Source organism: Microbacterium halimionae (assembly GCF_011761265.1).
GTDB classification, from domain to species: Bacteria; Actinomycetota; Actinomycetes; order Actinomycetales; family Microbacteriaceae; genus Microbacterium; species Microbacterium halimionae.
Map to the genome: position 1 here is coordinate 403506 of NZ_JAAOZB010000001.1, position 113920 is coordinate 517425.

The window sequence follows — 113920 nt, forward strand, 5'->3', positions numbered from 1 at the left end:
CCGGGCACAGTTTCCGATAGGTTCTCGACCCCGCGAAGAGCAACGTATGTCACGAACAGGTAATACGGGATGAGGGTCACGAAGACGAATACGCACGCGGCGACAATGCCGCGCCCGGTCGTGGTCTGGCCCCACCGGTGCAGCACTCGCTTGATCGCTACGCGCTTGTGTGGTTCACGCACGAAGCTGACCAAACGTTGCGGCAGTGAGAGCAGATGGCGAGGCCCACCCGTGCGAATCCAGCGGGCAAACTCGCCGAGAAGAAGAGTAATTCCCGCCGTCGCGAAGAACACCGCGAACAGGATGAGATAGTGCACAGCCGGGTTGAGCAGCGTGACAACTGATGACAGCACCGCTCGCCGCACCCACCCTTTGCGCGAAAACAGCAGCGCGTGCAGCATGAGCAACACCGAGATCGTCATGAGGACGAGTCCGACGATGAGGGTGTAGAAGTGCGTGATCTTCGCGTACGCCATGATCATGTAGATCAACGTCGTGGGAAAGACAGTAGCGATCGCGATAGCGACCGGCGACAGGCTACGAAAGACATCCGTGAGGAACCACGTGACGGTGCGGTACGCCACGGCGAATATCGCCGGTATGACAATGAGAATTGCGAACGGAAGCACTTGATAGTGCCTGAGCCACGTCGTGAGGAACGAATACCGCACGCGAAATTCGTAGCCGTTGGTGAGCTCATTGAACTCGCCCGCAGCCTGCTCGAGAAGTTGGCTGGACGGATTGAAAAATGGCACGAGCTCATCGCCCACGATGACGGCGTCACCGCTCAGAACAGCAGGAATCGCGAACAGGACGTCTCTAAAGACGATGAGGGCGGCAACGAAATAGCCCGCTGTCACAATCCGAGAGATGCGGCGCGCCGTGACAAGTTCTCGGGCCCGGGTATCGTCGAGCTCCACGACTGCACTAGTCATGCCCGACCCCCTCCACTTTCGTGACAACAGCCCCAATGCGATCGTCACCGTAAGGGTGGCCCCCGCGCACCCCGAAATCGTCCAGTGTTGCCGTTACGGTATCCGATGGTTCCGCGGTGCGGGAGCCCCCAAGCGAGGCAATCTCGAAAACAGCACCGGCAATACTCACGCTCGGATCAGGCCGCGAGGCGGAGTTCGCGCTGAGCTTCGCCCGTTGCCTCGATCTGGTCGAATACCTGATCGAGACGAGTGAGCTCGAGAATGATCCGCGCCGATTCTGAGACGTTTGCCAAAACGATTGAGCCGTGGTGGGCCATCGTGGCCTTGAGGGTGTTCACGAGAGAAGCAAGAGCGCTCGCGTCCATAAAGTCGACCTGCGAAAGATCGACAACGACATTCGGACGAGCGGCATCGATCCTCTCGAGAACCGCATCTCGAAAGGCTTCAACGCTGTGCACGTCGAAGCGGCCAGCAATGCCCGCGATGATCAAGCCTTCTTCGTACGAGACCGTGACGTCCATGATTCCCCTTGTGGTTGTGATGCCGAGCTGATGTTTAAACTTTATAAGACTTTATAGTACATTGTCAATACGCCCAGCATCGGAATCCACCGACAGCGGCACCAAAAAAGGGGAAACCATGACCGACCCGCGGTACACCACTGTTCTCGCTGTAGACGATGACGCGGCGAGCCTGATGCTTTTGGACGCAGTCCTCACACCACTTGGATTCGACGTACTCCTCGCACTCAGCGCCGGACACGCACGAGAGATCGCAGCGTGGGAGCCGCCGGGCCTAGTACTGCTCGATGTCATGATGCCGGGCGAATCCGGCATCGATGCGTGCCGAGCATGGCGTGCTGATCCCGCATGGGCCGAAGTACCGATCATCATGCTGACAGCAGCACAGGCGCATCGTGCGGAGTGCCTTCAGGCTGGCGCGGATGACTTTCTCGAAAAACCGCTCGATATCGACAGCCTCGCGGAGATCACGAACCAGTGGGCTGTCTCACCTCGTGCGCCCATCAGCTCGATGCGCTAAGCGAGGCCTTCGACAGCACGATTCGGCGAGCTGCGGCATCCACTTTTTCGGCGAATGCACTGTCAGCCTGCGCTTTCGCGAGAACGGCGGAATACATCTCGGGGAAGACCGTGGGATCAGCAGAAATCAGAATCACGTCGACTCCGGCGTCGATCGTAAGCGTTGCTCGCTCGGCGGGAGTCCAGCGCTTCACCTGAGCTGTCGCTGAGAGGTCATCGGTCATGATGACGCCATTGAACCCGAGCTCATCGCGCAGGAGATCGGTGACAACAGCAGGTGAGAATGCCGCAGGCGACGTCGGATCAAGGTTTTGGTACACAGCGGTCGACATCATCACGACAGCCGGACCCTCAGCTAACAGAGCCCGGTAGACCTCGACATCTGGCGATGTTGCTGTCACCTCGGTGTCGAGCACGTCTGCGTCGTAGTCGGTATTGGCCGTGGTGCGGCCAAGGCCTGGAAAGTGCTTGAAGGTGGGCATCACGCCGGATTGCCGCATCCCTTCGGCGAATGCACCGGCATAGGCTCCGACAGTTTGCTCATCGAAGCCGTACTCACGGTTGAGCGCACCGATGGGGCGGTTGAGGGGACCGGCCTCCGCGCTCGTCACGATGTCAGCTACCGGAGCAAGATTCATCGTGATACCAGCGGCGGCGAGTTGCGATCCCCAGCGTTCGGCTTCGCGGCCAAGTGACGCCGCGTCGAAGGTTCGCGCTTGGGTGAGGGCCGTAGGCATCTTGTCGAAGCCAGGGCCCGACAGCACCTGAACATCGCCACCCTCTTGATCAGTCGCGACCCACAGTGGCGTGTCTCCGTCAGCCACGAGGCTTGTCAGTTGACTTACGAGTGCCGCGGTGGCGTCGACGCCGGCATCGGAACGCCCGTGCAGAAAAACGCCACCTACCTGCTGTTCCGACACTGCTGATGCTGTTATGGCGTCGATCGAACCAACCGCAGTTCCGACCATGAAGAGTTGCGCTACCCGCTGCTCGAGGCTGAGATCAGCGATCGGATCAACAGCGGTGGGAGTGGGCGTCGCTGTTGTTGTCGACGTTCCGGGGGTACTGGGCGAAGGTTCCGCCGGGCGCTCGGCGCTCGGCGCGCAACCGACGAGAGTGAGGGCGGTAATGACCCCTAAGACCGTTCCCCAGCGCCGCATGGCTCCCATTGTGTACCCACGCGAGCTCAGAGCCGAGCGACCGAGGTCACGATAACGACAGCTGCGCCCTCTTCAGCGGATGACTCAAGGTCGACGTCCGCCCGAATACGCCAGTCGTGGTCACCTTCGGGATCATCGATCGTCTGGTCCACGTGCCAGAGACCTGTGGCGGCATCCGATTCGTCGATCACACACAAAGCTGGGGAACGCGCAGGACCGCCCGTGAGGATCGCGTCGTGGTCGTCGAAGTACGCATCCAACGCTTCCGACCACGCCACATCGGGATCAAGGGCTGCGAGATCATCGTCGCGCTGGAGGGCGGCGAGCTGCACGCGACGGAACAACTCGTTTCGCACGAGCACGGTGAACGCTCGGCGATTCTTAACGACCGAAGGCGGCGCCGGCGGAACAACCGGCTGATCGGGCGCTGCAGCAGTGGGGTCGATCAGTGCTTCCCACTCGTCGACCAAGCTTGAATCGACCTGTCGCACAAGTTCACCCAGCCACTCGATGAGATCGAGCAATTCTTCGGTGTGCGCTTCAAGCGGTACCGTCTGACGGATCGCCCGGTACGCATCACTGAGGTAGCGCAGCACAAGCCCTTCACTGCGACCAAGCTGATACCAGGAGACGAACTCCGTGAACGAGAACGCCTGCTCGAACATGTCGCGAACGACAGACTTCGGGCGCAGCTCGAAATCGAGCACCCAGGGTTGGCTCGAGGCAAAGACTTCGAAAGACTGCGCCAAGAGGTCTGCGAGAGGCTTGGGGTAGGTGATTTCCTCGAGCGCCGCCATGCGGTCGTCGTACTCCATGCCGTCGCGCTTCATGGCAGCGACTGCTTCGCCGCGCGCTTTGAACTCCTGCTGCGACAGCACTGGACGAGGATCGTCGAGTGTCGCCTCGATCACGCTCACGACATCGAGGGCATAGTGACCGGAACCGACAGCACCGGCATCCTCGCTCGGGTCGAGCAGTTCGATCGCGGCGAGCGCGAACGGCGAGAGCGGCTGGTTGAGGGCGAAGTTTGCCTGCAAATCGACAGTCAGACGGATGCTGTCACCCGCCGCTCCGTCACGGTCGACCTCGACGATGCCTGCCACGCGCAGAGTGCGAAAGATCGCGAGAGCTCGTCGAGCCAGCTCATACTGTCGTGCCGGCGTCTCGTGGTTGTCGAAAACGAGCGACCGCACGTGGGTGAACACGTCTCCGCCGCGAGCGATGACGTTGATGAGCATCGCCGCCGTCAGTTGCATGTGTGGTTCGAGCGGCTCGGGGACCGCATCGACAAGCCTGTCAAACGAGCCTTCGCCCCACGAAACAAACCCCGACGGTGCTTTCTTTCGCACGATCTTTTTGCGCTTCGCGGCATCCGTGCCGGCTTTTTTGAGCGCCTGCTCGTTTTCAATCTCGTGATCCGGCGCCATCACCACAACGTTTCCGTGCGGATCGTAGCCGGCGCGGCCAGCACGCCCGGCAATCTGGTGAAATTCGCGCGCGCTGAGTTGGCGCATCTTCTGGCCGTCGAACTTCGAAAGCGCGGTGATCAAGACCGTACGAATGGGCACATTTATGCCAACGCCGAGAGTGTCGGTGCCACAGATCACGCGCAACAGCCCCTTTTGTGCGAGCGTTTCAACGAGCCGCCGATACCGCGGCAACATGCCGGCGTGGTGCACCCCAATGCCCGACCGCACGAGCCGCGAAAGGGTCTTGCCAAAACCGGTCAGAAAGCGGAATCCCCCGATCGCCTCGGCGATCTCGTCACGCTGCTCGCGCGAAGTGACCCGGATGCTGCTGAGAGCCTGAGCGCGCTCCATGGCCTGCGCCTGCGAAAAATGCACAATGTAGATCGGCGCTTCGCGCTCTTCGAGCAGCGCCTCAACGCGTTCGTGCACTGGTGTTCTGGCGTACGTGAAGTGGAGTGGGACGGGGCGTTCCACGCCGGTGACTTCAGCCGTCGGCCGCCCGGTTCGACGAGAGAGGTCCGAAGTGATCTTGGCGACATCGCCAAGAGTCGCCGACATCAGCAGGAACTGCGCTTGCGGCAACAGAAGCAGCGGCACCTGCCACGCCCAGCCTCGGTCGGGATCGCCGTAGTAATGGAACTCGTCCATCACGACCTGATCGACGCGGGCAGTCTCACCCTGGCGAAGAGCGAGATTCGCGAGGATCTCTGCCGTGCAGCAGATGATCGGGGCATCCGGATTGACGGATGAATCTCCCGTCACCATGCCGACGTTCTCTGCGCCGAAGATCTCGACCAACGAGAAGAACTTTTCGCTCACGAGCGCCTTGATCGGTGCCGTGTAATACGTGCGCCCGCCCTGCGCGAGGCACGCGGCATGAGCGGCGACAGCGACAAGCGACTTGCCGGTTCCGGTGGGAGTCGAAAGGATGACGTTCGCGCCTGAGACCAGCTCGATGATCGCCTCGTCTTGGGCGGGGTAGAGCGTGAGCCCACGCTCGGTCGCCCACGACACGAATCCGTCGTAGAGCCCATCGGCGTCGGCAGTGTCGGCGACGTACTCAAGAAGGCTCACCCTTCGAGTCTCCCCCATCTGTCGCGGTTCGCGCCGCCCGGCCCACCCGTCGCCACCCTTTCCCGTCTGCCCCGACCCGCCCGCCGCCACCCATCCGTCGCCCCACGGACCTCGCGAGGGGTCGCAACACGCCGCATAGCTTCGTGCAGCGGTGGTCGTATACGGCGTGTTGCGACCCCTCGCGGGCAGTTGGGCATGGCGGAACAACAGCGAGGGCACATACGTTGGAACCAGGAAGAGGAAGCAAGAACGAGCAAGACCCAGCGGAAGATCAACGAGAGGAACCTCATGAGCGACGCAAAGACCACCGTGACCCGAAACGATGAAGAGCAGCGGTACGAGATCTATGTCGACGGCGACCTCGGCGGCTTCACAGCGTTCGAGCCCGACGATGACGGAAACCTGATTTTTCCGCATACGTCGATTGACCCAGCCTTCAAAGGACAGGGACTCGGCACCACCCTCGTCTCCGATGCTCTCGCCGATGTGGCGCAGCGCGGTGAAACCGTGGTTCCAGAGTGCTCCTTTGTGGTTCGCTACCTGAAAGAGAACGATGTCGCGGGCCTCAAGGTGATTTGGCCCGACAGCAACGATGCTCAGGATGCGCCCACCATAAGCGAACAATCGGCATGACTCGGCTCGATGGGGGAGAAGAGACAGCTGAATCCGCTGTCTCGCCCAACGGCCCGCGTGCCGTGCTCCTGGAATCCCGCGAGGTGCCACTCGGTGGCATCCGCGCGATGGAAGTCCACCGGCTTCTCCCCCAGCGTGATCTCCCGATGGTCGGCGCGTGGTGCTTTCTCGATAGATTCGGCCCACAGCGCACAGTGATGCGGGTAGAACCTCACCCGCACATCGGTTTGCAGACAGTTACTTGGCCGCTCGAGGGCGACGTGCATCACCGCGACGTGCTGGGGAACGACGTGTTGGTGCGCCGCGGCGCTCTCAACCTCATGACGAGCGGCGCGGGTATTTCCCACTCCGAGTATTCAGTCGGCGAGGATGCGACACCACTCGATGCGCTTCAGTTATGGGTGGCGCTTCCCGAGAGCCGCCGCCACGGCATCCCAGCTTTCGAACAGCACGAAAGCCTCCCCACTTTTACTCTCGACGACGCTGAGGTGATCGTCGTCATGGGAGAACTGGCAGGAACGACATCGCCCGCAACAGCTCACACGCCGATCGTCGGTGCCGAAGTGACATTCGTCGACTCCGGAAAAACAACGCTTCCGCTTCACCCGGAGTGGGAGTACGCGATCGTTGGGGTCTTCGGAGACGCAGAGGTCGATGCGTCTGATGGTGAGCGCACCACGGTCTCAAGCGGCCTCCTGCTCTATTTGGGAGTGGGACGCACTGAGATCGACATCGCGTCGAGTGTGGGCGGCGTGTTCTTTCTGTTGGGTGGAGAACCTTTCGACGACGAGATCGTCATGTGGTGGAACTTCGTGGGACGCACTCACGAAGAAATCGTTGCGGCGCGTGACGAGTGGGAATCACAGTCGCCGCGATTCGGTCATGTCCCAGGGCACGGCGAAGAGCGGGTACCTGCCCCGCCGCTGCCGCACGTGCGGCTGACGCGACGCGTTCGTAGACTATAGATAGGCGAAGCGGCCGCTTCCCGGGATTCTCACGGTCGTAAGCGGCATCCGAGTATCTCCCCGCCGCTACGCTGATTGAGTGATGCGAACCCGTGTGCTGTCAACGCGCGTTCTGCTGACATGCGCGGCCATCGGGGTCGTGACGGGCCTCTTCGGCGGAATCGCTGGCTGGGTTACACCCGTCGTCATCGTTTCGGCGCCGTTCGTCTACGGCCTGGTTCTCGGAGTGCACGTACTTCCCGGAATAATCGCTCAGGAAGCAATTCGCCTCCCGTGGGTTGCCCTGATGACTCATGTGATGGCTGCCCTTGTCGCGAGCGCGCTCGCCCCGCAATGGGCGTTTCGTTTTCTCGGTACAGCGTTGCTGTTCGGTGGTATCCAAGAGGTCGTCGCGGCTCTCACTCGCTATCGAGTGTGGGCACCCTGGCGGTTCTTCATCTCGGCCGTGATCATCGGCATCCTCGTCGCCGTCGTCGTCGCGTTCGTCGCTCACATGGCGACTCTCGCACCGTGGGCGCAGGTCGCGTACATCGCAATCTCGATCCTCGGACCGGTGCTGTGGACTGCAGTCGGGCTGTGGATCGGCGTCGGGCTTCGTCGTGCCGGCGTCACGCGTCGCTAACGTCGAAGTGTTTGGACAAGTAAGGCTCGGCTAAGTTGGTGTGATCCCTTACGATCCCATCGACCTGGATGCACCGTGACTGAACCTGCCCGTGATGAGACGGCGGATGCCGCACCCACACGGACCGCGCTTGCTCGTGTCGAGCATCTCGCCGTGCGGCACGATGGCGCACCGCTTGATACTCCCGCCGACGTGACTTTCACCGTGCTGCCGGGAGAGGTCGTCCTCGTGCTCGGACCGAGCGGGTCGGGAAAGTCAACGCTCGCACTGACCCTCAACGGGCTCATTCCTCAGGAACTTCCGGCCAAAACCTCTGGGCACGTCGAGATCGCGGGATACAACGCTGCCGAGACACCTGTCTCGACTCTCAGCCAGCACGTCGGAATGGTCTTTCAAGACCCCGACACTCAATTGGTGACCGGCACGCTTCTCGACGAGGTCGCTTTTGGACCCGAGAATTTGCGACTCCCGGTGGCCGAGGTGCTCGAGCGCGCCGAAACAGCACTACGCCGCATGAGCCTGTGGGACAGACGCCACGAAAACCCCGACGTACTTTCGGGAGGTGGCCGCCAACGCCTCGCGATAGCTGCAGCGATCGCGATGGGGTCTCCGCTTATCGTGCTCGATGAGCCGACGGCGAACCTCGACCCGCAGGGAATCGAAGACGTCTATGCCGCCCTCGCGGAGCTTGCATCCGACCCGGAGCGCGGCATCCTTCTTGTCGAGCACAATCTCGATGCGGCGATTGCAATCGCCACTCGTGTTGTCGTTATCGACCAACTGGGCCGGCTTGTCGCTGACGGCAGCATCGATGCGATTCTGCGGGGTCGCGCCGCCGAGCTGCAAGACCTAGGAGTGTGGCTGCCGACATCCGCTCTCGCAGCGCTTCGCCTTCGCCGTGCCGGGTACAGCCTCGATCCGCTGCCGCTAACGCCCGCCGAGCTCACGACGGCGCTCGATGCTTCCCCGCCGCCTGCCGATTGGCGCCCAACACCTCTCGTGCACGTGACGTCACGAGATCGGATGCCGCAGCCAGTACTTTCGGCAACGAACCTGCACGTGCGTCGCGGACGCACCGAAGTACTGCACGGCATCGATCTTGAGATCCAACCCGGCGATTTCGTTGCCATTGTTGGCGGCAACGGCGCGGGCAAAACGACCCTCCTGCAGGCGCTCTCGGGCGTCATCCCGCCACCGCGCGGCAGCGCGTTCATCGACGGCCAAGACATCACCCGCCTTGGTCGAAAGCGGGTGCACGAGCGGGTGGGATTCGTCTTCCAAAACCCTGAGCACCAGTTCATCGCGCACACGGTTTTTGATGAACTCGCGCACGGTATACGCCGCAGCCGGTTTGATGAGCACGAGGTACGCGAGCGCGTCGATGAGATGCTCCGGCGCTTCGGCCTCACCGACAAGGCTGAAGCTCATCCATTCCACCTCTCGGGCGGACAGAAGCGTCGACTCTCGGTGGGCACCGCGCTGATCTCGGGCGCTGGAGTTCTTGCCCTCGACGAGCCTACGTTCGGTCAAGACCGCGCGCGTGCCGACGAACTACTGAAGCTTCTGCGGGACCTCAACCGTGATGGCACAACCATCGTTATCGTCACGCACGATATGCAGCTCGTGACCGAGTACGCGCACCGCACGGTTGTGATGCGTGACGGCCGGGTTGCAGCAGTGGGCGCGACCGAAGAGATCTTCGCCGACACTGCGCTAGTTGAATCCGCAGGGCTCCGGCTTCCCCCGCTTCGGCAGGCGCTGCAGGGCGTAACGCGGCATCCAGAGCTCTTACGCGCGACGCGCCTCGACAACCTCCCGGGGAGCGCGCAGTGACAATCACGGATGCCACGCGGGATCCCTACGCCGGCACTAACTCAGGCTCGCCGCGGCGTTTTCTCTACGAATTGAACCCATTGGCGAAATTTGCCGCGCCACTGCCTGCGTTAGTGCTGCTGATTTTCGTGCGTGACTTCGCGACACCGTTGGCGTTCATCGCGCTCGCCTACGCGGTACTTCTGGCTGGTGCGCGGATGAGCCGTCTGCTCGCAGCCATCCTTTTTGTCGCGTTGCCAGCCACCGTTGTTCTGTTGGGCACCGGGTTCGCACTCTGGACTAATCCGGAGCTCGTTCGGAACACAACTCCGCTCCTACAGATTGGCGCATGGACCCTCTACTCGGGTGCCGTTGAGCTGGGCCTTGCCACCGGCATCCGGCTCGCCGCGATCGTCGCGCTCGCCCTTATGCCGGGCCTCACAACTGCAGGACCCGACATTGCGCGCTCAATGGTGCAGCAGCTGCGAGTCCCGTACCGCATCGGGTACACAGCGCTCGCAGCTTTCAGGTTCGTCCCCCGGTTTCGTCACGAACTCGACGTGATTCGCCAGGCTCATCGTGTGCGCGCTTCGAACGACAGCCGCGGCCCATTTGCGGCGATTGCACGCGGCACGGGCTATATCGTCCCGCTGCTAGCGGGAGCCATCCGCCATGCCGAGCGCGTTGCACTGGCCATGGACTCACGCGCATTCGGCGCCCACCCCGACCGCACCGAGCGCTACCTCGTGCCATTTCGCCGCCGCGACAGCGTTTTTGTCATCGCATTTTGGCTCATCACGGCGGCGCTCCTGTGGGTGTTCTTTCCCTGGGGCCTGTCGTAGCCCCGGACGGAGCCCTACTTTCGACCGATGACGGCCCTCGCGACGATTTCACGCATGATTTCGTTCGTGCCGCCGTAGATGCGGTGCACTCGAGCATCGAGGAATGCCCGCGCGATCGGGTACTCCGTGATGTAGCCATAACCGCCGTGAAGCTGCACAGCCTGGTCGAGCACTTCCCACTCGCGCTCGGTCGACCAGAACTTCACCTTCGCTGCTTCTTCCGGGGTGAGCTTGTTGTCCGAGTAAAGGCGCATCGCGCGGTCGTTGTATGCCCAGAGCACGTCGACGGTCGTCGCGATATCTGCCAAACGGAACCTGGTGTTCTGAAAGTCAGAAACCGGCTGACCGAAGGCTTCGCGGCTCTTGGCATATTCCAGCGTCCACCCAAACGCGGCGTCGGCGGCGGCCGCAGCTGCCACACCGATCGACAGGCGCTCGAGCGGAAGGTTCCGCATGAGCTGCACGAAGCCGTGCCCGGCTTCTCCGCCGATCAGGTTGCCGTCGGGGACGAAAACATCGACGAACGAGAGCTCTGCAGTGTCGTGGCCATGAAAGCCCATTTTGTTGAGCTTCTTGCCGTGCTCGAATCCGTCCATACCGTTCTCGATCACGACGAGACTGAAGGCATCCGCACGGTTTCCTTCACCGCTTTTCACGAAGGTGACGATGATGTCAGCGGTCTTACCCGACGAGATGAACGTCTTTGCACCGTTGACGAGATAGCCGCCATCAACCTTTTTTGCCGTCGTCTTCGCCCCACGCAGGTCGCTTCCGGCACCGGGCTCCGTCATTGCGAGTGCCCCGAGAATCTCGCCCGTTGCCATGCCGGGAAGCCACTTCTGCTGCTGCTCGGGCGTCCCGAAGTGCGCAAGATAGGGAACGGCGAGATCATCCTGGATGCCGAAGGCCCCCGCGAGCGAGCCGGCACCGGCGGCGATGACCTCCTCATTGACCACAGCGCGAAAGCGATAGTCCTGCAGCATCCCGGCGCCACCGAACTCCTCCGGCACTGAAAGACCGATGAGTCCCGATTCGCCGGCCGCGAGCATCGTCGCGCGATCTATCTCGCCGGCTGTGTCCCACTGCTCACGCTTTTCGTTTGTGACGTAGCGCTTGATGAACTCTTTGACGACGTCCCGAAATGCCTCGTGATCCTCGTCGTAAATGTCGCGATCCACCGCCGACCCCTTTTCGATTGCTCGGGCGACACTCATGCCCGAACGAGTCGAAGGGCGTCGTCGCCGCCCTAATTCTATGTCGCGAAGGCGCAGCGACCGAAGGGGGGATGTGGCATTCCATCTCATGCCAGCAGGAACTCGGTGTCGCACTTGTGGGATGCCACAGTGCACGCTCCCGAGCGCTCAGTCCACGTAGTCGGGTGCCGCGGGAAGCGCGAAGAAGTCTTCCAGGGTGTGCCAATTTCCGTCGTGATAGGCCGCGGCAAGATCGGTGCCGATGTAGCGCAAATGCCATGGTTCCGGCGAGTATCCCGTTGTGTCGGTGTACCCATCTTCGTAGCGAACGATGAAGCCGTACTCCCACGAGTGCTCGGCAACCCAATCGCCTTGCGCTGTGCCGGCAAGCCCGTCGAGCGAGGTGCAGCCATCGGCGCCGCAGGCTACGACATCGGCCGCAAGGCCAGACTGATGTTCACTGAAGCCCGGGCGTGCGCTGACTTTGTCAGCCTCACCCTGGCCCATGTCTGCCACGTGGTTTCCGTAGGTGGATTGCTGCGTGCGGTATGACCGGTATCCACTCTCGAGAGCGATTTCTCCCACGCCGGCATCCGCAGCATCCGCGACCATCGAGGTGAGAGCGCCGGCAGCATCCGAACGCAGACTGCCACCCGCAAGGTTGCGCACGCTGTCGGGGAGTTTGCGGGGAGTCGGCTGATACTCCAGCGGGTCGTACGCACGCTGCTTATTTACTACCGTCCAGACGCGCGCCGCGTCGCTCAACGAGACGCACGGCGCAGACCCACTCGCAACAGCATCGCGAAAAGCCTCTGCCCCGCCCACGGCGGCGATTGCGCCACCGTCATCTCCTGCGGCGAGCGCCTCGGTGACAGCGGTGTCGTCGCACACAGCGGCGTCTGACTCGCCCGACGCCGCTTCACCCGAGGACCCCGAGCCACTTGGCGAGGTACTCATTTGTGGCACTGGCAACGCTTCAACAACCATCGGGGCAGCGCTTGTTGCAGTGCTTGCGGCAGCGGATTGCTGCACGAGAGTGGTGTCTTCGCTCAGCGGAGGCGCTGTGAGCGCCATAACAATGGCGACGATAGTCCCCAAGCCCAGGACGGATGAACCAACCGCAAGCCACCCACGCCGAAGCGAGCGGCGTCGCGCGTCGCGACGAGCGCGGCGCGAAACGGGTACATCAGGAGAAGCCATCAATCCATTGTCGCTGATGCTCTGTCGCTGAAAGCGCAGGCGCCTTTCGCGCGGTGCGTTCTATTTTCAAGGCACTCATTTTGACATTTTATAGAACACATGTTCGGATTACCGCATGAGATGGCAAGGTCAACAGCTGGGCACAATCGACGAAGCGGCGCTTTCAGGACTCGATAGCACCGATGACCTCGTTCGCTCTGTGACGACTCCGGACTTCGCGGGCGTTACATTTCACGAGGTCATGGCTCGCTCCGCGCTCAACCGCGTTCCCAGCACTTCGGAAATGCCGTTCGACTGGACGGTGAACCCCTACCGTGGCTGCTCTCATGCCTGCGTGTACTGCTTTGCGCGCGGTAGCCACGCGTATCTTGACCTCGACACTGGTCGCGATTTTGACTCGCAGATCATCGTCAAGGCAAACATTGCCGAAGTACTCCGCGCTGAAGTGCGCCGCGGTTCGTGGGGGCGCGAACACGTCGCCCTCGGCACCAACACCGACCCTTACCAGCGAGCCGAAGGCCGCTACCGGCTTATGCCGGGAATCATCGATGCGCTGGCCGAGTCCGGAACACCATTCTCGGTACTCACGAAAGGAACGTTGCTTCGGCGAGATCTACCGCAGCTCGTGGCGGCGGCATCCGTTGTTGATGTGTCGATCGCGATGTCGATCGCCATCTTCGACGACGACCTTCAGAAGTCTGTCGAGCCCGGCACGCCTTCTACCCACGCACGCCTCGATACAGTTCGCGCGGCCACCGACGCTGGCTTTCGCGTGACGGTGTTCATGATGCCGATCATGCCGCACCTCACCGACTCGATGCCTGCACTGCAGAACGCACTGTCGCGCATTCGAGAGGCCGGGGCGGCCCGTGTGATCTACGGAGCAATGCACCTGCGTCCAGGGGTGAAACCGTGGTTCATGGCATGGTTGCGACGAGAGCACCCCGAGCTCGTATCGTCGTACCTCGGCTTGTACCCCGGGGCATCCGCTCAGGCGCCCAAGCAGTATCGCCAGTGGCTGTCTCGACGCGTACGCCCCCTGCTTCGCGCATACAAACTCGACGGAAGTGCTGAAGAAGAAACCGCCCGGTTTCGCCCACGCCAAACTTCCACACCCAGCCGTGTGATCCAGACGAAGTCTGCTGCCGCCGCTCGACTGTTCTAGACCACCGGCGAGCAGTTCCCGAGGGAGGAAATGCGTCGAGCGGAGGAGCTGAGCCGTGGCACGGATCCTCCGCTCGGCTCACCTCCTCCGCTCGATGCGTAGCTGGTGCTACCTACGCTGCGGTCGTGCTGACTACGCGGTTACGTTCGCGAGCTGTCGGCCACTGAGTTCTTCGATCAGGTCGTCACCGATGCGCACATCGTCGAACGGCGCCTCTATCTCGGCGCGGTCGAGCATCTCCGTCATACGCCGACGACGCTGGCGCGTGATGATCGTGACGACCGTACCCAGGCGCCCTGCGCGGCCGGTGCGGCCTGAGCGGTGCAGGTAGGTCTTGTACTCGTCCGGCGGGTCAGCCTGAATGACGAGATCAATGTCATCAACGTGGATGCCTCGTGCCGCAACGTCTGTCGCAACGAGCACGTTCACACGGCCCGAGGTCAGACGCTGCAGGTTGCGCGTGCGCTTGGCCTGGTTGAGGTCACCGTGCAGCGCGACAGCAGAGATGCCTGCCTCATCGAACTGCTCAGCGAGCATCTCGGCATACGCCCGGGTGCGGGCGAAAACGAGCGTCTTGCCGTCACGGTCAACGAGGGATGTCAGGATCTCAGCTTTGTCGCGGTGATCGATCACGATGACGCGGTGGTCGATCGTGCCCGAGTCCTGGTCTTCGCCGGCAACTTCATACACTGCCGGCTCCACGAGGAACTCGTCGACAAGAGCTGCGACCTCACGGTCAAGTGTTGCCGAGAAGAGCAGCTTCTGGCTGGAATCTGCGGTGTGACGCAGAATACGCTGCACAGGCTCAAGGAATCCGAGCTCGCACATGTGGTCAGCCTCATCGAGCACCGCGATGCTGACCTCGGAGAGGTCGAGCTTGCCCTGGTTGACGAGGTCTTCGATACGACCGGGCGTGCCAATGATGATGTCAACGCCCTTACGGAGGGCGCCTACCTGGCGAGCCTGGGGCACGCCGCCGTAGATCTGCGTGGTGAACAGGCCCACGCTACGAGCAAGTGCCTGCACCGTGCGGTCGATCTGGAGCGCGAGCTCGCGTGTCGGCGCCATGATGAGAGCGCGGGGCTTGCGACCGAAGTCGCGCTTAGCGCCGGCCTGGGCGCGGAGGACTGACTCCACCAGCGGTGCGCCGAAGGCGATGGTCTTGCCAGACCCGGTGCGACCACGTGCAAGCACGTCGCGTCCATCCAGGATCGGTTTGATCGTTGCTGCCTGAATCGGGAAGGGGTGGGGTGCACCGAGGTCGTTCAGTACGCGAACGAGGTTCTGCCCGAGACCGAGGTCCCCGAAAGACTCGCCGGTAGTGATTGTCGCGTCGACAGCTTCTGCCTGAAGGCGCTCATGGACGACATCGATGTGGTCTTCGTGCGCTTTCGACTTGGGCTGCGCGTTCCAGTCGGAACGGTTGCCAGTGTCGGTGCGACGCGGACGATCGCTGGAGTCACGGCGCGGACGATCGTTGCGGTCCGGGCGTGGTGTGAAATTGGGGCGCGACGCAGATTCGCGACGGGGACGGTCGTTCGATTCGCGGCGGGGGCGATCATCGCGGTCTTGGCGCGGACGATCGTTGAAGTCGCGACGGGGACGGTCATCACGGTCTTGACGCGGACGATCGTTGAAGTCGCGGCGCGGAGCGAAGCCCTGATGGGGACGGTCATCACGGTCCTGGCGAGGACGATCGTTGAAGTCGCGACGCGGACGGTCACTCCGATCCTGACGGGGAGCGAAATCGCGGCGAGGACCGCCCGACGAACGCTCGGAAGCACCACGGCGAGGCGCGGCATCCTGGTCGAACGAGCGACGCGGACGATCGTAGCTGCCAGCCTCACGGGCGGGGCGTGTGCCCTCGCGCGCGGCGCGCTCATCAGCGTTCCAGCGACGCTTCGTGGGAGCGGTGTCTTCGGACTGGGCCCGGTATCCGCGGTGGCTCGGGCTCTTCGATCCAGGTTTCGTGGCACCAACGGCGTCGGGACGGCGCTTGCGATCTTGATATGAAGTCTTCGGCGCGTACTTCGGGTCGAAGTTCTTCGCAGGTCGAGTACCTGCCGGCTTTTTATTTTGAGGCATGAGTCTTTCTGGGTTTATTCGCAAAGCGAACGACGCCGCACATCGCGGCTAGCCCGAGCGTCTTGGGTCGGGGGCATTCACTGATGGTGATGAGTATCGATCGACACACACCATCGGCCCCAAGGACTCACAAAACCCATTTGCGCTCACGCGCAATGTCCGAAGCCGACACTCCACTGTAGCGTGCGGTCCTGAGAGTTCTCTCCCCGTACGCTACAGACAGCGAAGGAGCACACACCGATGACACTCGCCGATCCGACCGGGCACCGCTATACCCTCACGTCTGCACACTCTCAAGCGGAGGTGTCCCAGGTCGGCGGCGCTTTGCGCTCGCTGAGTATCGATGGCGTCGATCTCGTTCCCCGCTACCCTGACGGCATCCCGACACCGGCGGCCTCAGGAATCGTCCTCGTGCCCTGGCCCAACCGCATCCGGGATGGCAAGTGGACGCAGGACGGACAGACTCGACAACTGGCAATCACCGAACCTGCCTTCGGCAATGCCTCTCACGGACTCTTGCGTTTTGCGCCGTACGACGTGGTTACTCTCGAAACGGATGCCGTCACTCTTCGCGCCGTCGTGTACCCGCAAACGGGGTATCCGTTTCAGCTTGAAACCACTGTGACGTACCGTCTCGCGGACAACGGACTCACGGTCTCACACACGATCAAGAATGTTGGGGCACAGCTAGCGCCAGTTGCTCTCGGCACCCATCCTTACGTCTGCATCGGCGATGTTGCGACAGCTGATCTCACGATCGATGTCGCGGCAGCAGAGCGCTTCGAACTCGACGACCGAAAGTTGCCGATCGGGCATGTACCCGTTGATGACGCACACGACCTGCGGTCGCCGCGTCGTGTCGGGGATCTGTCGATAGACACCGCTTTTGGAGCTATCGCGCGCGATCAAGATGGGCGCATCAGCGGCACACTTCGCGCACCCGACGGTCGAACGCTCACCGTGTGGGCAGGCGAAGATTTCGAGTACCTGCAGGTGTTCACAACGGACCGGTACCCGGGCCACGAGTTGGCTGTTGCTATCGAGCCGATGAGTGCACCAGCCGATGCTTTCAATTCGGGGCAATCGCTTCGCTGGCTCTCACCACTCGAGTCGTGGGACCTCAACTGGGGCATTGAATACGGGCGCGACTGACGCGACTCATTAGGTCACACTCCTCGCACACACGATGCTCGGCACTTCCTCGTAACACGACGCCAGTATCCTGAGCGCGGCGGTTTACCGCTGCGCTGAGCGCGCCGGGTGCCCAGCGCTCACCTATCGGGCGCGGTGACGGGGGTCGCATTCGCTCCGGTGGGGTTCGACCTTACGGGTGAAGGGTGCCCCCATGAGCAGCGCTGTCTCATTTTCGATTGAAAGCCCACTTCGACGAGTAGCAACGCTGCGCCCTCTCCGTGCCCTCAGCGCGATCCGCGTCGCACCGACGCAGCTTGGGCTTGCGATTATGGGCGTTCTCGTCGTGGGGGTGTGTTTCGCAATCTTCACCACCACGGATCCCGTGTGGTGGCACCTCCACTTCAGTCGTCTCGGAATGTTCTCCACCACATCCGGCACCGTGTTCAACGCAACGCTGGCCGTCGCAGGCATGCTTGTGATTGTTTTCACCTGCCGGATACGATCCGATCTTCGACGCCTCACCCGCAGGAATGCGGCCCGAGGTACTGCTGGCGTCACAACTGTCTTTCTCGCTCTGATCGGCGCCAACCTGTCGCTCGCCGGTTGTATCCCTCTCACGCTCAATGAGGGTCTTCACAACGTCGTGGCGTACGGCATGATCGCCGGATTCGCTGGGCTCCTTGCCACAACCCCCTGGATGCTCCGAGGAATTTCGCGCGTACTGCGTCGCACCACAACCGGAGTGATTTGCTACCTCGCCGTAGCGGGCGCTCTCTTCGCGCCGCAACTCATCAACGCTGCCGCATTCGAAGCGATCGCTTTCACCGCGATGTTTGGGTGGGCCGGTGTATTCATCCACGCGGTCTCGGTAGCCAGCAGCGCACCTCAAAAACCGGCACAGCAGACCGAAGCAGCCGCCGGGCCCACGCCGCCTAGCTGCGTGAATCAGCCTCGCGGAGCGCGCGCCGCGAGGTCGCTTTCCGGGGCTTCGCTGCGCTCTCGACGTCGCCTGATCCTTCGCTCCCGCGCCGCGCGGCGCGGCGTTCTCGGGCACCCTCAACGAGGTTATAGAGCGTCGGCAGCACGAGCAGAGTCAGTACGGTCGAGGAAACCAGTCCACCGATAACCACGATTGCGAGCGGCTGCGAAATGAAACCGCCGTGGCCGGTAATACCCAACGCCATGGGTGTCAGCGCGAAGATCGTCGCGAGAGCCGTCATCAGAATCGGGCGAAGTCGCCGTGAGCTCCCCGCGATCGTCGCATCGATTGCTGACAGTCCCTTGATTCGGTACTGATTGACGAGATCGACGAGCACGATGGCGTTCGTCACGACGATGCCGATCAGCATCAGAACGCCGATGAGCGATGGCACCCCGAAAGGCACACCTGTGGCGATCAGGAGAAGAATCGCTCCAGTGGCCGCGAACGGCACCGATATCAGCAGCTCCAACGGTTGACGCAGTGACTTGAATGTTGCGACCATCACGATGTACACGATCAGGATCGCCGCGAGAAGCGCGAGCCCCAGCTGCGAGAAGGCGTCCGATTGCTGCGTGGCCACCCCGCCAATTTCGGCGCCAGCGGCCGAGGGAAGCGTGACGTCGTCAAGAGCCGACTCGACTGTCGACGTGGCCGCGGTGAGGTCGTCGCCCGACGGTGTCACTGTCACTGTCGACGTGCGTTCCCCTCGTTCGGTCGTGATCGATGTGGGGCCGGTGCTCTCATCGACCGTTGCGACGGAATCAAGCCGCACCGGGCCGGTTGCGCTCGGCACCTCAAGGGCGCGCAGTTCATCGAGAGTTGCCGGAGTTTCGGATGCTGCCAGGTACACCGTGAGCGTCGTGTCATCGATCTCGACGCTTCCCACGGACTGCGGCTGCATAGTGTTCGATACCAGTGCACCCACCGCAACCTCGGACAGCCCGAGGGCCGCAGCCTGATCGCGGTCGACAGCTACCGCAATGTAGGGGAGCGACTCGGAAAGATTACTCGACACTTGACTGATGCCCTCGTCACCATCGAGCGAGGCAACGACAGCGTCCGTGGCATCCTGAAGCGTGCTCTGATCTGGCGCCGAAACGTTGATCGCAATGTCACTCGACCCAAAGCCGCCACTGGATGCTGAGACAGTGATCGTTCCAGCATCGGTGAGGTCTGCGACTGCCTGCTGTGTCTCTTCACGGACGACGACCTGGTCGGCGTTCGTGTCAGTTGTGATCGAGTAGGTGATCCCGGCACTTCCACCCGAGAACGCATCGCGCAGCGCCGAACCGCTTGAGCCGATAGACACCTGAATTGTCTCGATACCGTCGACGTCTGCCAGCGCTTCTTCTACCTGGGCCGCGGCAGCATCCTCAGCGTCGAGGCTCGCGGCTGCGCCCAGCTCCTGCGAGACGGTGAAGGTGTTCTGACCAGAGTCACCCAAGAAGTTCGTCTTCATGAAAGGCACAGCCGCGGCTGTGCCTCCGAGTACGAGTGCGGCGATTCCGAGTGTGATCCAGGAGTGGTGGAGGGTCCAGTTCAACACCGGGAGATACCCACGCTGCAGCCTGCTGGGAGGCGCTGTCGGGTCTTCCGGATCCACAATCGTGCCGTCGTCGGTACGCAGGGGTTTTCCTGGCTTCAAGAACCAGTAAGCCAGCACCGGCACGATTGTCAGCGCGACGAAGAGCGAGGCAATCATCGCGATTGCCACAGTCGCCGCGAACGGACGGAAAAGCTCGCCGGTCAGGTCGCCCACGAATGCGATGGGGAGGAAGACAGCGACAGTAGTGATCGTTGACGCGGTGATCGCGGCGGCCACCTCGCGCACCGCGAGGATTATCGAGGCAAGTTTGTCTGCATCGCCGACGTAGTGACGTTTGATGTTCTCGATGACCACGATGGAGTCGTCCACGACGCGCCCGATGGCAATCGTCAGGGCCCCAAGAGTCAAGATGTTGAGTGAGTACCCAAATGCTTGGATACCGATGAACGTGATCAATACGCTCGTCGGGATCGAGATCGCCGTCACAAGTGTCGAACGCACCGAGAGCAGGAAGACCAGGATCACGAGCACAGCGAAGAAGAGGCCGAGCAGCCCTTCCTGCGCAAGCGCCTCGATTGATTGCTGGATGTAGGGAGCCTGATCGAAAACGACAGTGAATTCAGCGTCGCCACCGAGGTCATCGGCAAGTGCGGGAAGCGCCGCAACGACAGCGGTCGAGACGTCGACCGTGTTAGCGGACGGCAGCTTCGTTATTGCGATCGTCAGTGCGGGTTCGCCGTTCACCCGCGAGATGGACGTGACAGGGTCACGGGTAAGTTCTACCGTTGCGACATCAGCAATCGTGGTTGTTCCGGCGGCGAACTGCGTCGCGTCGCCGGGCACGAGCGGGAGCCCCGCGATCGCATCCACCGACTCCACCTTGGTGCCGGTTTGCACGGTGAGAGTTTGATCATCCTCGGTAATGTCACCACCGGGAAACAGGGTGCCGTTCTGATCAAGCGCGTCCGAAATGGCTTGCTGCGAATAGCCCCGCTCGGCTAGCGCTGCTTGATCGGGAGTAATGACGACTCGCTGGCCGATTCCTCCGACGATCTGTGCGGAGTTCACCCCCTCGATATCTTCGAGGTCGGGAACCACACTCGACTCGAGGAGAGATTGCACAGTCTCTTCGTCGTCGTATCCCGTGACAGCGATTTGAATTACCGGCAGGTCGTCCGTGCTGACCGCGAGGACGTTGGGGTCCACGCTGTCGGGTAGTTGGCTTTGAATGCGACCGATGGCTTGAGTGATCTTTTGCTCGGCGGTAGCGAGATCAGTGCCATATGCGAAGGATGCTTGCACGATCGATGCATTGGTCGTGCTCGTCGCGCTGGTCGACTCAAGGCCGGGCACGCCTTGGATGGCCGTCTCAATCGGCGTCGAGACGTCGTTGGCAACGACGTCGGGTGAGGCTCCCGGGTATGTCGAGATGATCGACAACTGCGGAAACTCAATCGATGGGATCAGCTCTTGCTTGAGGCTCGTGAGAGCCAAGCCTCCGAAAACTGCGGCAACGATTGTGATGAGAGCGATGAGCGCACGGTTTTTGAGGCTCAAGACGGCGAGATTCGACACGTACTGCCTTCGGCTGGGAAACGTCTTTGGATACATGTATGTATCCAAATCAGTATCTCATGGATTACCACCACGATCTCTGCAGAGTCAACCCCCTATGACCAAGTCCGTGCTACTGGCACTGTGGGGCATTGTCCATGAGACACCCCGGGTGAACTCCACACCGGAATGAATAAGGAGCACACTCCATGAACATCGCACTTCTCATCATCATCGTTGTCGCCATCGTTTTGGCCATTGTCGGCGGGCTCAGCAGCGCTCTCCAGTGGCTTCTGTGGGTCGCACTCGTCGTTGGCGTGATCGCGCTCATCGCCTTCCTGTTCCGGGTCATCGGCGGCCGTAGCCGCTCATAACGACCCCTCCTGGTGGGCCTCGCGTTTCGGGTGCGCGAGGCCCACTTTTTTATGCTCACTATCGCCAAACGCGATATATCGTGTTATTTTGAAAACGCGATATATCGCGTTCCGAGGAGGGGTAGACATCATGACACTCGAGAAATGGATCATTCAGCCGGGCCAGAGCCGCATCATCGATATCGATGATGTGAGCAAGCTCAAGATCGGGATGGTCGGTGGCCAGATCGACGTCGTAGCGCACGACGAACCTGGCGTCCGCATCGAAGTTCACGCTGTGACGTCGAAAGATCTGCGCATCGAGGCATCCGGGTCAACAGTCGAAATCGATCACCCGCAGTTGCGCTGGGACAACTTCTTGGAAGTGTTCCGCAATTTTGGCTCCGGAGGACCGAAGGCTGAAATCTCGGTTGCCGTGCCGCGCGAAGTTGCTATCACCCTGGGCGTCGTGAGCGCCAGCGCACTGATTTCAGGGCTCCGCACCGACGCCAAGCTCGACACAGAGACCAAGCTCAACACCGTCTCGGGAGACATCTTCATCGACGGACTCGTGGGAGACATCAGCATCAACGCCGTCTCAGGCGACGTGCAGGCGCGAAACTTCACCGGCGCGCTCAGCGCGAATAGCGTCTCAGGAGATGTTGCCGCCATGGGCAACGTGCGAAAGGCGAACATCGACACCGTCTCGGGTGCCATGCTCATCGACTCGACCGGTGACGTCCACCAGATCAATCTGAACACGGTGAGCGGCGGCGCGACTATTCGTCTCGACGATGCACTTCCCGCAAACTATGTCGTGCGAAGCGTGAGCGGGCGAGTACAGGTCGATGGCGTCGTGCACTCGGGTAAAGGGTCAGTGCCAGGCACCAATTACGCCGGCTCCACGGGTGAACTCAGCAGCTCGTTCGTCGACGTCCGCGCGAACTCCGTCTCCGGCGACATCATCGTGTTGCGCCGCGGCGAAAGCGCAGAAACCGAAACTGAGGATATGTCATGAGCCCCGTCTTCTCTCATGGCGATCTTCGTCTTTACCTTCTTAGCCTGCTGGACGAAGGTCCACGCCACGGCTACGACATCATCCAGGCGCTGTCTGAACGAACGGGCGGAACCTATACGCCCAGCGCCGGAACCGTGTACCCGCGACTTGCGAAGCTCGAAGAAGAAGGGCTCGTGACCAAAATCATCGACGGCCGCAAGACCGTCTATGAGATCACGCCTGCCGGGCGCGCCGAAGTGGCAGCACGCTCCGGAGAGATCGACGGCATCCAGTCCGATCTCGCCGATTCAGTGCGACTCATCGCCGACGAAGTTCGAATAAGCATGCGCGCAGCGATGAAGAGCTTGCGGGCCGATCTTGCCTCCGCAACTCGCGCTGATCAACGACCAACTGAGCCCACGGCTCCCGAAGACGAACGCGGCCGCAACCGGGCCCAAGTGCAACGAGCGGATGCCGTCATCAATGAATTTCGTGGACGTGTTCGAGGTGACCTACGCACATTCGTCGCCCGTGGCGGCACCCTTGATGCCGGAGTCGTCGATGCGCTTGAGAGCGCCCTCGACGATGCTGCGCGGGGTATCACTCAGGCACTGAACACCTGATTTCAGGCTTCGGTGCTGGCCCACGGGTCATCCTCATCGGAAAGTGGGTCACCGAGCGGAACGACCAAAATCGGACGGTGCTGGCGGTGTGCGAGGCGAGCGGCAACAGAACCTGTGAAGAACTCGCGCACCGATTCACCAAAGCCGCGCTTGCGGGTGCCGATCACCAGCAGCCGGGCGTCAATCTTGTCGGCGTGATGTTTGATCGCGAGCGCCGGATCGCCCACGAGTTGGTCGAGCGTCCACGCAACTCCCGTGTCGGCGAGAGCAGCTTCGACTTCGGTACGCACCTGATCGAGTTCACCCTCAGAGGTCGCGATGTTGAGGTCGATCGGTGCTGAGTGCACGTATCCGTCCGGGTCTTCCGAGGTAACAAAACGCGTCACATCGACGTGAACCACAACCAGTGGAACTCCGAAAACCTTCGCGTAGCGCGCAGCTTCGTGCACGACTCGCGCCGGTTGCTCGGGAATTACGCCCACGAGAACGGCGCCATTGAAGGCGTTTTTCTCTGTGGATCCGGGAATTTTGGATGTCTCTTTAGACATGACCCCACCTTTCTCGGCTTGCGGCGCAGCACGAGTGCACACGCGCCGTGTTATTCTGAATGCTACTCTTCCCCGGTTATCTCACCGGATCCGTGAACACCGCGGGTGCTGCCAAATCACCCGCAGCCGAAGACCATGAGGGGGTCTCGCATGGGGCGTGGCCGTCAGAAGGCGAAGCACACCAAGATTGCTCGCGAACTCAAGTCGTACAGCCCGAGCCTGAACTACGCAGCGCTGGAGCGCGAGCTGGGTCACGCTGAGGGTGGTGAGCCCGAGTACATCGACAAATGGGCAGATGACTACTCGGACGAGTACGAAGACAAAAAAGCGTAGAAGCCGTTTACGGCTCTCGACGTCGCAACTCGCTCTCAACACTCGTTGACTGAGCGATAATTTTCGCGGCCGGAATCGCGGCGATTGCAATAACCCCGAGCGTGAGAAGCGGGATCGTCCATCCGCCCGTCGCGGTGTGAATCACACCGAAGAGGAACGGGAAAATCGCGGCAATCGTGTAGCCCGCACTCTGAACAAATCCACTGAGCGCAACTGCAGTGCGCGGCGATTCAGTTCGCATTCCCAACAGCATGAGTACGAGCGGGAACAGCAGCGGGCAAAGACCGAGGAGAGCGACCCAGAGCCACGTCGCTATCGTCGGCAAAAAGGCTAGGCCCAGAACCCCCGCCAGTGCGGATCCGATCGCGACGACGAAGAGCACAGCGATACCGTGGCGCGTGCGCGAAACGATCGTTGGCACAAGCAGCGACAGCGGCAACCCCATAAACGCGAAAAGAGAAAGCAGCGCTCCCGCCGCTCCCGCAGAGACGCCCCCGGTTTCGGTAAGCACGAGCGGTAACCACGCAAACATTGTGTATGCGGTCGCTGAGCTCGCCGAGAATGCGATGACAAGCGCCCAGGTCAACGGCAGGGACCACAGCCGTCGCGCCGCAACAGGCAGGTTCTCCTCACCGATAATTGCCCTCGAACGTATGGCGAGCACGACCCACGGTACGAGTGCAGCAAGGGCAAAGGCTGCCCAAAGCCCCAGCGATGCGCGCCAACCAGCAGCATCCGCGACCGGCACAGCGATGATCGGCGGCACGAATGTCGCGACAGCCATCGTGGTCGTGAAGAGAGTGGTCATTGCCCCGAGGTGATCAGGAAAGTATCTCTTAACGAGCGGTGGCAGCAACACGTTTGCGACCCCGACTGCGGCGAAAATAAGCGCCGTGGCCGCAACGAGCGAAACAGCATCCGTTGCGAATGCCCGCCAAATCATGCCCGCCGTTACAGCGACCAGAGCGACAACCGCAAGGCTCTGCACGCCGACACGACGTTCCCAGCGCGGTGTGAGAATTCCGAAGATCGCGTAACACACCGGCGGCGCCGTGCCGATCAGACCGACGATCGTTGGCGAGAGCGCGATGTCAGCAGAGATCTCATCAACGATCGGCGAGAGCGACGCGACTGCCGAACGCAACGAGAATGCGAGCAGAACGATCCCTGCCAGGGCAAGCGCTCGCCCACCCACCAGCGACCGCTTCGTCACGACGACTGCGAGCCCTCAACCCACGACAAGTACTCTTCGGTCACAGTGCCCGTGACGTATCGCCCATCGAAGCAGCTCATGTCGAGGTCGGTGACGTCCGAACCCTCCATGATGGCCGCCTTAAGGTCTTCGATCTCCTGATAGACCATGTAATCGGCCCCGAGCTCCTCGGCGATTTCAGGAATCGTGCGGCCGTGAGCGACAAGTTCGTGGCGCGATGGCATGTTAATGCCGTATACGTGCGGAAACCGGACTGGGGGCGCGGCAGACGCGAAAGTCACACTCTTTGCCCCGGCATCGCGCGCCATCTGGATGATCTCTTTCGATGTTGTTCCGCGCACGATAGAGTCGTCGATCAGCAACACGTTCTTGCCCTTGAACTCGCTCGACATCGCGTTGAGCTTTTGGCGCACACTCTTTTTGCGGACGGCCTGCCCCGGCATGATGAATGTGCGGCCGACGTATCGGTTCTTGTAGAAGCCTTCGCGGTACTCGAGGCCGAGCTTTCGCGCGACCTGCATTGCGGCCGGTCGTGACGAATCTGGAATCGGCATGACAACGTCGATTGACTCGACAGGTGTGTACTTGGCGATCGTGTCGGCCAGGCGTTCCCCCATACGAAGCCGTGCTTCGTACACCGAAATGCCGTTCATGATCGAGTCAGGTCGCGCGAGGTACACGTACTCGAACGAACACGGCACGAGTTGCGGCGACGGTGAGCACTGCTGGCTGTGCAGGTTTCCGTCCAAATCGATGAAAACCGCTTCGCCCGGAAGCACGTCACGCACGACATCGAATCCGCCGTTTTCGAGGACGAGTGATTCGGATGCCACGATCCACTCGTAGCGTCCGTTCTCAGCTTTTCGCGTGCCGAGAATCATGGGACGAATGCCGAACGGATCGCGGAAAGCGAGAAGCCCGTGTCCTGCGATCAACGCGATAGCAGCGTATGAGCCCTCAACGCGCTCGTGGACGCGAGTTACCGCTTGAAATACCTGGGCTGGGTCGAGCTCGATCGTCGTCATGACAGCTTGCAACTCAAAAGCGAGCACGTTGACGAGCAGTTCAGTATCGGAACTCGTGTTGAGGTGACGACGATCTTTGTAGAAGAGGTCGTCGGTGAGCTCACGCGTGTTGGTGAGGTTTCCGTTGTGCACAAGCACGATGCCATACGGTGCATTGACGTAGAACGGCTGAGCTTCTTCTTCGCTCGAAGCCGAGCCCTTGGTCGCGTAACGGCAATGACCAAGCCCGATCTCTCCCATGAGAGCGCGCATGTCGCGAGTACGGAAGCCCTCACGCACTTGGCCCTTTGCCTTGTGCGAGTGGATGACACCTGTCGCCTCGGCGGTGGAGATTCCCGTCGAGTCTTGACCGCGGTGCTGCAGCAGAAGAAGTGAATCGTAGATGTCTTGATTGACGGGACCCTGCCCGACCATTCCGACGATGCCGCACATGTGGTGTTACTTCGCTCCTATGGCAGACGATGCGCCTGTCGCATCGGCGTACGATCCGACGAGCCTGACCGCGCCGCCGTTGACGCCCTTGGCGCCCTGTTCAAACTCCCCCGCCGGGCGCGCACCGTCTGAGACGGTACCCACCTGCCACGTGGCAATACCGATGTTTGCAAGGAAGGATGCCGCGGCATCCGCCTTCTCTGCTGAAACCACAGCGAGAAAACCGATTCCGAGGTTCCAGGTGCCCTCGGTGTCGCGCAGGTCAAGGCCGCCGAGATCGGCAAGCACCCGGAACACCGGAGACGGCGACCAGGAGGCACGATCAACATCAACCCAGCACTGCTCGGGCAGGATGCGGGCAAGGTTTGCCGCGATGCCGCCACCTGTGACGTGGCTGAGTGCGTGCACGTCCATGCCGAGTGTCTCAATGAGCTGCAGCAGCGGCGTTGCGTAAAGGCGAGTGGGTTCGAGAAGTGCTTCGCCCCAGCTGACCCCGAAATCAGCGGCGTGATCGCCGTAGCTGATACCTGAGCGGGTCACGATGTGGCGGACGAGTGAGTAACCGTTGGAGTGGAGCCCGCTGGATGCGAGCGCAAGAACAACGTCGCCATTACGAACGCGCTCGGCGCCCAGCATCCGGTCTGCCTCGACGACTCCGGTCGCGGCGCCCGCCACGTCGTAATCAGCGGGGCCGAGGAGGCCCGGGTGCTCAGCGGTCTCGCCGCCCACAAGGGCGGTACCGGTTTCGGAACAGCCCTGAGCGATACCGGAGACGATCGCGGCGATGCGCTCCGGAACGACCTTGCCACAGGCAATGTAGTCGGTCATGAAGAGCGGCCTCGCTCCCACGACGACGATGTCGTCAACGACCATGCCGACGAGATCGAGCCCAATGGTGTCGTGCTTGTCGACAGCCTGGGCGATCGCAACCTTTGTGCCGACGCCATCCGTGCTGGATGCCAGAAGAGGCTTGGTGTACGAGCGCAGCGCCGAGGCGTCGAAGAGACCCGCAAAGCCGCCCACGCCGCCGAGAACTTCGGGACCGTGCGTGCGACGAACGGCCGACTTCATGAGTTCGACAGCGAGATCTCCCGCCGCCGTATCGACACCAGCGTCGGCGTAGGGATTCTTGGGGGATGTGGGAGAGGTGGATGCCACGTGAACAGCCTACCGGGGGCCGTGCCCATGCGGCTGCCAGTGCGCTGAAGAGAGCACCGGCAGCGCAGCTCGCGGTCGCGGCGCCACTCCGGCGGGAGGATATCCGCCCTGGGGAGGTGCTTTGGGGGCTAAACCTCCTCCACTAGGCATATCTCCTCCGCACAGAAGGGACCTAGCGAACGCGGTGGAGCCCCTGAGCGATGGCACGCATGATCGTGTCTTGCACACGCGGCCAGTCATGCATCACTTGCGCGTAGCCCACCCGAATTACCTGGTAACCGCGCAGCATGAGCTCGGTATCGTGCCGATTGTCGCTCGTGCGCTGCGCCCCAACATGATGCCCACCGTCGATCTGCAGCACGAGGCGATCGCCGATGAGAAAGTCGACTCTGTGACCGGCGATCCACGCCTGCGGCACAATCGGCAGGTTTAGCCATCGCAGCCGACTGCAGACAATGGTCTCGAGGCCAGAATCTGAGAACGGTGAGGCATCCGCCATGAGTTTTCGAGCGGCCGGCGGCAGCGCGAGGCGCCCGAGCGTCAAAATATCCACCGCGCCGTCGCGGAGTGCAGACTCCCAGATGACGAGTGCGCTCTCGTAGGGCTGGCACGCAGCGACCAGGACGAGGACGTTCTCGATCGGATCAGCAAGAGCTTCCGGATGCCGCGGCACAATGGGCAGCGATCGGTGCACCGTTGTTCCGGGCGCAGTGTCGACGTGTCCGGCATGTGCGTGCGCGGCAACATGGGGCGCACCCTCGTACAGCGACCAGAAGCCGAGGCGCTCCGCTTGGGTGACGCACGACAGGATGACACCGGCTCGAGCCGCCGCGAGCAGGTGCGCGTCAGCATCCGGCGTTGCAACCCAGGCGCGGCGCACACGCTGAACGATGCCCGCGTGGACTGCCGCGGCGATTGTGTGTTTGGAATGCCCGAGGCGCAGCAACCGGCTTCCGCGCACAACACCGCCGCAGCGGCGCACCTCCTCCGCGACAGCGCGTACACGTGGACCCGGTTGCACAATGAGCATGACCTCACGATGGCGGGCTGTGGCATCCGTGGGCGCTTTTTGCTGCAGCCCGTGGATATGTGCGCCGCGCTCACACCGTTGGGAGGACCCGGCGCACCGCCGCAGGGAGGACATCTGCCCTCGGGAGGAGGATGCCGCAGCAAGACTCCTCCCGCCGGCACATATCCTCCGGCGGTGCGCGGCCCTACAATGGCCGCATGGCTGGGGCCGGGAGTCCGGAGTGGGTGATTCGCGAGGACGCGAGTCGGCCGGTACTTCTTGCCCTTTTCCTTCGTCAGGTAGCGGGAATTCGGGCCCCCGCCGAGCTCCCGCCACTTCGCGGCGTTCCGTCGCCAGCGGTCGCCCGCGATCATTCGGAACAACTCGATCTTGAGCGCGAGTGGCGGCAGTACTGGGACATGACAGTCGAGCCTCAGGCCAACCCTTCACCCGTGCCGCTAGAGCTCGTCGGCGGATTCGATGATCTGCTGGCGCTCCCCGAAACAGGTGCGGACCGGCTTCGGGCCGCCGTTGAGCCGCACGGAGCAGCGGCGTTAGCTCACGTCAATCGCGCGTATGAGCTTTACAGCAAGACCAGCACGTCTCGCCCGGGAACCTCGTACCGCGCGTACGCAAGCGCTATCGCAGAGCACGAACGACAGGTGGGGCGGCGTGCGCACTCTTTCGAACTCAACGTTCAGGTACTGCCGCTCACTCAGCGAGGCGTGTGGTGGATCGGCGCACTCACTGTTGCGGTGACCGATGGCCTACGCGGAGATGTCGCCGCTTTCGACACCGCGATTCACCCGATTATCGCGGAACTGGCCTAACGCTCAGTCCTGAGTGCGAACGACAGCGTGCTCGGCACGAACGTCGACGGTGCGCCGCCCGACCATGCTCCCGAGTACGAGGGCAACGACGCCGCCAAGAAGAATCCCCCCGGCTCCGCAGAAGAGCGCGAGGAATCCGAAGACCTGGGTGTCTGAGTACGTCACGCCCGAGGTGCTGACTTGATCGGTGCCGTTGAAAGCGAACGTCAAGATCATCGCAACGAGGATGCCGAGCCCCGCGCCGAGGACGAGAAACACGCCGTATCGCGGCGAACGGCGCACGGTAACTGTTTCGATCGGGTCGCGAAACGACCCATCGACGGGGTTCTGGGGAGTGGGCGCCTGGTCGGCCATATCCCTATTGTCTCACTGCCCGGTGCCCTCGGCTGCGAGAAGGCTGGGCCCCACGGAAGTGAGGCCCAGCCTGTGGCTCGCGTCGGTTAGATGGCGTGAATCCGTCGGCGGCGAAGCACGAGTGCTCCCACGCCAAGGAGCAGAAGCGATGCTCCCATCCACAGCGCTTCACCGGGCAGCGTGCCGCCCGTCGCCGCGAGCGTGGCATCCGTCGATCCGTCGCACGGCACTTCGGCGCCGAGCGGGAATGTGAACGACACCGAGTCGAGCGCGTCACCGGCGTTGTAGAAACCGGCAAACGCTTCGGCGCCAGCGGCCGTGAGCGACGCCGACGCGTTCGACCATGAAATGCTGTTCGCTGACTGCGCCGCGGTCGGTAATAAGAGCGTTGCGAACACAACGCCGGAGGCATTGACGTCAGGGGAACCGTTGAATCCCCGTGATTGCACATTCACGATGAGCGACGCACTTGTGGCACTCGTCACCTGGATGCGCGGGTTCGAAATCGTCAGATCGAGCAGCCCATCATGGCCCGTGTAGTGAATAGAGCCCGCGAAGCTCACTCGCCCGCGATCGTTCTCGGCGCTGTATGCACCAGAACCCGAGCCCCAGCCGCCGGAAACGGATCCGTTCGCGATCGGACCATTGATGTAGCTCACGAAGGACTGCTTGACCCCCCACTGCAAGGTCGCACCAGACACTGACTGCGCGACGCACGTGGGTGCGGCAACCTCTTCGACCGCGGCGGCTGCTGCGGCTGCGGCTGCGGCTGCGGCTGCGGCTGCGGCTGCGGCTGCGGTAATCGTGAATCCCGCGGATGCCACGACATCGCCGTTGACACTCAGTTCGATCGTGTGCGCTCCTATCTCGAAGTCAGCAGGTACCGTCCAGGAGAAGCTCACTCGTCCGGTGTCGCCGGCTACGACGGTTCCAACCGTGACCGGGTCAGAGTGCACGACGGCGGCCACTCGATCGCCGGAGACAAAGCCCGACCCGCCGAATGTGAGGGTCCCGCCCTGTGCAACGCTGCCGCTGCTCAGTCCACCGATTGTGACAACCGGTGCAGATTGCTTCGCGACCGTCACAGGCGTAAAGGTGTCGAGGGAACGGTCAGTGATCGACAGGCGGTGCGCCGCAGACGTCACAACCTGATAATCGACTCCGGCATCGAGGGCGCCCGCCGGCACCGTCAAGGTGGTCGTGAACTCGCCGTCTACGATCTGCGCCGGCTGCACCCACGCCTGAACAATCCAGCCCTCGGTCGGCAGCGCGCCGGTTCCGTTCCACAGCGAGGTCTCGCCCAGGAGAACGTAGGCGCCGCTGGCCGCTCCCGCGCCGGTGAAATCTGTGCCGTTCACTGTCAGAGTGTGCGCGAGCGCCGGGTCGAGGTCTGTCGTCGGCGTCACCTCGACCCGTGGGGCACTGGTGTCAGGCGTGGGCTCAGGGGTCGTGTCAGGGGTCGTGTCAGGGGTCGGGTTCGGATCCGGGGTTACTGAAGCAAAGTTGATTGGCTCTGCGAGTTCGTTGACAGCCTGGACCACCCCGCCAGCGCCGGTCGTAAACACAGCCAGAGTGCCGCCGTCGATCTGTTTCGCGGCTAGCGTTTCCTGATCAATCGTGACGTTCCACGTGAAATTCGCGGTGCCATCATCGTTCACCGACCACTTCACATACGGCGACTCATCGCTCACTCCCTGCGCCCATGCGGTGTACGCACTTGCACGAGCGCTCGAGGGCGCTCCCTCAGACGCATGCCAATTGTCTGCGATCCAACCGATCTGCACGTAGACCCCGGCCGACTGGCCTGCCGTCGGACCGTAGAGTCCGAGGGCATCAGTGTTGTAGTTCGAGCCTGTGACAGTCACCGTTGCACCTGTCGGGTCGAGCGAGTCCGAGGGCGTGACCGTCAGCGAGGGCGCAGGTGCCTCAGGAACCACGGGTGCGACGTACGGCACTGTCAAAGTGAGAGGGTCAAGAGCCGTTCCCGCGGTGTAGAAGCCAGCGAACAGCGGCACGCCGGCATCCGTGAGCGTTGTCGCGGCGTTCGCGTAGGTGGCCGTGCCATCCGCGATTGCGGGGCCAGACAGTACCAGCGCCGCAATACCCACACCTGTTGATGTCGAGTATTCACCGCTCGTCATATCGCGCGTCACGGCATCGACGTAGAGCACGCCAGTTGTTTCACTCTCGATCGAAACGCGGGGGTTCGAGAGTGTGACGTCGAGCACGCCGCCATGAGCTGTGAACTGCACAGCGCCCGAGAATGCGGCTTCACCTGACTGCGCATCGGTGTCGACGGTGCTGCTTCCACCGCTCCACACGAAGGGGGAAGACCCCGAAACATTGCCGCTCGTGACGACGGAGCCGCCACCGATCGGACCACCGACGTACGAAACAAAGCTCTGCTTCACTCCCCACGACAGAGCGGATGCCTCAGCTGCCTGCGCGGGAGTGGCGATACCGACGATGGCCCCGGCCATGACAAGCGCACCGGTGATCACACTCGCGAGCAGCCGTTGAAGGGGCGATCTACTCATTTTCTGCACGAAAAAGCTCCTTGAAGAGTGGGGACGCCGCGGAACACCGGAAACAGTGCCGCAGGCGAGCAGAAGTTAGGTTCCGCTTACTTAGCTAAGCCTTGCCTATCTTTAACCTGAAAGCAAGGTGTGCGGGTCAGTGAGCGGAGCGACGCGGCAACACGATGGGCCGCCCGGTGTCGACATCGGAGATCACCCGCACCGCGGTGCCATACACCTCAGCGATGCGCTCTTCCGTAAACACGTCAGCCGGTGCGCCGTGCGCGACGAGCCGCCCGGCGTCAATCATCGCGACCTCATCGGCATATGCCGCGGCAAGAGAAAGATCGTGCAGCACGACGACGACAGCACGGCGAGATTCTGCGAGCTGGCGGGCAATACGCAGCACGTCTTCTTGATGGCGGAGATCGAGCGCTGCAGTGGGCTCGTCTAACAGAACTATGCGCGTGTCTTGAGCGAGAACGCGGGCCAATGACACCCGCGCACGTTCACCACCAGACAACGATGAAAACGGGCGATGGGCAAGATGCTGTACATCGGTGCGCAGCATCGATTCGGCGATGATCGCGTCGTCGTCGCCCGCTTGCCCGTCGTCGACGTGCGCGCCGATCCAGGGCGCGCGACCCATTTCTACGACGTCGTAAGCCGAGAATGCGAACGACACCTGATTCGACTGGAGCAGCACCGCGCGCGTGCGGGCAAGCTCCGTGATGTGATGCTGCGCGAGGGATTTTCCATCGAGCAAGACCTCACCCGACGATGGGCTGATATCTGCGGTGAGCACGCTCAACAGGCTCGACTTACCCGCACCATTCGGGCCGACAAGGGCCAAGACACGCCCGTAAGGCACATCGAGCGAGACATCGTCGAGGATTGTCGCCGCACCGATGCGGTAGCCCACAGCGCGCACCTCGAATGCGAGCGTCGTGGCATCCGTTCTCATGCCCAACCACCGCCCGAGCGCCGGCCGCGCCGAATGAGCCAGTAAAAGAACGGGCCACCAATCAGAGACGTGAGGATGCCGATGGGGAGATCCGCCGACGGCACGAGGGTGCGTGCCAAAAGGTCGGCGTAGACCAACAGTGTTGCGCCACCGAGGAGAGACACGATCATGACCCAGCGGTTGGCTGGCCCCAGAGCCATCCGCACGAGGTGTGGCACGACGAGGCCGACAAAAGCGATGATTCCCACGAATGCGACAGCGACGCCCGTCATCAGCGCAACGACCACGATCGAGACGACCCGCAGCCGTTCGACACGAACACCCAGATGGGATGCCGTGCGATCACCGAGTGCGAGCAGGTCGAACTGACGGGCAAAACCGAGGGCGATCACCGTCGAAACGGTTCCGAGCGCGGCGACGACACCGACCTCTGTCCAGCGCGATCCGTTGATTGAGCCCAACTGCCAAAAGACGATCTGCTCGCGCGCCGAACTGCCACCGGCAAACATCAAAATGGCGAGCGCCGCCCCCGTGAACGCGTTTACCGCGATGCCGGTGAGAATCAGCGTGACCGATTCGGTTCGACCGTTAGCCTTCGCCGTCGAATAGACGATAAAGGTCGCGGCAAGCCCACCCGCGAAGGCGAAAACCGCCGTCGTCCAGGTGCCGAAAAATGTCAGCCCCAGCGCGATCGATGCGGCGGCTCCGACCGCCGCTCCTGACGAGACACCGACGACGCCAGGTTCTGCGAGCGGATTGCCGAAAATCGCCTGCATAATCGCGCCAGCGATGGCAAGCAACCCACCGACGAGTAGCGCCATCACTATCCGTGGAAACCGAATCTGCCATAGCGTCTTCTCGATGAGTTCGCCGGTCGGTGCCCATCCGTTGTCGAGGCCGAGCGAACGAAGCACCGACCCAACGACCTCTGTGGGCGCGATCGAAAGCTGGCCGAGGCCCGCCGAAAGTACGACGCCGGCGACCAGAAATACCGAAGCAAGCGCGACGACGGCGCCTCGGCGGAATACGACCGTCGCAGCCGAAGTCGCCGCCGACTTCGCTGCCGTCTTCGCTGCCGTCTTCGCCTGCCCAGTCATGAGGCTTTTGGGGCGTAGATCGCGCGCGCAAGTGCATCCAGCACGTCCGCCGAGCGCGGCCCGAACGAGAGAATCTCACCGTCAGCCATGTCGACGAAGCGACCATTCTGACCCGCCGTCGTGATGGCGATTGCGGGTTTTGACTCCAGCAGGCCATCAACGCCGCCAACAGAGGCGAGCCCGTCGGTCATGACGAGGATGAGATCTGGGTCGGCAGCAACGATCGCTTCATCGGTCATCGGCTGCATCCCGCTCCACCCGAGTTCGCCCGCAACGTCGAGGCCACCGAGCGCCGTAATGAGTTGGTCGGCACCTGACTCTTCCCCGAAGAGGTAATACACACCCGATGCGCCACGCATGTAGAGAAAGATCATGCGAATCTTCGCACCGGATACCACCGAGGGGAGAGCCGCTATCTCAGCGATCTTCTCTTCGACATCCGCCGTGATGCGAGCAGCGAGCGCCGCTCCGGCATCGGGTGCACCATAGGTCGCTGCAACGTCTTCGGCGAGCGCTGCGGCCCCTGTGAATGACGGCTCGTTTTCGAGGAAGACAACCCGAATTCCCACATCGCGAAGCTGCTCGATCACGTCTCGAGGCCCCACGCTTCCGTCAGTGATGACGACAGCCGGGTCAAGGGCGATGATCGACTCGGCGTTGACAGTGTGACCGCCGCTCGTGACGAGGGGCAGGTCTTCGGTGCCAGGAAAGGTCGTCGACTGATCCCGCGCGACGAGAGTTTCTCCAAAGCCGAGGCCCCACACCGTGGCGGCAAGCGAACCCGAGATATCGAGCGCGATGACCCGAGAAGTATCAGTGACTACGACGTCGACATCACCATCGCGATCGTGCGAGACGACGGTTGCGGGGAGTGACTGCGCGGGATCATCGCTGACCGGGTGCACCGAGGCATCCGCTATCACCGCTGTCGATGCGCCCTCGTACGTGAGCGGGTCGTCGAGAACGTCAGACTGCGACAGCGGCACAGCGCTGGCAGCGGACACTGGGGCCGGCTGGTCGACACCCGAGGCGCAACCGGTCAGGAGGAGTGCTGCGGCAATCACTGCCGCAAGGGCCACCCGCGGGAGTCTCACAGACGCGCTTTCTGCCGGCGGCGAATAAGCACGACCGCGGCCGCCGCGGCGAGTAGCGCCGCGGCGGCGCCCCCACCGACCCATCCGATCCACGACTCATCCTCGGCGGCCGTGGGGTCAGCAGCGATGAGTGGCGTCACTGATTCCGTGGGCGTCGCCACGACGTCTTGCTCGGGTTCGGCGCAGTCCAAAGTCATCGTGAATGTAATGGGATCGAACATGGTTCCCGGCTCGTAATTGCCGAACTCCGCGAATCCCTCCGCCGTGATTGCCGTCGGCACGGCTCTTGCCGTGACCGTCTGTTCGCCCACATCGAGAGGCGCTGCCGTGAGGTCAAGCTCAACGAAGCGAATCTGCGTTACGGTCTGCACGTTCTCGGAGTCACCGGCCATGGCATCGCTCATTGAGACGCCGCTGACGTCGAGCAAGAGGTGCGCTCCAGAATCGTCGAGCACGAGGGTCGGGTCGGAGATTGTCGTGTTCAGCAGGCCGTCGTGGCCCGAGAACGTGACTCCGCCGAGAAAAGAAATCGAACCGGTTGCGCTCTCGGGATCGTAACTGCCGGACCCCTCCGGCCATGTGAAGGCAGGAGTTACATACGTTGCCGGCGCGCCCACCTGCCAGTCTCCGTTCGCGATCGAACCCGAGATGTACGCGCGAAACGACTCTTTGAAGCCCCACACCAACTGTGCCGACGTGACATCGCATGCTTTTTCGGCGGGTACTGCCGTTTCGGCGGCGCTAGCGGCGGAAAAGAAGCCACCCGCGACCATTGCTGATCCTGCGCCGAGGGCAGCGATACGGAAAACGAGAGCAGACAGGCCTGAGCGCATTAGGCAAGCCTAACCAAACTTCTAGCTCAGTGCTGAGCGTGTAAGCCGCTTCGTCAGGGGCGCACGGGAAGCACCGGCGAAAGATCTGCCCGCACGCCTGAAGCGTTGATACGGCCCTCGGCAGCGGCATCCGCCCATTTTTCGGCACCCGTCGCCAACGCGATCCAGGTGGCGGGATCCATCTCGACGACATTCGGCGGCGTGCCCCGCGTGTGCCGTGGACCCTCGATCACTTGCGCCGCGCCGTGCGGAGGCACGCGCACCTCAACCGTGCCGCCTGGCGCCTTCTCGGCGAGCAACTGCAAGAGATATCGGGATGCCGTGGCTTCAGCAGGGCGCGCGGGCACGACGCCCGCTTCACGCGCCGTCGCCACCGCAGCGAGTGCTGCGCGGCCATCGTCTGTCGAGATTTTGCGAGCCATGGCGATACCGTATCGGGCACAGCGCGCCCCGCGGCTAGGCTGGCCGAGTGAGAATCCTGGTCATTGGTTCGGGCGCGCGCGAGCACGCCATCATCCTTGCTCTCCGTGCGGAGAGCGCCGATCACGTGATCTTTGCCGCGGCCGGCAACGCCGGCATCGCCGCGGACGCAACGGTCGTAGAGCTCTCGGAGACCGACGCTGTCGCCGTCACCGAGTTTGCCGGCAGCGAGCAGATCGACCTTGTCGTGGTCGGCCCGGAAGCGCCGCTCGTTGCGGGGGTCGCCGATGCGCTGCGTACCCGCGGCATCCCGGTCTTCGGACCCGGGAAGGCCGCCGCAGCGCTCGAAGGCTCAAAGGCTTTCGCCAAGCGGATCATGCACGCGGCAGGTGTTCCGACCGGCCGCGCACAGCACGCGTATAACCGCGAAGAAACAGCGGCCGCTCTCGACACGTTCGGCGCCCCGTACGTCGTGAAGGCCGACGGCCTTGCCGCCGGTAAGGGCGTCATCGTGACAGATGACCGAGACGCCGCCCTCGCGCACGCCGACGGATTTTTGTCGACCGGGCCGGTTCTCGTCGAAGAGTTTCTCTCGGGCCCCGAAGTGTCGCTGTTCTTTTTGTGCGACGGAGACCGCGTGCTGCCGCTCAGTCCCGCGCAGGATTTCAAGCGCCTGCTCGATGGTGACGCCGGCCCCAATACGGGCGGCATGGGCGCGTACTCGCCGCTCGGCTGGCTTGCCGATCGGTTCGGAAGCGAAGAAGCATTCGTCGATCAGGTCACGCGCGAAGTTGCCGAGCCGGTCATTCGCGAGATGGATGCCGAGGGCACCCCGTTCATTGGACTGCTTTACGCGGGTCTCATCATCACCGAATCCGGTATCAAGGTCATCGAGTTCAATGCGCGCTTCGGTGACCCCGAGACGCAGGTCGTTCTGCCGCGGCTCGTCGATCCCCTGTCTGAGCTGCTGTTGGCAGCGGCGTCGGGAACGCTGGAAGACATGGCACGGCCGGTCTTCGCCGACACCGCCGCCGTCACTGTTGTGCTTGCGAGCGAGGGGTACCCGGGGCATCCGCTCACCGGCCGAGCCCTTGGCGGACTCGATGCCGCAGCCGCTATCGAGGGCGTGCATATCGCCCACGCGGCCACAAAGTCGGTTGACGGTGAGCTGCTCGCCACCGGCGGTCGGGTGCTGAGCGTTGTGGCAACCGGCGATGACTTCGCCGCTGCGCGCGCCGCTGCCTACGAGGCCGTCGCCAAAATCTCGCTGCCGGGCGCCCAATACCGCACCGACATCGCCGCCCAGGCCTGACGGCCCATTCCCGGCAACGGCCTCCGCCCAACGGCCCCGCCCGACGGCCCCTTTTCCCCCGCCCATGTCTCACTCATTCACCCTTTTGCACCCAAATACCTGCATAAGTGAGACATGGGTAATCACAGGGGGCTGTGTCAGAGCGGGATAATGGGGCAGTGACTTCACCTTTGAGCCTGGCCGGATGGCGACACCTGTACTCGGGGAAGGTCCGGGACCTCTACGTGCCCGACGCGAGCGAAAATCCCGAGCGGATGCTGGTGGTCGCTAGCGACCGTGTAAGCGCTTTCGACCACGTCCTCTCCCCCGGTATTGCTGGCAAAGGCGAGCTGCTCACGACCCTGAGTCTCTGGTGGTTCGACCAACTCGCGGGGGGCGACGGTGGCGGGGGCATCCCCAATCACCTCGTCGCCGACCATGAGCTGACCGGCGACGACACCGTGCGGGAGCTGATCCCAGCGGCCGTATCGGGCAGGTCAATGCTCGTGCGAAGCCTTGAAATGTACCCCGTCGAGTGCGTTGTGCGCGGATACCTCACCGGTAGCGGCTGGGTCGAGTATCAGTCGAGCGGCACTGTGTGTGGCATCCCACTACCCGAGGGGCTCAACGACGGCGATCGACTGCCCGAACCGATTTATACGCCCGCGTACAAGGCACCGATGGGTGAGCACGACGAGAACATCTCGTACGAGCAGAGCGTCGAGCTCGTCGGTGCGGATGTGGCGGCGGCCCTTAGGGACGCATCACTTGAGATTTACCGCAGAGCGGCTGCGCTCGCCGAATCACGCGGACTCATTCTCGCCGACACCAAGTTCGAGTTCGGCGCCGATGAGAACGGCACACTCACTCTCGGTGACGAAGTGCTAACGAGCGACTCTTCGCGATACTGGGATGCCGAGGCGTGGCACCGATCGACAGTTCCCGCCGAGCGCATGGCGAGCTTCGACAAGCAGATCGTCCGCAATTGGCTCGCCGCGAACTGGGACAAGACCGGCACTCCCCCGGAGCTTCCCGAAGAGGTCGTGGCTCGCACAGCGAATCGCTACCGGGAGCTTCTCGAGCGTCTCACTGGCGCGTAAAGCGCCGCACGAACTTGCAGAATCACTGAGCCGAGAGAGAACTATGCCCATCTGGACCATGCACGGAAACGGTCGAACCGTCGGCCCCGGAAAAGTCGTCGCACCAGCTGAGCGCCTCAACTGGCCAGCTACCATCGCGATCGGCGTGCAGCACGTCGTAGCGATGTTCGGCGCAACCTTTCTCGTCCCCGCACTGACGGGCTTTCCAGTCTCGACCACGCTCCTCTTCTCCGGCATCGGCACTCTGCTGTTCTTGCTCGTCACAAAGAACAAGCTGCCGAGCTACCTGGGTTCATCCTTCGCGTTCATCGCGCCAGTAACGGCGGCGACCGCGAGCGCCGGAATGGGTTCGGCACTCGCCGGAATCGTGGCGGTCGGCCTGCTGCTTGCCGCCATCGGATTCATCGTGCAATTTGCGGGCATCGGCTGGATCGACAAGCTCATGCCGCCGGTGGTCGCAGGCAGCATCGTCGCACTCATCGGGTTCAACCTCGCTCCCACCGCATGGGCGAGCTACGAGCAAGCACCGATCACAGCGACACTCACACTCGCGGCGGTCATCATCTTTGGCGTGCTTTTTCGTGGCTTCCTCGGACGCATCTCCATTTTCGTCGGCGTCGCCGTCGGCTATGTCGTCGCCGTCATCCGCGGTGAAGTGGACTACTCCAAAGTCGGCGAAGCTGACTGGCTGGGTTTGCCCACATTTCACATCGCCGATTTCGCTTCTTCCGGCACCTGGAGCGTGATCGCGATGTTCCTCCCGGTCGTACTCGTGCTGATCGCCGAGAATGTCGGTCACGTGCGAGGGGTGGCAACGATGACGGATGCCTCGGTGAACAAGTCCACAGGGCGCGCGCTGATCGCAGACGGTCTCGCGACAACACTCGCTGGCACGTTCGGGGGATCGGGGACCACGACCTACGGCGAAAACATCGGGGTGATGGCAGCAACCCGGGTGTATTCAACCGCCGCCTACTGGGTAGCTGGGGCCGTGGCAATCCTCTTGAGCCTCTCTCCGAAAATCGGGGAAGTGTTCAATTCAGTGCCCGCGGGAGTCCTCGGCGGAGTCACCACAGCGCTATATGGCCTCATCGGAATCATCGGAATCAAGATCTGGGTCGATAACCGCGTCGACTTCTCGCGCCCGGTGAATCAGTACACCGCGGCGGTTGCTCTTGTGATCGCGATCGCCGGTTTCACTATGCAGTGGGGCGACTTTCAACTCGGTGCCATCGTGATCGGAACAGCCGCCGCCCTCATCATTTATCACGGTGGCAATGCGCTCGCGCGTTGGCGAAAGACCGGCGCTGACGATGGTGGTCCCCTCGTGAGCTAAAGCACTTCGCGGGGTCGGATCAAACTACGCCGAATCGCGGTCGATCAGCTCGGTCGACATGATTGTGGCGTGTGTCGGCTCTTCGCCGCCGAGAATCTGTAGCAGTGTGGCCGCCATCGCGCGACCCTGCGAAAACGAGGGCTGACGCATAGTCGTGAGCTGCGGTACAACGCCAGTGGCAACCGGCGAATCATCAAATCCTACGATCGCAACGTCTTCGGGAACACGAAGACCGGATGACTGCAGCACAGACATCGCGCCTCGAGCCATCAAGTCACTCGCGACAAAAATGGCGTCTGGTCGCACCCCGGTGTCCAAAATTTCCCGCATTGCGGTGGCTCCGCCGTTGGCCGTGAAGTTTCCGTCCGCCGTGCCAACCGGCGTGAGGCCGGCATCGTTCATGGCGTCGTGGAAACCGTCGAGACGGTCAACACCAGCCGGCATTGTGAGGGGTCCCGTAATCGTCGCAATATTGCGGCGCCCCTTCGCGATGAGGTGCGCCGTGGCATCAGCAGCTCCCGCACGGTTGTCGACGTCGATGTAGTAATCATTCGGGCGTTCACGCACCGGGCGCCCACCGTAGACCACTGGAACTGCCGCCGCGATGCGATCGATGAAAGTGTCACTCGTGTGGTGCGACACGATGATGGCGCCATCGACATTTCCGCCGCGCACGTAGCTCGTCATCTTTTCGCCCGCATCGTCGCTTGCAATCAGCAGGTTGAGAACGTAATCCGAGTCCCGGATGACCGAGTTAATTCCAGAGACGATAGCGGCGAAAAAGGGATCTCCGAAGAACCGGGTGGTGTCTTCGGGCACGACAAGTGCGATCGCAAGAGTGACGCTGCTCGCGAGCGAGCGCGCGGCACGGTTAGGCACGTAGTTCAACCGCGCAATCGCCTCTTGCACCGCCTCCCGCGCTTCCGCGCTCACAGCTGTCGAACCGTTGACCACCCGAGACACAGTTGATCGAGAAACACCGGCTACCGCCGCGACCTCCTCGATCGTTGCCGCGCCCCGCGAAGAAATCGTCATTTGTTCATCTTGGCGTATCTCCCTGTGCCTTCTCGAGGCGCGACTCGAAAAGTGACGCTAGAGCGCTCGTTCAGCAATTACTCGCTGGTACTCGAAGCCACTGTCTTTCAACGAGCGTTCCTGCGTGAGGTAGTCAACGTGAACGATGCCGAACCGCTTCTCGTAGCCCCATGCCCACTCGAAGTTATCGAGGAGCGACCAGTAGAAGTACCCACGGACGTCAACGCCGGTATCGATCGCATCGAGGATCGCGCCGAGATGCTCACGAACGAATGTCGATCGCTCAGCATCGTGCACTCGAACGACACCGTCTTCGTTCACTGCGATGTCGTCGTAGGCCGCACCGTTTTCGGTGACGTAGAGAACTGTCGACGCGGGCGCGGCATACTCGCTGCTGACGCGGCACAGGAGCCGCGTCAGGCCCTCCGGCTGCACATCCCAGTGCATAGCGGTCTGCGGAAGCTGGCGATCGTGCCAATAGATGCCGTCGGCCGCGGGGAACGGTGAGTGTGCGACGCGGTCGGTGGGCGCATCGCCACTGATCGCGGGCGACACTGCGGGAACGCCACTGACGAGTTCACCGTGGTAATAGTTCACGCCGAGCGCATCGATCGGAGTCGAAATCACCTCAAGGTCACCGGGTTTCACTGCCGCTTCAAACTGAGCCACGGCATCCGCATCAACAGCGCGAATGTCGTCGAGAACGTCACTCGGGTACGCGCCACGGAAGACCGGATCGAGGAACCACCGGTTGAACTGACCGTCGATACGGCGGGCAGCATCGAGGTCACGCGGGGATTCAGCATCAGCGGGGTCTGCAACCGTGAGATTTAGCGTGATGCCGAGGTCGAGGCTGGAATCGCGAGCGCGCAGTTCACGCACCGCCTGGCCGTGACCAAGCAGCAGATGGTGCGATGCCAGCATTCCTTCAAGATTGCTGTAGTGACCCGGAGCGTGAATTCCGGCCGTGTAGCTAAGGAACGACGAGCACCACGGCTCATTGAGCGTCGTCCACACGTTCACCCGGTCGCCGAGCGCATCATGCATGTCGAGCGCATACTCAGTGAACAGGTCAGCGGTGTCTCGGTTGGCCCAGCCGCCCTTCTCCTGCAGCGCCTGCGGCAGATCCCAGTGATAGAGGGTCAGCCACGGCAAGATGCCGGCATCAAGCAGCCCGTCAACGAGTCGCTTGTAAAAGTCAACACCGGCTGGATTGAGCGGACCACCATCGGGGTGCACGCGCGACCAGGAGGTCGAGAAGCGATATGTCTGGAGCCCAAGGTCCTTCATGAGCGCGATGTCTGCCGGGTACCGGTGGTAGTGATCGCAGGCAACATCTCCATTGTCGGCGTTGATCACAGCACCGGGCACGCGAGCGAAGGCATCCCAGATGGAGTCGGTGCGACCGTCTTCACTAGCCGCTCCCTCGATTTGATAAGCAGCCGTTGCCGCGCCGAACAAGAAGTTCTGCGGGAACGCACGCGACGCGGTAGTCATAGTGAGTGTGTCCTTTCGGGCAGCGAGAGTCATCCCTTCACCGCCCCCTGCATGATGCCACTGACAAGTTGTCTTCCAGCAAAGATAAACAGAATCAGAAGCGGAATTGTCGAAAGCAACACGCCTGCGAGCACGATCGAGTAGTCGACAAAGTAGTTGGACTGCAAGAGCGACAGCGCAACGGGCAGAGTCGGGTTCTGACGATCAAGCACGATAAACGGCCAGAAGAAGTTATTCCACGCCGTCACGAAGGTGAACAGAGCGAGCATCGCGGCTGCCGGTCGTGCAGCAGGCAAGCCCACTGTGAGGAACGTGCGAAACGAACTCGCGCCGTCGACGCGTGCGGCCTCGATGAGCTCGTCGGGAACAGCCTGCTGCAGGTACTGCGTCATCCAGAACACACCGAATGCTGTGACGAGCGCCGGCACGATGATCGCACCAATCTGTCCCGTCCACCCGATGTCGCTGAACAGGATGTAGAGCGGCACAACCCCGAGCTGCATGGGAACAGCCATCGTGGCGATAACAAAGATGAGCAGAAACGAGCTGCCCTTGAACTTCAGCTTCGCAAACGCCCAGCCCGCGAGGGTGGAGAAGAACACGACGGATGCCGCGATCAACGCCGAGCTAAAGATGGAGTTCCAGAGCGCCAGCCAAAAGTTCACAGCCGGGTCGTTGACAACCGCCGCGGCATTTTCGAAGAAGTTGCCACCGGGGATCCACGACATGTTGGGGTCGCGGATTGTGGTTGAGTCGCCGGAACCGATGAGCAGCGACCAGTAATACGGAAAGAGCGATGCGATCAGGACTATGGCGAGGCTGGTGTACACGAACCAGCCGGGCTTCGTGCCCTTTACGGCACGGCGACGCTTCTGGCGACGTGGGCGCTCTTCGGGGGCAATATCGGGGTCGCGGACACCGATAGGAACAGGCTCAACAGCGGTCATGACCCCGCCTCCTCGGTCTGGTTTTCGTTGCGACTTCCGGTGGCGGCCGCGCGTTTCGCGAGACGTGCTCCCGCTCTTCGTTGCGCTCGGGTCATCGAAGTTCGCTTTCCTTCATTGCGCACGAGCCCCTGAGTGACAAAGAGATTGATGACGCCGATGGCCAGGATAATGATGAAGAGAATCCATGCAAGAGCCGCGGCACGTCCGAAGTTCCACTCGCCCCAACCAATGTCGTAGAGCCACAGCGTGATGGTCAGCCACTGGTAGTTGGCACCGCCCGTGCCGTACTGGTCGTACATGCGGGGCTCATCGAAGATCTGAAGTCCGCCGATGGTCGACGTGATGATCACGAAAATGAGGGTCGGCCGGAGGCTCGGCACCGTGATCGAGAAGAACTGGCGCACCTTGCCGGCACCATCGACTGTTGCGGCTTCGTAATAGTCGCGCGGGATGGCTTGCATCGCCGCAAGAAGAATGAGGGTGTTGTAACCGGTCCAGCGGAAGTTCACCATGGTCGCAATCGCGATGTGGCTCGCGAATGCGTTTGAGTGCCACGGAATTGCGGGAATGCCGAGGTTCTGCAATGTGGTGTTGACGATTCCGTACTGGTCGCCGAACATGTTGCTGAAAATGAGCGCGACGGCAACGGGCGCCATGACGTAGGGCAGCAGAACGCCCATGCGCCAGAAAGTCTTTCCGCGAATGTTCTGGTCAAGAATCGCGGCGATGAAGATTGCGAAGATGAGCTGCGGAACTGAAGAAATCAGGAAGATGCTGAATGTATTGCGCAGCGCTATCCAGAACTTGGGGTTGGAGAGCACATACGCGTACTGATCGAAACCGATGAAAGTACCGGTGTTGCGAACCAGATCCCAGTCCATGAAAGAGATCACGGCGGTGAAAGCGATCGGGAAGAGCCCCACGATGAAGAAGAGGATGAAGAACGGCGAGATGTACAGGTAGGGCGAGAACTTGAAGTCCCACCGGCTGAGCCGTGGGCCGAAGCCGACGCGGCGCGGCTTCTTCGGTGCCGGTGGAGCGGTCTTCGCTACTTCCGGCGGGTTGATGGTCGTCGTCACGACGCACCTCTTTTCAGGGGGAACGGGATCGAGCATGGTGGTGCAGCCCGAGTGGTGTGGACACGCGTGTGCCCACACCACTCACGAGCTACGACGGAGGGTTACTGAAGTGCGTCGACTTCAGCGGCCCACTGATCCCAGGACTGCTGCGCATCTTGCGTGCCGTCTTCGACACGGGTGAGCGCCTTCTGCATGGCGTCGTTGATCTGGAAGTAGAACGCGCCCTTGAACGGTGCAACCGTGACAGCGTTCGCGCGATCGGTGAGGATCTGGCCAACCGGTGCGTTGTTGAAGTACTCGTTTGTCGACTCAAGCAGCGTCGGGTCGGTGAGAGCTTCGTTCTGGCTTGGGAACGTGCCTGCCGCTTCGAACGCCGTGATCTGCTGCTCGGGAGCGGTCAGCCAGTCGGCAAGCTTCTGAGCTGCCTCAACGTTTTCGCCGTTGGCCGGCACTGTCAGGTACGAACCGCCCCAGTTACCGCCGCCACCGGGGAAGACATTTGCAATGTCCCAGCCGGTCGTGTCGGGGGCGTTGCCGGAGATGACACCGAGCATCCAACCGGGGCACAGCATCGTCGCGAAGGCGCCGTTGGAAAGACCAGCCATCCAGTCATCCGACCACTGGCCGAGGTGAGCAGACTGCGTGGCGCTGGCGTCGAGAACCTGGTTGTAGATGTCTTCAACTTCGGGGTTCGTCGTTGCGGTGATCTCACCGGTGTCGGGGTCTTCGTACGCGGCGGGAAGTTGGTTTACCATGCCCTGGTAGGTGCCACCGGCGGAGTCGAAGAATGCCTTGCCCGTGGCTGCGACGTACTCATCGCCAGCTTCGAAGTAGGTCGACCAGTCGCCCTCAAGCATCGCGGCGACTTCGTCACGATCGGTGGGGAGGCCGGCTGCTTCGAAGAGGTCCGAGCGATAGCAGACGCCCTCGGGGCCGATGTCGGTACCGTAGCCGATGAGGTTTCCGTCGGCATCCGTTGCGGCTTCGACCTTCCAGTCGAGCCAGCGGTCGGTCAACTCGGTGGGAACCGGTGCGAGGAGGTCCGAGTAGTCCATGACCTCGGGCAGCCAGTCGACCTCGATGGCTTCGACGTCGGCAAGACCAGTCTTTCCGAGCTTCTGGAAGTAGTTTGCTCGAGCGTCGTTGGACGTTGCGGCCTTGTTCTGGACGACAGTGACGCCGGGGTTCTCATCCATGTACTTCTGAAGAAGCGCATCGGTGTATCCGAAGTCATTGAAGGTGGCGACGGTCAGCGTGATGTCGCCACCGTCTGCTGACGAGCCACCGTCGCTGCTGCTGGAACATCCGGCAAGAACGAGAGCTGCTGTTGATGCAACGGCTGCGATGGTGGCGGCGCGATGCAGTGCGCGTGATTTCACGGGTCACTCCTTTGTGTGTGGGGTAAAGATGAGCCGAAGCGCTCTTTTGCTGCCCGTGGGAGCGCTCCCAATCTCTTCGCAGCAAACGCTATGGGACCGCTCCCACGATGTCAAGAGAGCGCTCCCATGATTCTGGTCACGATTTGGCCACTACAGTAGAACCGCTGCTTTTCCCACGACATCGGAGCTTTCGAATGCCCACAATCGTCGTCGACGTGATGCCCAAAGCCGAACTCCTCGACCCCCAAGGGAAGGCCGTAGCCGGAGCCCTCTCCCGAATGGGCATCGACGCCTTTGACTCGGTGCGCATCGGCAAGCGATTCGAGCTCCGCGTCGAGGGCGAAGTCACCGACGCAGTCCTCGACCAGGCTCGTCAGATCGCGGCGGATGTTCTGTCCAACTCCGTCATCGAGGATGTCGTTGGCATCGAGGTTGTCGAATGACAGCGCGCATCGGGGTCATCACGTTCCCGGGCTCGCTCGATGACCGTGATGCCCAGCGCGCTATCCGCATGGCAGGAGCCGAGCCCGTTGTGCTCTGGCACGGCACACACGATCTCGACGGCGTAGACGCACTCGTACTACCGGGTGGGTTCAGCTACGGCGACTACCTTCGCGCCGGCGCCATCGCGGCTCTCGCACCGATCATGACCGAAGTGAAAAGCGCGGCAGCATCCGGGATGCCGATTCTTGGTATCTGCAACGGTTTTCAAATGCTTGTCGAAGCCCACCTTCTGCCGGGCGGCTTGATCAGGAACGCGAACCAGCAGTTCATTCGCCGCGACCAGCGGCTGCGTGTTGAAAACGCCTCGACGGCATGGACGAGTGAGTTCACTGTGGGTGACGAGATCGTCATTCCATTGAAGAACGCGGATGGCGGATTCACGGCAGACGCCGAGACGCTCAAACGCGTCGAAGGTGAGGGCCTTGTGGCGTTTCGCTACCTCGGCGTGAATCCCAACGGCTCACTCGACGACATCGCCGGCCTCACGAACGAACGTGGCAACGTGGTGGGCCTTATGCCGCACCCTGAGCACGCAGTTGAAGAGGGTTTTGGCCCGAATACACCGTTAGCGATGCGCTCCGGTACCGACGGACTCGGTTTCTTCACGTCGGCAATCGCTGCGGTCGTCTCCGCTGCCGCGTGATTCGATAGCCACGCGATAGCCTCAATGGGGTGAGTACTCCGCGGATTGTCGTTTCTGTTCCGTCTGTCGAGCTGGCGGCAGACGTGCAGCCGTTGCCCGCAGGCGTGGAGCTCATCGTGTGGCCGATGGACTCGGCGCCTCCCCGCGACCACATCGACCTCATCGTCACGCCCTATCTCCACCAACCGGGGGCGCTCTCACGGCTGAACGACGTCTCGTCGCGCCTCGTGCAGAGCCAATCGATCGGGTACGAAGGGATCGAATCCCGGCTTCCTGTTGGCACCATATTCGCCAACGCTGCCAGCGTCCACGAGACCTCGACGGCAGAACTCGCCCTCGCGCTCACTCTCGCCGCACAGCGCGAACTCGGGCGGTTTGTCGTCAGTGCAACACGGGGCGAGTGGCAGACGGCCTTCACCGAAAGCCTTGCTGACAAGCGTGTCTTACTGCTGGGCTTTGGTGGCGTAGGCAAGGCAGTCGCCGCACGGCTCGCAGGCTTCGAAGCCCAGATCGTTCCCGTCGCCTCCCGCGCGCGCGAGGAAGACGGTTTTCATGTGCACGGTGTCGACGAACTCAACGCGCTTCTCCCCACCTCTGATGTCGTCATCCTCACCCTGCCGGGTGGCGAGAGCACTCACCACATCATTGGTGACGCCGAGCTTTCGCTGCTCCCCGAAAACGCGCTCATCGTGAATGTCGGCCGCGGCCCGCTTGTCGACACCGACGCGCTCGTCGCACACGTGTCGCGCGGGCGCATCAGAGCGGCTCTCGACGTGACCGATCCAGAACCGCTACCGCAGAACCACCCGCTCTGGGCACTGCCGGGCGTACTAATTTCACCTCACGTAGGCGGCGCGACCACCGCCATGCGCCCGCGGATCGCGCGTTTAGTACGCCGTCAGATTGAGCTGATGTGCGCAGGCAGTGCGCCCATCAATGTCGTCGTCGGCGGCGGCTAGAGCAAAACAACAACCCCGGCAACAACGGATGCCACGGCCAACACGAGTGCGATAGTAATCAACACCACGTGCACCCGGTAAAACGCGGTACGTGCGCCTGCGGCGTCGCGTGCACGGAGGTCGTTCGCGATTCGTGGGTAGAACCTCGGCCACACCACAAAATTGAAGAGCGCATTCACGAAAAGCACGACAGCAGCGAAGATGACCACAGTTCGATCGTACGTGTCTCGAGCTGCGCTATCTGTCGATGTCGAGTCCCGACCAGAGGTCACCGCACTCGAGTTGTTGAGCGTCGTGCTCGCGCAGGTACACACCCGCGCCAGTATCTCCCGAGAGGGTCTCTTTTACGCTCGACCAGTGGTCGCGTCCGATCAAGACCGGGTGCCCCGGGTGACCCCGATAGACAGCTTGCGCGAGCGATGAGGCTTTCGCTCCGGCAGCAATCCGAGCAACCGCGGTGGCCGGAACATCAGGGGTGTCGACGGGGCAGATCATGAGGGCATCCGCGCCCATTGCCTCCGCTGCTTCCAATGCCGCGCGCACGCTCGCGGAGAGCCCAGCGGCCCAATCCGGTACGTCGACCGCGCGAGCGACCGACGGCACGAGGGGCCGCGCATCATCACGCCGCGCCCCGAGCATGACGCCCACTGAGCCACAACCACCGTCGACGAGCGATGTCACGACGTTCACGATCCACGGCGAACCGTCAGAGCTGCGCGCGAGAGCTTTGGGCCCACCAAATCGCGTGCCCGCACCCGCTGCGAGTACCGCGCCGTATATCAACGGTTCGACCATGTTGCTCCATGTAGCGTTCTCGAAACACCGTGCAGCTAGCGTAAGTGCATGCTGGAGCTTGCCGCCGACCTTCTCCCCGTCTTGCGTTCGGGTGAACGCGTCGCTGTGATTACCGTCACACGTGTCGCGCGAAGCGCCCCGCGTGGGGCCGGGGCCGCAATGGCGTTAACCGAATCGGGGCGCGTCATCGGCTCGATTTCGGGCGGCTGCGTCGAAGGCGACTCGGTCATGCTGGGTGCAGAAGCACTCGCGACCGGTTCGGGCCGCACGGCATCCTTCGGCTTCAGCGACGACGTCGCTCATGCTGCCGGGCTCGCCTGCGGCGGCGCGGTCGACGTGGTTTCTTCGGTGATCGAACCAACGGATGCCAGAACCATCACCGCCCTCGAAATGGCCGCTGCCGACCGGCCCGTCTCCGTGGGCCTCATAACCTCCGGACCTGGCACGGGCCGGGTCGTAGCCGCTGGAGAACTCGCACCCAGCGAGCAACGAGAGCGTTCCACGCGCTTGCGCGAAACCTACATGCTGACCGCGGCATATGACGGCGACGATGCCCTCTTGATCTCGGTGGCACCCAAGCCTCGGCTCATTATTCTCGGCGCCGGAGAACACGCGGCAGCCCTCTGCCGCGTCGCGGCGGCTTCGGGGTGGGCAGTGACTGTGTGCGATGCGTGGCCGCTCCTCATCACAGCGGAGCGTTTTCCTGAAGCAACCGAACTCGTGGCGGAGATGCCGCACGAGTATTTGGCGCGCCTGGATGAGGGCGATATCGATGCACGCACAGCCGTGTGCGTGCTCACCCACGATGAGCGCCTCGATGTGCCAGCGTTGCGCGTTGCGCTAGAGCTCCCCGTCGGCTTCGTCGGCGCTCTCGGAGCCCGCGCCACAGTGGCCCGGCGTACGACGCTGCTCTTGCAGGCGGGTGTCGACCCGGCATCCCTCGCGCGCCTTCATTCCCCGCTCGGGCTCGATCTCGGGGGCTCGGGCCCCAACGAGGTTGCGATTGCCGCCCTCGCCGAGATAGTTGCGGCCCGCTACGACGCAAGTACGCGACCGTTGCGGGTACTCGACGGACCGCTTCATCGCCGCGCACAGAGCGCAAATACTGACGAAGCGTGCGTCATTCCGCAAGAGGCATAGGGCTCTGCCGCAGCGAAAGTGAGACGTGTTACGCTCGCCGAACTGCGTGTCCTATCACCATGGGCGAAAGCCTGGCGCACTGCTCAGGGCGGGGACTGCGGCGAATTCGTCTCGTCTCAGACCTGCAAGGAGCAAAGATATGACCAGTTCCGGAACCAAACCCCACGTCGACAAATCGCTAGAGGGCATCGGCGTCCGGCAGTACCACATCGGAATCGCCCCGGGAGAAGTCTCGTCGGTGGCGCTCTTGCCAGGTGACCCGTTTCGGGTTCCGTTCGTTGCCGAATTTCTTTCCGATGTGAAAGAGGTTGCTCATAACCGCGAGCATCGTACGATGACAGGTTGGTACAAAGGTCGTCACATCACGGCAACCTCGACCGGCATGGGATGCCCGTCGACCGCGATCGCAGTGGAAGAACTCGCTCGCGTCGGAGTGACCTCATTTATTCGCGTGGGGAGCTCCGCCGGTCTCCAGCCGGGTATCGTCCCCGGTGATTTGCTCGTGAGCGAAGGCAGCTTCCGCAATGACGGCACGACCGACGCATACCTACCGAAGGGTTTTCCCGCGGTTCCCGACCTCGAGCTCACGATGTCGCTCGCCCGCCACTCGACGCGACTTGCCGAAGCATCCGGCACCCAATCGCACACCGGCATCAGCGTGAGCGATGACGCTTTCTACGCCGAGACCCCGGAATGGATTGCGCAGCTGAACACAATGGGCATCCTGAATGTGGAGATGGAAGCATCCGCTCTCTACATCGTCGCGCGAATGCGAGGGCTTCGCGCGGGAATGGTGTGCGCGTGTTCGAGCAACCTCGTCGATGGGGCATCACTTTACGACCACAAGAACTCCGCGCTCAAAGACGGCTGGATGCGCTCGATCGAAGCAGCACTCGAGACAGCCGTTGAACTCGAGCTGTGATCGCTCGTCATCGAGCATTCCGAAACACTGAAGAAATCAACGGCTGATTTGATTACGAGCACCAGTGTTCACAACACCAACATTTTTCACAGGAGGCATCCGTGGACATCAACACCGTCACGAGCTTCCGTGCGGCGCGCTCACGCGATGCTCTGACACTTGCGCCGAGTGAGGACTTCATTGCTGGCGGCACGTGGGTCATGAGTGAGCCGCAACCCGAGACAACCGGGTTCGTGGATCTGACCACAATGGCGTGGACTGACATCGAGATCCTCCCCGATGGGCTGCGCATTTCGGCCACCTGCACCATCGCACGACTGCTCGCCTGGGCCACGGACTCAACGACTGCTCCCGCTGAGTGGACAGCCCTGGCGCTTGTGCCCGATGCTGCAGATGCTCTGCTCGCGTCGTTCAAAATCTGGAACACAGCGACCGTTGGTGGCAACGTATGCCGGTCGTTTGCCGCCGGCGCTATGGTCTCATTCGCTGCCGCGCTCGATGGCGTCGCGTGGATCTGGCAGCCCGATGGTGGCGAACGCCGCGAACCTGTTGCGGGCATCATCACCGGCAACGGTGAGAACAACCTCGCGCGCGGCGAAGTATTGCGCGCTGTCGAGCTGCCCGCTTATGCGCTTCGCTCAACCGCGCTGCTTCGAAAGATCGCTCTCGCGGAGCTTGGACGGTCGGGGTGTGTCGTCACCGGCCGTGTCGACGAAGACGACTCGGCAACGTTCGTGGTGACAGCCGCGACCCTCACTCCGCACGTGATGCGGTTTGAGGCGCTTCCAACCCGCGAAGCGCTCACGGATGCTGTCGCGTCGGCGCCCGATTTCTACACCGATCCGCTCGGCTCAGCCGACTGGCGTCGGGGCGTGAGTATTGAGTTCGCTCAGAATATTCGAGGCGACCTGGAGGCGACGCGATGAAGTTCGACGTCAATGGCGCACCCGTCGATGCAGATCCTCGGGCGGGACAGAGCCTTCGCACGCTGCTGCGTGAGAACGGCCACACTGAAGTGAAAAAGGGGTGCGACGCCGGCGACTGCGGTGCGTGCTCGGTACTCCTCGACGGCGATCCGGTGCACTCGTGCATCATTCCGGCGGCACGCGTTGCAGGACGCGCGATCACGACAGCGGCGGGCCTTGCGCCCGCAGGTGAGCTGCACCCGGTGCAGGAAGCACTCGTCGGCAGCTTTGGTTTCCAGTGCGGTTTCTGTACTCCCGGCATGAGCGTGACGGCATCGACGCTGTGCGAGAGCGATCTTGATGATCTCGATCGACGGATGAAGGGGAACCTCTGCCGCTGCACGGGCTACCGTCCGATTCGCGAGGCGATTACGGCATCCGTACTGGGTCCGGTGCGAACGACCGGCACCTCAGCAGCCGTCGAGCCGAATACTTCGGGTGTGGGGCGTTCAGTATCTCCGGAGGCAGCGCGCCGAGTCGTGCAGGGGCTTGAGCCGTACACGTTCGATGAGCCGATCACGGGTGCTCTCACTCTGCGAGTGCTCTCTTCGCCGCACGCGCATGCGCGCATCACGTCAATCGATACGTCGGCGGCCGAAGCTGTTGCGGGTGTCGTCGCGGTTTTCACTCACCTCGACGTGCCCGACAAGCGCTACTCGACCGGACGTCATGAGCACCGCGAGGACGATCCCGACGACACGCGCATGCTCGACAACGTCGTGCGGCACATCGGTCAGCGTGTTGTCGCCGTTGTCGCCGAAACAGCGTCGGCCGCCGAGGAGGCGTGCCGACTCGTGCAGGTGGACTACGAAGTTCTTCCCGCGGTTTTCGACCCTGAAGCAGCACGGCTTCCGGGTGCGCCGTTGCTGCACCCGGAGCGAACGCCCGACGAGCGCGTCGACGAGGCGCATCGCAACGTCATCCTGAGTGTGCACGAGAATTCCGGCGGCGACGTGGCCGCAGCTTTTGCCGCAAGCGCCGTGACGGTCGAAGGCTCATGGCAGACGCAGCGCGTGTCGCACGCGCAACTCGAAACGCACGGTGCAATGGGGTACATCGACGACGACGGTCGCCTGGTCATTCGATCCTCAACGCAAGTTCCGTTTCTGACCCGCGACGAGCTGTGCCACATCTTCGACCTCGACAAGGATTGCGTGCGTGTCTACGCGCCGCGCGTCGGTGGCGGTTTCGGCGGCAAGCAAGAGATCTTCACCGAGGACCTCGTTACCCTCGCGGTGCTTCGCACCGGTCGACCTGTTTCCTATGAGTTCTCGCGCACTGATCAATTCCAGCGCGCTGCCCTTCGTCACCCCATGCGCGTGAAGGTGACGCTCGGCGCCACGTCCGACGGCATACTCACCGCGATGAAGGTCGATGTACTGAGCGACACCGGCGCGTATGGCAATCACTCGCGCGGCGTGCTGTTTCACTCGCTCGCCGAATCGACGACTCTGTACCGCGTTCCCGCAAAACAGCTCGATGCTGAGGTCGTCTACACGAACAACGTGCCCTCGGGTGCGTTCCGCGGCTACGGTCTCGGCCAGGTGATCCTCGGTGTGGAATCCGCCATGGACATGCTCGCTCAACGCCTCGACATCGACCCGTTCGCGCTCCGTCGTCTGAACGCCGTGCGCGAGGGCGACCCGCTTCACCCCGACGACGACAAGTACGAAGAAGACCTCATTTGGGGCAGCTACGGCCTCGACCAGTGCCTTGATCTGGCCGAAGATGCGCTGCGGCGTGGCAATGGTGTCGACGCACCCGCGGGCTGGCAGGTGGGCGAGGGAATGGCCGTTGCGATGATCGCAACTCTTGCACCACGAGGTCACATCTCGCACACCACTGCAACGCTCCGGCCTGACGGCACCTACATGCTGGGTGTCGGCACGGCAGAATTTGGCAATGGCACCACGACAGTTCACCGGCAGATTGCGGCGAGCGTGCTCGAAGCATCCGGCGATCGGGTCTCTCTCTGGAGCTCCGACACGGATGCCGTCACCCATGACACGGGGGCGTTCGCGTCGGCCGGAATCACCGTCGCAGGTAAGGCACTTTATGCTGCGTGCCTCACTCTGAAAGAGCGGATGCTGCAGATCGCCGCCACGCTGACCGACACTTCGGTGGACTCGGCCTCACTTCGGGCCGACGGCATCCTGACACCTGTTCGTTTGGTCGCGTTTACGGAGGTCGTTGCCGCGGCCCCGGCCGAGCATCTCACCGCTGATGGACTCACTGCCGACGGTAGCGAGTTTGGCGATCTCCGCTCGATCGCTTTCAACGTGCATGCAGTTCGTGTTGCTGTGCAACCAGAAACTGGCATCGTGCGCGTTTTGCAGTCGATCCAATCCGCTGATGCTGGCGTGGTTTTGAACCCGGCGCAGTGTCGCGGACAGGTCGAGGGTGGTGCCGCTCAGGGCATTGGTAGTGCTCTCTACGAAGAGGTCATGATCGATGAGGGTCAAGTGACGAACCCGGTGTTCCGCACGTACCGGGTGCCACAGTTCGCCGACGTTCCTGACACCGAGGTGTACTTCGCCACGACGAACGACGAACTCGGACCGTTCGGCGCGAAGTCAATGAGCGAGTCGCCCTACAACCCGGTGGCGCCGGCTATCGGTAACGCAATCGCCCGTGCAATCGGTGCGCGCCCGTTCGAGCAGCCGTTCTCTCGCGACCGAGTATGGCGTCTCGCACGCGGGAAGTCTGCCCTCACGAGCTGAGTGACCGTACATCTTCAGCTCACGCTGTGGTGATGCACGGGTGAGGTCTGGCAGAGTTGCAGTGTGTTCCGCGAGCGCCGGTCGCCACTTGCATCCGGGACCTCTAGCAGTGCTGTGCGGCACAGCTTGAATCCCGAATGAAGGAATGCTGCCCGGAATGACTGACTCCCGCGACACCCCTGGCTCCAACTCCAACTCCCAGTCATCATTCGATGACCTGCTGCAGTCATCATCGGATAGCTCCAGCGAGTTTTCGATCGGTTTTCGCGGTTATGACAAGCAAGAGGTTGACTCGGCCATCGGCGATCTCACGACGCGCCTCAATCGAGCGACCACCGAAATAACTGGCGCCGAGCAGCGCCAGCGGGAGGCCGTTGAGCGCGCGAAAGCACAGCAGCGGGAAGAGTTCGAGCAGCAGCAAAAAGAAGCAGACCAGCTGCGTGCCGATATGGCTGCCGTCAACGCGCAGTTAGAAGAAGCGCAGCGTCAGGTGACGACACTCACCTCGGAACTCGCCGACGACGCGACCGACGGTGAAGGTACGCATCGAAACCAATTCGAAGCCGTGCTTCGCGTTGCCGAAGAGCAGGCAAGCCTCCTGATTCAAAACGCTGTGACTCAGGCCGAGCGGTTGCTTGATTCCGCGCGAGACGAAGCCGATGAGCACCGCTCGCAGGGCCGCTCGGATGGTGCCGCCATTACGGCGGAAGCGCAACACGCAGCCGATCAGGTACACCTCAAGATCGACACTGAGCGCACCGCCCACGAGGCTGCGATCGAACGTGAAGCAGCACACGCCGCCGAGAAGGTTGCCCAGGCTGAGCGTGAAGCCGAAACAATCCGTTCCGAAGCCGAGAAGGGTGCCGCCGCACTCCGCGCAATGGTGACGCGCGAGACAACTGAACTTCGCGCCGACGCCGAGCGTGCCGTTCGTGAAATGAACGCTCGGGTGCTCGAGTTCGAAGAGTCGCTCACGCGCCGACAGGATGACGCTCAGCAGGAGTTTCTCGTGTTGCACAATCAAGCCGTCGCACACGCTGAGCGCATCACATCGGATGCGAACGCTCAGGTCACAGCATCCCTCGAGCATGCGCAGCGCATTTCGAACAAGGCTGATGACTACGAGCGCGTCATGCGCGCACAGGCAAAACAGATCGAAGCCGAAGCGCGACTGAAGGCCGAGGAAACCATGGATCGCGCCCGCACGAAAGCGCAAGGCATCGTCGACTCGGTTACCGACCACACAAACGGCGTGCTGCGAGACGCCGAAGACCGCACCCGCCAGTTGCGCTGGCAGCAGCAGCAGCTCACGAGCTTCATGTCTGAGGTTCGCGAGCTCATCCGGCCAGAATCTCGCGGCAAAGAGCCAGCCAAAGTTGAGACTTCTGAAGACACAATCGAAGAGCACACCGAAGAGCAGTCGGCGGAGGGATGAACGAGCCTCACACTTCGGATGCCTCCACCACGGATGCGTTGATCGGCATTTCGCTCGGGCGTGAGATTCGAGCGGCACGCACGGCGCGAAAGTTGTCGATGCGGGCACTTGCCACGGCCGCTGAGATCAGCCAACCGTTTCTGAGCCAGATCGAAAGTGGCAACACCATGCCGTCGGTCGTTACGCTCTTTCGCCTCGCGAAGGTTCTCGGTATCTCTCCGTCAGCTCTCCTTCCCGCGATGCCGGAGCCCGAGCCGATCACCCTCACGCGCCGTGCGGAAGGTAAGCGGGTGCCCATCGCGGAAGGGGATGATGCGGCGAGCAGTCGCGTCATCTCGTCAGGCACGGCGCACATCGCCACGGTGCAGGAGTACCGCATCGATCATGGGCCGTACGTCGGCGATTGGTTCGAGTCCGACGGCGAACTCACGGTTTACGTCGTGGACGGTTCTGTCACCGTGACAATCGATGGTCGCGGCGACTGGGGACTCGGGCCGGGGGATGCACTCTCGCACCCGGGCGCCTACCGAAATCGCTGGTCGCTGCCGGGGCCGTCAGGGGCAACCATTCTGCTCGTGTACGCCGTCGCACCCTGACTTTCGGGCGTAAACGGAACCAAACGCTCTCTGCCGGACATACCTGTAGGGCGCTCGAATCAGAGTGCCCACGCACCGGTAGCGAGCGAAGGAGGCGCGCACATGAGTCACCCGATGAGCCACTCGGCATTCGCTCTCGTGTCGACGCGCGCCGCGGCAGGGGCTGCGCTCGCTACCGGGCGTCGAGACTTCACTTGGTCGTTCGTGAAAGTGAGGTCGCGGCATCGCGGTTATCCTGAAAGTGCTTCGCAGACGAGGCGTTTGCGAGTGCGATCGGGGGATCAGGTAGTGACGAGCGGGGGCATGGAGCCGTCAGACAGCGACCTGCTGTTTCGACTCACGAGGGGTGACGAGCAGGCCTACCGGCTGCTGTTTCGTCGTCATGAACGTGTCTGCTACCGAGTTGCGCTCGCAATGGTGGAGTCGCCGTGGGATGCCGAAGAGGTGGTGGGAGCTGCCTTCGCCGAGCTCTGGAAGAAGCGCGAAAGCGTGCGAATTGTCGACGAGAGCGTGGTGCCGTGGCTCTTGACGGTGGTTTCGTATGCGGCGAAGAATCAATTGCGAGGGCTTCGTCGCTATCGACGGTTGCTGGCAAAAGTGCCGCACGACGGGCCCGAGCCCGATCACGCCGAAGAAGTCGCTCGAGTTGTTGATGCGGCATCCGTTTCTGCCGAAGTACAAGCTGTGCTCGCAGACTTGGGCGCTCGCGACTCCGCAGTTGTTGTGCTCTGCATGGTGGAAGGATTGACCACGCGAGATGCTGCTCGCACGCTCGGGTTACCCGAGGGCACCGTGAAATCTCGCCTCTCGCGCGCGAAAGCGAGATTGCGTCGCAGCTTGTCGCGGTACGCACCGACAACCGAGGAGGTGGCGGAATGAACGACAACGAACGGATGCCGCGCGCCCACGCCATCGAAGACCTCCTTGTTGAGCGGATGCACTCCGACCTCACCCGTCCGCGGTGGTGGCGCACGTGGTGGGGCAAGCTCAGTGCCGCTGGCACCGTTTTTGTGCTCGCGGGCGTATCGATCGCTGCGTTTCAAGTGCTGCAGCCCGCGCCGGTGACAGATACCGAAGTTGTGGACTGCCTGGCGGATCCGCCACTGAACGCTGACGGTTCGCTGTCTGGCACTTCAGTCTCAGTGTTGACCGAGGACGGCCGGATCAATGTTGACGATGCCGTTGCGACGTGCCGCACGGTCTGGGAGGCGGGCTTTCCTGCCGACGACCCACTCGACCCCTCGCCTACGCCAGGAGACATCCCCACATCGTTCACCGTATGCGTGACAAACGACGGTCACCCCGCTGTTGCTCCCGGCGACATCGACTGCGTCGCGTTGAGCCTTCACCCCGCGGACGGCTGACCCCAGTTTTCTGCAAGTGCTCCGGGTGGATCGGTCAGGTCGGGTTCGAATGCGACGCCGGGTGGTGTGTCGGTGTAACTTCGCCCGGTTGGCGAGGTCCACTCCAACACACCGTCGCCTTTTTGTTTCACCGACCACCTGCTCGCATGTTTCAGGCTGTGATGTCGTCGGCACAGATGCGCGAGGTTGTGCTGATGCGTCGAACCCCCGAGCGCGGCATCGACTGTGTGATCAATGTCGCACCGGTGGGTGGGCATGCGGCATCCCACGAACCTGCAGTGTTGATCTCGCGCTCGAAGTTGCCGTTTGAGTTGGTCGCTGGGTCGGTATCGATCGACCGCCACCACCGTGCCCGTGACGGGCCGAGTGAACACTCGATCCCACCCCGGCGCGGTACCCGCGAGGCGTCGTGCACTCTCGGGATCAACCAAGCTCAGCCCCGACAGATCCGTCGGTGTCGAACTCGTTCCTGCAAGGGTCGTGGCCGGAACGGTGACCTGCACGATGGCCCGGATCGCGCCGAGCCCGCCGCAATCGTCACCCGCGAGCGGGTCAAGGCTCGGAACCGAGGTCAACAGCATGTCGGAGAACAGGTCGGCCCGGATCTGATCCGTCGTTCGCCGATCATCCACTACGGGTTCGTCTTCGGTGCGGAGCTTCGTGCCGTAGTCCGACCGCCCTGTTTGGAAGTCCTTCAACGCCCGCGCCTGCTGCGTGAGTCGGTTGAAGATCCCATGCGCCTGCACCGACGGCAACACCGCATTGAGTGAACTCATCCCATCAGCGAGGTCAAACAGGCGCACAGTCCGCGTCGCGTTCGCGTCTTCGAAGCGTTCCTGAAGCGTTCGCGGCTGTGCTTTCTCCGCCAACGCTGCAGCAAACCCCCGCAACCTGCCCGGTGTCTCAGCCTCAGCGACCCCGACCACGTCGCGGTCGTAGAGGGCCTTGGCTGCAGCATCCGTCAGGTTCACGCCCGCCCGCAAGATCTCTTGCACATGCCGTTCCGAGACACGCCCCGCGCTCCACGACCCGAACGTCTCCGGATACGACTCGGTCACGTCGAGCGCATCATCGACACGTATTTGCGCCGTGCGATCCGACAGTCGCAACGCAGCCCCAACTTCTGCCGCGACCGCACGCATCGGAATCTCACGATCCCGCGAGTCACGCGACGTCATCCGCCGTATCTGGGCAAGAGCGATCCGCCCCATGTTTGCAAGAACCGCAGCGCGTGCCGCCTGGATGTGCGCGATCTGTTGATCGAAAGAAATCAACGTCGCCACAGACTCAGACAGCTCGGAGGCCTCTGCTTCTTGTTGCTCGGTTTCGTTCTCTGACATGCCCCAAGTATCGAACGTACCTCCGACATTGAGCATCCCAAGCCAGCCTAAAAAACCCCGGCGTGGATAACTTTCTCAAAAAACTTTCGGGGAGAAGAAGATGCGCGGCCGCTACCCCGCGGGCGCGTCAGCGCGCGTGCAGCAAACGGACCCCGATACCGGCCAGCGCACTCAGCGTCGGCGACGCCGTGTCGGCGGACTCCACAATCACCGCGGCGACCCCATCGAGCGGCAACACTTGATAGCGCGAGACGGCTCCGATCTTCTCGCTGCTTCCCAAGACGTACGTCTCGCTCGCCCGACTTGCAAGCACGCGCTTCATCGCCGCTTCGTCCGGGTCTCCTGTCGTGAGGCCGGAGTGCTCGTGGATGCCGGTGACCCCAAGAAAAAAGCGGTCTGCACTGATCGCCGCGGCTGCCTCAGCGGTGGCCGCGCCGCTCGCTACCGCCGAGTGCTTGAAGAGCCGCCCACCAAGAATGATCACTTCTGCCGCATGATCGAGAAGTGCGGCAGCAACCGTCGGACTGTGCGTAATGATCGTGCACTCGGTGTCAAGCGGCAGCGCCCTCACCATTTCCAGGGCGGTGGTACCGCCGTCAATCAGCACCGTGCTCCCCGGTTCAATCAGCCGCGCTGCGTATTGACCGATGCGCTGTTTACTCTCGGTCGCCACAGTTTGCCGTGCGGCATAATTCACGACAGCGGGCGACGCGGGCAGTGCACCTCCGTATACGCGAACAGCAAGGCCAGCGGCATCCAGTTCACGTAGGTCGCGCCGGATGCTGTCTTCCGAGACACCGAGTTCGGTAGCAATGTCTTTCGCCACAATTCGGCCCTCGGTGCGAAGACGATCCAGCAAAAGCTCTTTGCGCGATGCGGCCAGCATGCGTACTCCTTCACGTTTGTGCACGAGTGTGCACGTTCATGTATTACTCTAGCCGCATGCCGAAGCCAATGATGATCTTGATCGCCGGGCCATACGCCTCGGGCACCAACGGAGACGCCGAGCTGATGCAGCAAAACCTCACGCGCCTCGAAGAAGCCGCGTGGCCGATTTTCAAAGCGGGCCACGTGCCGATGATCGGTGAATGGGTAGCGTTGCCGATTCTCAGCAGCGCGGGAGCCAGTGGACCCTCAGACCCGCGCGCATCGGAGGTCATGTACCCGACCGCACATCGCCTCCTTCAGCACTGCGATGCGGTGCTTCGCCTTCCGGGCGAATCGAAAGGCGCAGACCAAGATGTCGTCATCGCGCGCGAGCGCGGTATCCCCGTCTATTCATCGTTGACGGAAGTGCCCGGCGTCGAGTAGCCGGATCCTCTCGTCACCCGAACGTGCCGGAGGGCCGATAGACAACCGACGAGACGGCACCGTTGAGCGAGCCGAGAGTCGAGCAGTACGGAGTGCAGTTGAGTCGAGAACCGCCGTACGAGGTATTCGCATACGTGGTGACCCAGCAGTTCGCATAACCTCGTGCCGATCGGGCGGTGTCGTTCCATCCCGACGGAAGACTCGGAAAACCATAGGTCACGCCATTGCAACCGGAGCCGGTTCCCCAGTGGAGAAGCGACGTTCCGCTCGCGCCGGTTGACGACCACAGCGTGCCGACGTGCACGGTGCTCTCCGCGGCGAGCGCCGTGCGCGACGGCGTCTCGCCTGCAACGCCAAGTAACTTCTCGAGGTCTCCGGGCGCACCGTCGGCGATGAACTCTTTCGCCGCAGCGACGGTATCAAAGCACGAGATCACCGTCGGCACGCGCGTCACGTCATCTTTGCTCGTGATGGGTAGCCCACCGACTGTGCACGCGCGGGCGGGAGCAGTGCTGACCTGAACCTCAGATGCCGACGCCGCAGTGGGAACCGCAAACAAACCCGCAACCACCAGGACCGCACCTACCGCTACCGATGCGAGCCCTCTCCAGCGAGTCACAGCCAAACTCCTGTCGTGCCGCGCCCCCACCGGTGCGCCCGGGAGACATCTTCCTCTTGCTGACGGAGCCGGCGCTGCAGTTGCAGGGGCGTCTCATCGAACACCCGCCGAAAGTGAAATTTCATTGCGCTGAGATTCGTAAAACCCGCGCCCTCAGATGCGACCGTCAGGCTCCGGCACTGCCCGCACAAGAGCGAACGCCGCACCCGCTGCACACGAGCCCGGCCGATGGCGTACGCCACACTCTCACCCTCTGAGAAGGTGCGATCGAGGGTCTTCCGCGATACACCAAGTACCCCAGCGAGTGCATCCTCATCAAATTGCGGATCCCAGCACTGTTCGCTGATGACCTGCAACGCTCGCACTCTAAGTTGAGCGCGCCGTGTTGTTGTCATGTGCGACACGTGATCGGATGCTGCCGTCGATGCTCTCATACCGGGTCATGTCCGGCAGGCGCACAATGGTTCCCAACCTTCTGGAAACACGATTGTCATCTGATTGCTACTAGTTATCAACGATAGCTATTTAGCATCGAGGTATGACGATTGAGATCGGAAACATCGCGTTGCGCGAGCGCGTGTCACAGTTTCTCGCTGACGACCCGGGAAAGCTGCTGATCGGCGGCGCTTGGGTTGAGGCATCCTCCGGCGAACGCTTCTCTACTATCGACCCGGCGACGGGCGCCGTCATCGCGCACGTGGCACGCGCGAGAGAAGCGGATGCCGACAAAGCCGTATCTGCGGCGCGCACAGCGTTGATCTCCCCGGCGTGGGCGAAGATGACACCCGCCGCCCGCAGTGCGCTGCTCTGGCGCATCGCCGATGTCATGCAGGAGCACCTCGAAGATCTTGCCGAGCTTGAAACGCTCGACCAGGGCAAGAACCTGCGCACATCGCTTTTCGGCGAAGTGCCGGCCGCGATCAGCCAGTTCCGTTACTACGCGGGGTGGCCGACCAAGATCACCGGCGAGACGATTCCCACCTCACTTTCGCGCACCCCTCCCGGTAAAGAGGTGTTCGCCTATACGCGGCGTGAGCCCGTCGGCGTCGTCGCGGCGGTCGTGCCGTGGAACTCGCCTCTCATCATGACGGCGATGAAGCTCGCCCCCGCTCTCGCTGCTGGCTGCACAATCGTGCTGAAGCCCGCCGAAAACACCCCGCTCACGGCGCTCTACCTCGGCCGCCTGTTGCAAGAAGCCGGTGTTCCCGATGGTGTCGTCAATATCCTCACCGGCTACGGCACGGAGGCCGGGCAAGCCCTCGCCGATCATCGCGGTGTCGACAAACTCGCATTCACTGGCTCAACCGCTGTCGGCAAACGACTCGTGAGTTCGGCCGCCGGTAGCTTGAAGCGCCTCACGCTCGAGCTCGGCGGAAAGTCACCGTCGATTATCATGCCCGACGCCGACCTCCCTGCCGCGATCGAGGGAGTCTCACGCGGAATTTTCGACAACGGCGGCCAGGTGTGTGTCGCGAGCGCGCGCATTTACGCCCACCGCGACGTGTATCAAGACGTGGTCGACGGCATGGCTGCCGCGGGCGACAAGCTGCGCCTTGGGCACGGTCTCGACAGCGCAGCCGACCTTGGGCCCCTCGTGAGTCGGGCGCAGGCCGAGCGCGTATCTGACTTCATTTCGGAGGGTCGCGTTGAAGGCGCAACTGTCGTCACGGGCGGCACGCTCAGCGGACCGGCCGACACGTTCTTCTCCCCTACTGTGCTCACCGATGTGCGCGCCGATATGCGCCTCATGCGGGAAGAAATTTTCGGCCCGGTTGCCGTCGTCACACCGTTCGATGACCTCGACGAGGTTGTCGGCTGGGCCAACGACAGCGACTACGGTCTCGCAGCGAGCGTCTGGACCGAAGGCCTCAGCAACGGGCATCGCGTCGCCTCAGCTCTCGAAGCCGGAACCGTGTGGGTCAATTGCCACTCGTTCCTCGGCCCCGAGCTCCCCAAGGGTGGCCACAAAGAATCGGGCTGGGGATATGAGAACGGCGCCCAGGGCCTTGAAAACTACCTCGAGACAAAGACAGTGGTGATGGTCATATGAGTCGCATTATTTTCGGCGTGTTCGAGATGATGAATCCGAGCAACGGCATGCCAACGTGGACGCACCCGGAGGGCCGCGGCGACGATTGGGACCAACTCGACTACTGGGTCGGGCTCGCGAAAGAGCTCGACCAGGCCGGGTTCGACTTTCTCTTCTTCGCCGACACCTATGGCTACGCAACTCTTGATGGGCGGATGCCCGAAGAAGTTGCCGCCCACGGCATCCAGTTCCCCGCACTCGACCCCATGCTCGCGATCGCGACTCTCGCGCACGAAACCGAGAACCTCGGGTTTGTGGTGACTTCGCCGACGACCGTCGAGCGCCCGTATGCGCTCGCGCGGCGGTTTGCGACCCTTGATCGCTTCACGGGCGGTCGCATCGGCTGGAACATCGTCACGGGCAGTTCACAGAAGACCACAGACGACCTCTTCGGCGTCACCGAAACGCTCACGCACGACCAGCGTTACGACGCCGCCGATGACTTTCTCGACACGTGTCTGCGCTTCTGGGAGCACAGCTGGGACGACGATGCCGAAGTCCGCGACCGAAAAACCGGCATGTATGCCGACCCCGCAAAGCTCCACCGCATCGAGGTTGATGGCACGTACCAGCGCTCGCACGGCATCTTCGCTGTTCCGCCGACACCGCAGCGCACCCCCGTGCTGTTTCAGGCGGGAACGAGCGACCGTGGCCGCGCGTATGCTGCCCGAAACGCCGAGGCTGTCTTCATTCAGGGCCAGACGATCGCGGGCGCGGCCGGCCACGTTGCCGACATTCGCGCACAGGCAGAACTGCAGGGTCGGGATGCCGCTGACGTCAAGGTCGTCACAGGAATGACCGTGACCGTTGCCCAGACCGAGGAAGAAGCTCGCGCCAAGCGCGCTGAATATGAGGCCCTGCTCGGCATCGACGACGCAGCCGTCATGTTTGCCGGCATCACCGGCATCGACCTCACCGGGTTTGACCCCGAAACGAAGCTCACCGACATCAAGACCGATCTCGGCCAGACCCTCGTTGATCGCTACGCCAAGAAAGACCCCGACGTGCGCGTGCGGGCGGTGCTCGATCAGTTCCGCACGAAGGCGATCCGTGGCTTCCAAGTGACGGGTACTCCAGAACAGGTCGCCGACGAGATCGAAGCCATCGTCGACGGCTCGGGTATCGACGGCATCATGCTCGAACCCACGTTCGGCGGACCCGCTGCGTACCGGGACTTCATCGAGCTGGTACTGCCGATCCTTGCCGCACGCGGCCGGGCCGAGTCATCCGTTGGTTCTCCCACCCTTCGCGAGCGCTTCAGCGGCGCACCGCGTCTTTCCCCCACCCACCGCGCTCACCGACTGTCGGCGAGCGCCCAAGAAACAGGAGTTCTGGCATGAGAGCCGACGCTGTTGAGGCGGTGATTCGCGGGCTCAAACGTGCCGGCGTCACCGTCGCTACCTACCTGCCCGACTCGCTCTTGAAAGAGCTCTACCCCGCCCTCGATGCCGACCCCGACATTCGCACGATTCCCGTGACGAACGAGGGCGAAGGCGCCGCAATCGCCGGCGGTGTTTTCCTCTCGGGTCAGCGTGCTGTGTTGATCATGGAGAACTCCGGGTTGCGCGCCGCGACCGAGCACCTTGCCCGCATGGGCCTTGGCGCCGGTATTCCGGTGGTCATGATCATGAGCTACCGCGGTGAAATGGGCGAAAACAACTGGTGGGCGATCCCGCACGGCATCACGATGGAGCCGCTGCTTAAGACCCTGCGCACGCCCTACACGATCGTGCACGACGTCGACAAGATCGAGCAGGCCGTCTTCAACGCGTATGAAACTGCGTACGCCTCGTACTATCACGCAGCAGTTGTTCTGGGAGGGGAGCTCGTCCGATGAGTTACAGCCGGTTTGAAGCCATGAAGCTCCTCGGGGCACGCCTCGAGAACGAACTCGTCATCCTCTCTCTCGGCGGCGCTGTCGACGAGTGGTACAACGCCGCGCCGCACATGCGCGACGCGAGCCTCTTTCAGCAGCAGCTCGGCTGCGTCACCCCCGAGGCATTTGGTCTTTCGGTTGGTCTCCCCAACCGTCGCATCGTCTCGCTCGACACCGACGGTGGACTGCTGTTCAACCTCGGTATCTTGGCGACGCTTGCGAATGAGCAGCCGAAGAACCTGTTCGTCGTCGTGTGGGACAACGAGCAGTACCAGTCGATCGGTGGCCCGCGCACGCACACGAAGGGTGGCCGCGTGAATCTCGCCGCCATCGCGCGCGGGGCCGGAGTCGAGAAAGCATTCACGGCCGAGACGCTCGAAGAGTTCGATGCTCACTGCGAAGCTGGGCTTCAGGCATCCGAGCCGTACATCGTGGTCGCCAAGACCGATGGCATTCTCGAGCCTGGCATCAAGCGCAAGCACTCAGACGGACGCGAAGACAAATACATCTTCGTGCGTCACGTTGAGAAGACCGAGGGCATCACGATCATGGGTCCGAGCGAGCACAACTGATGCCGATCGTTTCAGCTCCCGCTGCCGCCTACGACTTTCTTGTTGTGGGCGGCGGCGCAGCTGGTTGTGTACTCGCGGCGCGGCTGTCAGAAGATTCTGCCGCTCGCGTGCTGCTGATCGAAAGCGGACCCGACCACCGCGGCCTGCGCGAAGTCTTAGACGCAGCACGCTGGGACGCCATGATCGGCGGGCCCTACGACTACGGCTACCACGCGACCCCAACCGATCACGTGCTCGGGCGGGCTATCGCCATGCCGCGGGGCAAAGTCCTTGGCGGCTCTTCGAGCACCAACGCGATGCTCTGGTATCGCGGTGCGCGCGCCGATTACGACGGCTGGGCAGATGCCGGGGCCACCGGCTGGAGCTATGACGATCTGCTGCCCTACTTTCGCCGCTCCGAGGCACGTGCCGGCGGCGACCCTGCGTTTCGCGGCCTCGCTGGGCCCATGCGTGTCGGGCCACTGACCCGGGTGCACCCCATCGCTCATGCGCTGATCGACGCGGCCGGCGAGCGCGGCATCCCGGTGATCGAGGATGCCAACGGCACTTCCAATGAGGGGGCCGCCTACCCCGATTACAACGCGGTAGAAAACACCGACGGCTCATTCGAACGATGGAGCACGGCACGCGCGTATCTTGAGCCCGCGCTAGGGCGGGCAAATCTCGACGTGCTCGTCGATAGCGCCGTGCACACACTCGTACTTTCGGGCGACGCCGTATTGGGCGTGCGGCACATTGTCGACGGCGAGCTCATCACGACGACAGCGACCCGCACTGTGCTCGCCGCCGGAGCGCTCGATACGCCGCGGCTGTTGCAACGCTCGGGTATCGGAGATTCTGATCGGCTGCGTGCTGCCGGCATCCGGCCCGTGCACGAGCTGCCGGGCGTGGGCGAGAACTTTCAAGACCACCCCCTGATTCTTGGCGTGAACTTTCGCGCGCGCGCAGACCTCGGACCCGTGCTCGGCAACGGTGGTGGTGCCATGGTGAATTGGCGGAGCACGTACGCCGAAGCTGGGCCCGATCTGCACACCGTCATTGCGCACGGCTCGCGCGGCGACGATGCTTTGCATGCCACGCACGATCTTTCGGGCAATCGTGTGTTCGCTCTGGTTCCAGGGCTCTACGGTTCGCGAAGTATCGGGTGGGTGCGCTCGAGATCTGCCGACCCCGATGTGCCCGCCGACTTTCAGCCGAACTACCTGGCCGACCCGAGAGATCTCGGTGCGATGGTGGAGGCCCTGGATGCCGCGCAGGATCTGGTTGCGTCATCCGCCTACGCCGAGCTGGCGGAGGGGCCGATCACACCCGTTTCTGGGCTCTCTCGCGACCAGCGCGTGCGGTTTGTGCGCGAAAACATCGGGTCTTTCTTTCACTGCGCAGGCACAGCTCGCATCGGCACCGACGCAGACGCGGTTGTCGACCCGGACCTGCGAGTTAGAGGTCTCTCGGGCCTGTGGATCGCGGATGCTTCGGTCATGCCGACCATCCCGACGGCCAATACGCAGGCTCCGACCGTGGCAATCGCAGAGCGCGGTGCGGAGTTGGTCGCGGCGGGCTGACGGTATACGTGCAGCCTCGTTAGATGTACGAGCTAGCGCAGCAGCCCGCTGCGACCGCGGTCGATCTGATCGCGGATCTCTTCGTGCGCGGCGCGAAGTTCCGGATTCGTCGTACGGGATTCAACAGGATGCCGACGCAGCACCATCATGCCCACGATGAGAGCGATCACGGCCACCGTGCCGCCGGTGCCCACCATCGCGGCAACTAGTCCAGTCATTCGTAACTCCCCCGAGTTCGATTGTGAGTTTTCAACACTACTCGTCTGTTGCGAACAAGCAAGGGCATCAGTGCAGCGCGCGGGCGTAGCGTCGCTGCGCGATCAACTGCGCCATCCGAAGTGCCGGGTACAGCATTCGCCACATTCCGCGAGGCGCGGGGCGCGTCATTGACCGAATCGTGAGCCACACGCTCGACCCGGCGCGGTACACAACGAATGCTTCCTCGCCATCAACCGGATGCCCCGGCTTCGTGCGATACGAGTAGCCCACGCGGTCGAGGTCAGAGACGACATCCATCACCTGCACGGGTTCGCGAACTCGCATCCCGAGCACATGGGTCGTTACTGTGACGTTCTGCCCCGGGGCCACTGGGCTTTCGGAGTCGACACTGAACCCACTGCGGGTCTTCACCGCCCAGCGCATGATGTCTCGAGACGCTCGCTGCCACAGATCGTCGCCTGATCCCAGATATACCGAGATCTCGGTACGGCGATGAGCGTCGCCATCGGGCCACGTCTGGAGGCGTGGGAACGTCATGCGCGCCTAGCGTCTTGTTCCGCCATCTCAGCACCGTACCTTGGTCTCGTGAGTATCAGGCGCCCAGCGATCGTCGTCACCTTCGCCGTTTCGGCATTGCTTGTGCTCGGCGGCGGCGTGGTGTTCGCCTACGATCTCTTGACGCCCGCAACGTTCGGGTGGACGAACGTGGACGCCAGTTCGAGCTTCGCGTTCGTTGCCGGAGCGGCGATCATCACATCACGTTTGGTGATCATCAGCGCCGCACTGCTCACAGCCGGGCTCGCTGGCTTCGCCGCGCTGGGCTGCTACGCCCTCGGGCGCCGCAACAGGTCGTAGCGCGTTGCCCCTTTTGCCCATCTAGGCGCTCTGCGGGAGGCAGGCGACGTATTGGTGTGTGGGTTTCGATGCGGCTGCGGGGTCAACCTCAACCGGATCACCGAAGGGGTCGGGTGGCAGATGGTGAGCAGCAGACATGGGTAATGCTTCCAGCAGTCGAGCAATGATCATGATGCCTCCTTTGAGTCAGCAACGTACCAGCGATGCTCACTCAGCGCGCGGCTGCGCGGCGACCACGACGGCCAAGCACAAAGCCCAGCAGCGCGGCCAGGCCCACGACTCCAACTGCACACACCACGCCTCCCCACACAGCGCTACTCGATAGAACCACTGTGTCGGGGCCGAAGAAGACTTGATTCGCCAGTGGCTGGTATGCGAACCAGCCGAATGACGCCGGGTTCTGCGCCTGAAGAAACTGCTGCTGGAGAAAAACGAGAGCTCCCGCGACAACCAGAATCGCCGATACGGCCGCGACCGCTATGAGCAGTTTTCGTTCCCTCGTCACGCAGTCAATGTAGCGCAGTTCTCCCCAAGTAGGCGCCGCGTTTCGAGTTTCCACAATCGCATCTGTGTTCGAGTGAATGTCAGTGGCTGCTGCTTGAATATTAGTATGCAAAGACCAACGGAATCCCTCGCTGCCACACTCGCAGCGCTGGCTAGCGCCTGGGATTCGGGCGACGTGAAAAGCATGACGGATGCTGGCCTGCTCACCGTAAACGAGAACCTCGCCGTCATGCGTCGCCAACTCGATGGTCTTCACATGCGGGTGGCTGCTGAGATATCTTCGCGTTCACGCCCCGAGCTCGGCAAAGAAGGACTCGCCAGGAAGACCGGGCACCGCTCGCCCGCCAAGCTCATCGCTGCTGCAACCGGTGGTCACACGGGAGACGCGCATCGACTCATTCATGTGGGTGAAGCCAGTCGTGAGCGCACACTTCTTTCTGGTCAGTCGGCGCCCGCGCAGCATCCCCACGTTGCAGCGTCAGTCTCGCGAGGTTTGATCAGCGTGTGCGCCGCGGCAGCAATCGTTGCCATGCTGAACCGCATTGCCATGCGCGTGTCAGCGTCATTGCGCGACGAAGCGGAGCGTGTGATTACTGCACAGGCGACCCGACTCACACTCGACGAGTTGAACGCCGTATTGCGCCGCGCAGAAGCGCACCTTGATCCTGACGGGCTTGAGCCTGCGGTGACCGAACTTCATGGCGAGCGCTCGGTGAAGATCAGACACGATGCCGCGGGAATGATCTTGATCGATGCGCGGCTCGATCCCGAGTCGGGCGCACCCGTTGTGGCAGCAATCGAGGGAATCGTAACGCAGCGATTGCGCACGAGCCGCGGGCACAACCAACGCGGAGTGGCCGCGGAAGGTGCCCCCGCTGACGGCGCCTCGGAAAGTCAGGCCGAAAGCGGCGCGATTGCCGAAGAAACACGCTCGCTCGCCCAGCTGCGCGCCGATGCGCTCTCAGCGCTGTGCTCGCACGGACTCGGCTGCGATCGCAGCGAATTGCCACTTGCAACAACGACGGTTGTGGTGCGCATACCCGTTGAAGCGCTTGAAACCGGCAGCGGAGTTGCCACGATCGACGGCATCGAACAACCGATCGACGCCGCAACGGCCCGGCGGATGGCAGCGAACGGCGAGATCATTCCGTGCGTTCTCGGCACCGACAGCGAAGTGCTTGATTGGGGCCGCGCGAAGCGCAACTTCACCCGGGCGCAGCGCCTCGCACTCGTCGAACGCGACGGCGGCTGTGCCTTTTGCCACCTCCCGCCCCAGTTCACCGAGGCCCATCACCTCAAATGGTGGTCACGAGATGGCGGCACGACCAATCTCGACAACGGCATCCTGCTGTGCACTGCATGCCACCACCGCATGCACGACGAAGGGTGGGAGATACGAATCGAGCGGCCGCCCAAGGTCCACCCGACCGCCGGAACCGTGTGGTTCGTTCCACCGCCGCATATCGACCCGGGGAGAACTCCGCGCATCGGCGGCAGGCGCAGGTTTGACCCTCAGCTGTGGAAGCTCAGCGCCTGACGATTGCTTGCGTGAGGATTGGTTGCGTGCGCGCCTGAATCGTCAGTGGCGCGGCGAAAGCGTGCGGCCCGCGCTTCACTCACCAGCACGACCGCGACGCCCGCGCCGCAAAGCACGAAGCCAGCGAGCGTCAGCAGAGTGAGCGGCTCACCGAGTAATACTGATCCGGCGAGTGCTGTCGTCGGGGCAACGAGAAAGAGCAGCGCGTTCAGCGCCGTCACGCCGATGCGACGAAGTAGCCACCAATACAGCCCGTACGCCGCAAGCGTGGGCGAAAGGGCTGCGACAGCTGTCGCGACCCAGAACGAAACGGATGCCGGCGGCACAAGAGTGCCCGTCGCCACGGCAATAGCGGTCAACACCACCGCGGTCACCGTCACGTGCACCGTCAAGGTGACAAGCACAGGCGGCTGATTTTGCGTACGCCGCTCAACGAACGTGCCAGCGATCAGGCACACCATCGCAAGCGCCGGCAAGAGGTACGCGATGGGTGCGGCATCCGATCCACCAATTTGCGACTGCACGACCAACACCACACCTACCGCGCCAACCCCGAGTCCGATCCACTGCGCGCCGCGCACCCGCAACCCCAACAAGGGCCCGACCAGGGTGGCGACAACCAGCGGCTGAACAGCATCGATGAGCGCCGTGGTGCCCGTCGTGATGCCGATAGCGATCGACCCGTACACACATGCGCAATAACCGAATTGCGCGAAAAACCCGATGATCACCTGGCTTTGTATGTCGTCACGACGCACCCCGCGGAAGGCCCCGGTCGCGAACGTAACGGCAAGCAAGACAAGAGCTATCGGCACAAATCGCCAGACCAACAGCGTCGTCGGAGCGACGTCGACAGTGCCGATGGCTGCCACGAGAAACCCGGAGCTCCAGGTGAGTACGAAAGCAGCGGACGCGCCGACTGTTAGCAGTCCCGAAAGTATACCGATCTGTTTACTCATGTTCATGACTATACAGGTTGGTATACTCGGATCATGACAACGCCCGCCCCGGTCCTTGAGCCACTCACCCCAGGAGCTCGACGCTTGCTGGATGCCGCATCCGTCCTCTTCTACGAAAGAGGCATTCACGCCGTCGGGGTCGACGTAATCGCCGAAGCGGCGGGGGTCACCAAGAAGACGCTCTACGACAGATTCGGCTCGAAAGAAGCGCTCGTCGTCTCATACCTGCAGCATCGCGACGAACGGTGGCGGGCTCATGTCGCCGTGCACCTCGCACGCGTTCCCGAGCCTGGGGTTGACCGCATCCTGATGATCTTCGACGCCGCCATCTCATGGTCTGACGACAACAGCCCGAAAGGATGCAGCGCCATCAATGCCCGCGCAGAAATCGGTGACGGCCATGATGGGCACCCTGTCTTTCCTGAGGTCTCGCGACAGAAAACTTGGCTACTCGATCAGTTCGCGGGGCTCTGCACTGAGGCCGGGATGTCATCACCCGACGACCTAGCGCGCCAGCTCATGCTGCTCTATGAAGGCGCAATCGTCACGGTGGGCATGGAGACTTTCGCACACCCCTTTGAACTCGCCCGCTCCGTGTCGCGCTCGCTCCTTGAAGCGGCGGTGAGAGGCTAGCGCGCTAGGAGCGCGTCGAGGGCGAGGAACTGGGCAGCAAACTCCGCCCGCATCCGGGACTTTTCCGCGTCGGTACAGAACGCTGCCTCAATACCGTTAACGGCAATCTGCTTCGCGGAATCTACATCAACGCCTAGCAGCGTGAGTCCTTCACGATATTCGCGCCCAAGGTCTGTGCGAAAGAACAGCGCATCATCAGTCGACAGTGTGACTTTCAGTCCGGCGTCGATCATGGCGCGGATGCGGTGCGACGGATCGAGCACCCACCCTGAGCAAATCGTGGTCGACACGGGAGTAGCTGTGAAGGCGATACCGCGAGCTAGCGCCAGCTCGACGAGCGATGGCTCGTCCATGATGCGATACCCGTGGTCGAGCCGGTCACAGCCCAGCACTTCGATCGCCTCACGCACGGCATCCGGCGTCGCATTGTCAGTCTCGCCGACGTGAGCCGTCAGCTTGAGCCCGTGTTCACGCGCGAGTCGATAGGCCGCGACAAACCGTGTCGGGTCTTCGGTTCCTTCCGGCGTCAAATCATCCTGACCAATGCCAACGACCTCGGGCGCACCGTGCGCGATGACCTGACGCACAAGCTCAACCGCAGACTCAGCGCTGTCTTGACGGTTAATCGCAACGACGATGCGAAACCCGACGCCGAACTCGCGCTCAGCCCGGCGTAGACCAGCGATCAAGGGGTCGATCACCTCGGCGTACGTCATCCCGCGCTCGGCAAAGTACTGCGGATTGATGAAGTACTCGCGGTAGCGCAAGTTACCGACAGCGACTGCGTGGCGTACGCCTTCTACCGCGACACGCTCGAAGTCCTCCGGTTCGCGCAACACATCATGTGCCGCGCGAAAAGCCACGAGAAAATCAGCGAGATCGTCAAAGTTGAAGAGCTCTTCAGGGTCCGTCGCCCACAATTCGACGCCGTACTTCGCCGCGAGCTCGATGAACAACGGCGCCGTCAGGGTCGACGCAAAATGGCAGTGCAGTTCCGTCTTTGGGAGCAACTGCAGATAGTCGGAAGTACTGATCATTCCTGGCCACCATCGGGACGGAACGCAAATCCCTGTTTGACGATCAGCAGTCGAAACGCACCACCGTCGGCCGACCACCAGCGGTGCGAGACCCCGCCGCAGTAGTACGCGGTGTCGCCCGGCTCGAGTCGCTGCATCTGACCGTCGAGATCGATCATCACCGCCCCCTCGAGCACATATGCGAACTCATCTTCAGCGTGCACGAAGTGGACGCCCGGCGCTGTTGCTTCGGAGGAGACCTCCATCGGGTGAAACGGTCGATTCGAGTGCGCCAGCATGCGAGCAGTACCGGCCGCGAATCCCTGCGGCACTGACTCGCCACTTCGGTGGTTCACTTCGGTCTGTGGCGCACCGGCCGCTGGCGCATCAGCGGCGGCAATGAGCTCAATCGGGCTCGTCTCCAACGCAAGCGCGATCCGCCGCAGCGAACCGAGGCTGGGTTGCGCAAGCCCTCGTTCCAACTGACTCAGAAACGGATGCGAAAGCTCGGTCTCCCCCGCGAGCTGAACGAGCGTCAGCCCACGCGCTTTGCGCAGCTGCCGCATGTACGCGCCAAGACGCCGACTCGAGGCCTCGTCACTTCGCGCATCAATCTCCGCGCTTGCGACGACTTCGCTCACGCAACATCCCCCGCAACACCGTAGCCCGCTGCGTACTCCGCGACCCGGTCAAGGTATTCAGCACGACGACGCGGTGTCAGCCACGATGCCTCGAACGAATTCGAAGCGAGCAGCACGAGGTCGGCGAGCGAAAGATCCGCCTGCTCCGCGAGAGCCACATAGTTGGCCGAGGCGTAAGCACCGAAGTAGGCGGGGTCATCCGAATTGATGGTGACGCGCACACCCTCGCGCATCAGCGCGACAATCTCATCGGACTTCATCTGCTCAGTGACGAACGAGTTCGACACCGGGCAACACGTAAGCCCCAGCCCACGCTCTTTGACGAGCGCGACGAGCTCCGGGTTCTCCACGATGTTCGTGCCGTGATCGATGCGGTCGACCTCGATCTCCGTCAGTACCTGACGGATGTGATCGATCGAACCCGGCTGATCGATGTCGCAGTGCATCGTCAGGAAGAACCCCTCAGCCTTCGCTCGCGCGAACACCGCCGCAAACTTCTGGGGTGGGTTGCCGCGCTCGTCGGAGTCGAGCCCGACGCCCACGATCCACGATCGGTAAGGCAGCGCCTCCATGAGAGTTGCCATGGCGTACTCAGCCGAGAAGTCACGCAAGAAACACATGATCAATTCTGCCGAGACACCGAGTTCGCTCTGCGCGCGCACAGCCGCTCGCCGATACCCCGAGATCACAGTCTCAAACGGCACCCCTCGGCTCGTATGCGCTTGGGGGTCGAAAAACATCTCAGCGTGCACGACGCCGTCAGCGCTTGCTCGCTGCAAGTACGCCCACGCCAAATCATGGAAGTCATCCGCGGTCTGCAGCACGTTCATCGCCGGGTAGTAAATGGCGAGAAAGCTGGTGAGATCGGTGAAGTCGTATGTCGCCTTCACTTCTTCCACCGATGTCTGATCCAGCGGGATGCCGTTTCGCTCAGCGAGCGCGAACTTCAGTTCCGGCTCGAGTGTCCCCTCGAGGTGAAGGTGGAGTTCTGCTTTCGGAAGACCTGTCGCGAAAGCGAGGAGGTCGGACTTGGTGCTCACCGTGTGACCTAAATGCCTTTCTGAGGTGTCATACCCATTCGTGCCAGAACGACGTCTTCCACTATCTGAATGACGTTGTAGAGAATCAGCGAGGCTGCCGTGACCACCACAACAGATGCCCAGAGCGCGCTGAATTGGGCCTGCGGTACGTAGCCCGCAATTGATCCACCGATACCGCCGCCGACTGCAAGCCATTCGGCAAGGAGCGCACCGGTAATAGCGCCCGGTACAGAGATGCGAACGGCCGCGAAGAACGCCGGGAGCGAGGTAGGCATAGCCACCGTGCTGAGCTTCTTCCAGGCACCGCCGCCGTAAACCTCAACGAGGTCGTTCATCTGCGGTGACGCTGACTTCAGCCCGAACGAGATGTTGACGAGAGCCGGGAAGAGCACCACGATTCCACCGATGACAGCGACAGTCCAGAAGTCACGGCCGAAAATCAGAATGATCACCGGTGCCATGGCCACAAGAGGCACGGATCGCAGCAACATAGCAACTGGCATCAGTGCGCTCTCGGCGCCCTTACTCAGCTGGAAGAGACCGGCACCAAGGATGGCGACGATGAGACCCGCGACGAAACCGATAACGGCATCGCCGAGAGTGACCCAAAGGTTGCCGAAGATCATTTCGCGGTTTGCTGCGGCGGCGGGCACCTCAAAGAGGTAGGCCCACACATCCGCGGGGCCCTTGCCGATCAGCGGAGAAATCTGGAACGCCCAGAGCACGCCGACCCAGACAGCGAGTACCGCGACGATAGTTCCAATAAAGGTGAGTAAGCCCCACGCGAACGCCTTCAGCGCTCCGGATGCCGCTTGCTTACGTACCGCCGCGTGAACATCGATCGACGGCTCTGTGCCGGTAGGCGATGCGTTCGCTGCGGTGATTGTTCCCGCGCCACTCATGATGCACTTCCTCTTGACCAGGGCGCGATGACCCGAGCAATCAGACCAACCAGCCCATAACCCGCGAGAGCGACAGCTCCCGAGGCCAGCGCCAAGCCCCAGACAAGGGGAGCGTCCGAATTCTGCTGGGCGAGGATCATGGCAAGACCCACGCCGGCTTCGACTTTTCCAAAGAACTCACCCAGAACCGCACCGAGAAACGCGGCGGGAACTGCAATCTGGAGCGCGTTGAGAATGGCGGGCAACGCCGCAATAAGGCGCACCTTGAGCAGTTGCGTGAGCTTTGAGCCGCCGTAGACGCTGATCAGATCAAGGCTGGTCTTGTCCGCTGACTTCAAGCCGAGCAATGCGCCCACGACAGTGGTGAAGAAGACCGACAGCGCGGCGAGAAACACGGCTGTGCCACTCGGCTCGCCTACTGCGGGAGCGCCAAAGAGCACGACGGCAAGGAAGCCGATAGCAACGATGGGAACGCAGTAGGTCAAGATTGCGAGCTGCATGGCGACACCTTCGAGCCGCGGAACGATCAGCACGAGCGCCGAAAGCAGCAGAGCGAGGACGTTTCCCCAGACGTAGCCGATACCTGCCTCAGTGAGCGTCACTGAGAAGTTACGCCAGTAGAACTGCCAACCAGCGTCGAAATAACTGATGATGACCGCGGGCGGGCTGGGGACGGGGTGCGCGCCGGAGGACGTCACGAATACGGCAGAAATGATCCACCATAGGGCGACTAGTCCGATGCCACCGATCGCGCCGGTGACCCACGGCGGGAGATAGACATCTTCCCACTGAATCGCGCGACCTTTCGCGGGTGCGTCAGTGGTCATCAGCCGCCGCGCCCCCTTCGCCGAACAACAAGTCTGATGCCTGATCGACATAGGTGTGGAATTCGGGCGAACGCATCATTTCAGGCAGCCGAGGCCGCGGCAGATCGATCGTCATAACTTCCTTGACGCGACCGGGGCGCGGGCTCATGACAGCGACCTGATCAGAAAGGAAGATTGCTTCGTTTATGCCGTGTGTGACCATCAGTGTGGTCGCGGGCTTCTCGGTCCAGATGCGCAGCAACTCGAGGTTCAGCTTCTGTCGCGTCATGTCGTCGAGCGCGCCGAAGGGCTCATCGAAGAGCAGAACTTCGGGGCGCATGATGAGCGAGCGCGCGATCGACACCCGCTGGCGCATTCCGCCAGACAGCTGCGCCGGCTTCGCTTTCTCGAAGCCTTTGAGCCCGACAAGCGAGATCATCTCGTCGATATAGGCCTTGTCGACGGACTTTCCCGCGACCTCGAACGGCAGGCGAATGTTGGTCATGACGCTGCGCCATGGCAACAGCGCCGAGTCCTGAAACGCGATGCCGAGCTTGTTTTCTTTGCGCATCTCCTTCGGGCTCTTGCCATCGACGCGCGTGGTTCCGCTCGTCGGTTGGTCGAGACCAGCAAGGATGCGCAGGATCGTTGACTTGCCGCATCCCGACGGCCCCAGCAACGACAGGAACGTGCCCTGATCGGTGTGGAGGTTGGTGTCTTGCAGAGCTACCACCGACTTGCGGCCGCTCGTGAAGACTTTGTTGAGGTCAGTAATCTGAAGGCCGGTGCCCAGGGTCGAGCCCTGGACACCAGCCTCAGCGACGGGTTGCGTCACGTCAGAACTCCAAATCAGCCCGCGTAGGCGATCAGGTCGGGGTTCTCCTCGTACACCTCTGCAAGCAGCGAGAGGTCGAAGAGATCGGATGCGGAAAGTTCGATACCAGCGCCAGCGAGACTTTCGATCGTGGCGGCCTGAAGCTCGTCGCTGATCGTAAAGAGACCGTTCTCGGCTGTCTCGTCAGTGACAACGAGATCCACCTGGGCAATAGACCCTGCCGTGGAGTTCTCGGGGTTCAGGTCGAGGTCTGCACCGTACTCTTCGTAGGCGAGACGTGCACCCTCTTCAGGGTCGTTGACCAGGTCGGTCCAACCCATGATTTCGGCCTTGAGGAAGGCTTTCACTGTCTCGGGGTAGTTGGCGATCATGTCGTCAGTCGTGACGAGTGTCTCTGCCACAAAGGGAAGTCCATTGTCGGCGAAGGGAAGGTTCGTTGTGTCGTAGCCCTCATTCGCGACGATGATCGCCTCGTTCGTGAGGTAAGAGATGAATCCATCGACCTCACCGTTGATGAGCGGTGCCGGGTCGTACTGAACGGGCACAATCTCAACGTCATCGCTGGTGAGGCCATTTGCAGACAAGAAGGCATTGAACAGGGCGGTGTTGGAGTCCTGCACACCGATCTTCTTACCCACGAGGTCATCCACAGTGGCGATGTCGCCACCGTCAGCGAGCGAGAGTACCGTGAACGGGTTCTTCTGGTAAGTGGTACCGATGATCTTCAGCGGTGCGCCTTCTGAAGCAATAACCGAACCCGTCGAGACAGCGTCACTCATGCCGAAGTCGGCAGTGCCAGAGATGAGCTCGGGAGCGCTCGTTGAGGGACCAGGAACCAGCGTGACCGAGTCGAAGCCAGCATCGGTGTAGTAGCCCTTGCTGTCAGCGAAGAACTCGCCCGCAAACTCTTCGTTCTTGATCCAGCTGAGCTGAACTGTGATGTCTTTCTTCATTGCTGAATCGCCATCGCTCGATGTCGAAGCATCGCCGCCAGCGTCCGATGAGCTTGAGCAAGCGCTCAGGGCGAGGGCAGAGATCGCGACCGCTGCGAGCGATGCGGCGACGCGCGAGCGCCGCGAGGAAAAGATTGTCATTTTGCTATGTCTCCAGATGCCGGTGTTGCACTCGGGTTAAGGAACTGCACGTGAGCGGGTACTCGGTCGTGCAACTTCTCTGAAGGTAGGCGTTGTAGATTTCATGAACACTGGCAACGTGTTTCGACGCCGTTACAGCTGTCTTTGTGTCGGCAGATTCTCAGTGCGGATGGCCGAAATTGGCCGCAACAGCAGGCAAATCGTTATGAATGCGGGCCGAAGCCGCTGCTGCCAGCGGATTTGTCGAGACGCCACCATCCGACACAAGTTCGCCACCGACGTAGACGCGGGTGAGGTTCCGCAGCGTGCTGGAGAGCACGTAGTTACGCACCGGATGCCATAGCGGACCCATATCGGGCTGACGTGGGTCGACCACGACGAAGTCGGCGAACTTGCCGACCTCCAGACTTCCGACGCGGTCATCGACGCCCATGATCTCGGCGCCACCCAGTGTGTGAAGACGCAGGGCAAGCTCCGGCATCATCGACTCGGGCTCTTTCGTGCGCGCTCGCTGCATGTAGATACCGAGCCGCATGTTCTGCCACGGGTCCGACACATCAGTGCAGGCTTGATCGTCGAGGCCCATACCGACTTTCATCCCCATCGCAATCATCTCCGGCACGAGCGCGACGCCCGAGGCGAGACGCCCATTCGACGCCGGTTGCCAAGACATCGATGCGCCACTAGCCGCGGTCTCTTCGATGATCTCCGGCGTCGTCTGGATGAAGTGCCCAAACATCATGTCGGGGCCGAGTGCTCCGGCATCCCGATACATTGCGAACTTCGACTGCTGCAGCTCGACAGCCTCGGGAGATTCCAAGAAGTGCGCCTGGTTGGTCACGCCGAAACGGCGCATCGCAGCAACTTCAATCTCAGCCGCGTCTTCACGCGGTGACCACTGCACTTGGCCCATGATCGAGGCGCCGAGTGCGAGGTTCTGGTCCAAACCGCGGGTGTGGGCAACGGAAGCGCCGAAGCGCTCAAAGATCTCGTCATCGGTGCCGACCGTGGCATCCATTCCGATCGAATCCACGAAGCGGATGCCGGCATCGGCACAGCCGTCGGCCTGGCGCGTGTGGTAATCGAGCGCGCGCATCTGAGCGTTGCCCAGGCGCTTGCCGTCGACCATCGATTCCCATGCCTGCAGCGGATCGGTGAAGTTGTAGGCCGTCGTGACGCCGTTGCTCAGAAAGTCGAGCGCCCCGTGGAGCGTTGACCAATAAATGTCTTCGGCAGACATGTGCGAGGTGAAACCGAGCATCGAGTCGCACCATCCATAAAGCGTGTCGGCAACGCCGAGTCCGCGCAGTCCGCTCGTGAACAGGTGGCTGTGAGACGACACGAACCCCGGTGCAACGAATGCGCCATCGACGTCGAGCACCTCGTCAGCCGACGTCTCGGGAGCATCGCCTTCGCCGATACCGGCGATGCGGCCTTCTTCAACGAGCATCCATCCGCGCTCAATGTATCCGGGGTCGTCGGTTCCGGCCGGGATCGTGATGAGCCGAGCGTTGATAACAAGAAGTGACATGGGTTCTCCTCAGGGCAGGGTGCGCCCAGCAACACTACTCATCACGTGTTTCGCGCCTGCTACGTCGAACGTGGAAGAGTCAAGGAGTGATGGAAGAGTACATCCGGCAGGATGCCGCGGCCGGTCGATTCGCTTCGTGGACACATTCGACCGTGATCGATGAATACATCCAGGGGCCCATCATCGAACGCGATACCTTCGCCAAGCTGCATGCGCTAGCCGATATCCCGGCACGCTTTCCCGTCGGCAACGCCGGCCTCATCCACGTATACGGGTATTGGCTCTCTGCTGTACATACGCCTTTCGGCTACAAACGGGACAGGTGGAGCCAAGGTCATCTTGCAGCGGCGCTCGGTCAGCCGCGAGAGTCGTTTTGGCTCGATTACGTGGATAGTGTCGCACCAGGATCGAGCACTCCGTTGCAGCGTGTCACGGACGCCTGTTTGCCGCTGCTGCAGGCGCCGCCCGCAGCTGGCGCGCGCACAGCGGATGCTCTCGTCGAGGGCGTGTTCACGCGCGTCGTGGTCACGCGCCCACAAAACTCGCCGTACTCGGCTCTTGTCTATGGCATAGATCCCGGTGATGGCATGCGCCTCGTCACAACCTTCCCCATCAGCGAAGACCCTTCCGCTCTGTTGTCAGATTTCTCTGCGACGCCATCGCTGCGCTGGAATGCCGCCGTTCTCGACAATCGGTAACCAAGTGTTAACCGGGCGTGGTCATTACGTCCACACGCGATAGCTACGGTGGACGCACTGTCCGCAGCTAAAGGAGCGTGCATGACCCCGACCATCGTCTTCGACTTCGACGGAACCCTCGCCGTCGGGCCAGGGCCGATCCTGGCATACGCGAAGCTCATCGCCCCCGCCGCAGGCGCCGACTTTTTCGACCGCGCGCGCACCTCCCTCCTCGCGTTTGAGTCAGGCGCGTCCGAGTATCGCGATGGCTACGCAATCATCGGCGCGTTGGCCGACTCCGACGGAGTCGACCCAGAAATCACGCAGGCTGCCTACTATGCGAGCCGAAAGTTGCTTGGCACCGATCAGGCGCCGGTCTCGACGATGCCAGAACTCGCAGACTTCCTTCAAGAACTGCGCGCGCATGCGCGAATCGTGCTCGCGACGAATGCGCCTGCCGACGGAATAGATGCTGTCCTCACGTCGTGGGGGGTCGACGACCTATTCGACGAAATGCGCTTCACGATCGGCAAGCCTGACGGGCTCATCGCGCTCGTCACAGAAGCCCTCGCCGCTGGACCTGTACTGGCCATCGGCGACATCGCCGAGTTCGACCTTGCTCCGGCGGCTGAGCTCGGCGCCGACACGGCGCTCGTCGGAGCCACCGCGCACACTTCGCCCGCAGTCGTCACTCTCCGCGGGCGCTTTATTTCTGATCTTCGTTCCGACATCCACACCTGGGCCGCAACCGCGGCCTCTCACAACACGGCGTCACCAGACGCTTCTTCCTCACTCGAAAGGTAAGTCCTCATGCGCAAGAAATCCCTCGCCCTCCTCACGCTGGGCACAGTCGCTGCGCTTTCACTCGCGGGCTGCAGCGCAGGCACGAGCGACGCGCCTGCAAGCGACTCCGCAGCTTGGCCGGAATCAATCACAATTTCTCTCGTCCCTTCGGTCGAGGGCGAAGACCTCGCCGAAGCACTGGATCCCCTGACGACCTACCTCTCCGACAACCTCGGAATCGAAGTAAACGGTGTTGTCGCCACGGATTACGCTGCCACCGTCGAAGCCCTCGGAGCAGACCAGTCGCAGGTCATCATCACCGACGCCGGCTCGCTCTACAACGCCACTGAACAGTACGACGCCAAGCTGATTCTGCGCGACGTACGGTTTGGAGCAACGTCGTACGCTGCCGTCGCCCTGACCAATAACCCTGACAAATATTGCGATGACGAGCCCATCAAGGCGACGTATGCCGCGAGCGACATCGAGTTGTCGTACTGCAACGGCACCGAAAAGGCCGGCACCGACGCGACAGGCATGGGACCCGCAGGTCTCGACGCGTTCGCAAACATCAAGGGCGCAAAGGTTGCGTTGCAGGCAGCAACATCGCCCGCCGGCTACCAGTACCCCGTCGTCACGATGCGAGAAGCAGGTCTCGACACCGACAGTGACATCGAAGAAATTCCCGTCGAAGGCAACAACAACGCAGTGCTCGCCGTATATAACGGCGACGCCGAAGTGGGCTTCGCGTATTGGGATGCCCGCACAACCGTCACCGACGAGGCGCCGGATGTCGCGGACAAGGTAGTCGCCTTCGCCTACACCGACATGATCCCGAACGGTGGTGTCGCGGTCGCCTCGTCACTGCCCGCCGACTTGGTCGAGAAGCTCACCGACCTCATGGACGGGTACGCCGATTCATCGCCAGAGGCAGCCGACGTCATGTTCAACCTGGTCGGGCTCTCCGACTGGACGAACGACACCGCCGAAGACGAGATCGCGCGCTACGGCGAGATCCTCTCGCAGTTCCAAAACTGAACGAGTTCGAAGAAGCACACCAGATGACTGATCTCATTCAGGATGCGGGGGCCTTCGCTGCCCCCGCATCCTGGCCGATTCGCCTCGACCGCGTATCGGTCACGTATCCGAACGGCACGGTTGCCCTCAAAGACGTCTCGCTGTCAATCGACGCCGGCGAAATGGTTTCGGTCGTGGGTCTATCAGGGTCGGGCAAGTCGACATTGATACGCACGATCAACGGAATCGTCCCGGCGACTTCCGGCACTGTCACCGTGGGACATCACGACGTAACCGCACTGCGCGGGAAACGGCTACGGGAACTACGCGGGCACATTGGCATGATCTTCCAGGGCTTCAACCTGGCCGAGCGTGTTGACGTTTACCACAACGTTCTGGTGGGCCGCGTCTCGCACACGTCAACGCTTCGCAGTTTTTTCGGTATCGCCAGCTCATATGATCGCGAACTCGCACTTCGCACTCTCGAATCGGTTGGTCTGCTCGAAAAAATGTGGATGCGGGCCGGCGCGCTCTCGGGAGGACAGAAGCAGCGAGTGGCGATTGCTCGCGCATTGACTCAGGAGCCAAGCGTGATGCTTGCGGACGAACCGGTAGCAAGTCTCGACCCGCCGACAGCACACTCCGTCATGCACGCGTTGGAGAGAGTCAATGCGGAGAGCGGGCTGACCGTTCTGGTCAATCTGCACCTCATGGACCTTGCCCGGCAATACACAACGCGCATGATTGGCATCCGAGCAGGGGAAATTGTGCACGACGGTCCGGCCGGCGCGGCGACCGACGCTGATTTCGAGCGCATCTACGGTCGATCGATTCAACCGCACGATCGCCTCGGGGCAGCAACATGACCGCGACAATTACCCCACCTGCTCGCCCCCGCCGGCACGGCCGCACGATCCTGATAGCTGCCCTCGTGGTGGCGTTCACGGTGGCGACCTGCATTCCGGCGATTGGGGGCGTCGACCTCGACTTCGCGTCGATTGCGAAGAATTGGCGGAACGGCGCTGACAAGCTGCTTCAGATCATGCAGCCGAATCTGGCGTTTGTCCCCCGCACGATCGGGCCGATGCTTGAGACGCTGCAGATGGCACTCGTAGGAGCCGTTGCCGCAGCACTCGTTTCGATCCCGCTGGTGCTGTGGGCCGCGCGACCGACAAACCCCAACGCCATAGCGCGCGGAGTCGTGCGAGGTGTAATCAATATCATCCGATCCGTGCCGGACCTCGTCTATGCCACAGTCCTGGTCGCCGTCGTCGGCGTCGGCGCGCTCCCCGGGGTTCTCACGCTCTTTCTTTTCAACCTCGGAATCGTCGTGAAACTGATCTCAGAGGCTATCGACTCGGACGACCACCCCTACATCGAAGCGGGCCGAGCCGCCGGAGCGACGCAAACGCAGGTGAACAGACTCCTTGCCTTGCCACAATCGTGGCCGCTCTTCGCCAACCAGTGGCTCTATGCCCTGGAGCTCAACGTTCGCATCTCAGCCATCCTCGGAATCGTCGGCGCCGGCGGAATCGGGCGTCTCCTCGATGAACGACGCGGCTTTTACGCATACCAAGACGTCGGAACCATCATCCTGGAGATCCTGGTCGTCGTGCTCCTGATCGAGATCGTCTCGAACCGGTTGCGTCGGAGGCTCGTGTGAGTACCTTGACCGCCACGCCGCCTCGGTTTTCGCTCGCTGCTCCAGCTCGCCCTTCTCGGCTACGACCAACACTCACAGCAATCGTCGTGGGCCTCGTGGTCGTGATTGCGACGGCCAACCTGGGCATCGACTGGAACAAACTCGCTGAGATGCCCGGGGAGCTGTTGCGCTACGGCGCTCTCATGTTCGACCCGCCCAACTGGGAGAAGCTCCCGCGGGCGCTGTTCGAAATGTGGCGATCGATTTCGATGGCATGGCTCGGAGCGATTCTCTGCGTGTTTCTCTCGATACCCCTCGGGATACTCGCGGCGCACAACGTCGGTCCCGTCTGGGTCAGGATTCCCCTGCGGGTTTTCTTTGCCGTCATCCGAGCGGTACCAGAAGTGATCATCGCGCTGATTTTGCTCACGGTGACAGGCCTCACACCATTCACTGGCGCGCTGGCGTTGGGAATCGCAGGTATCGGCACGCAGGCGAAATGGGTATACGAAACAGTCGAGTCCACACCCGTTGGTGCAACAGAAGCGCTCCGGGCTGCCGGAGGCGGGGTGCTGGAAGTCACACGATGGGCGCTGTGGCCCGCTGCGGCGCCGGCCCTGATTTCATTCGCGCTCTACCGGTTCGAAATCAACATTCGCACCTCGGCAGTCTTGGGACTCGTCGGTGCCGGTGGCATCGGCAGCATGCTGTCGAACTACACGAACTTTAGACAGTGGGATACCGTCGGGATGCTGCTCATCGTTGTCGTCGTGACAACGATGGTGATCGATGCGATTTCCGGTGCGGTGCGCCGTCGCATCATGGAGGGGGCAAAATCGCATGGCATGGCACGGAGCCGCTGATGCACCGCCGACGGCGAGGATCGTCGCGTTGGCCCCCTCGTTGCAACCAACTGAGCAGCGCATTGCAGAAGCGATCGCGGCTGACATCGGTGGAACAATCGAGCGCACGGCTCAGGAGCTCGCCGAGGCTGTGGGAGTGGGGCGGGCGAGCGTAATCCGCGCGGCGCAGTCTCTTGGCTATGACGGGTACCCGCAGTTGCGGGTTGCTCTTGCTCAGGAGCTAGCGCGGGAGGCGCCGATCAGGGACACCATCAGCGCCGACGGCACGATGGTCGGCGCGTTGCGAGCTGAGATCGATCGTTTTGGCTCTCGGCTCGGGCACACGGTTTCTGCTCTGACTGAAGAGGCCGTCGCGGCGTTTGTGAACGCTCTCGACGAGGCCGCGCGGGTGCTCGTCGTGGCGAACGGTCTATCCGCACCCCTCGGACTCGATATGGTTTTGCGCCTCAGCGCCGCCGGTCGCCCCGCAGAACAGCTCGCCGACGCCGTCGCTCAACAGATAGCCGCCCGACAGCTGGGACGAGATTCGATCTGCCTTGTTCTCTCGGGCTCCGGCGCAAATCGCGCGACCCTCGCAGCCGCGTCGGCCGCTCGGCAAAGTGGCGCTCGAGTCGTGGTCATCACATCTTTTGCGAAGTCCGCCATTACTGACCTCGCCGACGTGACCCTCGTCATCCCACCCGTCAACGACACATTTCGAGATGAACTCGTGCACACCTCGCGCGCGGCTCTCATGCTTCTCACCGAAGGACTGGTTGATCTTCTTGTCGTGCAGCGTGGTGACCGTGGCCGTGAAGCCCGACGCCTCTCGCTCTCCGTCTTGGGCGGAACCATTCAGGAGTAACCAAGTCGGCGCACCGGTCAGGCCTTGTCTGCCGAAAGCTGCAGCACCGACTCGGCGAGCGCGCGGATGCCGAGGGCGACATCTCCGCCAGACACGAGCTCATCGGGATGATGGCTGATGCCATCGGGGTTACGAAGAAACAGCATTCCGACATCGGTGATGGCACCGATCGACATACCGTCGTGGCCCGCTCTGCTGAAGATTGTGGCGGGCGCGTCAGACCCGGGCGCGAGCGTCGACACGATTCCTTCACGCACAACGTCCTGCAAGAGAGGCGCACACATCACGGCCGGTGCGTTGTGAATCTCGCGCGCAGTCCATCGAAGGTGACGGCGCCCCATGATCGTGTCGAGGTCACGCGAGATCGCGTTCCACACCTGATCACGCTGACCGTCAAACTCTCCGCGCAGGTCGAGCGAGAAGCGGGCTTCACCGGGGACGATATTGACAGCGCCGGGGAAGGCTTCAAGCTGACCCACGGTTCCGATGATGTGGTGCTCACTCGCGCAGATGCGTTCAACGGCGAGGGCTGCTTCACTCGCTCCGAGGAGGGCATCCCGCCGCATGTCGTAGGGAGTGCCGCCCGCGTGCCGAGCTTCGCCCTCGACCACGAGTTGAAAACGACGGGCGCTCGCGATCGACGATACGACAGCGAGTGACTCACCCCGGCGATCAAGCTCCGGTCCCTGCTCAATGTGGGCTTCGAGGTATCCGATCAACTCTTCTGGGCGACGGGATGCCTCCCCCACACGCGCGGGGTCGAGGCCGAACTCGAGAAACGCTTGGCGGAGAGTCGTGCCGTCTTTATCGGCGAGAGCCCACCACTCCTTTTCCCATGTGCCAGCAACCGCTGACGAACCGAGCAGCGCCTTGCCGAAACGGGTGCCCTCCTCGTCGGAGAATGCGACAACTTCGAGGGCGAATGGGAACGGTGAAATCCAGGTGTCGCCCGGGCCGGGCTGGCGCAGGAGCCGCACGACTTCGAGTCCGATCAACACACCGACGATGCCGTCAAATCGACCGGCGTCGGGAACAGTATCGAGGTGAGAGCCGATCATGAGGGCGGGCGCACCGTGCTCGGCGGCTTCGAGCCTGCCGAGTTGGTTGCCCGCGGCATCCTGTCGGCTCTTCATGCCGACTTCGCGCATCCATTCCGCCGCAAGACGGTTGACGCGCGCATGCTCGGTCGACAAGTAGACGCGCTCAATTTCACCCGGTGTCGCGCTCACGCGAGCAAGTTCCTCGCATCGCGCCATGACGCGCCGGGCAGCCGCGGCGATCCGGTCGGGTGCAACTCCCGTTAGTAACGCCACATCACACCCCGGCGTATACGTCGAGGGCTGCCTCTACTCCACCGCCCGCAGGAACCGAGGCGCCGAAACGGCGGAGCACCGACTCGAGCGCGGCAAGGGTGGTCAGCACAGTGTCTTTGCGCGCGTTGTATCCCATAGTTCCGATGCGCCACACTCGGCCATGGAGCGGCCCAAACGATGTGCCGATTTCGATACCGAAGTCATCGAGCATCGCGCCGCGTGCAGCATCTCCTGCAACGCCCTCGGGAATCTCCACAGCGACGACGTTCGTCATCTTGTGTGCAACATCACCGAAAACCTGCAGCCCGAGCGCCTCGACGCCCGCGAGCATGGCGGCTCCCGCGATCTCGTGCCGAGTGATCACGGCGTCGCGGCCTTCGGCAAGAAGCAACCGGGCGCATTCGCGCGAACCGTAGAGCATTGATGTGGCTTCAGTGTGGTGGTTGAGGCGTCGCGGGCCCCAGTAGTCGAGAATCATGCCGAGGTCGAAGTAGTTCGACCTGACGAAGTCAGCGGCATCCGGGTCGCCCTCTTCGCGAATTCCGGCCTCGATTTTCGCGCGCGAACGAATGACGGCAACTGCCTTTTCGCTCAGCGTGATCGGTGACGAACCCGACGGTCCGCCGAGGCACTTCTGGAGGCCTGCCGTTGCGGCATCGAGCCCCCACGCATCGGCTTCAAAGGCATTGCCGCCGAGCGAGGCAGTCGCATCGGTATAAAAGAGCACACCGTGCTTGGCGCAGATCGCACCGAGGTCGTCGAGCGGTTGCAGCATCGTGGTCGAGGTGTCGCCCTGCACAACAGCCAGCAGCGTCGGCTTGACGCGCACGATCGCTTCTTCGATGACGGATGCCGGGAACACCTTCCCCCACTCGGTCTCGATCTTGTGCACCTCGGCACCGGCGCGTTCGGCGATCTCGGTCAGAAGGTGACCGAAGCGCCCAAACACCGGCACGAGAACCCGGTCACCCGGGCGAATGAGCGACACTATGGCCGCTTCGATGCCCGCGCGAGAGGTGCCATCGACGAGAACTGTCGCATCGTTCGTTGTCGCCCACACCTGACGGTAGAGCTCCTGCGTCTCGTTCATGGTTGCCGTCATGAACGGGTCGTACTGCCCGACAAGGGGCGCCGACATTGCCGTCAACACGCTCGGGTAAGCCGAGATCGGGCCCGGCCCCATGAGAAGACGGGCGGGGGGAACAATCGAGCCGGGAATAGTCACGGGGTCTCCGTTCGGTGAAATGCACGTGCGGCGCCAGCTAGGCGTCGCGCAAGGCGCACGAGGGCGATATCAGTGCCAGAGCGAGAAACGAGACAGATGCCCACGGGGGCAGGCCCAAGCTTCGACGGCACAGTGAGGAGGGGAATTGAGATTGCGGGAAAACCGCCGACTGCCGCAGGGGTTGTCATACGGAGGGTCGCCTGCCGCACCACATCAACCTTGGCACCGTCGGAGGTGCGCATGGGGGCAGGTCCCGGCACGGTCGGCATCAGCATGACAGCACCGCGAAGCATGTCGTCGGCCTGTTCACCGAGTGCCTGCAGCTTCGTGCGGGCGAGAGCTTCGGCATCCGCTGTCACTTCGCTTGCAAGCCGGAATCTTTCGGCAACAGCGGCACCCGTCGCGCCCGGGTTGGCGCGCAGCCAATCGGAGTTGTTGCGCCACGCCTCTGAGGCCTGCACTGTGCGAAATGGTTCGTAGTAGTCATCGAGGGCGCCAATTGAGACACGCCGCAGCATCGGTGCATCATCGGATGCCGCGAGAGCTGCCAGGAACGCATCGAACGCTGCCTTCGTGTCATCTTCGACTGCGTCCAACGCTTCGTCGGGGACGAGAAAGCGCCAGGGTAGGTCGTCGCCGGATTCACCGAACACCCGCTCGGTCGAATCTGACCCGTCGTAGCTGAGACACCAGTCGACGACCTTTTGTAGCGTCTCACCATCTCGAGTGAGCCAGCCGACGGTGTCGAACGACTGCGCGAGCGGCAAGAGTCCCTGGCGCGGCACGAGACCGTGCGTTGTACGAAGGCCCCAAAGGCCCTGGTACGAAGCGGGAACACGAATGGACCCGGCCGTGTCGGTTGCGAGGCCGATTTCTGCCTGGCCGGTGGCAACCGCTGTCGCCGGACCGCTCGACGATCCACCGGGAAGAGCCCCCGGTAATGCCCCGTTCGGAGGAGTGCCGTAGTGCGCGTTGTCACCCGCGATCGAGTAGGCGAACTCATCTGTTCGTGCGATGCCGCGAAGCGAAGCACCGCCGCGGAGCAGATCGGAGACCGCCGCGGCTGTCGTCGACTCGGGCCGAGCTGAATCGAGAAACGTGGGGTTTCCCGCCCCGATGCGGTAGCCCTTGATCGCAAAAAGGTCTTTGACAGCGACAGTGAGGCCCTCGAGCGGGCCGTCCCACGCGCCCTGCCACAGGGGGTCACCGACAGTTCGCCAGACGGATTTATCCAAAGCCTGCGCGCGGGGGGTCACGTGGGCCGCAGAAATACGCCACACATCCTGAGTGCACTGCCACACCTGAGTTTGCAGGCCCGTTCCACCGCCGTGGTACCGCGAAACAGAGACGACGAGTGCAACAGCGGGCGCGAGCTCGCGGTACTCGACATGAGTAATCGTTCGGGGCGGAACACCACCGCGAACACCCCGAAAAGCGCTAATGACGTCGTGGCCCACAAGGAGACCGCCCGCATCTCCCCGCATCGTTTCGGCGCCGGGAGCAAAGAACGCATCGAGGGCATCGAGATCGTTCGCGATGATGGCACGCTCGTAGGCGGTGAGAGCCTCGAAGAGGTCGTCTGGCATGCTCATGGGAACGTCTGCCGGAGTCGGAACTGCTGGCGTCATGCTGTCTCCTCAGCCTGGATACGAGCGAAGTCTGACTCACGAATTCGAGCGTGCACACCGCACACGATGTCGACAACCTGTGAAATGTCGAAGTCGGTCGCAGCACTCAAGTAGGCGTAGGCGAGGTGCTCGTCGAGACCCCATCGCGCCTGAATGAGGTCGATAGCGGCCCGCACGCAACGGCGCATCGCTTCACCGAGGTCCACGTCAAGTCCCGTGGGCACGAGGTACTCCGAGGTGCGGACGAGCGGGCCCGCAAGCTCACCGAAAGCGGCGAGCGCGTCCTTACGCGTAACGACGTCGAATCTCACTGTCGCGCGCAACGACGCTTCGAGCGCGGTGAGAGCAACCTCGCCGTCGCCCTGGGCAAAGTGCGGATCTCCAACATACGCAAGGGCTCCCGCAACCTGCACTGGAAGGTAGAGCACGGTGCCTTCGACCAGCAGATTGATGTCGATGTTGCCACCGTGCGCACCCGGCGGCACTGAGTGCGGGTGCTCATCACCGGCAACGGCAACTCCCATCGTGCCGAGGAACGGTGCAAGCGGAAACTCCACGACACGTTCGCCGCCCTCGGAGACGGGGAGAACCCCGACGAGTCCTGAATCGCGCTGTTCAACAGGCGTAAAAACGCTCACGTTCTCGGGCCCGCGTGGCAGCACGCCGACGAGCGTACCTTTGCCATGGCGGTTGGAGATCACGCCGTAGGGAACGCGCGGCAGCAGCTTTTCTACCGTGATCTTCAAAAGGTCGCCGGGTTCTGCTCCCTCGACGTACACCGGCCCCGTGACGACGTGCGGACCATCGATCGCCGGGTTTCGCGAGAGGGATGCCGCAATCTCAATGGCATCGTCGAGTACGTGTTCTGCAGCAACGCCGTGGCCCGTGAAATACGCGAGCGGGTCTTTCCCCTGGTCCTCGAGAATTCCTTCGTGGCTGACGGTATCGAAAGTCACGCTGCTGCCAGCGGCGACCTTCAGGACAGGAACATCGACAGCGCAGGGAAGCCGCCCCCACATGACGTTGTCGGGGCTTGATGGCACGTAGTGGGCGCCAGAAATCTCTCCGACTCCGGGCTGCAGAATGTCAACGGTCATCCCTGCACCTCTCTCAGTGTTTTCGCGAGAATTTCGCGCCCGGCACGCACCGAGACCTGCTCGCCCCGACGGTACGCGATCTGGCCATGAACGAGCGTCGATTCCACGACACCATCAAGCGTCGCGCCGTCCCATGGTGACATTGGGTTGCGGTATTCGAGAGCTTCCGCGCGCACTGTGTGGGTAGCATCCGGGTGAAAAACGGTGAGGTGCGCTGGCTCGCCGATCGCAATGCGGCCGCGTGTGCCGAGACCGCCGATGCGGGCTGGGCCCGTGGTCATGAGCGGCAAAATCGTCTCAAGTGGGATGCCGCGGCTCTTCGCCGCGGTCCACACTGCCGAAAGCCCCGTCTGCAGCCCGGCGATCCCGCCCCACGCGAGGCCGAAATCTCCGTCGCCCTGTTCTTTGAGCGCGAGCGTTGCCGGCGAGTGGTCGCTGACAATTGCATCGATTGTCCCGTCGACGATGCCCTGCCACAGCAGGTCTTGGTTCTTTGCGTCACGAATCGGCGGGCACGCTTTGAAGGCGCCGGCGCCGTCGGGCACATCTTCTGCCTGCAGCGTGAGGTAGTGCGGGCAAGTCTCGACAGTCAGGCGCACACCCGCAGCTTTTGCCGCCCGCACCTCTTCGAGTGCTGCGCCATCGGAGACATGCACGATGTGCGCTCGGGCACCGGTGCGACGAGCGGCCGCGATCACCTGGCCGATCGCGGAGCGTTCGCTGACACTGGGCCGCGACGCCAAAAAGTCGATGTAGTGAGGCCCGAGCGCACCATCTCCGCGCAGGTGCGCCGGGTCTTCTGCGTGCACGATGAGCACGCCATCAAACTCGGCGATCTCCGTGAGCGCCGCTTCGAGCTGAGCGGTGTCGAGGTGACCGAACTCGTCGATTCCCGAGGGTGAGAGAAAACACTTGAACCCGACGACTCCGGCTTCGGCAAGTTGGGCGAGCGAGCCAAGGTTTTCGGGAACAGCACCGCCCCAGTACCCGACGTCGACAGCAAGCTTTCCCTTAGCGGCCGCGCGCTTAGCGGCGAGTGCTTCTGGGCTCGTGGTGACTGGCACGCTATTGAGCGGCATGTCGAGCACTGTGGTGACGCCACCAGCCACAGCCGCTGCGGTACCGGTTGCAAAGCCTTCCCACTCCGTGCGGCCCGGCTCGTCGAGATGCACATGGGAGTCGACGAGGCCTGGCAGCAGCACCGCGTCGCCGCCGAGTACGACATCGGCCGTGTCATCGAATCCGCGGATGGCCGTCACAACACCGTCGGAAGTCTCCACCGTCGCCGCGCGAAATGACCCGTCCACGAACGCTTTTCGCGCTGCGATCGAGATGGGCTGAGCTGTCTTCATATGCTCACGTTAATTGCGCCGCATTTCGTGGATGTAACCGTGACCAACACTCACGGTCCGCCCTCAGGTGCGATTTCTCGTCAATTGGATGCAGTCGAAGCTGTCACAGCTTCACTCGTGAGGCCGTGGTCGACCGGTCGATACGACCACATCGCCGCGACATAGAGGACCGCACCCAAAAGCGCTCCGATGACCCAGGCGAAGCCGCTGAGAGCGGCGAGTGCGGGCACCCAGACGGCGGCAATGGAGAACACCGCGGCGAGAGCGATCACGACGATCGCTCGCCCGTTCCACCCCTTTTGGTAGAAGTACCTTCCAGTCGGACTCATCGAATACAGATCCGAGACCTTCACGGAGCGCCGCTGGATGATGTAGTAGTCGGCGACGAGAACTCCGTACAGCGGCGCGAGGATAGCTCCCAGCGTGTCGACGAAGACCGGCAATCCGACCTGGCTGATCACAGCGACCCAGAGTGCTCCGATGATGAAACCAAATGCCGCAGTGAGATATCCCCCGGCTTTGAAGCTGATGCGCTGGGGCGCGAGGTTTGAAAGGTCGTACGCCGGCGGGATGAAGTTCGCCACCAGGTTGATTCCGACCGTCGCGATGACAAAGGTGATCGCCGCAATAATCGTGAGGAAAACATTGCCAACCAGCCCGACGATTTCTGCGGGGTTGGTCACCGGTTCCCCCTCGCCTCCCTGCAACACGATGTACGCCCCCGCAGTGATGAAAAGGCTGAGGAATGTGAAGAACGTGAGGCTCACGGGAAGACCGAGGAAGTTGCCCCGCCGCATTGTCTTCTCGCTCTTGGAGAATCGTGCAAAGTCGCCGAAGTTGATGATGACAGCCGAGAAATAGGCGATCATCGTGCCGATCACACCGATAAACGCGCCGACGGCTGCCCAGCCCTCGACCGATGCATTGTTGAAGATTGAACCAACTGCCGGCAACAGACGGTCACCGGCCTGCACCCAGATCGCGACCAGCAGCACAATCATCACGACGTAAACGGCAGGACCAGCAAAGTTCAAGAAGCGTTCGATCCACGCAATGCCGCGCACAAACAGCAGAACCTGGAGCGCCGCCACGAGCACATACGAAACCCAGTCGATCAGATCCATGCCCAAGAACGTGGGCAGTGCTGGACTGTTGAAAATCGCATCGAGCGCGAGAGCGACCGCGGTAGAGGCGAAGTACGTCTGAGCGCCGTACCAGAATATTGCGACGATGCCTCGAATCAGTGCGGGGAGCTGTGCCCCGCGCACCCCCATGCTCGACCGTGCCATCACCGCGTAGGGAATTCCGTATCGCACGCTCGGTTTGCCCGTCAGGTTTACCAGGAAGTTGACGAAGAACCCGGCCAGGATGATGGCGGCGAATACCCACCAGCCGTTGATGCCTGCGGTGACGAACAAGCTTGCCGCGAGCGTGTACCCGGCAAGGCTCTGCACGTCGTTCGTCCAGACGTTGAAGATCTCGAAAGATCCCCACCGCCGCTTTTTTTCGGGTAACGGAGCAAGATCTTCGTTGTAGAGATTCGGGTGCAGATCGCTCCCTGCATCGGTGTCAAAAGATCCTGCGGGAAGTGTCACGGTCATGAGGTTCTCCAGTCGCAACAAGGCGGGTGGGATGGTTCTCTCGCGCCGGCGGCGCCGTGGCGATCACGTTAGGGGGTGGCGCGATGTGACCGGTTTCGGATATGTAAAATTCACCCTCGGATGCAGAAAAAGATCACCCTCGTGCGCGGGCATCCGTTGCGAGCGGGTAGCGTGTGCGCGTGGATCTTGACGAATTCAACGCCCTATCCGAGTCCGACGCCGAAACCATGGTCCAGGTATGGGCAGCAATCCCCGGGTGGGTCGACGCCGTTGTGGCTGGCCGGCCATACAGCTCGGTCGATGCGCTCATCTCGTACGCTGCAAACCTTGCCTCGGTGTGGTCACGTGCCGATCTCGACGCCGCCCTCAGTCACCACCCACGCATCGGCGACAAACCGAGTGGCTCCGGAGCGACTGCTGAGGCATCCCGCTCCGAGCAGTCATCGATGTTGACCGCCGCCGACGACATCGTCAGGGCTCTCGCCGCCGGAAACGCAGACTACGAAGCCCGATTCGGCCGGGTTTTTCTCATTCGCGCTGCGGGGCGGACCCCCGCCGAGATGCTGTCGCAGTTGCACCGCCGCCTTGAGAACGATGACGCCGTTGAAGCACGCGAAGCGACCGAACAACTCGCGGAGATCGCACTCCTGCGGCTTCGCACGACAATTGACACCGATACCGTGACCCCTGAGGAACAGGAATGACCACTCACCTAACAACCCATGTTCTCAACGCGAGCACCGGTGCACCAGCCGCGGGCGTCGGAGTTGTGCTCGCCGACGTCACGGGTGCCTTGGTCGCGCAAGGAAATACCGACTCAGATGGAAGACTTGCCCTCGGCCCAGAAAAACTCGCATCCGGTGACTACGCACTGACGTTCGCCACACGTGAGTACTTTTCCAGCCATGGCGTAGAGACGTTTTACCCGTCGGCCACTGTCACTTTCACAGTGACTGACGAGCGGCACTACCACGTGCCCCTGCTGCTGAGCCCGTTCGCGTACTCGACGTATCGCGGCAGTTGACAGCCTCAGTTACACGTGAAACAGCGAGTGCAGGTTGTCGTCGCCGACGGCTGATCGCCCGCCGAGGCCGTCGAGTTCGAGTAAGACAGCAGTGCCCGTAACGATGCCGCCGACCTCGGCGACCAGCGTGTGGGCGGCAGCAATTGTGCCACCCGTTGCGAGCACATCGTCGAGCAGCAAAACTCGCGTACCGGGCGCAATGTCATCGTGCATTTCGATTGCCGCGTCTGCGTACTCCAGGGTGTACGACACGGATGCCGCGGGCCTGGGTAGCTTGCCAGCCTTCCGAATCGGAATGAGACCCACCCCGGCAGCGATCGCTGCCGCACCCGCCAGGAGAAAGCCGCGCGCTTCGATTCCCGCGACGACGTCGAATGTGCCGGCAAACGGCTCGAGCAGACCGTCGACCGTGGCGCGGAGGGCATCCGCATCCGCTAACAACGGTGCGATGTCGCGAAAAACGATCCCCGGCTTCGGGTAGTCGGGGATAGAGACGATGAGAGATTCGGCGCGCGCCAAAGCCTCAGAAGTGTTGCGGGGCATGGATATCAGCCTACCGGGGCGGCGCTTTCGCCCTGCGAAAGCTGTTCCCGTAGCCTTAGCGCCATGACTTTGCTCACTGAGACTGCCGGTTCTGAGTGGTGGCGTTCCGCTGTCATCTACCAGATCTATCCGCGCTCGTTCGCTGACAACAACGGTGATGGCATGGGAGATCTGCCCGGAATCACCTCTCACCTGAGTGATCTCGCCTCGCTCGGTATTGATGCGATCTGGCTGAGCCCGTTTATGACGTCGCCTCAAAAAGACGCCGGCTACGACGTCGCGGACTACTGCGACGTCGACCCGATCTTCGGCACGATGAGTGACTTCGACGTCATGCTGAAGACGGCTCATACCCTCGGCATCCGCGTCATTGTCGACCTGGTGCCCAATCACTCATCTGACCAGCACGCGTGGTTTCAGCAGGCGCTTGCAGCTGCCCCTGGCAGCCCCGAGCGTGCCCGCTATATGTTCCGCGATGGCCAAGGCCCCGACGGCTCGCTCCCACCCAACAACTGGGATTCGGTGTTTGGCGGGTCAGCATGGTCACGCCTCACCGAGCCTGATGGCGCACCCGGTCAGTGGTACCTGCACCTGTTCGACGAGTCGCAGCCCGATTTTGATTGGAGCAACCCAGAGGTGCGCGAGTACTTCGAGGGCGTGCTCCGGTTCTGGCTCGACCGTGGCGTCGACGGCTTCCGCGTCGATGTTGCGCACGGTCTCATCAAGATGGACGGGCTCCCCGATTACACGCCCGACCCTGAGGGCGGCTCAATGGGCGGTGACGCCGACGACGTGCCGTACTGGGGTCAGCCGGCAGTTCACGAGATCTACCGCGAATGGCACAAGCTGCTCGCCACCTACGACGACGACCGGGCGCTCTGCGCCGAAGCGTGGCTGCCGACCCCAGAAAAGACAGCACTGTGGGTGCGTCCAGACGAGATGCATCAGGCTTTCAATTTTCCCTACCTTGTGACCGAGTGGGATGCCGTTGCCCTCCGCCGCGTCATTACTGAATCGCTCCGCGCGTTTCCCGGTGTGGGCGCGCCCCCCACGTGGGTGCTCTCGAATCACGACGTCGTGCGTCACGCGTCTCGCCTGGCCCTCACCGCCGACAACCCGCAGGGTGACGGCATCGGGCCAAAGTCACAGGGAAAGCCCGACCCTGCGGTGGGTCTTCGCCGCGCCCGCGCGGCCACAACTCTCATGCTTGCGCTGCCCGGCAGCGCCTACATCTATCAGGGCGAAGAGCTGGGACTTCCCGAAGCGATGGAGATCCCTGACGACGCGCGGCAAGACCCCACCTGGTTCCGCACGAACGGTGAGCGGTACGGACGCGACGGATGCCGCGTGCCGATCCCGTGGCAAAGCGGCGCCCCCGCGTACGGGTTCAACGACACCGGTGCCTCCTGGCTGCCACAGCCCGAGGAATGGGCTGGCCTCACGCGCGATCTGCAAGAGGCAGACTCCGAATCCACGCTCTGGCTCTACCGCACGCTCCTCGCGGAACGACGGGAACGCGGTCTCGGCGTCGGCACGCTTGAGTGGCTCGAGGGTTTCGGCGACGACGTCATCGCGTTCCGAAACGACGCCGTCACGGTGATCGTCAACATCGGTGCAGCGCCAGTTCAGCTACCGGCCGGAGTCGTTGTGACATCCAGTGGGCCGCTCGAGGGTGCACAGCTCCCCGTTGACACCGCCGTTTGGCTCGAAACCGTCTAGGCGCGGCGGGCGATAGCGCCCAGGACTCGATCTACCGCAACGTAGAGAAAGCCGACAGCTTCGAGCGCCACCGTGAGCGCCAAGAACCATACGGCTACCCCGCCGATGCCGAGCTCTTCAACGTTCATGAATGGATACGGGTACGCGCGGTCGTACCCAAAGTCGCCACCGGCCGCGCTCCACGCGTAGGCGAAGGCAAGATACGCGAACGGGATGAGTGCCCACAGGGGCGGGTCATACCAACGCAATCGACCCTTCGGCGTGAACAACAACCAGTCGCCGATGATCAGGCACGGCGCAATGATGTGAATGAGATTGTCGGTGAGCGTGAACGGCGTGTAGCCGCTGCCCTGCGTAAAACTGATCGGCACGAGCACGATCAGGTAGATGAGCATCGTGGTGGTAATTGTCATCATGACAGCCCCGCCTCCGCGCGCCGACGGCGTTGACCCGCCGCGCACGCCGTCGGATCGCAGATCGAGCGCAGTACGGATGCTGAGGGCCACTGCCCACACCAGGCACAGGATGTTGGACTGCACCGTGTAGAACAAAAACTCGGTGCCCGACACGTCACCGGAGAAGACACCCGTGATTCGGCCGAGGCCGATCGTGATCACGATGACGGTAAGCACGCGGTAGGCGAGAGCGATGCGGCGGTCGGGGAGGAACATGCTGCGATCGTAGTAGCGCACCGCCCACGACACCCGCGGCGCGGCGTAGCCTGGAGGGATGACCTCTTTGCCTGCGCTTGATGCAGGAGCGCTCCGCGCCGACTTCCCCATTTTGGCCCAGAGTGTCAACGATCAGCGTCTCGTGTACCTTGACTCTGCCGCCACGAGCCAAAAGCCGCAGGCTGTCATCGACACCGAGATCGCGTTCCTCGCGCAGACCAACTCGGCGGTTCATCGCGGCGCTCACACTCTCGCCGCCGAAGCAACAGTGCTGTTCGAAGATGCTCGTGCCCGTGTCGCCGCCTTCGTCGGTGCCGACGAAGAGCAGCTCGTCTGGACGAGCGGTGCGACCGCCGGAATCAACCTCATTGCGTACTCGATCGGCAATGCGACGGTCGGCCGCGGGGGCTCGGACGCACGCAGATTTGCGCTCGCTCCGGGCGACGAGATCGTCGTGACCGAGGCCGAGCACCACGCCAACCTCATTCCTTGGCAAGAGCTTGCTGCCCGCACGGGTGCCGTGCTGCGACACATTCCCGTGCACGAAGACGGGACGCTCGCACTCGACGCTGCGGCATCCCTCATCAGCGCGCGCACCAGGATCGTTGCCTTTCCCCATATTTCGAATGTGCTGGGCATCATCAACCCGGTCGCAGAACTCGTCATTCTCGCCCAGAGCGTCGGTGCGCTCACGGTGCTCGACGCGTGCCAGTCAGCGCCACATGTGCCCCTGGATCTGCCCGCGCTCGGTGTCGATCTCGCTGTCTTCTCCGGCCACAAAATGCTCGGCCCCTACGCCATCGGCGGCCTCTACGGTCGGGCTGAGATCCTCGATGCTCTCCCGCCATTTATGACGGGCGGATCAATGATCACGACTGTCACGCTTGATAGCGCCGACTACCTTCCGGCTCCCCAACGGTTCGAAGCCGGAACGCAGCCCGTCTCACAGGCCATCGCGTTGGCCGCCGCAGTCGAGTACCTCGACGCTGTCGGCATGACAGCGATTCACGCTCACGAACGCGTGCTGGAGCGACGGATGCGTGAAGGTCTCCGCCGAATCGACGGCATCCGCCTGCTGGGCGACGCTGCCGACGGTGTGGACCGTGTCGCCCTCAGCGCTTTCGAGGTGCAGGGCGTCCACGCGCATGACGTGGGTCAGTTTCTCGACGCACGCGGAATTGCTGTTCGCGTCGGTCACCACTGTGCGCAGCCACTTCACCGCCGCTTCGGGATGACGGCATCCGTTCGCGCATCGGCCTCGCTCTACAACACGGAGGAAGACATCGACATGTTGCTTGATGGAGTATCTGGTGTGCGCTCATTCTTCGGAGTCACGGCATGAGCGGGCTCGAAGGGCTCTACCAAGAGCTCATCCTTGATCACTCCAAGGCCCGCGACGGCTTCGGCCTCGAAGACGCCGACGGCCGAAGCGCCGATTCACATCAGCGAAACCCCATCTGCGGCGACGAAATCACCCTGCGCGTGCGCGTCGATGAAGACGGAGCGGTTCGCGATGTGAGCTGGGAAGGCGCTGGCTGCTCGATATCGCAAGCGTCGGCATCGATGCTCACCGGCCTCGTTGAGGGGATGCCGCGCACCGAAGCCGACGCCCTGATCGCCGGATTCCGCGAAGTTCTGCGCTCCCGCGGCAAGCTCACACTCGACGAAGACATGTTCGGCGACGCCGCAGCGCTTTCGGGTGTCTCGAGGTACACAGCACGCGTTAAGTGCGCGATGCTCGCGTGGGTCGCCCTGGAAGACGGTCTCTCGCGCGCCTAGCGCTATGCGTTCGTGCGGTCGAACATCTTGCTCCAGAATCCGCCGCTTGATTCTGCCTTCGGGTGACCGCTGCACCACTGACTCGACGGGACCGAGCGCTTCACACTGCCGACGTGTTGGCCGCATCCGGCCCACGTCGTTTTTCCACACGTTTTGCAGTTGACTGCGTTGCACACGATGTACACACCTTTCGAGGTCTTTCGGATACCCCACTGGGTATACGCTATACCCCGTACGGTATGACAATGAACGGGGAGATCACAAATGCGGACCATCATCATCGGCGGCGTGGCGGGCGGGATGTCAGCAGCCACAAGGCTCCGCCGGCTCGACGAGTCCGCCGAAATCATCGTCTTTGAACGCGGCCCCTACGTCTCGTGCGCAAACTGCGGACTGCCCTACTACGTGGGCGGAATCATCACCGACCGCTCGGAGCTTCTACTGCAGACACCGTCTTCTCTACACCGCCGGTTTCGGCTCGACGTCCGCACCGGCCACGAGGTTGTCTCGATCGATACCGATCTGAAGCTCGTGACGGTCATCGAGCTCGCAACGTCTACAACCTCGACGGAGCACTACGACACTCTCATTCTTGCCGTCGGTGCCGCGGCGCGAAGCGACAGCACCTTTGGCGACATCCCTACCCATACTCTCCGCACTGTGGATGACGTCGACGCCATCACTGCGCTCCTTGAACGCGATGGCGGCACCCGCTCAGCGCTCGTGATCGGCGGCGGTTTCATCGGGCTCGAGGCGGCCGAGAACCTGGTTGGCCGAGGCCTGCACACCACGCTGATCCAGCGCGGCCCCCACATTTTGTCGCCTCTCGATCCCGAGATGACAGTCCCACTTGAATCACACCTGCGCGCGCATGGTGTCGATGTGCACACGTCGACAGTGATCGAGAACGTCACTGGAACGCTGGTTCAGCTCAGTGATGGCACACAGCAGCAGCCTGACCTCATCATCGATGCGAGCGGAGTTCGACCCCAGACGGCGCTCGCCCTCACAGCCGGTGTGCGACTCGGGCCCACCGGCGGCATCGCGGTCGACGACCAGAACCGTACGAGCGATGCGCATATCTTTGCTGTTGGTGACGGCGTCGAGAAGATAGACGCCCGCACCGGCAAACCCGCACTCGTCACGATGGCAGGACTCGCGAACCGTCATGGGCGCACGACTGCTGATGTCATCGCTGGTGCGAGCGACACCAACGCACCTTCTCTCGGCACAGCGATTGTCGCCGTCTTCGACATGGTCGCAGCAAAGGTTGGTTCAAGCGAAGCTGAATTACGCGCAGCGGGCATGCCCGTTCGCGCTATCCACACGCACCCGACTTCGCACGCCGGGTACTACCCGGGCGCCGAGGGAATGTCGATGAAGCTTCTCGTCGACCCAGAATCCGACCGGATTCTGGGTGCACAGATCGTGGGTGGTGCTGGCGTCGACAAGCGCATCGACATCATCGCCGTCGCAATGACGGCGGGACTTGAGGCATCCGCTCTCGCAAAGCTCGAGCTCGCCTACGCGCCGCAGTTCGGGTCGGCAAAAGACCCCATCAATCAGCTCGGGTACGTCGCCGATAACCTGCGCACCGGCGCGACTCGCTCGGTGCAGTGGCACGAACTTGAGAACGCGCGGGCGGATGGCGCGACGCTTATTGACGTGCGCTCCGCAGCCGAATTTGCGGCCGGCAGCATTCCCGGCGCGCTCAACATTCCGGTCGACGAATTACGCGAACGCCTCGACGAGTTGCCCGACGGACCTGTGGTCGTTCACTGCCAGGTGGGGCAGCGCGGCCACACCGCGGCTCGGATTCTCACGCAGCACGGCATTGACGCCGTAAACCTCGACGGCGGGTTCCGCACCTGGGCTGCTGGAGCCGAAGTGCGAGAACCCGCCGTCGAAGTTATCTAGTCGCGATCACTGTTGTCGTCGCTAGCAGCGTTCTAGTCGCGCGCAGCGCTCGGGCGAGGAGCGCGGCGGCGACGAGGTGCACCGGAACGGTCACCCGAACGGTCGCCAGCAGCTGCGGGGCGGCCAGAGCCACGACGAGCACCCGACGCGCCGGGCTTCTTCGACGGAGTGTGATTTACCGTCACGGGAGCCGGCTTGACGTACGGAGCGTGCGCACCGACGAGTTCAACCACCGGGGCGCCATCAGCTGTGACGCGCTCGAACGGAACCGAGATTCCAGCCTTACGCAGCAGGTCCGTGACATCGCGACGCTGTGATTCGAGCGTTACGGTGACGACAGTTCCCTCAGCACCGGCGCGAGCGGTACGGCCCGAGCGGTGCAAGTACGCTTTGTGCTCCATAGGCGGGTCTACGTGAACAACGAGTTCAACGTTGTCGACGTGCACGCCACGAGCAGCGACGTCGGTTGCCACGAGCACCCGAACTCCGCCCTTTTCAACTGGAGCGCCAAATGACGCGAGGTTACGCTCACGTGCCGACTGCGAGAGGTTTCCGTGCAGATCAACGGCGGGGATGCCTGCTGCCGTCAGAACCTTGGCGAGCTTCTTTGCCTGGTGCTTGGTGCGGGTGAAGAGGATGCGGCGGCCCAGGCCCGAGGCAAGAGCACGAACGAGGTCGGACTTCTCGGCGTCGCTGACCATCAACACGCGGTGTGTCATAGCTGCGGCGGGAACGCTCGACTCGTCGACTTCGTGACGAACCTCGTCGCGAAGGAAACGACGCACGAGACCATCGACACCGCGGTCGAGGGTCGCGCTGAACAGCAAACGCTGACCGCCCTGCGGCGTTGCGTTGAGAATGCGAGTAACTCCGGGAAGGAATCCGAGGTCGGCCATGTGGTCGGCCTCATCGAGCACGGCGATTTCGACGCGGTCGAGGTTGATGACGCCCTGCTTCATGAGGTCTTCGAGGCGACCGGGGCAGGCAACGACGATGTCAACACCGGCGCGGAGTGCTTGCTCCTGCGGGCGCTGGCTCACGCCACCGAAAATTGTGGTGACGTTCAGGCCAGTCGCGGCGCCAAGAGGCACGAGCACTGCAGCGATCTGGGTAGCCAGCTCACGAGTCGGTGCAAGAACGAGGCCGCGGGGGCGACCAGGAGTGCGGCGTGCGGCGTTAGCTGCACTCAACCGCGCAACCATAGGAAGAGCGAACGCAATGGTTTTTCCGCTGCCGGTGCGGCCACGGCCGAGCACGTCACGGCCAGCGAGAGAGTCAGGAAGAGTGCCTTCCTGAATCGGAAAGGCTTCCGTCTTACCGGAGTCGGCAAGTACACGGGCCAGGGGCGCGGGCACGCCAAGGTCAAGAAAAGTAGGCATAGAAAATGAATCTTTCGGGTAAACACGATCGAAACTGACCGCAAATGGGCGACGGCGCGAATTCGCGCATCGGTTCGCCGCTCGAGAAGTGCCACAGCCAGAGGGCCGGGAAGCGTATCGACGACGCAGGCGCTAGAAAAGCACCGAGACAACGGTAGCACGCGTCACCTGTGGGTCCGGCTGATGACGACAACCTGGGCATCTTCCTAGCAACGCGCCACATTCCGCCTTGTGCATAGGCCTCCCCGTACGCTGGCCCTAGCGATCGGCAGCTGCCTTTGGCTCCACACGACGATCGAAGTAGGTTCGCCATCGCTATTGCCGCTCCCGTCGCTCAGCTCGGGCCCATTCGTCAGACCTACGCAGGCACCGATACCTTCCCGCACCTCACACGTGCGTACACGGAGGTTTCGAAGGTCACGCGAGAGACGGGACTACTGAAGCGCGCGCGCGGCTTCTACGCTCTCGTCGGCGGCATCCTCGCCATCTGCCTCGCGGGTTGCGTCACGGGATTCATCCTGCTCGGAGACAGCTGGTTCCAGTTGCTGATCGCAGGTGCCCTCGGCATCATCCTGACCCAGATTGCGTTCGTCTCTCATGAGGCAGCGCACCGTCAAATTCTCGAGTCCGGTCCCCGCAACGATCGTCTCGCTCGCGGCCTGATCAGCGGTGTTGTCGGCATGAGCTATTCGTGGTGGTCGAGCAAGCACACGCGTCACCACGCCAACCCGAACCGCGTCTCTCGTGACCCCGACATCGAAGTCGACACAGTTTCTTTCCTCGAAGAAGATGCCGCCAAGGCTCGAGGCCTTCACGTTTTTCTCACTCGTCGCCAGGGCTGGTTCTTCTTCCCGCTGCTCACGCTCGAGGGTTTGAACCTCCACTATCTCGGCGTCAAGCACCTCACCACGACGAAGAACGTCAAGGGTCGCTGGATTGAACTCAGCCTCATCGCCGGTCGCTTTGCACTGTACCTCTCGCTGCTGTTCTGGGCGCTGCCCCTCGGCATGGCTTTCGCATTCCTCGGCGTGCAGCTCGCCGTCTTCGGTGTCTACATGGGTGCCGCTTTTGCGCCCAACCACAAGGGCATGCCGATCGTTGACCGCGACGCCAAGCTCGATTTCTTCACCAAGCAGGTACGCACCTCCCGCAACATCAGCGGTGGCTGGTACACGACATGGCTCATGGGCGGACTCAACTATCAGGTCGAGCACCACCTCTTCCCGAACATGCCTCGCCCGCACCTCGCGAAGGCTCGTTTGATCGTGCGTGACTACTGCGAAACGCTCAATGTTCCCTACACCGAGACAACGCTCTTGCGCTCCTATGCGATCGTCATCGAATACCTCAACCGCGTGGGCCTCGCCGCTGGCGACCCATTCGATTGCCCCGTGTCGTCGGAGTTCCGCCGCGTCTAAGCGGTTGTGATTCGTTCGAGCCGCGCGTAGTGCGCTCTTTCCATCTGTGGTCAGACCACATATGCTCGCGGTATGACATCACCACAGCTTCCGCGACGAATCGGCACTGGGGTGCTCGCGCTCGCGACAGCGCTCAGCCTCGCTGCATGCACGAACAGCGCTGAGCCCGAGGCATCCGCTACCGCGTCGAGTGCCTTGTCGGTGCTCGCCGAAGACGGAATCGTCATTGGGTCAGGTCCGATCAATGTCGAGATGTGGGGAGACCCCGCCTGCCCCCATTGCGCTGAGCTTGATGAAGCGATCGGCACTGACATGGCCGACCTTGTGGCCGCCGGCGACATCACCATGACACTTCATCCCATGACCTACGTCAGCGAAAAACGCGGCGACACCACCGACTACTCAACGCGCGCGAGTGCCGTGCTGCTTGCCGTATCGGGCGCAGGCGAGACGGATGCCGTGCTCCCCCTGTACTCGCTGATTCAAGCCAATCAGGTCTCTGAATCCGGTAGCCCTTCCAATGATGACCTTGTGCAGTACGCGGAGCAGGCGGGTGCTGCTGCCGATCTTTCGACGGCGATCGCAGATTTTTCCGCGACTGCAACAGCATCGAACGACTACTGGCTCGGCCGTGAGATTCCCGGCACAACGGAAGTCATCGACCACGTGCCGACTCTCGTGATCGACGGCACGGTGTTCGAAGTACGCGAAGACGGCAGCGACGCAGCGAGGTTCTCGGCGGCAGTAGAGCAGGCGCGGGCGTAGCCGAACTAGACTGAGCGGGTCCGGCATCCCTGAGTTTCTGGAGTCCAGCCGCGTGCCTACTTCCTCTCCCACGACGCCTGCCTTGGCAGACACCGTCGACAACGCCGTCGCCACTCCTGAGAAGGAGCAGCCCTACGCCGCCCTCGGCCTCAAAGCCGACGAGTATGCACAGATCCGCGAGATTCTGGGGCGTCGCCCCACGAGCGGCGAGCTTGCCATGTACTCGGTGATGTGGAGCGAACACTGCTCCTATAAGTCGAGCAAAAACTACCTGCGCCAGTTCGGCCAGAAGGTCACCGACAAAATGCGCGAGAAGCTCATGGTCGGGATGGGTCAAAACGCTGGCGTCGTCGACATCGGTGAAGGTTGGGCTGTCACTTTCAAGGTGGAGTCGCACAACCACCCGAGCTACATCGAGCCGTTCCAGGGCGCCGCAACCGGCGTCGGCGGCATCGTCCGCGATATTATCTCCATGGGCGCCCGCCCCGTCGCGATCATGGATCAGCTGCGCTTCGGCGCCATCGACCACCCCGATACCGCTCGCGTTGTGCACGGCGTGGTTTCGGGCATCTCGTTCTACGGCAACTGCCTCGGACTGCCGAATATCGGTGGCGAGACTGTGTTCGACCCGGTATATCAGGGCAACCCGCTCGTGAACGCCCTCGCGGTCGGCGTGCTGCGTCACGAAGACCTGAAGCTTGCCAATGCCTCCGGCACCGGCAACAAGGTTGTGCTCTTCGGCGCACGTACCGGCGGCGACGGAATCGGTGGCGCATCAATTCTTGCCTCCGACACATTCGCTGATGGCGGACCCACCAAGCGCCCCGCGGTGCAGGTTGGCGACCCGTTTGCCGAGAAGGTACTCATCGAGTGCTGCCTCGAGCTGTACCGAGACGAACTGGTTGAGGCCATTCAAGACCTCGGTGCTGCCGGTATCTCATGTGCGACGAGTGAACTCGCCGCCAATGGCGGTTCCGGCATGCGCGTCGACCTCGAAAACGTGCTGCTGCGCGACCCTTCGCTTACTCCAGAAGAGATTCTGATGAGCGAGTCGCAAGAGCGCATGATGGCGATCGTTGCCCCCGAAAAACTCGACGCGTTCTTGGCTGTCGTCGGCAAGTGGGATGTTGAAACCAGCGTTCTTGGTGAAGTGACCGGTGATGGTCGGCTGCAGATTTTCTGGCACGGTGAAGAGATCGTCAATGTCGATCCTTCGACAGTGGCCGTTGATGGTCCGGTCTACGACCGCCCCGTCGCCTATCCCACCTGGATCGACGCGCTCCGTGACGACTCCGCTGCGGCCCTCGAACGGCACAACGATGCCGACACGCTTCGCGAGCAGTTCTTGAAGCTCGTGGCGAGCCCGAACCTCGCCGACCCGTCGTGGATCACCAACCAGTACGACTACTACGTGCTGGGAAACACTGCTCTCTCGTTCCCCGACGACGCTGGCATGATCCGGGTCGATGAGAACTCGGGTCTCGGCTTCGCTATCGCAACCGACTGCAACGGCCGGTTCTGCCAGCTCGACCCGTACGAGGGCGCAAAGCTCGCTCTCGCGGAGGCATACCGCAACGTCGCCGTCACCGGCGCAACTCCGGCAGCTGTCACCGACTGCCTCAACTTCGGCAGCCCCGAGAACCCCGAGGTCATGTGGCAGTTCTCCCGCGCAGTCGAAGGACTGAGCGACGGATGCCTCGAGCTCGGCATCCCGGTAACCGGTGGCAACGTCTCGTTCTACAACCAGACCGGCGACACTCCGATTCACCCGACGCCCGTGGTTGGCGTCTTGGGCGTCATCGATGATGTCGCCCACCGGATCCCGAGCGGATGGCAAGACATCGGCGAGAACATCTACCTGCTCGGTGTGACCGCGATGGAACTCAGCGGGTCAGCATGGGCCGCCACGATCCACGGCCACCTCGGTGGACCTCCCCCAACCGTTGACCTCGCCGGAGAAAAGCGCCTCGCGGAACTGCTTCGGGCAGCGTCCGATCAGAGCCTCATCTCCAGCGCGCACGACCTTTCGGAGGGTGGCCTCGCCCAGTCACTCGCCGATGCTGTCAAGCGGTTCGGCGTTGGCGCGCGTGTGTGGCTGAGCGAAATCAGCGAACGCGACGGGGTGGATGCGGCATCCGCACTCTTTTCGGAGTCGACTGGTCGAGTGATTGTCACTGTCCCCCGCGAAGAAGACGTGAAGTTCCGCGGACTCTGCGCGGGACGCAACTACCCGGTGCTACGCATCGGCGTCACCGATTCTCCCGCCGAGGGCGAGCCAACCCTCGAAGTTCAAGATGTGTTCACGGTGCCCATCAATGAACTGCGTTCGATTTCAGCCGCGACGCTTCCCGCCGCCTTCGGACCCACCATTTCTGAGCCCGGAATTTAGGAGTTCGACATGAGCGACGAAGACTACGGCGACCTCAACACCAAACGTCAGATGCGCATGAAGATTGTGGCGTGGTCGGTTATTGTGGCGCTGATCCTCGTGGGTGGTGGCTCAACCGTCATCGCGCTGATCTTCGGTTAAACCCTCGGCGATATCTGAGGACACGTAGGGTGAACACGTGGAGCCTTTAGTTGAGTTCCTCGCCCTCTGGTGGTGGACTGCGCCTACAGCTCTAGGAGTGGGCACTGCGAGCTACTTTGGCGTGACAACTGGCCGCCGCCGATCGCGCCGGCTGGCACTGAATGCCGCCCGCGTTCAGGAGCAGGCGGCAGTCCGTACCGCCCTCGCCGCACGCGCTGACACTCGGTCAGCACAAGCCAAGGTGCATGCAGCTCGGGGTGGTGCTCCCGGCCTCGCACTACCTGACGCGCGCCGTGCCCTTGCAGAGGCGAAGCGCCTCCAGCGTTCAACCGCGCTTGCGCTGCGCGCAGCGCGGGGTGAGGTTCGCGCGGAGCGCGCACGCTTGGGCGCTACGTCGTCTCACGAGGACCTGCCGCTGGTTCGGCTCGTTCGGCAACACGACCAGGTCGCTTCGCGCTGGCTTGAGTATGAAACCGACGTTGAACTCTCAATCGCAGTGCCGCAGTTGAGTGATCCACGTCGGCCCGAAACTGCGGCATTCCTCCGCGCAATGCAGCAGGCTCAGTGGCTCCGCCCTGCTGACGACGCAACTCGAATGGATCCCGCAGCGTACACGGCGTATCGCGACGCGGTCGCCGACATGGCCGCAGCATTCGACCACGCCGAAGATGCCGCGCTCCGCGCTTCAGCCCACGTCGGCCGCCTCCCTCGGCGTGCGACGCCTCCCAATCCACCACAGACCGGTTAGCCCACTCGCACGCGGATAGCATGACAGAGTGCAGCCGTTCTTCGACTTTTTGGGTAGCTACTGGTGGCTCGTCTTTCCCATCGGAGGAATGATGGCCGGTGCTGGTAATGCCTGGGAGCGGAGGTCTCGCCTTCGCCACCGACGCCGGCTCGAAGTCATCAAAGCAAAGGGCGAGTTAAAGGCCGCACACAGTCAGGTGCCCGCTGCGGGAGCTGTCGCAGCCGGGCAGACCGCCGACGAAGATATCGTCCGCGCGCAGTCGCAAAAAGAGCGTATGGCCCGCGTGCTCGCAGCACACGATGCCGTGATCAAGAAGTGGCTCGAGTACGAACTCGACGTCGCCAAGGTGATCGCTTACCCAGCCATGAGCGATGGACGCCAGCCACTCACAGCGGCATTTTTACGAGCGAAGAAAGTCGCTGACAACCTTCGCCCCGAGTCGGACACAGCGAAGCTGACACCAGAGCTGTTCGCTGAGTACCGCGATGCCGTCACCGATTGCGAAGTCGCTTTCGATGTTGCTGAGCGTGATGCGCGCCGCCTGAAGGACGCATCGTTTACTCCCGTAGAGCGCAAGCGCCTCGACACCGCTCAACAGTTGCTTGCGGTAGCGATCGACCAGGCAGCGACGCCTGCTGAACGCCAACTCGCGTATAAGCGAGTGCGGCAAGAACTCGACGGACTGATCTCACTCTCAGACGATGCGATCGACGCCCTCGAAAAACGCGTGGCCCACGAGATTGCGTCGCCACAACGGGAGTCTTCGCACCCCCCGGCGTCTCCGCCGCCCCCCACGACATAACGCGAGGGGTCGCAACATGCCGCATGCCGCGCGCGAGCGCGCGAGCATTATGGCGTGTTGCGACCCCTCGGCGTGGGTTACGCGGGGACTCAGGAAGTGAGCGAGTCCACGTACTCCTGGTTGTCGGAGATCCACTGCTGCACAACGTCGGTGTAGTCGTCGCTACCGCCGTCGCTGAACATGGCGTCTTCGAGTGAGTACAGCGTTTCGCTGGGCATCTTGAAGTCGGCCAACCATCCGTTTACCTCAGAGAACTCGTCAGCAAAGCTGGTCGAGGTCACTGTGTGGATGCCTTCGGCGTCGCCGAGGAGACCCTCGGGGTCCTCAAGGTCCTTGATCGGGAAGGCGTTGTAAGCCCAGTGCGGACGCCACAGGGTGACAGCAACGTTTTCGCCAGCGTCAGTCTTCGACTGAAGTTCAGCGAGCATGGCGGGCGTCGACGAAACGACGAAGTCCATGTTTTCGAGACCGTAGCCGGGGATGACTTCATCCTGCGTCACGGTCACGAGGCCGGAACCGGCTTCGATACCGACAAGCTTGTTGTCGAAGAGATCAGCGTTGTCGGCGAGCTCGGAGAGCGAATCGATGGGCGCGTCCTCGTTCACAGCGATCGTGAGCTTGGCCTCATCGTTCCAGGCGCCGAGATCGACGAGCTCGTCGCCGTAGGTCTCCATGTAGTCCGCGTGCGTGAGCGGCAACCATGTGTCGAGCGTCAGGTCGTAGTTCTCTTTCGAGATACCTGTGTAGACGGCTGCGGGGTCGGCGTATTCCAGTTCGACGTCGTAGCCCTTGTCTTCAAGGATGGCCTTCCACAGCTCAGACGCGGCAATGCCTTCGTCCCAACCGTTGAAGACGGCGATCTTGACGGCGCGGTCACCTGCGGCGTCAGACGAACCTGCGGCGTCGTCGGAGGTTCCTGCGCAACCGGTGAGTGCGAGGGCCGCAACTCCGGTCAGTGCGATTCCTGCAGTAAGGGTGCTTCTCTTGGTCATCGTGTGTCCTCTCTTTCCGCATGCTGTGCGCGGATCGTTCGGTTGTGAGCACGCCGTTCGACGCGCCCATCCGGCGAGGGATGAGCTCGCCAGGTTGGTGGCGGGTGCGACGTCGAACCCGTAATTCTGTGTGACGGATGCCGGAGGCACCCGTGTTGTTATGCGTTGACGATCGGCGCGCGCTGAGGCGACGCGGTTTTCTCATCGAGCTTTGTGACAGATGATGAGCGGCGCTTGGTGCGCTTGTCTCGCGACGCAAGACCGGAGGTCACACGGTCGAGGATCATCGCGAGTACTACGACCGAACCACCAGCTTCAACGCCGAGCGAGATGTCGATGCGGCTCAGGCTCTGAACGACCTGTCCACCGAGCCCGCCAGCGCCGACCATGCCGGCGATAACGACCATCGAAAGGCTCAACATGATCACCTGGTTAACACCGGCCATGATCGAAGGGAGCGCCAGGGGCAGCTGGATCTGTCGCAGAATGCGGCCGGGCGATGCGCCAAACGCGTGCCCTGCTTCAACAACCTCTTCATCGACACCACGGATACCGAGCTCGGTCAGACGCACTCCGGGTGCGAGTGCGAACACAATCGTTGCAACGATTCCGGGCACGACTCCGACGCCGAACATAATGAGCGCGGGAATCAGGTAAACGAACGCTGGCATCGTCTGAAGGAAGTCGAGAATTGGGCGAATGACGCTTGAAACCTTCTCGTTGCGCGCGGCCCAGATACCCAACGGGATCGCAATCGCTACCGCGACCGCAGAGGCGATGATGACGAGCGCGAGCGAGTCCATCGCGTTGTCCCACTGATTGACGCCAACAATGAGCAACAGTCCGATCGCTGTACCAATCGCCAGAGACCATCCCTTCGCGAGGTACGCGATTGCGGCGAAGACAATGATGATGACCCAGAACGGCGGGCCAGAAAGCACGAAGTCGAGGCCGTCATAGAGGGCGGAGAAAATGACGCTGATGCCATCGAAGAACCACGCGAACGTGTCGATGATCCAGCGGACGACGTTCTCTACGACATCGCCGATGGGGAGGCGGAACATATCGTTCATCGGAGGCTCCCTTCCGTGGACTCGACGGCGTCGATTGTGAGTGTCATTTCGCTTTCCGGCACTGTCGCCGGCACATCGATGACAGGGTTTTCCCGCGTCATCGTGGGAACGTTGCCCAGAGCTGCAAGCAGAGTGACTCGCGGGATAACGCCCATGAGTCGCATTCGGTCATCTACAACCGCGACGGGGATGTGACTTTCCACGGAGCGCTCCACGACATCGGTCAGCGGGTCATCGGGGTGCACAGCTGGCTGCGCGTGGTGAGCCAGCGCGCGCAGATCAGACTTGCCACTCTTGACGGCGCGAATCGCTTCACGGTCGGTGACGATACCCAGGTAGATACGGTTTTCGAGCACCGCGACGGAACCGACCTGCTGGTCGCGCATCACCTTGAGGGCGCCGCGGACGCCGGCACTCACTGGTGTTGTTGCCTGCGGCGGCTCCATCACGCTCGATGCAGTCAGCACACGGGCCCGATCGACGTCCTGCACGAACTGCGCGACGTAGTCGTTGGCCGGGTCGGTGAGGATCTCTTCGGGTGTGCCGTTTTGCACGATGCGACCGTCACGCATGACTGCGATGCGGTCGCCGAGGAACATGGCTTCATTGAGGTCGTGGGTGATGAACACGATGGTCCGACCGAGCTCTTGCTGCAGTTCGACGAGCTGTTCCTGCATCTCACGGCGAATGAGGGGATCAAGCGCTGAAAAGGCTTCGTCCATGAGGAGGATGTCCGTGCCGGAAGTGAGCGCACGGGCGAGCCCAACGCGCTGACGCATACCGCCAGAGAGTTCGTCGGGCATCGCTTCGGCACGGTCGCCGAGACCGACCTTTTCGAGGATCTCCATTGCTCGCGCGCGGCGTTCTTCGCGCCCTACGCCCTGAATCTCCAGCGCGTAGGCGGCGTTGTCGATGACAGTCCGGTGAGGAAGGAGCGCGAAGTGCTGGAAGACCATCGATACTGACTGACGACGGATGCGGCGCAGTTCAGAGGGGGACGCATTCGCAATGCTCTCACCCTGAACCAACACATCGCCGGCCGTCGGCTCAAGCAGCCCATTCAGCATCCGGATGATCGTCGACTTTCCCGAGCCCGACAATCCCATGATGACGAAGATTTCGCCGGGGTTCACGGTGAAGCTGGCGTCGATGACGGCCGCTGTTCCCGAGGATGCGATGTCGGATCGCGACGCACCATCCCGGAGCTTTTGAACTGCCCCGCGCGGGTTGCGTCCGAAGACTTTAAAGAGGCCTTGGGCCTCAATGGCATGCTGCACAGTCACTGTCACCTCGGCAGCACGAGTTCACGGCTGCATCGGTCACGCCCGGGTCAAGATCACTCGCGCTCACACTGAGTTTCGGGACTCGGGAACACACCTGCGACACGTGTCGGACATGTCGCAAAGATCGATAACCATACGATCACCGTCATGGCATCATAGGATGCCGCGATGACCGCGGACTGATCGGAACAGGGTCATTTGACCCGTATCAACGGTATCAGGTGTTGAGGCCGGCGGCCGCTGTGTGGTGCCGGATGACCTCGGCGACAACGAAATTGAACCACTTTTCAGCGAATTCCGGATCGAGTTCTGCTTCTTCTGCGAGGCGGCGAAGGCGCGCCGTCTGCTGCTCTTCACGAGACGGATCAGACGCCGGC

General features: G+C 62.4%; 113 protein-coding genes (2 of these 113 only partly in view). 55 read left to right on the top strand and 58 right to left on the bottom strand.

Annotated elements, in window-relative coordinates; all coding sequences use genetic code 11:
* Both FHS06_RS01845 and FHS06_RS01850 read right to left on the bottom strand, forming a co-directional pair.
* Positions 1-935 carry the start of a hypothetical protein gene (locus FHS06_RS01845; protein ID WP_167044704.1) on the bottom strand. 2263 nt of this gene lie to the left of the window's left edge, so the window shows 935 of its 3198 coding nt (coding positions 1-935); it begins with the start codon at positions 933-935; its stop codon lies off the left edge, out of view.
* Positions 936-1111: 176 nt separating this feature from the next.
* Positions 1112-1456: an STAS domain-containing protein gene (locus FHS06_RS01850; protein WP_167044707.1), complete on the bottom strand. Its 345-nt coding sequence runs from the start codon at positions 1454-1456 to the stop codon at positions 1112-1114.
* A gap of 118 nt (positions 1457-1574) precedes the next feature.
* On the opposite strand from FHS06_RS01850, the gene FHS06_RS01855 reads away from it, so the two are divergent.
* Complete coding sequence (locus FHS06_RS01855) at positions 1575-1976, top strand: response regulator (protein ID WP_165140840.1); 402 nt, start codon at positions 1575-1577, stop codon at positions 1974-1976.
* On the opposite strand, the gene FHS06_RS01860 is transcribed toward FHS06_RS01855, so the two are convergent.
* A complete protein-coding gene (locus tag FHS06_RS01860; RefSeq protein WP_167044710.1) occupies positions 1960-3135 on the bottom strand; it encodes a glycoside hydrolase family 3 N-terminal domain-containing protein in 1176 nt (391 codons plus the stop codon). The genes FHS06_RS01855 and FHS06_RS01860 overlap by 17 nt on opposite strands.
* A 26-nt stretch (positions 3136-3161) precedes the next feature.
* A complete protein-coding gene (locus tag FHS06_RS01865) occupies positions 3162-5696 on the bottom strand; it encodes a DEAD/DEAH box helicase (protein ID WP_167044713.1) in 2535 nt (844 codons plus the stop codon).
* Between the two features lie 270 nt (positions 5697-5966).
* On the opposite strand from FHS06_RS01865, the gene FHS06_RS01870 reads away from it, so the two are divergent.
* The 5 genes from FHS06_RS01870 (at position 5967) to FHS06_RS01890 (ending at position 10552) form a co-directional block, all read left to right on the top strand.
* Positions 5967-6311, top strand: coding sequence for a GNAT family N-acetyltransferase (locus FHS06_RS01870; RefSeq protein ID WP_167044716.1), 345 nt, complete (start codon positions 5967-5969; stop codon positions 6309-6311).
* Positions 6308-7276 carry a pirin family protein gene (locus tag FHS06_RS01875; protein ID WP_167044719.1) on the top strand — a complete coding sequence of 323 codons (969 nt, stop codon included), beginning with the start codon at positions 6308-6310 and terminating at the stop codon, positions 7274-7276. Before FHS06_RS01870 ends, FHS06_RS01875 begins: the two co-directional genes overlap by 4 nt.
* A gap of 79 nt (positions 7277-7355) precedes the next feature.
* Positions 7356-7898, top strand: a complete 543-nt coding sequence (locus FHS06_RS01880) for an ECF transporter S component (RefSeq protein ID WP_167044722.1) — start codon at positions 7356-7358, stop codon at positions 7896-7898.
* Between the two features lie 75 nt (positions 7899-7973).
* The gene (locus tag FHS06_RS01885; protein ID WP_167044725.1) at positions 7974-9731 is read left to right on the top strand and encodes an ABC transporter ATP-binding protein; all 1758 of its coding nucleotides are present in this window, start codon (positions 7974-7976) and stop codon (positions 9729-9731) included.
* 2 nt (positions 9732-9733) lie between these two features.
* Positions 9734-10552, top strand: a complete 819-nt coding sequence (locus FHS06_RS01890; RefSeq protein ID WP_167047766.1) for an energy-coupling factor transporter transmembrane component T — start codon at positions 9734-9736, stop codon at positions 10550-10552.
* A 14-nt stretch (positions 10553-10566) separates the two neighbouring features.
* Here FHS06_RS01890 and FHS06_RS01895 read toward each other — a convergent pair whose 3' ends face one another.
* A complete protein-coding gene (locus FHS06_RS01895; RefSeq protein WP_167047769.1) occupies positions 10567-11730 on the bottom strand; it encodes an acyl-CoA dehydrogenase family protein in 1164 nt (387 codons plus the stop codon).
* Positions 11731-11913: 183 nt separating this feature from the next.
* The gene (locus FHS06_RS01900; protein WP_167044728.1) at positions 11914-12945 is read right to left on the bottom strand and encodes a M15 family metallopeptidase; all 1032 of its coding nucleotides are present in this window, start codon (positions 12943-12945) and stop codon (positions 11914-11916) included.
* 115 nt (positions 12946-13060) lie between these two features.
* Here FHS06_RS01900 and FHS06_RS01905 point away from each other — a divergent pair, with 115 nt between their 5' ends.
* Complete coding sequence (locus FHS06_RS01905; RefSeq protein ID WP_167044731.1) at positions 13061-14110, top strand: Rv2578c family radical SAM protein; 1050 nt, start codon at positions 13061-13063, stop codon at positions 14108-14110.
* Between the two features lie 132 nt (positions 14111-14242).
* On the opposite strand, the gene FHS06_RS01910 is transcribed toward FHS06_RS01905, so the two are convergent.
* A complete protein-coding gene (locus FHS06_RS01910; RefSeq protein ID WP_167044734.1) occupies positions 14243-16195 on the bottom strand; it encodes a DEAD/DEAH box helicase in 1953 nt (650 codons plus the stop codon).
* Positions 16196-16435: 240 nt separating this feature from the next.
* Between FHS06_RS01910 and FHS06_RS01915 the strand changes: the two genes are divergently transcribed.
* A complete protein-coding gene (locus tag FHS06_RS01915) occupies positions 16436-17347 on the top strand; it encodes an aldose 1-epimerase family protein (RefSeq protein ID WP_167044737.1) in 912 nt (303 codons plus the stop codon).
* A gap of 208 nt (positions 17348-17555) precedes the next feature.
* Here FHS06_RS01915 and FHS06_RS01920 read toward each other — a convergent pair whose 3' ends face one another.
* Together FHS06_RS01920 and FHS06_RS01925 are read right to left on the bottom strand one after the other, a co-directional pair.
* Complete coding sequence (locus FHS06_RS01920; RefSeq protein ID WP_167044740.1) at positions 17556-18188, bottom strand: hypothetical protein; 633 nt, start codon at positions 18186-18188, stop codon at positions 17556-17558.
* Positions 18189-18261: 73 nt separating this feature from the next.
* Positions 18262-21432 carry an efflux RND transporter permease subunit gene (locus tag FHS06_RS01925; protein ID WP_167044743.1) on the bottom strand — a complete coding sequence of 1057 codons (3171 nt, stop codon included), beginning with the start codon at positions 21430-21432 and terminating at the stop codon, positions 18262-18264.
* A gap of 188 nt (positions 21433-21620) precedes the next feature.
* Here FHS06_RS01925 and FHS06_RS01930 point away from each other — a divergent pair, with 188 nt between their 5' ends.
* From FHS06_RS01930 to FHS06_RS01940, 3 genes are all read left to right on the top strand, one after another.
* Positions 21621-21785: a DUF2207 domain-containing protein gene (locus FHS06_RS01930; RefSeq protein ID WP_167044746.1), complete on the top strand. Its 165-nt coding sequence runs from the start codon at positions 21621-21623 to the stop codon at positions 21783-21785.
* A 130-nt stretch (positions 21786-21915) separates the two neighbouring features.
* The gene (locus FHS06_RS01935) at positions 21916-22782 is read left to right on the top strand and encodes a DUF4097 family beta strand repeat-containing protein (protein WP_167044749.1); all 867 of its coding nucleotides are present in this window, start codon (positions 21916-21918) and stop codon (positions 22780-22782) included.
* Entirely contained in the window at positions 22779-23384 is a 606-nt protein-coding gene (locus tag FHS06_RS01940) for a PadR family transcriptional regulator (protein WP_167044752.1), read from the top strand. The genes FHS06_RS01935 and FHS06_RS01940 overlap by 4 nt, the downstream gene beginning before the upstream one ends.
* Positions 23385-23386: 2 nt before the next feature.
* On the opposite strand, the gene FHS06_RS01945 is transcribed toward FHS06_RS01940, so the two are convergent.
* Positions 23387-23932 carry a universal stress protein gene (locus tag FHS06_RS01945; protein WP_167044755.1) on the bottom strand — a complete coding sequence of 182 codons (546 nt, stop codon included), beginning with the start codon at positions 23930-23932 and terminating at the stop codon, positions 23387-23389.
* Between the two features lie 150 nt (positions 23933-24082).
* Here FHS06_RS01945 and FHS06_RS01950 point away from each other — a divergent pair, with 150 nt between their 5' ends.
* Entirely contained in the window at positions 24083-24265 is a 183-nt protein-coding gene (locus FHS06_RS01950; protein WP_165140806.1) for a DUF3073 domain-containing protein, read from the top strand.
* A gap of 7 nt (positions 24266-24272) precedes the next feature.
* Here FHS06_RS01950 and FHS06_RS01955 read toward each other — a convergent pair whose 3' ends face one another.
* From FHS06_RS01955 to FHS06_RS01970, 4 genes are all read right to left on the bottom strand, one after another.
* Positions 24273-25478: an MFS transporter gene (locus FHS06_RS01955; RefSeq protein WP_167044760.1), complete on the bottom strand. Its 1206-nt coding sequence runs from the start codon at positions 25476-25478 to the stop codon at positions 24273-24275.
* On the bottom strand, positions 25475-26935 hold the full coding sequence (gene purF / locus FHS06_RS01960) for an amidophosphoribosyltransferase (RefSeq protein ID WP_167044763.1): 1461 nt from the start codon (positions 26933-26935) through the stop codon (positions 25475-25477). The genes FHS06_RS01955 and purF overlap by 4 nt, the downstream gene beginning before the upstream one ends.
* Positions 26936-26941: 6 nt before the next feature.
* Entirely contained in the window at positions 26942-28093 is a 1152-nt protein-coding gene (gene purM / locus FHS06_RS01965; protein WP_167044766.1) for a phosphoribosylformylglycinamidine cyclo-ligase, read from the bottom strand.
* 172 nt (positions 28094-28265) lie between these two features.
* On the bottom strand, positions 28266-29123 hold the full coding sequence (locus FHS06_RS01970; protein ID WP_167044769.1) for an endonuclease domain-containing protein: 858 nt from the start codon (positions 29121-29123) through the stop codon (positions 28266-28268).
* A 197-nt stretch (positions 29124-29320) separates the two neighbouring features.
* On the opposite strand from FHS06_RS01970, the gene FHS06_RS01975 reads away from it, so the two are divergent.
* Positions 29321-29932, top strand: coding sequence for a zinc-binding alcohol dehydrogenase (locus FHS06_RS01975; RefSeq protein WP_167044771.1), 612 nt, complete (start codon positions 29321-29323; stop codon positions 29930-29932).
* 3 nt (positions 29933-29935) lie between these two features.
* On the opposite strand, the gene FHS06_RS01980 is transcribed toward FHS06_RS01975, so the two are convergent.
* From FHS06_RS01980 to FHS06_RS02010, 7 genes are all read right to left on the bottom strand, one after another.
* The gene (locus FHS06_RS01980; RefSeq protein ID WP_167044774.1) at positions 29936-30286 is read right to left on the bottom strand and encodes a potassium transporter Trk; all 351 of its coding nucleotides are present in this window, start codon (positions 30284-30286) and stop codon (positions 29936-29938) included.
* An 86-nt stretch (positions 30287-30372) separates the two neighbouring features.
* A complete protein-coding gene (locus FHS06_RS01985) occupies positions 30373-32823 on the bottom strand; it encodes an HtaA domain-containing protein (RefSeq protein ID WP_167044776.1) in 2451 nt (816 codons plus the stop codon).
* Positions 32824-32959: 136 nt separating this feature from the next.
* A complete protein-coding gene (locus FHS06_RS01990; RefSeq protein WP_167044779.1) occupies positions 32960-33766 on the bottom strand; it encodes a heme ABC transporter ATP-binding protein in 807 nt (268 codons plus the stop codon).
* Positions 33763-34863, bottom strand: coding sequence for a FecCD family ABC transporter permease (locus tag FHS06_RS01995; protein WP_167044782.1), 1101 nt, complete (start codon positions 34861-34863; stop codon positions 33763-33765). Before FHS06_RS01995 ends, FHS06_RS01990 begins: the two co-directional genes overlap by 4 nt.
* Positions 34860-35942 carry a heme/hemin ABC transporter substrate-binding protein gene (locus FHS06_RS02000; protein WP_310734756.1) on the bottom strand — a complete coding sequence of 361 codons (1083 nt, stop codon included), beginning with the start codon at positions 35940-35942 and terminating at the stop codon, positions 34860-34862. Before FHS06_RS02000 ends, FHS06_RS01995 begins: the two co-directional genes overlap by 4 nt.
* Before the next feature lie 11 nt (positions 35943-35953).
* The gene (locus FHS06_RS02005; protein ID WP_167044785.1) at positions 35954-36790 is read right to left on the bottom strand and encodes an HtaA domain-containing protein; all 837 of its coding nucleotides are present in this window, start codon (positions 36788-36790) and stop codon (positions 35954-35956) included.
* Between the two features lie 53 nt (positions 36791-36843).
* The gene (locus FHS06_RS02010) at positions 36844-37212 is read right to left on the bottom strand and encodes a sterol carrier family protein (protein WP_167044788.1); all 369 of its coding nucleotides are present in this window, start codon (positions 37210-37212) and stop codon (positions 36844-36846) included.
* Positions 37213-37259: 47 nt separating this feature from the next.
* Between FHS06_RS02010 and purD the strand changes: the two genes are divergently transcribed.
* The 3 genes from purD to FHS06_RS02025 all read left to right on the top strand — a co-directional run bounded on the left by purD (position 37260) and on the right by FHS06_RS02025 (position 40937).
* The gene (gene purD / locus FHS06_RS02015) at positions 37260-38522 is read left to right on the top strand and encodes a phosphoribosylamine--glycine ligase (protein ID WP_167044791.1); all 1263 of its coding nucleotides are present in this window, start codon (positions 37260-37262) and stop codon (positions 38520-38522) included.
* A 158-nt stretch (positions 38523-38680) separates the two neighbouring features.
* Positions 38681-39601, top strand: a complete 921-nt coding sequence (locus FHS06_RS02020) for a phosphoribosylaminoimidazolesuccinocarboxamide synthase (protein WP_167044794.1) — start codon at positions 38681-38683, stop codon at positions 39599-39601.
* Between the two features lie 43 nt (positions 39602-39644).
* Positions 39645-40937, top strand: coding sequence for a uracil-xanthine permease family protein (locus FHS06_RS02025; RefSeq protein WP_167044797.1), 1293 nt, complete (start codon positions 39645-39647; stop codon positions 40935-40937).
* A gap of 24 nt (positions 40938-40961) precedes the next feature.
* On the opposite strand, the gene FHS06_RS02030 is transcribed toward FHS06_RS02025, so the two are convergent.
* The 5 genes from FHS06_RS02030 to FHS06_RS02050 form a co-directional block, all read right to left on the bottom strand.
* Positions 40962-41972: a LacI family DNA-binding transcriptional regulator gene (locus FHS06_RS02030; protein WP_167044800.1), complete on the bottom strand. Its 1011-nt coding sequence runs from the start codon at positions 41970-41972 to the stop codon at positions 40962-40964.
* Positions 41973-42029: 57 nt separating this feature from the next.
* Complete coding sequence (locus FHS06_RS02035) at positions 42030-43469, bottom strand: GH1 family beta-glucosidase (RefSeq protein ID WP_167044803.1); 1440 nt, start codon at positions 43467-43469, stop codon at positions 42030-42032.
* Between the two features lie 29 nt (positions 43470-43498).
* Positions 43499-44416 (bottom strand): carbohydrate ABC transporter permease, encoded by a 918-nt coding sequence (locus FHS06_RS02040; RefSeq protein WP_167044806.1) that lies wholly within the window; start codon positions 44414-44416, stop codon positions 43499-43501.
* A complete protein-coding gene (locus FHS06_RS02045; protein ID WP_310734755.1) occupies positions 44413-45495 on the bottom strand; it encodes a carbohydrate ABC transporter permease in 1083 nt (360 codons plus the stop codon). Before FHS06_RS02045 ends, FHS06_RS02040 begins: the two co-directional genes overlap by 4 nt.
* A gap of 101 nt (positions 45496-45596) precedes the next feature.
* Positions 45597-46874: an ABC transporter substrate-binding protein gene (locus tag FHS06_RS02050; protein WP_167044812.1), complete on the bottom strand. Its 1278-nt coding sequence runs from the start codon at positions 46872-46874 to the stop codon at positions 45597-45599.
* A 194-nt stretch (positions 46875-47068) separates the two neighbouring features.
* On the opposite strand from FHS06_RS02050, the gene purS reads away from it, so the two are divergent.
* From purS to FHS06_RS02065, 3 genes are read left to right on the top strand one after another with little or no spacing between them, the layout of a single operon-like run.
* Entirely contained in the window at positions 47069-47317 is a 249-nt protein-coding gene (gene purS / locus FHS06_RS02055; RefSeq protein ID WP_167044815.1) for a phosphoribosylformylglycinamidine synthase subunit PurS, read from the top strand.
* Positions 47314-48021 (top strand): phosphoribosylformylglycinamidine synthase subunit PurQ, encoded by a 708-nt coding sequence (purQ, locus tag FHS06_RS02060; protein ID WP_167044818.1) that lies wholly within the window; start codon positions 47314-47316, stop codon positions 48019-48021. Before purS ends, purQ begins: the two co-directional genes overlap by 4 nt.
* Positions 48022-48050: 29 nt before the next feature.
* A complete protein-coding gene (locus FHS06_RS02065; RefSeq protein ID WP_182486459.1) occupies positions 48051-48980 on the top strand; it encodes a 2-hydroxyacid dehydrogenase in 930 nt (309 codons plus the stop codon).
* Here FHS06_RS02065 and FHS06_RS02070 read toward each other — a convergent pair.
* A complete protein-coding gene (locus FHS06_RS02070; RefSeq protein ID WP_167044821.1) occupies positions 48977-49189 on the bottom strand; it encodes an SCO4848 family membrane protein in 213 nt (70 codons plus the stop codon). The genes FHS06_RS02065 and FHS06_RS02070 overlap by 4 nt on opposite strands.
* Before the next feature lie 28 nt (positions 49190-49217).
* Complete coding sequence (locus tag FHS06_RS02075; protein WP_167044824.1) at positions 49218-49775, bottom strand: nucleotidyltransferase family protein; 558 nt, start codon at positions 49773-49775, stop codon at positions 49218-49220.
* 48 nt (positions 49776-49823) lie between these two features.
* Here FHS06_RS02075 and FHS06_RS02080 point away from each other — a divergent pair, with 48 nt between their 5' ends.
* The 8 genes from FHS06_RS02080 to FHS06_RS02115 all read left to right on the top strand — a co-directional run bounded on the left by FHS06_RS02080 (position 49824) and on the right by FHS06_RS02115 (position 58917).
* Positions 49824-50915, top strand: coding sequence for an XdhC family protein (locus FHS06_RS02080; protein WP_167044827.1), 1092 nt, complete (start codon positions 49824-49826; stop codon positions 50913-50915).
* A gap of 139 nt (positions 50916-51054) precedes the next feature.
* On the top strand, positions 51055-51837 hold the full coding sequence (locus FHS06_RS02085; protein ID WP_167044833.1) for a nucleoside phosphorylase: 783 nt from the start codon (positions 51055-51057) through the stop codon (positions 51835-51837).
* A gap of 101 nt (positions 51838-51938) precedes the next feature.
* Positions 51939-52763 (top strand): FAD binding domain-containing protein, encoded by an 825-nt coding sequence (locus FHS06_RS02090; protein WP_167044836.1) that lies wholly within the window; start codon positions 51939-51941, stop codon positions 52761-52763.
* A complete protein-coding gene (locus FHS06_RS02095) occupies positions 52760-55522 on the top strand; it encodes a molybdopterin-dependent oxidoreductase (protein ID WP_167044839.1) in 2763 nt (920 codons plus the stop codon). Before FHS06_RS02090 ends, FHS06_RS02095 begins: the two co-directional genes overlap by 4 nt.
* 157 nt (positions 55523-55679) lie before the next feature.
* Positions 55680-56957 (top strand): coiled-coil domain-containing protein, encoded by a 1278-nt coding sequence (locus FHS06_RS02100; RefSeq protein ID WP_167044842.1) that lies wholly within the window; start codon positions 55680-55682, stop codon positions 56955-56957.
* Positions 56954-57553 (top strand): helix-turn-helix domain-containing protein, encoded by a 600-nt coding sequence (locus tag FHS06_RS02105; RefSeq protein ID WP_167044845.1) that lies wholly within the window; start codon positions 56954-56956, stop codon positions 57551-57553. Before FHS06_RS02100 ends, FHS06_RS02105 begins: the two co-directional genes overlap by 4 nt.
* Before the next feature lie 303 nt (positions 57554-57856).
* On the top strand, positions 57857-58432 hold the full coding sequence (locus FHS06_RS02110) for an RNA polymerase sigma factor (protein ID WP_167044848.1): 576 nt from the start codon (positions 57857-57859) through the stop codon (positions 58430-58432).
* A complete protein-coding gene (locus tag FHS06_RS02115; protein WP_167044851.1) occupies positions 58429-58917 on the top strand; it encodes a hypothetical protein in 489 nt (162 codons plus the stop codon). Before FHS06_RS02110 ends, FHS06_RS02115 begins: the two co-directional genes overlap by 4 nt.
* Here the strand turns inward: FHS06_RS02115 and FHS06_RS02120 are convergent.
* Together FHS06_RS02120 and FHS06_RS02125 are read right to left on the bottom strand one after the other, a co-directional pair.
* Positions 58899-60257 carry an HNH endonuclease signature motif containing protein gene (locus FHS06_RS02120; protein WP_167044854.1) on the bottom strand — a complete coding sequence of 453 codons (1359 nt, stop codon included), beginning with the start codon at positions 60255-60257 and terminating at the stop codon, positions 58899-58901. The two genes, FHS06_RS02115 and FHS06_RS02120, sit on opposite strands and share 19 nt — an antisense overlap.
* Positions 60258-60384: 127 nt before the next feature.
* The gene (locus FHS06_RS02125) at positions 60385-61143 is read right to left on the bottom strand and encodes a DeoR/GlpR family DNA-binding transcription regulator (RefSeq protein ID WP_167044857.1); all 759 of its coding nucleotides are present in this window, start codon (positions 61141-61143) and stop codon (positions 60385-60387) included.
* A 56-nt stretch (positions 61144-61199) separates the two neighbouring features.
* Here FHS06_RS02125 and FHS06_RS02130 point away from each other — a divergent pair, with 56 nt between their 5' ends.
* Positions 61200-61568: a DUF4406 domain-containing protein gene (locus FHS06_RS02130; RefSeq protein ID WP_243845237.1), complete on the top strand. Its 369-nt coding sequence runs from the start codon at positions 61200-61202 to the stop codon at positions 61566-61568.
* A 13-nt stretch (positions 61569-61581) separates the two neighbouring features.
* Here FHS06_RS02130 and FHS06_RS02135 read toward each other — a convergent pair whose 3' ends face one another.
* Both FHS06_RS02135 and FHS06_RS02140 read right to left on the bottom strand, forming a co-directional pair.
* Positions 61582-62187, bottom strand: a complete 606-nt coding sequence (locus tag FHS06_RS02135) for a hypothetical protein (protein ID WP_167044860.1) — start codon at positions 62185-62187, stop codon at positions 61582-61584.
* Complete coding sequence (locus tag FHS06_RS02140; RefSeq protein ID WP_167044863.1) at positions 62184-62582, bottom strand: helix-turn-helix domain-containing protein; 399 nt, start codon at positions 62580-62582, stop codon at positions 62184-62186. Before FHS06_RS02140 ends, FHS06_RS02135 begins: the two co-directional genes overlap by 4 nt.
* Positions 62583-62725: 143 nt before the next feature.
* On the opposite strand from FHS06_RS02140, the gene FHS06_RS02145 reads away from it, so the two are divergent.
* The 5 genes from FHS06_RS02145 to FHS06_RS02165 are packed head-to-tail and all read left to right on the top strand — an operon-like array spanning position 62726 to position 68286.
* Positions 62726-64237 (top strand): aldehyde dehydrogenase family protein, encoded by a 1512-nt coding sequence (locus FHS06_RS02145; protein ID WP_167044866.1) that lies wholly within the window; start codon positions 62726-62728, stop codon positions 64235-64237.
* Positions 64234-65616, top strand: coding sequence for an NtaA/DmoA family FMN-dependent monooxygenase (locus FHS06_RS02150; protein WP_167044868.1), 1383 nt, complete (start codon positions 64234-64236; stop codon positions 65614-65616). Before FHS06_RS02145 ends, FHS06_RS02150 begins: the two co-directional genes overlap by 4 nt.
* Positions 65613-66113 (top strand): thiamine pyrophosphate-binding protein, encoded by a 501-nt coding sequence (locus FHS06_RS02155; protein ID WP_167044871.1) that lies wholly within the window; start codon positions 65613-65615, stop codon positions 66111-66113. The genes FHS06_RS02150 and FHS06_RS02155 overlap by 4 nt, the downstream gene beginning before the upstream one ends.
* The gene (locus FHS06_RS02160) at positions 66110-66724 is read left to right on the top strand and encodes a thiamine pyrophosphate-dependent enzyme (RefSeq protein WP_167044874.1); all 615 of its coding nucleotides are present in this window, start codon (positions 66110-66112) and stop codon (positions 66722-66724) included. The genes FHS06_RS02155 and FHS06_RS02160 overlap by 4 nt, the downstream gene beginning before the upstream one ends.
* A complete protein-coding gene (locus FHS06_RS02165) occupies positions 66724-68286 on the top strand; it encodes a GMC family oxidoreductase (RefSeq protein ID WP_167044878.1) in 1563 nt (520 codons plus the stop codon). The genes FHS06_RS02160 and FHS06_RS02165 overlap by 1 nt, the downstream gene beginning before the upstream one ends.
* Before the next feature lie 32 nt (positions 68287-68318).
* On the opposite strand, the gene FHS06_RS02170 is transcribed toward FHS06_RS02165, so the two are convergent.
* Complete coding sequence (locus FHS06_RS02170; RefSeq protein WP_167044881.1) at positions 68319-68504, bottom strand: hypothetical protein; 186 nt, start codon at positions 68502-68504, stop codon at positions 68319-68321.
* A 67-nt stretch (positions 68505-68571) separates the two neighbouring features.
* Positions 68572-69042 (bottom strand): DUF1990 family protein, encoded by a 471-nt coding sequence (locus FHS06_RS02175; protein WP_167044884.1) that lies wholly within the window; start codon positions 69040-69042, stop codon positions 68572-68574.
* 48 nt (positions 69043-69090) lie between these two features.
* On the opposite strand from FHS06_RS02175, the gene FHS06_RS02180 reads away from it, so the two are divergent.
* Complete coding sequence (locus FHS06_RS02180; protein WP_167044887.1) at positions 69091-69360, top strand: hypothetical protein; 270 nt, start codon at positions 69091-69093, stop codon at positions 69358-69360.
* 21 nt (positions 69361-69381) lie between these two features.
* On the opposite strand, the gene FHS06_RS02185 is transcribed toward FHS06_RS02180, so the two are convergent.
* Together FHS06_RS02185 and FHS06_RS02190 are read right to left on the bottom strand one after the other, a co-directional pair.
* Positions 69382-69531, bottom strand: coding sequence for a hypothetical protein (locus FHS06_RS02185; protein WP_167044890.1), 150 nt, complete (start codon positions 69529-69531; stop codon positions 69382-69384).
* Between the two features lie 40 nt (positions 69532-69571).
* A complete protein-coding gene (locus FHS06_RS02190; RefSeq protein WP_167044892.1) occupies positions 69572-69865 on the bottom strand; it encodes a hypothetical protein in 294 nt (97 codons plus the stop codon).
* Between the two features lie 105 nt (positions 69866-69970).
* Here FHS06_RS02190 and FHS06_RS02195 point away from each other — a divergent pair, with 105 nt between their 5' ends.
* The gene (locus FHS06_RS02195; protein ID WP_167044895.1) at positions 69971-71401 is read left to right on the top strand and encodes an HNH endonuclease; all 1431 of its coding nucleotides are present in this window, start codon (positions 69971-69973) and stop codon (positions 71399-71401) included.
* On the opposite strand, the gene FHS06_RS02200 is transcribed toward FHS06_RS02195, so the two are convergent.
* Positions 71377-72360, bottom strand: coding sequence for a DMT family transporter (locus FHS06_RS02200; protein ID WP_167044898.1), 984 nt, complete (start codon positions 72358-72360; stop codon positions 71377-71379). The two genes, FHS06_RS02195 and FHS06_RS02200, sit on opposite strands and share 25 nt — an antisense overlap.
* 33 nt (positions 72361-72393) lie before the next feature.
* On the opposite strand from FHS06_RS02200, the gene FHS06_RS02205 reads away from it, so the two are divergent.
* Positions 72394-72993 carry a TetR/AcrR family transcriptional regulator gene (locus FHS06_RS02205; protein ID WP_167044901.1) on the top strand — a complete coding sequence of 200 codons (600 nt, stop codon included), beginning with the start codon at positions 72394-72396 and terminating at the stop codon, positions 72991-72993.
* Here the strand turns inward: FHS06_RS02205 and add (FHS06_RS02210) are convergent.
* The 8 genes from add (FHS06_RS02210) to FHS06_RS02245 all read right to left on the bottom strand — a co-directional run bounded on the left by add (FHS06_RS02210) (position 72990) and on the right by FHS06_RS02245 (position 80858).
* The gene (gene add, locus FHS06_RS02210; protein ID WP_167044904.1) at positions 72990-74030 is read right to left on the bottom strand and encodes an adenosine deaminase; all 1041 of its coding nucleotides are present in this window, start codon (positions 74028-74030) and stop codon (positions 72990-72992) included. The two genes, FHS06_RS02205 and add (FHS06_RS02210), sit on opposite strands and share 4 nt — an antisense overlap.
* Positions 74027-74650: a helix-turn-helix domain-containing protein gene (locus tag FHS06_RS14280; protein WP_310734900.1), complete on the bottom strand. Its 624-nt coding sequence runs from the start codon at positions 74648-74650 to the stop codon at positions 74027-74029. The genes add (FHS06_RS02210) and FHS06_RS14280 overlap by 4 nt, the downstream gene beginning before the upstream one ends.
* A complete protein-coding gene (gene add, locus FHS06_RS02220; protein ID WP_167044907.1) occupies positions 74647-75690 on the bottom strand; it encodes an adenosine deaminase in 1044 nt (347 codons plus the stop codon). The genes FHS06_RS14280 and add (FHS06_RS02220) overlap by 4 nt, the downstream gene beginning before the upstream one ends.
* 8 nt (positions 75691-75698) lie before the next feature.
* Positions 75699-76592: an ABC transporter permease gene (locus FHS06_RS02225; RefSeq protein ID WP_167044911.1), complete on the bottom strand. Its 894-nt coding sequence runs from the start codon at positions 76590-76592 to the stop codon at positions 75699-75701.
* On the bottom strand, positions 76589-77419 hold the full coding sequence (locus FHS06_RS02230; RefSeq protein ID WP_167044913.1) for an ABC transporter permease: 831 nt from the start codon (positions 77417-77419) through the stop codon (positions 76589-76591). The genes FHS06_RS02225 and FHS06_RS02230 overlap by 4 nt, the downstream gene beginning before the upstream one ends.
* On the bottom strand, positions 77409-78233 hold the full coding sequence (locus FHS06_RS02235) for an ABC transporter ATP-binding protein (RefSeq protein WP_167044916.1): 825 nt from the start codon (positions 78231-78233) through the stop codon (positions 77409-77411). The genes FHS06_RS02230 and FHS06_RS02235 overlap by 11 nt, the downstream gene beginning before the upstream one ends.
* A 14-nt stretch (positions 78234-78247) precedes the next feature.
* On the bottom strand, positions 78248-79327 hold the full coding sequence (locus FHS06_RS02240; RefSeq protein ID WP_167044919.1) for an ABC transporter substrate-binding protein: 1080 nt from the start codon (positions 79325-79327) through the stop codon (positions 78248-78250).
* Positions 79328-79487: 160 nt separating this feature from the next.
* Positions 79488-80858, bottom strand: coding sequence for an amidohydrolase family protein (locus FHS06_RS02245; protein WP_167044922.1), 1371 nt, complete (start codon positions 80856-80858; stop codon positions 79488-79490).
* A gap of 86 nt (positions 80859-80944) precedes the next feature.
* Here FHS06_RS02245 and FHS06_RS02250 point away from each other — a divergent pair, with 86 nt between their 5' ends.
* The 7 genes from FHS06_RS02250 (at position 80945) to FHS06_RS02280 (ending at position 86684) form a co-directional block, all read left to right on the top strand.
* Positions 80945-81556 carry an amino acid deaminase gene (locus tag FHS06_RS02250; RefSeq protein ID WP_167044925.1) on the top strand — a complete coding sequence of 204 codons (612 nt, stop codon included), beginning with the start codon at positions 80945-80947 and terminating at the stop codon, positions 81554-81556.
* A gap of 81 nt (positions 81557-81637) precedes the next feature.
* Positions 81638-82339 (top strand): HAD family hydrolase, encoded by a 702-nt coding sequence (locus tag FHS06_RS02255; RefSeq protein WP_167044928.1) that lies wholly within the window; start codon positions 81638-81640, stop codon positions 82337-82339.
* 6 nt (positions 82340-82345) lie between these two features.
* Positions 82346-83356 (top strand): phosphate/phosphite/phosphonate ABC transporter substrate-binding protein, encoded by a 1011-nt coding sequence (gene phnD, locus FHS06_RS02260; RefSeq protein ID WP_167044931.1) that lies wholly within the window; start codon positions 82346-82348, stop codon positions 83354-83356.
* A 23-nt stretch (positions 83357-83379) separates the two neighbouring features.
* Positions 83380-84201, top strand: coding sequence for a phosphonate ABC transporter ATP-binding protein (gene phnC, locus FHS06_RS02265; RefSeq protein ID WP_167044934.1), 822 nt, complete (start codon positions 83380-83382; stop codon positions 84199-84201).
* The gene (gene phnE / locus FHS06_RS02270) at positions 84198-84998 is read left to right on the top strand and encodes a phosphonate ABC transporter, permease protein PhnE (RefSeq protein WP_167044937.1); all 801 of its coding nucleotides are present in this window, start codon (positions 84198-84200) and stop codon (positions 84996-84998) included. Before phnC ends, phnE (FHS06_RS02270) begins: the two co-directional genes overlap by 4 nt.
* Complete coding sequence (gene phnE / locus FHS06_RS02275; protein ID WP_167044940.1) at positions 84995-85840, top strand: phosphonate ABC transporter, permease protein PhnE; 846 nt, start codon at positions 84995-84997, stop codon at positions 85838-85840. The genes phnE (FHS06_RS02270) and phnE (FHS06_RS02275) overlap by 4 nt, the downstream gene beginning before the upstream one ends.
* Positions 85818-86684, top strand: coding sequence for a MurR/RpiR family transcriptional regulator (locus FHS06_RS02280; RefSeq protein ID WP_167044943.1), 867 nt, complete (start codon positions 85818-85820; stop codon positions 86682-86684). The genes phnE (FHS06_RS02275) and FHS06_RS02280 overlap by 23 nt, the downstream gene beginning before the upstream one ends.
* 17 nt (positions 86685-86701) lie before the next feature.
* Here FHS06_RS02280 and FHS06_RS02285 read toward each other — a convergent pair whose 3' ends face one another.
* From FHS06_RS02285 to FHS06_RS02310, 6 genes are all read right to left on the bottom strand, one after another.
* Complete coding sequence (locus FHS06_RS02285) at positions 86702-87997, bottom strand: allantoate amidohydrolase (RefSeq protein ID WP_310734901.1); 1296 nt, start codon at positions 87995-87997, stop codon at positions 86702-86704.
* A gap of 1 nt (position 87998) precedes the next feature.
* The gene (locus FHS06_RS02290; protein ID WP_167047782.1) at positions 87999-89180 is read right to left on the bottom strand and encodes a pyridoxal-phosphate-dependent aminotransferase family protein; all 1182 of its coding nucleotides are present in this window, start codon (positions 89178-89180) and stop codon (positions 87999-88001) included.
* A 38-nt stretch (positions 89181-89218) separates the two neighbouring features.
* Complete coding sequence (locus FHS06_RS02295) at positions 89219-90850, bottom strand: AtzH-like domain-containing protein (protein ID WP_243845238.1); 1632 nt, start codon at positions 90848-90850, stop codon at positions 89219-89221.
* Positions 90847-91947, bottom strand: a complete 1101-nt coding sequence (locus FHS06_RS02300; protein ID WP_167044947.1) for an acetamidase/formamidase family protein — start codon at positions 91945-91947, stop codon at positions 90847-90849. Before FHS06_RS02300 ends, FHS06_RS02295 begins: the two co-directional genes overlap by 4 nt.
* The gene (gene allB, locus FHS06_RS02305; protein ID WP_167044950.1) at positions 91944-93299 is read right to left on the bottom strand and encodes an allantoinase AllB; all 1356 of its coding nucleotides are present in this window, start codon (positions 93297-93299) and stop codon (positions 91944-91946) included. The genes FHS06_RS02300 and allB overlap by 4 nt, the downstream gene beginning before the upstream one ends.
* An 80-nt stretch (positions 93300-93379) precedes the next feature.
* Positions 93380-94900, bottom strand: a complete 1521-nt coding sequence (locus FHS06_RS02310) for an NCS1 family nucleobase:cation symporter-1 (RefSeq protein ID WP_167044953.1) — start codon at positions 94898-94900, stop codon at positions 93380-93382.
* Positions 94901-95079: 179 nt separating this feature from the next.
* Between FHS06_RS02310 and uraD the strand changes: the two genes are divergently transcribed.
* Both uraD and uraH read left to right on the top strand, forming a co-directional pair.
* Positions 95080-95604, top strand: coding sequence for a 2-oxo-4-hydroxy-4-carboxy-5-ureidoimidazoline decarboxylase (gene uraD / locus FHS06_RS02315; protein ID WP_167044956.1), 525 nt, complete (start codon positions 95080-95082; stop codon positions 95602-95604).
* On the top strand, positions 95601-95924 hold the full coding sequence (gene uraH / locus FHS06_RS02320) for a hydroxyisourate hydrolase (RefSeq protein ID WP_167044959.1): 324 nt from the start codon (positions 95601-95603) through the stop codon (positions 95922-95924). The genes uraD and uraH overlap by 4 nt, the downstream gene beginning before the upstream one ends.
* Positions 95925-95933: 9 nt before the next feature.
* On the opposite strand, the gene FHS06_RS02325 is transcribed toward uraH, so the two are convergent.
* Entirely contained in the window at positions 95934-96467 is a 534-nt protein-coding gene (locus tag FHS06_RS02325; protein ID WP_167044962.1) for an adenine phosphoribosyltransferase, read from the bottom strand.
* A 63-nt stretch (positions 96468-96530) separates the two neighbouring features.
* Here FHS06_RS02325 and FHS06_RS02330 point away from each other — a divergent pair, with 63 nt between their 5' ends.
* On the top strand, positions 96531-98186 hold the full coding sequence (locus tag FHS06_RS02330) for a glycoside hydrolase family 13 protein (RefSeq protein WP_167044964.1): 1656 nt from the start codon (positions 96531-96533) through the stop codon (positions 98184-98186).
* Here the strand turns inward: FHS06_RS02330 and FHS06_RS02335 are convergent.
* Complete coding sequence (locus tag FHS06_RS02335; RefSeq protein ID WP_167044967.1) at positions 98183-98857, bottom strand: Pr6Pr family membrane protein; 675 nt, start codon at positions 98855-98857, stop codon at positions 98183-98185. The genes FHS06_RS02330 and FHS06_RS02335 overlap by 4 nt on opposite strands.
* Positions 98858-98915: 58 nt before the next feature.
* Here FHS06_RS02335 and FHS06_RS02340 point away from each other — a divergent pair, with 58 nt between their 5' ends.
* The 3 genes from FHS06_RS02340 to FHS06_RS02350 all read left to right on the top strand — a co-directional run bounded on the left by FHS06_RS02340 (position 98916) and on the right by FHS06_RS02350 (position 102553).
* On the top strand, positions 98916-100199 hold the full coding sequence (locus tag FHS06_RS02340; RefSeq protein WP_167044971.1) for a SufS family cysteine desulfurase: 1284 nt from the start codon (positions 98916-98918) through the stop codon (positions 100197-100199).
* The gene (sufU, locus tag FHS06_RS02345; protein WP_167044974.1) at positions 100196-100636 is read left to right on the top strand and encodes a Fe-S cluster assembly sulfur transfer protein SufU; all 441 of its coding nucleotides are present in this window, start codon (positions 100196-100198) and stop codon (positions 100634-100636) included. Before FHS06_RS02340 ends, sufU begins: the two co-directional genes overlap by 4 nt.
* A 264-nt stretch (positions 100637-100900) precedes the next feature.
* Entirely contained in the window at positions 100901-102553 is a 1653-nt protein-coding gene (locus FHS06_RS02350; protein ID WP_167044977.1) for an FAD-dependent oxidoreductase, read from the top strand.
* A gap of 32 nt (positions 102554-102585) precedes the next feature.
* Here FHS06_RS02350 and FHS06_RS02355 read toward each other — a convergent pair whose 3' ends face one another.
* Positions 102586-103932, bottom strand: a complete 1347-nt coding sequence (locus FHS06_RS02355; protein ID WP_167044980.1) for a DEAD/DEAH box helicase — start codon at positions 103930-103932, stop codon at positions 102586-102588.
* Between the two features lie 278 nt (positions 103933-104210).
* Here FHS06_RS02355 and FHS06_RS02360 point away from each other — a divergent pair, with 278 nt between their 5' ends.
* The 6 genes from FHS06_RS02360 to FHS06_RS02380 all read left to right on the top strand — a co-directional run bounded on the left by FHS06_RS02360 (position 104211) and on the right by FHS06_RS02380 (position 110195).
* Positions 104211-105350 (top strand): fatty acid desaturase family protein, encoded by a 1140-nt coding sequence (locus FHS06_RS02360; protein WP_208387869.1) that lies wholly within the window; start codon positions 104211-104213, stop codon positions 105348-105350.
* A 72-nt stretch (positions 105351-105422) separates the two neighbouring features.
* On the top strand, positions 105423-106115 hold the full coding sequence (locus FHS06_RS02365; protein WP_167044983.1) for a DsbA family protein: 693 nt from the start codon (positions 105423-105425) through the stop codon (positions 106113-106115).
* A gap of 52 nt (positions 106116-106167) precedes the next feature.
* Positions 106168-108504 carry a phosphoribosylformylglycinamidine synthase subunit PurL gene (gene purL, locus FHS06_RS02370; protein ID WP_310734902.1) on the top strand — a complete coding sequence of 779 codons (2337 nt, stop codon included), beginning with the start codon at positions 106168-106170 and terminating at the stop codon, positions 108502-108504.
* Between the two features lie 9 nt (positions 108505-108513).
* Positions 108514-108645 carry a hypothetical protein gene (locus FHS06_RS14130; RefSeq protein WP_259393104.1) on the top strand — a complete coding sequence of 44 codons (132 nt, stop codon included), beginning with the start codon at positions 108514-108516 and terminating at the stop codon, positions 108643-108645.
* A gap of 37 nt (positions 108646-108682) precedes the next feature.
* Positions 108683-109393, top strand: coding sequence for a hypothetical protein (locus FHS06_RS02375; protein ID WP_167044986.1), 711 nt, complete (start codon positions 108683-108685; stop codon positions 109391-109393).
* A gap of 28 nt (positions 109394-109421) precedes the next feature.
* Positions 109422-110195: a hypothetical protein gene (locus FHS06_RS02380; RefSeq protein ID WP_167044989.1), complete on the top strand. Its 774-nt coding sequence runs from the start codon at positions 109422-109424 to the stop codon at positions 110193-110195.
* Between the two features lie 89 nt (positions 110196-110284).
* Here FHS06_RS02380 and FHS06_RS02385 read toward each other — a convergent pair whose 3' ends face one another.
* From FHS06_RS02385 to FHS06_RS02400, 4 genes are all read right to left on the bottom strand, one after another.
* Positions 110285-111187, bottom strand: coding sequence for a glycine betaine ABC transporter substrate-binding protein (locus FHS06_RS02385; RefSeq protein ID WP_167044992.1), 903 nt, complete (start codon positions 111185-111187; stop codon positions 110285-110287).
* Between the two features lie 158 nt (positions 111188-111345).
* Positions 111346-112260, bottom strand: coding sequence for an ABC transporter permease (locus FHS06_RS02390; RefSeq protein ID WP_167044995.1), 915 nt, complete (start codon positions 112258-112260; stop codon positions 111346-111348).
* Positions 112257-113543, bottom strand: a complete 1287-nt coding sequence (locus tag FHS06_RS02395; protein ID WP_167044998.1) for a quaternary amine ABC transporter ATP-binding protein — start codon at positions 113541-113543, stop codon at positions 112257-112259. The genes FHS06_RS02390 and FHS06_RS02395 overlap by 4 nt, the downstream gene beginning before the upstream one ends.
* Before the next feature lie 217 nt (positions 113544-113760).
* On the bottom strand, positions 113761-113920 hold the 3' portion of the coding sequence (locus FHS06_RS02400; protein WP_167045001.1) for a chorismate mutase. The gene runs 140 nt beyond the window's last position; only the last 160 of its 300 coding nucleotides appear in the window; its start codon lies beyond the right edge, outside the window; it ends in the stop codon at positions 113761-113763.

Excerpts from the sequence above, each read along its gene's own strand:
- FHS06_RS01975 (WP_167044771.1), top strand. The coding sequence starts at position 29,321 with ATGGCTGGGGCCGGGAGTCCGGAGTGGGTGATTCGCGAGGACGCGAGT.
- FHS06_RS01875 (WP_167044719.1), top strand. The coding sequence starts at position 6,308 with ATGACTCGGCTCGATGGGGGAGAAGAGACAGCTGAATCCGCTGTCTCG.
- FHS06_RS01870 (WP_167044716.1), top strand. The coding sequence starts at position 5,967 with ATGAGCGACGCAAAGACCACCGTGACCCGAAACGATGAAGAGCAGCGG.
- FHS06_RS01855 (WP_165140840.1), top strand. The coding sequence starts at position 1,575 with ATGACCGACCCGCGGTACACCACTGTTCTCGCTGTAGACGATGACGCG.
- FHS06_RS02295 (WP_243845238.1), bottom strand. The coding sequence starts at position 90,850 with ATGACGCCAGCAGTTCCGACTCCGGCAGACGTTCCCATGAGCATGCCA.
- FHS06_RS02100 (WP_167044842.1), top strand. The coding sequence starts at position 55,680 with ATGACTGACTCCCGCGACACCCCTGGCTCCAACTCCAACTCCCAGTCA.
- FHS06_RS02035 (WP_167044803.1), bottom strand. The coding sequence starts at position 43,469 with ATGACTACCGCGTCGCGTGCGTTCCCGCAGAACTTCTTGTTCGGCGCG.
- FHS06_RS02230 (WP_167044913.1), bottom strand. The coding sequence starts at position 77,419 with ATGACCACTGACGCACCCGCGAAAGGTCGCGCGATTCAGTGGGAAGAT.
- FHS06_RS01980 (WP_167044774.1), bottom strand. The coding sequence starts at position 30,286 with ATGGCCGACCAGGCGCCCACTCCCCAGAACCCCGTCGATGGGTCGTTT.
- FHS06_RS02175 (WP_167044884.1), bottom strand. The coding sequence starts at position 69,042 with ATGACGTTCCCACGCCTCCAGACGTGGCCCGATGGCGACGCTCATCGC.
- FHS06_RS02200 (WP_167044898.1), bottom strand. The coding sequence starts at position 72,360 with ATGAGTAAACAGATCGGTATACTTTCGGGACTGCTAACAGTCGGCGCG.
- FHS06_RS02365 (WP_167044983.1), top strand. The coding sequence starts at position 105,423 with ATGACATCACCACAGCTTCCGCGACGAATCGGCACTGGGGTGCTCGCG.
- FHS06_RS02350 (WP_167044977.1), top strand. The coding sequence starts at position 100,901 with ATGCGGACCATCATCATCGGCGGCGTGGCGGGCGGGATGTCAGCAGCC.
- phnD (WP_167044931.1), top strand. The coding sequence starts at position 82,346 with ATGCGCAAGAAATCCCTCGCCCTCCTCACGCTGGGCACAGTCGCTGCG.
- phnC (WP_167044934.1), top strand. The coding sequence starts at position 83,380 with ATGACTGATCTCATTCAGGATGCGGGGGCCTTCGCTGCCCCCGCATCC.
- FHS06_RS02025 (WP_167044797.1), top strand. The coding sequence starts at position 39,645 with ATGCCCATCTGGACCATGCACGGAAACGGTCGAACCGTCGGCCCCGGA.
- purQ (WP_167044818.1), top strand. The coding sequence starts at position 47,314 with ATGACAGCGCGCATCGGGGTCATCACGTTCCCGGGCTCGCTCGATGAC.
- FHS06_RS02325 (WP_167044962.1), bottom strand. The coding sequence starts at position 96,467 with ATGCCCCGCAACACTTCTGAGGCTTTGGCGCGCGCCGAATCTCTCATC.
- FHS06_RS02355 (WP_167044980.1), bottom strand. The coding sequence starts at position 103,932 with ATGCCTACTTTTCTTGACCTTGGCGTGCCCGCGCCCCTGGCCCGTGTA.
- FHS06_RS02255 (WP_167044928.1), top strand. The coding sequence starts at position 81,638 with ATGACCCCGACCATCGTCTTCGACTTCGACGGAACCCTCGCCGTCGGG.
- FHS06_RS02010 (WP_167044788.1), bottom strand. The coding sequence starts at position 37,212 with ATGGCTCGCAAAATCTCGACAGACGATGGCCGCGCAGCACTCGCTGCG.
- FHS06_RS01990 (WP_167044779.1), bottom strand. The coding sequence starts at position 33,766 with ATGAGAACGGATGCCACGACGCTCGCATTCGAGGTGCGCGCTGTGGGC.
- FHS06_RS02150 (WP_167044868.1), top strand. The coding sequence starts at position 64,234 with ATGAGTCGCATTATTTTCGGCGTGTTCGAGATGATGAATCCGAGCAAC.
- FHS06_RS01915 (WP_167044737.1), top strand. The coding sequence starts at position 16,436 with ATGACACTCGCCGATCCGACCGGGCACCGCTATACCCTCACGTCTGCA.
- FHS06_RS02075 (WP_167044824.1), bottom strand. The coding sequence starts at position 49,775 with ATGGTCGAACCGTTGATATACGGCGCGGTACTCGCAGCGGGTGCGGGC.
- FHS06_RS02140 (WP_167044863.1), bottom strand. The coding sequence starts at position 62,582 with ATGACAACAACACGGCGCGCTCAACTTAGAGTGCGAGCGTTGCAGGTC.
- FHS06_RS01985 (WP_167044776.1), bottom strand. The coding sequence starts at position 32,823 with ATGAGTAGATCGCCCCTTCAACGGCTGCTCGCGAGTGTGATCACCGGT.
- add (WP_167044904.1), bottom strand. The coding sequence starts at position 74,030 with ATGATCAGTACTTCCGACTATCTGCAGTTGCTCCCAAAGACGGAACTG.
- FHS06_RS02085 (WP_167044833.1), top strand. The coding sequence starts at position 51,055 with ATGACCAGTTCCGGAACCAAACCCCACGTCGACAAATCGCTAGAGGGC.
- sufU (WP_167044974.1), top strand. The coding sequence starts at position 100,196 with ATGAGCGGGCTCGAAGGGCTCTACCAAGAGCTCATCCTTGATCACTCC.
- FHS06_RS01945 (WP_167044755.1), bottom strand. The coding sequence starts at position 23,932 with ATGTCTAAAGAGACATCCAAAATTCCCGGATCCACAGAGAAAAACGCC.
- FHS06_RS02170 (WP_167044881.1), bottom strand. The coding sequence starts at position 68,504 with ATGACTGGACTAGTTGCCGCGATGGTGGGCACCGGCGGCACGGTGGCC.
- FHS06_RS02115 (WP_167044851.1), top strand. The coding sequence starts at position 58,429 with ATGAACGACAACGAACGGATGCCGCGCGCCCACGCCATCGAAGACCTC.
- phnE (WP_167044937.1), top strand. The coding sequence starts at position 84,198 with ATGACCGCGACAATTACCCCACCTGCTCGCCCCCGCCGGCACGGCCGC.
- FHS06_RS01930 (WP_167044746.1), top strand. The coding sequence starts at position 21,621 with ATGAACATCGCACTTCTCATCATCATCGTTGTCGCCATCGTTTTGGCC.
- FHS06_RS01940 (WP_167044752.1), top strand. The coding sequence starts at position 22,779 with ATGAGCCCCGTCTTCTCTCATGGCGATCTTCGTCTTTACCTTCTTAGC.
- FHS06_RS02385 (WP_167044992.1), bottom strand. The coding sequence starts at position 111,187 with ATGACCAAGAGAAGCACCCTTACTGCAGGAATCGCACTGACCGGAGTT.
- FHS06_RS02310 (WP_167044953.1), bottom strand. The coding sequence starts at position 94,900 with ATGACCGTGACACTTCCCGCAGGATCTTTTGACACCGATGCAGGGAGC.
- FHS06_RS02160 (WP_167044874.1), top strand. The coding sequence starts at position 66,110 with ATGAGTTACAGCCGGTTTGAAGCCATGAAGCTCCTCGGGGCACGCCTC.
- FHS06_RS02155 (WP_167044871.1), top strand. The coding sequence starts at position 65,613 with ATGAGAGCCGACGCTGTTGAGGCGGTGATTCGCGGGCTCAAACGTGCC.
- FHS06_RS02165 (WP_167044878.1), top strand. The coding sequence starts at position 66,724 with ATGCCGATCGTTTCAGCTCCCGCTGCCGCCTACGACTTTCTTGTTGTG.
- FHS06_RS01865 (WP_167044713.1), bottom strand. The coding sequence starts at position 5,696 with ATGGGGGAGACTCGAAGGGTGAGCCTTCTTGAGTACGTCGCCGACACT.
- FHS06_RS02240 (WP_167044919.1), bottom strand. The coding sequence starts at position 79,327 with ATGACAATCTTTTCCTCGCGGCGCTCGCGCGTCGCCGCATCGCTCGCA.
- FHS06_RS01970 (WP_167044769.1), bottom strand. The coding sequence starts at position 29,123 with ATGCTCATTGTGCAACCGGGTCCACGTGTACGCGCTGTCGCGGAGGAG.
- FHS06_RS01850 (WP_167044707.1), bottom strand. The coding sequence starts at position 1,456 with ATGGACGTCACGGTCTCGTACGAAGAAGGCTTGATCATCGCGGGCATT.
- FHS06_RS02245 (WP_167044922.1), bottom strand. The coding sequence starts at position 80,858 with ATGTCACTTCTTGTTATCAACGCTCGGCTCATCACGATCCCGGCCGGA.
- FHS06_RS02340 (WP_167044971.1), top strand. The coding sequence starts at position 98,916 with ATGACCTCTTTGCCTGCGCTTGATGCAGGAGCGCTCCGCGCCGACTTC.
- FHS06_RS02120 (WP_167044854.1), bottom strand. The coding sequence starts at position 60,257 with ATGTCAGAGAACGAAACCGAGCAACAAGAAGCAGAGGCCTCCGAGCTG.
- FHS06_RS02110 (WP_167044848.1), top strand. The coding sequence starts at position 57,857 with ATGGAGCCGTCAGACAGCGACCTGCTGTTTCGACTCACGAGGGGTGAC.
- FHS06_RS02225 (WP_167044911.1), bottom strand. The coding sequence starts at position 76,592 with ATGAGTGGCGCGGGAACAATCACCGCAGCGAACGCATCGCCTACCGGC.
- FHS06_RS14130 (WP_259393104.1), top strand. The coding sequence starts at position 108,514 with ATGAGCGACGAAGACTACGGCGACCTCAACACCAAACGTCAGATGCGC.
- FHS06_RS02080 (WP_167044827.1), top strand. The coding sequence starts at position 49,824 with ATGCTGGAGCTTGCCGCCGACCTTCTCCCCGTCTTGCGTTCGGGTGAA.
- FHS06_RS01900 (WP_167044728.1), bottom strand. The coding sequence starts at position 12,945 with ATGGCTTCTCCTGATGTACCCGTTTCGCGCCGCGCTCGTCGCGACGCG.
- FHS06_RS02185 (WP_167044890.1), bottom strand. The coding sequence starts at position 69,531 with ATGATCATTGCTCGACTGCTGGAAGCATTACCCATGTCTGCTGCTCAC.
- FHS06_RS02095 (WP_167044839.1), top strand. The coding sequence starts at position 52,760 with ATGAAGTTCGACGTCAATGGCGCACCCGTCGATGCAGATCCTCGGGCG.
- FHS06_RS02335 (WP_167044967.1), bottom strand. The coding sequence starts at position 98,857 with ATGTTCCTCCCCGACCGCCGCATCGCTCTCGCCTACCGCGTGCTTACC.
- FHS06_RS02125 (WP_167044857.1), bottom strand. The coding sequence starts at position 61,143 with ATGCTGGCCGCATCGCGCAAAGAGCTTTTGCTGGATCGTCTTCGCACC.
- FHS06_RS02040 (WP_167044806.1), bottom strand. The coding sequence starts at position 44,416 with ATGACCGCTGTTGAGCCTGTTCCTATCGGTGTCCGCGACCCCGATATT.
- FHS06_RS02290 (WP_167047782.1), bottom strand. The coding sequence starts at position 89,180 with ATGGGGCCGGGCCCGATCTCGGCTTACCCGAGCGTGTTGACGGCAATG.
- FHS06_RS02390 (WP_167044995.1), bottom strand. The coding sequence starts at position 112,260 with ATGAACGATATGTTCCGCCTCCCCATCGGCGATGTCGTAGAGAACGTC.
- FHS06_RS01995 (WP_167044782.1), bottom strand. The coding sequence starts at position 34,863 with ATGACTGGGCAGGCGAAGACGGCAGCGAAGACGGCAGCGAAGTCGGCG.
- allB (WP_167044950.1), bottom strand. The coding sequence starts at position 93,299 with ATGAAGACAGCTCAGCCCATCTCGATCGCAGCGCGAAAAGCGTTCGTG.
- FHS06_RS02195 (WP_167044895.1), top strand. The coding sequence starts at position 69,971 with ATGCAAAGACCAACGGAATCCCTCGCTGCCACACTCGCAGCGCTGGCT.
- FHS06_RS01905 (WP_167044731.1), top strand. The coding sequence starts at position 13,061 with ATGAGATGGCAAGGTCAACAGCTGGGCACAATCGACGAAGCGGCGCTT.
- FHS06_RS01950 (WP_165140806.1), top strand. The coding sequence starts at position 24,083 with ATGGGGCGTGGCCGTCAGAAGGCGAAGCACACCAAGATTGCTCGCGAA.
- FHS06_RS02130 (WP_243845237.1), top strand. The coding sequence starts at position 61,200 with ATGCCGAAGCCAATGATGATCTTGATCGCCGGGCCATACGCCTCGGGC.
- FHS06_RS02330 (WP_167044964.1), top strand. The coding sequence starts at position 96,531 with ATGACTTTGCTCACTGAGACTGCCGGTTCTGAGTGGTGGCGTTCCGCT.
- FHS06_RS01910 (WP_167044734.1), bottom strand. The coding sequence starts at position 16,195 with ATGCCTCAAAATAAAAAGCCGGCAGGTACTCGACCTGCGAAGAACTTC.
- purF (WP_167044763.1), bottom strand. The coding sequence starts at position 26,935 with ATGTGCGGCATCGTCGGAATGGTCGGGCAGGGTCCCGTCAATCAAGAC.
- FHS06_RS02030 (WP_167044800.1), bottom strand. The coding sequence starts at position 41,972 with ATGACGATTTCTTCGCGGGGCGCGGCAACGATCGAGGAGGTCGCGGCG.
- uraH (WP_167044959.1), top strand. The coding sequence starts at position 95,601 with ATGACCACTCACCTAACAACCCATGTTCTCAACGCGAGCACCGGTGCA.
- FHS06_RS01935 (WP_167044749.1), top strand. The coding sequence starts at position 21,916 with ATGACACTCGAGAAATGGATCATTCAGCCGGGCCAGAGCCGCATCATC.
- FHS06_RS02300 (WP_167044947.1), bottom strand. The coding sequence starts at position 91,947 with ATGACCGTTGACATTCTGCAGCCCGGAGTCGGAGAGATTTCTGGCGCC.
- purS (WP_167044815.1), top strand. The coding sequence starts at position 47,069 with ATGCCCACAATCGTCGTCGACGTGATGCCCAAAGCCGAACTCCTCGAC.
- FHS06_RS01860 (WP_167044710.1), bottom strand. The coding sequence starts at position 3,135 with ATGCGGCGCTGGGGAACGGTCTTAGGGGTCATTACCGCCCTCACTCTC.
- FHS06_RS02105 (WP_167044845.1), top strand. The coding sequence starts at position 56,954 with ATGAACGAGCCTCACACTTCGGATGCCTCCACCACGGATGCGTTGATC.
- FHS06_RS02280 (WP_167044943.1), top strand. The coding sequence starts at position 85,818 with ATGGCATGGCACGGAGCCGCTGATGCACCGCCGACGGCGAGGATCGTC.
- FHS06_RS02005 (WP_167044785.1), bottom strand. The coding sequence starts at position 36,790 with ATGCGCTCAGGCCTGTCTGCTCTCGTTTTCCGTATCGCTGCCCTCGGC.
- FHS06_RS02145 (WP_167044866.1), top strand. The coding sequence starts at position 62,726 with ATGACGATTGAGATCGGAAACATCGCGTTGCGCGAGCGCGTGTCACAG.
- FHS06_RS02205 (WP_167044901.1), top strand. The coding sequence starts at position 72,394 with ATGACAACGCCCGCCCCGGTCCTTGAGCCACTCACCCCAGGAGCTCGA.